This is a genomic window from Rhizobium sp. USDA 4016, from assembly GCF_056279705.1.
Window position 1 is genome coordinate 2616018 of the sequence record NZ_JBWCCY010000004.1, and the last position, 107646, is coordinate 2723663.

The following is a 107646-nucleotide window of genomic DNA, read 5'->3' on the forward strand; positions in this document are numbered from 1 at the left end:
GCCATAGGCAAAGAGCAGCTCTGTCTCGCTGTGCCCGCCCGGATAAAGCAGGATATCGCCACGCGACGGATGGCAGGTGTGATTTTCGAAATCCACGCCGAACTGATAATCGCCGAGCGGCACCCAGATCGCCTCCCCGCTCCATCGCGAATGGATAGTCTGATTTCGAAAGGGCAGCAGCGACGTGAACGCCGCGCAGGTTTTCGGCGCCTTTTCGACCTCCAGCTTCGCCACGAAGACTTGCGACGCCACCGAAATCTTCAGCCTTCGCATCGCTTAGCCATTGTCCTTCAGCAGGCGGCTCTTCTGCCTGTTCCAATCGCGCTCCTTCTCGGACTCGCGCTTGTCGTGCAGCTTCTTGCCCTTGGCGAGCGCCAGTTCCATCTTCGCCCGGCCGCGGTCATTGAAATAGATTTTCAACGGGATCAGCGTCATGCCTTCGCGGTTGATGCCGGCACGCAATCTGTTGATCTCGCGGCTCGAAAGCAGCAGCTTGCGGCGGCGGCGCGGCTCGTGGTTGAAGCGGTTGGCCTGCAGATATTCCGGCAGGTAGGAATTGATCAGCCAGATCTCGCCGCCTTCATCCGAAGCATAGGATTCAGCGATATTGGCCTTGCCTTCGCGCAAGGACTTGACTTCGGTGCCCATCAGAACGAGCCCGGCTTCATATGTATCGATGATTTCGTAGTTGAAGCGGGCCTTGCGGTTTTCGGCCACGACCTTCTTCACGATACGCTGGCTGCCTTTGGGGGCCATCATTCAATCCAATCCTTGCGGACGCGCAAAACCCCGCGCCCTCATTTCCTGCCCTTATGTAGGGGAGCAGCCGAAACTTGTGAAGACGGACGCAACCCGCCTTCCAGCTTCGCTCAGTTCAGCAGACCGGCGTGACGCATCGCGGCATCGATTGCCGCTTCTGTCGCCGGCTCCAGCGTGGAGATCAGCGGCGAGCGCACGTTGCGGCTCATGCGTTCGAGCCTAGAGAGGCCGTATTTCGCGCCGCAGAGGCCCGGCTCCATGAAGATCGCCTTGTGCAGCGGCATCAGGCGGTCCTGATATTCGAGCGCCTTATTGTAATCGCCAGCAAGCGTTGCCGCCTGGAATTCTGCACAGAGACGCGGCGCGACATTCGCCGTTACCGATATGCAGCCAACACCGCCATGGGCGTTGAAGCCGAGTGCCGTCGCATCCTCGCCCGAGAGTTGGCGGAAATCCTTGCCGCAAGTAATGCGCTGTTCGGAAACGCGCTCGATCTTGCCGGTGGCATCCTTGACGCCGACGATGTTCGAATGCGCCTTGGCAAGCGCGCCCATCGTTTCCGGCGTCATGTCGACCACCGAGCGGCCGGGGATGTTGTAGATATAGATCGGCAGCCTGACGGCCTCGGCGATGGCCGAGAAGTGCGCGATCAGGCCCTTCTGGGTCGGCTTGTTGTAATAAGGCGTGACGACGAGCACGGCATCGGCGCCCGCCTTTTCGGCATGCTGGGCAAGCTCGATCGCCTCGCGCGTATTGTTCGAGCCGGCGCCCGCCATGACCGGTACGCGCCTGGCCGCCGCTTCGATGCAGATTTCCACGACCCGTTTGTGCTCGCCATGCGACAGCGTCGGAGACTCGCCGGTCGTGCCGACCGGAACAAGACCACTGCTGCCTTCCCTGATTTGCCAATCGACATGGGAAGCGAAGGAGGCTTCATCCACCAGTCCAGCATCAGTGAAGGGGGTGACGAGGGCGGGAATGGATCCCTTAAACATGCGCAACTCCTCACGGCCGATATCCACGCTTCAGCCGCATTCCTTGAATATAGGTTGCGCACCATAAAGCGGCGAAATCGCCGCGACAAGCGCGCATGGATCGGTTTAGGGCAAATTCCGACATCAAATGTGAACGAATTTTACCGGTTTCGGTAAGGTTTCATTAAGAGGCCTGTTGCGAAACTCGAGGCATATTTTCCTGACGAGTATCCCGGATGAAAAAAGCTGTGTTGATCCTCTCCACCCTCGGCCTTGCGGCCGCCGCGTGGAGCAGCGCCGCCTCGCCGCTGCCTGACACGGGCGCTCCGGTACGCGAGGTAAGGCCGATCGGCTTCGTGCCGCAAACCTCGGCACCTGAATCGATCATGACCGGCGCCATCCCGCGCAGCACGACCGTCGCGCCCGTGAGCGGAAACCTGAAGGCCGGATTAGATGCGCTTTCCAGCAAGAATGCGCAGCAGGCGATCTCGATCCGCAACGGCATGGCCAAGGGCACGCTCGACCGGCATATCCTGACATGGTCGATCGCCGTTTCCGGCATCAAGGGCGTGCCTTCCTATGAAATCGCAGGCGCGGCACAGGAACTCAAAGGCTGGCCGGGACTTACCAAGCTGCGCGCTTATTCCGAGCGCGCACTCTACGACGAAAATCCGGACCCGGCTGCAATCCTTGCGGCTTTCGGCGACAGCGCGCCGGAAACGACCCCAGGCGCGATCATCCTCTCGCGAGCGCTGGTCTCTGCCGGCAGACAAACGCAAGCCGCGAAACATATCCGCAAGGTCTGGCGCAGCGAAACACTCGACAAGGAGACCGAAGACAAGATCCTGGCGGAGTTCTCAGCACTGCTCGGCGCCGCCGACCACAAGGCGCGCATGGAATATCTGATGTATCGCGGCCGGACGGCGCAGGCCAAGCGCTTCGGCGACATGGGCCAGGCGCAGTCCCTCTACAACGCATGGTCGGCGGTCGCGAGCAAGGCGGCCAATGCCGGCGCGCTCCTTTATGCCGTTGATGGCAAATGGTCGAATGACCCAGGCTATCTGTTTGCCCGCATCGAATATCTGCGCAAGCAGGACAAATATGCCGAAGCCGCCAAGCTTCTGGCGCAAATGCCTTCGGCGCGCGATGAACTGGTGAATTCCGGCGAATGGTGGAACGAGCAGCGCATCGTCAGCCGCGGCCTCGTCGACCAGGGCCAATTCAAGGCCGCCTACCGCGTCGTCGCCAACCACGTCGCGACGAACCCGGCAGATATTGTCGAAGCCGAATTCCACGCCGGCTGGTACGCGTTGCGCGGACTGCAGGATCCGGCGACGGCCGAGACGCATTTCCGCAAGATTCTTCAGGTTTCGAACGGTCCGATTTCCGTTTCGCGGGCCTGGTATTGGCTGGGCCGCGCCGCAGAAGCCGGCGGGGCGGGCAAATCCAGCGAATTCTACGCAAAAGCAGCAAACTTCCCGAGCACTTTCTACGGTCAGCTCGCAGCTGAGCGGCTGGGGCGTAAGACGCTCAACGTCTCCTATCCGTCGCCCACAAGGGAAGACCGGCAGCGCCTCCAATCCCGCGAAGCCGTTCAGGCGATTTCGCGCCTTGAGGCCGCTGGCCATGGCTGGCGTGCGGCAAGCCTTTACCTGGCGCTCGCCGAGCAGCTTCAAAGTGCCGGCGAACTTGCCATCTTGGCGGCGCAGGCGGAAGGCTCCGGCAACCATCACCTGTCGCTGCAGGTCGGCAAGATCGCCTATGCGCGCGGGATCGATGTCGCGGCGCTGGCCTTCCCTGTCGGCGTCATTCCCTCGAACGCGAATATCTCCGGCTCGGGCAAGGCGCTCGCCTATGCCATCGCAAGGCAGGAAAGCGCTTTCAACCCCACCGCCGTCTCGCCCGCAAACGCCCGTGGCCTTCTGCAACTTTTGCCCGGGACCGCCAAGGCAGTCGCCAAGCGCCACAACATCACCTATTCAGCCGACAAGCTAACGGCGGACGCCGGCTACAACGCCACGCTCGGCGCGCATTATCTCGGCGAACAGATCGACGCCTTCGGCGGCTCCTACATCTTGACCTTTATCGCTTATAATGCCGGGCCGAAGCGCGTGCCCGAATGGATCAGCCGCTACGGCGACCCGCGCGGCAAATCCATCATTGAAATCGTCGACTGGATTGAGCGCATCCCCTTTCCGGAAACGCGCAACTATGTCCAGCGCGTGATGGAGAATTACGAGGTCTATAAGGCGCGGCTCGGGCAGACGCCGGATATCGAGCGCGACCTGATCGGCGGGCGGTCTTCATCCTGATCGATTTGCTTTGACGCTGAAGCAGGCTAGATTTCCTGAGCACAACTGGGAAATCGCAATGTTTTCAAACACCACCGAAGGCTTCGAGGAGAAGACATACCTGTCCGTCGGAGGGCTCAAGCTCTACGCCCGCGACTATGGAGCCGGGAATCCGTCGGCATCCGTCTCCGCGCCGGTAATCTGCCTTCCCGGCCTGACACGCAATTCCCGCGATTTTCATCAGCTTGCGCTGATCCTCTCGAAGGACCCGGAGCGTCCCAGACGCGTGATCGCGCTCGACTATCGGGGACGCGGCCGCTCGGCGTGGGACGATAACAAGCAGAATTACAATCTCGGCGTGGAAGCAAACGACGTTCTGACCGCCTGCGCCGCCTTCGGCATCACCCAAGCCGTCTTCATCGGAACGTCACGTGGCGGGCTGATCCTGCATCTCATCGCCGAGATGAAGCCGGAACTGCTGGCATCCGTGGTGCTCAACGATGTCGGCCCGGTGCTCGAACTGGAAGGGCTTCGGCATATTCAAGCTTATCTCGCAAATCCGCGAAAGCCTCGTGACTGGGACGATGCGGCCGAATTGCTTCGCGACCTGCACGAGGCGGAATTTCCCGCTCTTTCCGCCTTCGATTGGCGCGGCATGGCCCACGCAATTTATCGCGAAACCGATGATGGTTTGGTCACGGATATCGATCCGGCCATCGCCGAAGCAGTGATCGCTGCCGATTTCAGCAAGCCGCTGCCGGATCTTTGGAAGCCGTTCGACGCAATGGCGGCGATACCGCTGCTGGTTATCCGCGGCGAGACTTCAAAACTGCTGTCAAAGGCAACGGTCGAAGAGATGCTGCGGCGGCATCCGGCGGCATGGCAGTTCACAGCAAGATGTCAGGGACATGCGCCGCTGCTGCATCTCGATGATGTGGCGGGGGAAATCCGTCGCTTTCTCCGCGACCTCTAAAGGCTTCCGTCTCGGGGCCGTCGGAAGCAGACACCCGCAAAGCAAAAGCCCGGCTCGAAAGCCGGGCTTCCCGATTTGACCGAAGTCAGATCAGATTAGATTAGAACGAACGCTGCAGGCGGAAGAAGCCCGTTACGCCATCTTCGTCTTCATCGCCATTGTCGTGGTCCTGGCTGATGTAGTTAACCGTCACCTTCGTCGTCAGGTTCTCGACGATTTCGTAGTCGAGCGTAACGCCAGCGCGCCATTCGCTGCCACCGTCGAAATCGTCATCCACGGGGTCGATGTCGATGCTGTCGGTGTACTGAACAGCCGGGGTGATCGTGAACTTATCAGTTGCCTTGACAGCGTACTGAGCAGCAATAGCCCATTCGCCGTTGTCGTAGTAGTCGCTCGGGCCGCTCGCCCAGACGCCGGCGAGACCGAAGGTGCCCGGGCCGATGTCTGCGTAGATGATGCCACGGACAGCACCATCGGCGCGGTCGAGGTCGTAGCCGGCGAGAAGTTCCCAGCTGAGGGCGCCGAACTTGCCGCCGACAGCAGCGTCGATACCGACGTTGTTGCCACCGTTGTCGAGACCCAGACCGGTACGGGTCAGCTCTTCAACAGCAATACCGGCGTAGAAGTCGCCAGAGTCGTACTGGTAACGGATCGCGTTGAAGTTGGTGTTGTTGTTGATAACTTCGGTTTCACCGGAGAAGTCAGCATCCCACCAGTTGACGAACTTACCAACGCGGAAGCCGGCGAGATCGATGTAGGCTTCATCGATAACCGTGTCGTTCTGATCATCCTGGCTGTTGGCAATACCGTTCGGGCGGAAGTTTGCCTGATAGACGATAACGCCGGTGAGCGGACCGTATTCAGTGTCGCTTTTCGCCGTGAAGGCAACCTGACCGCGGGTACGGGCCGACCAGTCTTCGCCGCCGCCGTTATCAGCGAGGTCGCCGAACGTGAAGTCGGTCTGGAAGCGGATGTAACCTTCGATCTTCAGGCAGGTTTCCGTGCCCGGGATGTAGAAGTAGCCGGTGCCGTAAGCGTCGCAGACGCGGACGTATTCAACCGGTTCCGGCTCAGCAGCGACGATAGCGTCAGCGGCCTGAGCACCGGAAACTACTGCGAGAGCAGCAGCGGAGCCGAGAAGAAGGCTCTTGATGTTCATAGTGACCTCCAAATTCAAAGTTTCGATCGGGTCTGGGATTTTTCGCCTTGAGCAGCGTTCCCTGCCCCATCCCCATGTTTCAAGAAGTCGGACGATCAACCGCCCTCGCTTCCGAGGTTGAAAATACAAGACCGCGCCTGTCACGCAATCACCAACTTACTCCTTTGTGGTATTTGCATCAGCCTTACCGCCGCCCTGTTGCTGAAAGGCCACAAGTTGGGCAGGCGCCGCCGCATTTCTTTATGGTTTGTTAAGAAACTGCCGGTTTTGCAGGGGTTTAGCATCGCCTCACATGTATGGCACGACGCATCCTGTGCCGCATTGATACCAATTTCCAGCCGGATTCGGCGGCTTTTATGACAGCCCCGCAATGCGACCGTGGTTGAGGGGGCATCCGAATTGACGATGCTTCACCGCAGGAATCACTTCCGGGTGAGAATTGATTCTCTTCAGCCGATTCTGGCGCGGAGGGATTCGATTTCAGGGGATGCGTATCGGCCGAGGGCAGAACAAACCGATTTTATGATTTTTCCCCCGACCTGAGAGATAGGGTGATTGCCCGCGAGATCGGCGACATTGGGCCCGGCAGCCATTCGCTGAACCGCGGCCAGCTTAAACTCGCGACTGAACCGCCGCCCAGGATCGTCCGTCCTCATCAGTCCTCCTAACAGAGAACTGCTGCCATTTTTCTGTCTCAAAATCGGGGTGCACTACACTTAGGTAAGATCGTTGCCTATGTGTGCGGTATGGACCAACGTTTCGTGGCGGAGAGGAAGGGATTCGAACCCTCGATACGCTTTTGACGTATACTCCCTTAGCAGGGGAGCGCCTTCGACCACTCGGCCACCTCTCCGGTAGAGGGTCAGATAAAGAGAAAGCCCTTGTGCTGCAAGGGCTTTTTTCGTTTGTTCCGCATTTTTATTGCCGTTCCACTCGATACGCCAAAACACGGAACGGCCCGCGAACAAAACACACAAAACGTTGAAAAACATCCCATATTAAGCACAGTGGCGTTTTTGATATGTGCTTATTTCGTTCTGCGGCACCTATGATGCCGCCACTCATTATATATATGGCGTCATACGGACCGGCATCGTTACGGCACACCCTCAGTTGTCAATTAGCAACACATTAATCAACGTTCGATCATCCTCAAAATTCACTATGTTGCTCCCTAACCCGTTTGGGGTAATAGTTGAATCGGGCTTGATAACCCTGACCATCACTAGGCTCGCACAAGGGTGCGGGTCGAACTAATGCGCAGCTTAGCGGCTGGCGCACTGCCTTGGCCATTAGCTTGGCCGGGAGCAATGCGTCGCGGTAGCGCGAATGCTTCCGTCCGTGCATAGCGGCGCGCCGTTGTGCCCGATGTCCAAGGCTTGCCTAAAGGCGCATTGGCTGGTCGTGATGGCTGGTTATCAACTCCCGGCTACGGTGCCGATCGCCGTGCTTAAGGGGTAGCATGATGCTGGTTGAATGCACGGTATGCGGTATCGCCGGATGTCTCGGCGGAATCGAAGGGGAGCCTGGGGGTTTACCAGAGAAAAAAGACGACGCTGGTAGTGGTGATGCGCCGGCACGAAGACGGTGCTATGTCGCAACGTGGAAGTTCCGAATCGGACAGGCCGCGCAATTCGGGGATCTCTCTGCAATTGTCCTGTCTAGGTCGCTAAGCGCTCGAGGTCGACAGATGTATCATGTCTGGGTATATGGCGAGGCGCACGGTCGTCCGTTCAGGTGCATTATGATTTAACCGGATGGTGGCATGAAAAAAGCCACGCTGTTTACGAGGCAGCGTGGCTTCTGTGTTCCCTTTAGGTTACTTTAAGGCGCGCAATGAGCCTTCAAGGTATCATTAGAATAGCGTCGGCTATTTCGTCTGCTGCCCAGTGACTGTTCCCATCTTCTGCAGGATCGCGCTCTTTGCATTTGCGAGCCACCTCCGCGCAACGCTGACGCTCTGCGAGGATGGCGCGGGCGATGACGTATACAGCAGGAGCGTCATCCGTCGTGTTCTCGGGTATGGCTCCTACCTCCTGAAGGCGCTCATAAGCATCGCAGGCCGTTGCCATGACATCGTCCGGAATCTCACCCATACCGTCGCAGCGCCTCCTCGATCTTGCCGTGAAGTTCCTCAATGCTGGCCGCGTTTACGATAGTCAAATCCTCATCACCGCAACCGCGCTCTGATTCGTGCGATCCAGCGATGCCGCCACGACCGGCGATCTTGAAGATGTCTCCGCCGAGGCGACGGATTGCCTTCGCTTCGTTCTGAAAGCGGCAGTCGTCCGTTACGACGCGGCCGCCGTTGGCAATGACAACATTGGCGCGCTGGTTCCAGACGCCAACCCAGAAGCTCTCGCCGATGCAGTTCCTGCCCCACTCTGTGCCGAGTGTTTGCATAGCGTGCCGCGGTGTCTTGCCGGCCAGCATCGATGTCGGCGTTTCCTTCAGGTGGCCCTCGATCTGACTCTCCTCGAGGCCCAGCGCCCGCATCATATCCTTCAGCGGCCCTGCAAACTTGACGAGCGTGTAGCCGCGCTGCTCGACGAGGTACTTGGTGGCTGTGGACTTGCCGCTACCAGCAACGCCAGTGAAGGCGACAACGGGTGGCAGGTTGTCGTTGGCTGCATCTCGGAACGTGACGTAGAAATTATTGTCAATCTCAGCTTTCGAAAAATCCCGCTCCACCTTCCCGATTGCAGCACCAAGCGCGCGCAATTTAGGAGGAACGTTGTCGTTTGCGGCAGGCACTGCGGTGATGCAGCCGCGGTCGTCGGATGCGAGTTGTTGTGCAAGGCTTGTCATGCGGTTTCCTTTGCTGCTAATGCGCGGATGGTTGCCACGAAGTCATGGCGCGACGGCAGTCGCCATTGCTTCACGCCGCGATGATCGATGTAGTAGGTGCCATCATATTCCATGATGGCTTTCTCTGCCTCTTCTAGCGCCTCACGGCGTCCATACGCCTTCGCCTTGGCCACTTCCGAGTGCAAGCGGGCGGTGGTGTATCGCGGTTGATTGTCGCTCATACCCTCTCCTCTTCCTTAACTTCCACCTTGCGGCGAGGCTCCTCAATCGACGGCGCCACAGGCCCGCCAGCCAGCAAGGCGCGCAAGCTTCCCAAACGGTCACGAACCAACGGCCGAAACCTGCTGGCACGAAACGGCGTGTCAACGTCGCTCCATATCATGCACGTGCCGCGCTCAATGCCCTCTAGCCGCACGCCGAGATACTCGCCTTCGACATAGTGGTGATGCATGCCGACCCAGCGAATTTTATAGACCTCGCCCTCGATTAGATCGGACGGCGTAGACGTGTACTCGGGTTGCTTGGCATCGATGCATTGAACCATCATTCCAACATGGAATCCCCAACTCATGCAGCCACTCCATCTGTGAAGTTGAGATAACACTCATCACCCCAAGCAGCGTATGCTGCCTTATCATATGCGCGAGCTGCCTCCTCTGCGGCCGGGAATATGCCGAGACTCTTATTTCTGCCGTTGATCCGAATTCGAGCGCGCCATTTGTTCTCACACAACAAAAACGAAACACCTTTAAACTCACCCCTAAGTGGGCCTAGCATTCTTCTGGCCGCAGTCATCTCGTCTCGTGCCTCCGGACTGCGTGTCATACCCCTGTGGGCGGCTCCGATTTTTTCTCGCGTCTCTTTGCTGTGTTTCTTACCGAGGTTTGCGTCGCGCAATTTTTCACGCACCTCGTCGCTTGTGGCGGGGCCAATTCTGGACGCGCGAAGCTTAGCTCTTACCGACTCACTCTTCGGCCTGCCAATCTGAGCAAGTCCAATCTTCGTGCGATGTTCGACGCTCAGTTTCCTTCCGGTGTTTGCCGCACTGATTTTTGCTCTCGTCTCGGCGCTTCTATTGGAAGATGCCATCCCGATTTTCGCTCGGTGGTCTTCGCTAAGTATCCGGCCGGATTCACCTTCACCACCGTCAGTCAGGTTGCAAAGAAATCCAGTTCCTGCATCTCGGCGTCCAAGCAGCATTATGTATGCCATCTCCAGACGTAACGCGTCCTCCTCACGCAAGCCCTCATGCCAGCGTACGACGCACGGCTCGCCTCCTTCGCGACGAATTTTTGCTACGATGCGCTTGAATATTTTGTTGCGGCCAGCTGATTCATCTATATCTCGCCGACCGCGCCCCTTCCCGACATAGAAAGTTCCGCCGTCAGGGTATTGCCATGCATAGACGTAGAATTTGAACTGGCTGTTATCGTTGGCAGCGGCAAGCATCACGCCATCTCCCTCGCCCTGCAACCCATTAGCGCCTCGAAGGTCGCCAGGAATTCCGTTTCCGCCTTTGCCGGCGACCAATATTTCAAACGCACGCCGAGCGGCTCGTTGTGCTTCGCGTGCCAGTCCATAGGCGCCATGTTCTCGAGCTCGTCGCCGATGATACGCGTGTCAGCATCGTGGACGATTGCGGGCATGTCGTCAGGCAGGCGGAATTGCGCACATATTGCGTTCATGACGCGCTTTTCCGCTTCTTTGTAGCCTGGCAGGTGGCGCTTCAGCGGTCGCGGCACGTCGACTAGGTAGGCTTCGCCGGCATCGTGCAGCAAGGCGTACAGCGCTACGTCAACGCCTTCCCAGCGCAGATGGCGGGCCATGAGCACGGAATGCTCTGCGACGCTGTAGAAGCGATGGCAGTGGCCGGCATATCGGCATTGCATTGATAGGCTGTGCGCGATGTCCTCGATGAATACTTCGTCAGCGCGTGGGTCGAGAGGCCAGAACCTCCCGCCGCGATAAGTTTCCATCCAGTCGCCGCGTCGAACGGCGTCGAACATCTGCGGATGGTCCACGCCTAGATCGTTACACCGCTCACCGCGCCGCAAGCCGATGTACTGGCCTCGTACATCGGCGACGCCAAAGCCAGCCGATGCGCCGCTCTCGTCTACGGGCTGCACGTTATCATTCGCCGGCACGTATTTGTCGATCGGGCCGAAGGTCTCGTCGGCGATGTCGTTATGAGGTTTTGGCGAAAAGGTTATAACTGACATCACGCGGCCTCCTTGTGTTCCCAGAAACGGCAGTATTTGGCGCCGCCGTTGTCGATCTCGCGTTGTGGATAGCCGTCACGCAGCAGGGTTTCTTCCAGCGTCTCGTCCGGCAGCGGGAGATAAGGGCGTGGAAATCCAAAGCGCCACCCGCTTGGCGGGTCGTAAATGGTTTTGCTGGTCATCACGCGGCCTCCCGCTGATCGGTGAGGATGTTCGAGGACAGCCGCTTCATCGTCTCGACCAGGGGATTGACGAAATCGACCTCGATTCCGTTCTGTCTGCCGAGCTCGATCACATCCGAAAGTGCCGTCATGAACTCCTTCATGCGGGTTTCTTCCGGCGACGGCAGGGCTGCGATGAAGGCGTCAGCGTTGCGCAGCAGTTCTGCTGGCGTCTTTCCTTTGACGCTATGGTAGGCGCTGCCATAAGCCGTCTTCTTGTCTGCCCATCTGAGGTAGACGGAAATCTCCGAATTCGCCCTGATGGAAAATGTTACTTCCGGTTCGCGCAGTCCCTGGGCATTCATCGCTGCGGGCATGGCGTTGACGCGCCTCTGCACGTCCTCAATGGTCATGGTTTTGGTCATGATATCTCCTCTTTCGTGGTGGTTGCCGCCGATTGGTGGTCGGCGGCAGTTGGGGGTTAATTTTGCTTTACCCGTTCGCCTAGCCTATAAAAGCCAATCGGCTGCTGCTGCGGCCGGTAAGGAATCGGTTGCCCGTCGGGACCGAGTATCCGAGAAACCTTCGGCTCCCAGATGTCGGTCACGACGCGCGATGGTGCCGACCATGCGTCTGGATTGTACCAGCCGCTCACGCAGCCCTCCTCTGCTCTGCCGGCACATTGTCGTTAGCGGCGTCCATCATGGCGACGCGAACACGCGAAACCTCGCCGAAGTCCCAATGGTACGAAATCGACTGCATGCTGCGGCCAGACAAGAAGCCAGAGGCGAAATGCCAAGCATCCTGCGGCGTCGGCGTTTGGTGCGATTCTGAGATCACGCCGTTGCCTTCGGTAGCAAACTTGCTGGTGTGGTGAATGTGGAAGCCGTGGATATATCGGAACAGCGTCGCGCCCCAGTCCTCGGCGCGTCGGTGAGCCATGATGCTCGCCATGTCCTTGAGTTTGACGGTGTGGCCATGGGTGGCGCCTAGAAGCACCTTGCCGAAACGGAACCAGAAGAACAGAGACGGATCAACGTCGACCGTCACACGCGGCTCGTTGCGATACCAGGCGAGCAGGAAGTATGCGACTGCGACGGAGGCATGCTCATCGTGGTTGCCCGGCAGAATGCGGACCGTCACATGGCCGTGTCTTCGCAGATTGGCATCGATCGCCCGCACGACGAGACGGCAAGCCGTCATCAGCACCTTCTGGTAACGTCCGTCGACCTGAAGAGCGTTGCCAGAGCGCGCCGTCTTATTCTCGTTCGTATCCGAATGCAGCAGGTCACCACCGCCAAGAACGATCGCGTGGCCGCTTGGTGGCGTTCTCGAGATCAGATCATCGACTGCGTCGCCGATAACGTTCTCGGCAATCCGAAGATCCCAGTTGGTGTCTGTTTCCTTGCCCCACGAGAAGAGCCCGATATGCCAGTCCGCAAGTGGCGTGAGCGTAAGAAGCGAACTTGCCGGAGCCACGATGAGCGGGACTGGCTCAGCGGCCGGAACATCAGCGAACGCTTCCTTGAGGATAGCAGCGATGTCCTGCGGCGCGTATTCGTTGCGGGTCTTCACCCACTGTTGAACGGTCCGGCCGTCCGCATCGACGAGCGCCGAAACGCCCTTGACCGTATGGCCGGCGGGAACTGCGAATTCCTCGCCGCGCTCTGGCTTTTGCTGGACGAAATCACCGTTCGGCGTGCTCGTGACCTGACTAATACGAAATCCCGGCAACACCGGCTTCGTGCCCAGCATGCCGCGCTCTGCTGCGACTTTTAAGCGGGAGTTCAATGTCTGGCGCGGGATGCCCAGAAGATCGGCAGCCGCCTGCTTTTCGCCGAGAGCTATGAATGCGTCGACGGCTTCCTTGGCGAGTTCGTCTGAAAGTCTTGGGGTTGGCAAATTAGGATTCCTTCATTTTCGGAAAACGCGCATCGAATGCCGTAAGGCACGCGTCAGCCCAACTGGTCGCAACATTGGGTTTGTGCGCACCTTCAGCGCGAGCGACAACTAGCCACGCTTGTAACCAGACACTCTCGCGGCTCGGCCGTCCTTCGTCTTTGCTCATGTCGTTTTTCCTCTAATTGATTATCGCTTGCGGCTCAGCCTGCTTCGGCTCTTCACCACCCGGCGAGCCCTCTTCGGCAAAGCCAGCGGCAGATTCGCCGTCCATGTTCATGCCGACGCCGGTCCCGTTTGCTTCGGCCGTATCCATGGCGTTCTGCAGGCTATTAGCCGCCTGAGTGGAATACGGCAGTTTGTAATAGCGCGGGGGGCCATTTCCACCGTCGAGAAGAACCCAGATGGCTTCGTCGACGTCGATGCGCGCGCCGAGCACTGTGTAGTGGCCCTTGGGTGGAGAGAACGGATAGGCGTGGCCGAGCGGCAGGAGGGTGGCTGGCGCGGTAAGGGCGGCGACTACGAGGAAGGCGACGGCTTGCCGCTTGTTGCCCCACCAAGCTATGACGCCGGCGGCCAGCACGAAGGCCAGCCAGAGTGTGATGGCGGGGGTCATGTTTTCGGCTCCAGCAGGGCGACAAGGCGGGCGAATGCTGGATGAACATGGCCGTAGTATTGCCTCCCGCACTCGTCGTCACTCAGCTCGCTCTCAAACTCTTCGAGCCGCTCAGCAAGGAGCGATGCTTCAACGATAATGTCCGCTGCCCTCTCGAATGCGTCATCATCTGTTTTAGTAGGCATCTGGCGTGTTCCCTTTTCGGGGTGGACGCAAGCCATAGTGCGTAAGTATTCGGACAGATCAGCCCCGTCAGTTGGCGCATAATCGCGTTCCACCGTCATAGTCACGGTCGCCATCACCCCTCTCCTCTGTTCAACTGCTTGAAAACCTGGCTCGCCGAACCCGGCACTACCTGACCTCCAGTCATCCGAAATCGGATCGCTGTCCGCTCCTGCTTGTCCTTCAGAAGGTCCACAGTCCCACGCCAGACGACGCCGCCCTCAGCTAGCCGCACTTCGACAGATACCGGAACCGGCACGCGCCCTTCGCAGCCGTAGCATCGCACGTTGACGGCATACTCTCCGTCTGGGAGGCCGCGCGTGAAAGCGGACTCGAAGTTCAGCGGCGTATCATCGTTGGTCGTGCCGAGATCGTCTCGCAGTAGCGACCAGACGCGGCCGCTCTTGTAGCTGTATCCGACCGCGCGCTCGTTACCCGCCTGCACCCAGAGATCGACGTCGATCGGGCCTGATGGCCAAGCCGCGGAGGCGACGAGGTTGCCAGGCAGTTGGGCTGGATCCTCCTTGGCTGCAGGATTTACGGACGGCAGGACAATCAGCACAAGAGCAGCCAACATAGCATTGAGGCTAAGAAGGACATCCCTGAAGCCAACCGAACTCGCGTTGCCGCGCCGGCTCACGGAGACACCTCCTCAAGGTGAAGTGCTGTTGCCGTGGTCAGGATACGAAAGTTATGAATCGTCCAGAGTGCAAGAACGCAGCCGATCAATGTCGAACCGAACGCCGTACCGAGGCCGCCGAGCATGTTTGCTGCGCTCGCCATGGCTCCGTCAGCAGTTGCCAGCGCTGCGGAATCGACCTTGCGAAAGGCCATGAAAAACCCTACGGCGTTCCCGATTAAGCCGATAATAACCAGCCCCTCAACGACATCTGCTAGGTGCTCGTTCTTGATTTGCATCTTACGAACGGCCTTAGCTTTGCCAGCCCGATCTGAGGGGTTTATTGATGCGGCAGTAATTGATCCGTCCACCTCAAGCACCCTTGCGGCGGTGGATAAAAGGCCGATCAGGAACACAACGGCAATGACAATGCCGACATGCGCAGGGTCCGCCTCGATGGCAGCCTGTACAAAGCCCATAACCCAGGCCCACACGGCAACGGCAATCCAGCATGTGTTCACGACGATGAACTTGGCGGTAAGTCTATGGACCATCACAGCATCCTCCGCTTCATTATTTCCTTGCCGAGGAGCTCGCCGAGATATGTCGGCCAACCGAACGAGGCCCAAAACTTGCCAGTCGTCGAATAGAAGCCAGCGGCGACCATTGCATAAATTGCTGCCGCCATCACGCCACCCCCTTAGCCAGCAGCATGCAAACCGCACTGGAGGGAACCGCCATGCCGAAGCCGGTGAGCGAAGGCGTGAACTTGCCGGCAGATTCGCCCTTAAAGAGGCGCCGTCGCGACGCCGACCGCTATCCCGATAATGCGTCCGTCCGGCTCAAAGATCGGGCCGCCGCTGACACCCATGACGGTTGTCAGGTCGGTGATAAAGACTTGCTTCCAAGGCCCAAGTTCGCGGACGTTGCCAGCGACGCGGCCGAAGGATGATACAAATTCGAAGGAGAGAGGATTGCCGGAGGCTTGGATTTCATCGCCAACCTTGGCCACACGGCAATCAAGCGCCGCCCTGCCGTCGATCTTGCCGTCTGTGCGCAGCAGCGCGATATCATAGGCTTTGTTGGCCCAGAGCAAGCTGGCGTCGTATTCCTTGGCGACGCTGGTCTTCAGCTTGATTGGCTTACTGCCGTCGGCAACGTGCGCCGCCGTGATAATAAAGCCGTCGCCGAGATGGACGCCTGAGCCGTGACCCTCGCCAACGTTGATCAATACGACCGAATCTTCGGAGGTAGTGGCGGGAGCGCGAATAATTGTCGTCGTGACGATCGGCTGAGGTTCGCCAGCAAGCGTGTAAATGCCGCCTATGAGAACGGCGCCAAGGGCTAGCACAATGGCCGCCACATATCTGTAAAATCTATCCATCTTGTCTCCTCTGCTGTGGTGAATGCGAGGGGCGGCTGGTGGCCGCGCGGCTGGCTAGTTGGTCGCTAGCATGACGTACAGTGCTGTAAACTTACAAATTTGTCAACATTACAGGAATGGAATACCACAAACAGAAAAAGCCCCGCCTGCCGATTAGGGCAAGCGGGGCTTGACATTGCTTAAGGGCATTCACAAGTGATTCGTTTTGGAACATGCGCGCGGCTAAGGACGCGCCAAGGACAAGACGCGGACACGGAATGCCCGAAGATAGACCAATACGAAAAGTCAGGGCTGCGGTTCTCGGTATTTCCAAATACCGGACCCACAGCAGCTTGATCGATATCGCCGAAAGCCTTCTTAACCGGTGGCCGGAGGAGCACTATAACCGCAAGGCTCACCGCTATGCGCAGTTGATCTGTATCGAATGCTTCGCCGGCACCAAGCCTGCGGAAGATGCTCGCGACGCCTTTATTCTGGCTCTAGATGAGGCCGGCATATCGATTATGATCGACGATCTGCTGCCGCGCTATCCTGTCCCTCCGGTGCCTGATGATGCGGGGCCGAAGAAGCGCCCCACCAGATGATGATGGGGCGGTGGGGTGTTAGGCGGCGAGCAGCTTGTAGGCGTTGACTTGTATCTGCTCGGCTTCCTCGGCCGTCCAGACCGTGCCGGATGGCGAAAAACCGAACATCCCGTAAAGGCCCTTGAAGGCGAACTGCTGATGGTTCGACTTGATCTTGGCGCCAGCTTCCATGTGCGGGATTGGCGACTTCGTCTTGTGAGCGATGCCGCTGTCCTTATGGCCGATCGGCTGGTTGCCAACGGAAAGATAAAGCCATGTCTCGGCGTTTAGGCGCTCGGCTTCCCATTCTGCCAGCGTGGCGTTGCGCGAATAGTCGCCAGCATCGACCGTGCCAATCATCATGATGGGAACGCCGCTCTTGTAGCTGAAGCCGACGTTTTCCGGCGTCGGATAATAGACCGGCGCATCCAACTGATAAGGCGCACCGCCATCGGTGTTTTCCCACGTCGAGCGGGTAAACACGTAGCTCGATATCGTCTCGCCATCGACAAACTTAGTGGGCGACGTCTTGTCGTTGTACTTGCCTTGGTCCTGGTTGGTGCCGTCATAAGGCGACGGGCCAAAGTTCGTCTTGTCGGCCTTCTTGCGGGTGCCGATCAGTTCCGCAGGGTCGCGGGTCAGGCTGACGCCGGTTCGGAATACGGGGGCGTTATGATCCCACCCGAGGCCGACGTTCATCTTCTCGTTGGCATTCGAGAACCTGCTACCGTCACTGACGCGGAAGGCGGAATAGACACTATTGGCGTAGGACGCCCCGTTGCCGGTCGCGTCCATCACAGCCAAGGCCATGACAGAACACGTGGTTTCCAAGGCGAAATAGTTGTTCGTCGCCTCGTAGGCGTTGGCAAGGTTCAGATCGTCCGGCGCATAGATGCCTGGAACGCCAAGCTTCTGTGTCGCGAAATTGAAGTTTGGTGTGCCCTGCTCGTTAGCAGCGGTTTCGAACTGAAGCGATACCTGCCCCTTGCGGCCCGCTACCAGGCCGGTTGCCGGGTTGACGTCCTTCATGACGATGACTTCGCCAAACAGGCTCATCAGATCGTCTTCGAGAAGGATGCGATGGCACTGGCCGATAGCGTTCAGCTTCGCATTGACCATGAAGCGCTCTTCGTCAGTGACCGTGCCGTCCATGACGATCAGGGCGCAGAACAGATTATTGGCGCGAAGCGAGGTGCGCAGGGCGTGCGGCGTAGACGAAGCGAAGGTATTGCCAATGACGATATCGCGGTTGTCCAGCGATCCGGCTGCGATGTTTGCGGAATTATTGGCGGTGACGACAGGGACGGTCACCTGCGCGCGACCGTTATTATAGAACGTCAGTTCTGACGACGTCAGCTTGTAGCCGAATATCTCCTGCGCCAGCGCCTTGCGGAAGATCGTCCCGCCAGTGCTTCCGGCGTCCGTATCGGTGCCAGATGTCAGCACACGGACGAAATCAAGGTGGTTTCCGCCTGTGCACTGGTGGTACATGCGAATATTGGAATTATCACCGTAACTGAAAATGTATTCAGTGATGTTGTTCGCAATGGCGAGCGGGTCCGTCGCATTCGTCGGTCGCTTGCGCTCGTTTGACGAGCACAGAAGGAAGAACTCAAGGCCAGTGCTGGCAAGCAAGCCAGTCGATTGAAGCTGTAGAGCGCCGACGTCATCGCCAAGATCGACACCGATGCCACCTTCACTTGTCAGGCGGGTAAGCTGGCCGGTCGTATCGGACCATGCCGTGGCGAAGCGCTTGGCAACACCGGAGCGAATGACGGCAACCGTGCCGATCGCTGCAAGCAGCTTGCCGCTGCCTTTCTGATCGAGGAAGCCGACGAGGTCAACATCAGCCCCCGCCGCCCATGTGAGGATGGCCGCCATATCTGGCGAACCGTCAGAGACAAAGCCGAAGTCAGAGGTCGCGTTGTCCGACAGGCGCTTGACGCGAAAGCCGGTGGCGCTCGCGCCCTCGATCACCCGATAAGGCGAGAACGCCATCAAGGCCTTACTGGCAAGCGCCGTCGTGACAGGCGGCTCAATGAGCAAGGCCGAAGGAGGAGACCCACCACCACCCTTGGCTAGGGAGACTGCCGTCATCAACGGCGCAAACAGCGGAGAAAATAGCGGACTAAGCACTGAACACCCCGCAGGTTGCGCCCGCTACGCGCGTGAAGCGGTAAGTGCCTGGAGCGGTTATGCAGAGCGCTGGACGGAACGGCGTCAGTTCGCTGACGTCGGTGTAGCCGCCAGCGTCATCTTTCAGAAGAATGCGAACGCGCGCCAGAGCTGAGGTCGCGCCCTTCATGCCGACCGTTACCGGAGTGCCAGCGGCAACGACGAGATCGGAAGAATTGGCGGCAGTGCTGCCCGTAGGTAGAAGTTCGGTTGCCATGGTAGTCTCCAGTGTGTGGTGGTGGTTATGCGCGGGTGGTTCGGGTGGTGGTAGCAGGGTAGTTCAAATAACACTTCCCGACGCCCCAGGCCTCGATTGCCGCTGCGTCATAAGCGCGTGCCGCGTCCTCTGGCGTCGCAAAGGTTCCTGCGTGGTATAATTTGCCGCCGATCCTGATACGGGCGCACCATTTGCCGTGTCGATCGGTTACCCCTTTGAATCCGGACGTGCCGTCAGCATGCGGAGGCGCGATACGCTTGGCGACTGATTGTCGTTGACGATAGGGAACCGTCGCATCTAGCGCAGAAAGAACCTTGCCGCCGTCCTCAGCTCCGATGTTGTCGCGGGGAAAGTTAAGGTAGCAGTTACCCCTACCCCAGACAGTAACCGCCGCATGGTCGTATGCTCGGGCGGCAAATTCTGGTGAATCGAATAAGCCAATGTGTCTCTGTTGGCCCTCCACATTTATGGATGCGCGCCACGTACCTGTCGACGCGAAAAAAGAGACTCCCTTTAGGCCCGTACTGCTATTTGATCTAGGCGGCGCAAGCCGACTGGCAAGTGATGTCCGCTCGCGCTCATCGGGACTCATGTACCGCTTTTTGTTATCAGCGGACTTCTTTTCCCGAACGGAAGGATTGCTGCAGTATTCTGTCAACGCCGAAGACAACTTCGACCGAAACTCGTCGCTGAAAACAAGGCCGCTAACTCCATCACCGCCATCTGTCATATTGGCAAGAATGCCAGTACCGTTATCGCGACGTCCTAGCAGCTTGATGTACGCTTTTTCCAAGCGGAACGCGTCGTTCTCCTTCAATCCGTCTTGCCACCGTATAACGCGAGGCTCGCCTCCTTCGCGGCGAATCTTGGCGACAATGTTTCTGAAGATTTTGTTATTCTTCGGTTGCGTATCGCGCCGACCGTTCCCCTTGCCGACGTAGAAGGGTCTGCCGTCCGGATAGTACCAGCAGTAAATGTAAAACCTGAACTCGCTGTTATCGTTGGCGGCGATGATCGCGCCACGTCTGAAATCATTCATCGCAAGTATCCCTCTCGCTATCCAATGTAGGCGCTTGGCAGGCGTGTGGATGCACGCTCTTCGGGAGCTACCCTAGCCAAGCAATTCCAAATAAGTGACCTAGATGATTAAAGTCCAGAATTTCGCTGCTCGATGACTCTGTCTAGCCGTCGGTTAACCCCTTCGATGCGCTCACCGACGCCATCAATTGCTTTCATGATTTGTGCCGTCTGAGCTTCCATCCCTGCTTTTGTGGCGTAGGTTTCAGCAGCGCGCAGTTTAAACTCAGTCAGATCATCCCAGACCTTCCCGGCCTTGTCCTCCACCGCCTTTATGCGATTATCGTTGGCTCTTTCGCTCTCCTTGACGCGGCCGTCGATTCGCCACCAGATGCCCCATCCAGCGCCGGCGACCGTAAGGAAGAAGAGCACAGCCTTCATTATTTCTTCAGGCGTCATTTGCTCACCGCCTTGCCGCCCGTCAGGCCAGCGTCGCGATCGGCATAATAGTCGCGGAGTGCCAAGTGGCGTCGAGCGCAGGACAGCAGCCGCTCGCGATCCTTGATCCACAGCTTCTCAAGCTGCGCTTGCGCCAGCGGCTTACCGCCGAGATCGACCGGACCAACGCACCGCTCGAGCAGCACGCTATCCGGCTTGCGCAATACGGGCGGCGGAGGGACGACGACTAGTTTATCGTATCTTGTTGATACGGCGCACGCTGGGAGCACCAAGCACAGGCTTGCCAGCATCAGGATCTTGATCAGCTTCACGCTGGAGCTCCTCAATTCGTTCTTGTAGGGATTGGTTAGCGGCCTGCATCTCGGAAATTCGGGCAGCCTCGCGTGCCTTGGCGGCGTTGTTTGCCGCGTCCTGGCGCTCGACTTCCTTGTTGCGCGCGTCGGCCGCGGCGGCTTTTAGTTCGGCGATTTGGCCTTTGTAGTAAGCCTCGGCGCGAACGTAGCCCTTGTGGTCGACATACCAGTACGCGCCCGTTGCTGCGGCAAGGACGAGAGCGGCGACGAACAGATAGGCGGCCAGACTGTCGAGGCCGAGTGCCTTTGTGATAAAGGTCATGTCAGTTGATCCTCCGGAGTCGCGGGCTTCGTGCCTGGCTCGATGGGGTAGTAGGTGCCCCCCGCGCTGTTCGCCGCCGCACTGCTAGCCGCCGTAAACGACTTGACGTAAGCGCGCAGATCAAGGTGCCCTACCCCCATGTACGCACCAGCAACGCCGAGTACGAAGGCGAAGCCGCTGGCCGCCACGTAGGCAGCCTGCAGATAAACGATGGCGAGATAGATAGCTCCCCATGCCAGCGCGACGTTGAAGCCGACAAGCCACTTAGAGAAGCGTCGGCTGCTGGTCTTCCCAACTGGCCCAGTCATAGCCGGCCCGCCACTGCAGTCCGCAGCAAGTCGCCGCAAGCCTTTGCGCCTTTCACCTCCGGCGCGAACGCCAGCCTTGTGAAGTCCCACTTGCCGCGCTGTTTGATGCCGAGATTGGCCTGCACTTCGGCGTGGCTAAGCACGGTGCGCGGCGTAACCGGGATGCCATAAGCGCGACACAGATCGGCAACCACTTCAGCCAATTTTTCCCACTGCACTTTCGTCATCGGCGACTTGCCGGCATTGAACGGGGCTTCGGTCGCAAGGGCCATGCAGCACAGCGAGACGCCGATCGAGCCGGAATTGCAGTTCAGGGTATGAGCGGCATAGCCCTTCTTTGCCGGGGATTCGTTCAATGCAATGGATGGTCGCCCGCGGACGACATTGCCGTCAGCTTCAATCAGGATATGGTAATGCTCCTTGTCGAAGTCGGTTGCCTTGTGACCGCCGGCCGTCCAATGGCAAATCACGCGATCCATCTTGACGCGCGGAAGCCACTCCGCGGGCAGCGTAGTTGTGGGGGTCATCTGGTTGTCCTTATTTATCTACCCGAAGGCGCAGCGAAGCACCCGGCGCCGGTCAGCGACGAGTTTCATGGGTGTTTCCTTGGAGGATTACCGGCGCGGCTAGTCAGAGGCGATCTGTCGACTTTGATTTCGATATGATCGAAAATGCGGTCAGGCGTGGCACCTTGCCAATGGTCTCGGCTGTATGGCAATAAGATCCACAACTAGGGGGAAGATATTATGAGTGACAGCATCCCGGCGCGCTACGAGACGCGCCAACCGAGCGATCAAACGATTGTGGATATTTTTAAGGGCAGCTGGAAGTCCCAACTTCCAAGAGATTTGGCATCGGGCAATACTCCCATGTTCGAACAAGATTTTCGGCCAAGGTGGTTCAACGAGATGATCCCCGGCGGAGTTGCCGGAAAGTCCGTATTGGAGCTCGGACCGTTCGAAGGTTAGTTACCAGACCTATTGGCTTGATAAGCTCGGCGCCTCTGAAATTGTTTCCGTTGAAGGGAACACGATTAATTTTCTCAAGTGCCTGTGCTTAAAGGAGTTGTTCGGCTTAAAGGCGCAACTGAAGCTGGGGAATGTCCAACTTGAGTTGGAGGAACCGAAGCGCAAGTATGACATCGTTTGGGCGTCTGGCGTTCTCTACCATATGGAAAACCCGGTTCGCTTCCTGGAAGCAGCCTGCCACGCGTCCGATGCCATTTTCATCTGGACCCACTATTTCGATGCCGACATGATGCGAGCTCTCGCGGCACGTGGCGGTCCCAGATTTGTCCCGCAATTAGATCGCACAGTTACCCATCAAGGCCGGGACATCACCCTTCACGCCAGGACCTATGACATTGAAGGCTATGAGGACAATATCCCGCTTTATTGGGAAGGCGCCCCGGCCGATACCACCACTTGGTTGAAGTTGGATGATATATATTTCGTCCTTGAGGCGAACGGCTTCAAAATACACGCGACTGAGTTCATTGGTGAAATGGATGGTATTCCGACCGCATCATTTGCTGCATTGAGGGCCTAAACTTGCCCTCCTGCCGGGAGCGCAACATCAGCGTTTATCTTCGACCTATCCGTCATGAGAACTTCAAGCTCTGCAATTCGGTGATCGCGGACAGCGATTTCCTGGGCCAGATTTGCGCACCGGTCGAGCGCCGTGTCTCGCTGGGCACGGAGTTCATTAAATGCCGCCTGAACCTTTGCGGCTTCTGCCTTATCCATCATGCTGCTTTCTCCAGTTTTTCGAGGCGAGAGACAATCTCCTGCATGCCCTTGACGACGGGCGCAAAGAACTCGTCATAACCGAGAGACATGACGTCATCTCCGCCATTGATTGAATGATCCTGAAAGCCGCCAAAGTCAGATCCAATAACGGCAACTTCCTGCGCAATGAAACCGTGGTGGAAGCGCTTACGCTTGCGCGATCCGTCCTTCTGACCGTCAGCATAGTCCTCGCGCAGATCCCATCGGTAATCGACAGGACGCAGCTTCAGGATGAAATCAAGGCCAAGCTCGGTATCGCGGATATCCGCCTTATCTCGCTCATCAGATCGATTCTGCACCGTGCCGTAAACGTAGGTCGTGGTTGCGCTGTTCCCGAGCTGCACCTGGTTGCTTCCGGTAACAGTCGCCTGATAACCCAGACACGTTGTATTGCTGAAATTGATCGACGCTGCCGTTTCTGCGCCTACACACGTGTTCTGAGAGCCGGTTGTGATGGCATTGCCGGCGAGAGCGCCGATTAAGGTATTTCGGTTGCCGGTTGTTACCGCGCCCCCAGCACTCCTACCAACGCCGGTATTCGATACATCCGTGGCGACAAATAGCGCCCCTGCACCGACCGCAGTGTTGTCGGAACCGACCTGATTGCCGTTAAGAGCGTTGTCACCGACAGCGACGTTATTGTCTCCTGTCGTATTCTGGTTCGACGCGAAGCGACCCACTGCGGTATTCGTCGCGCCACCATTATTTAGAGATAGCGCAGCATAACCAACGGCAGTATTTCCGTTGTCGCCGATCGCGAAGCTCAACGCCTCGTAGCCAACCGCCACGGATTGAATGCCCGTGGTGTTTCGCTTCAGTGCGCGGAATCCGACAGCCACATTTCCATCTGCCGTATTTTCTTGCAGGGCGTTATAGCCGACAGCCACGTTGTTGGATGCGTCGTTCCCGACCGCCGTAGCCGTATCACCTGCGGTTCCTGCCAATGCTCCAAGGCCAACTGCGACATTACTCTCACCAGTGGTGATATTCATGCACGTATTCATACCGACGCCGGTATTTCCGCCGCCAGTCGTCAGTTCCTGGCCCGACCAGCCACCAAGCATGGTGTTGTAGAAACCGGTGCAAGCGGCCGGCGTAAAGTCGTCGGCGCCCATTGCGCCGTGGCCGAGTGCAGTATTGCCGCCACCGACAGTAATTGAACGTCCGGCATTGGAGCCGACACCGGTATTGAAATCCGTTATCGTCACATCCGACAGAGCGTTCGTGCCCACCGCCGTATTGCCATTGGCATTGTGAATGCCGGATGGAGCCGTCAGAGAGCTTAGCGAGTTTTGACCAACAGCAGTATTCTCCGCACCGTTGGTAAGGCTTTCCAGCGCCTTATCGCCAAACGCGGTGTTATGGACATTGAGCGGCTGTCCGTTGTCGACAGCGAAGGTTTGGGTGTTGGACGCAAGGTTTCCTGCAGTTTCATCGTATTTGTTAGTGCCAGCAGTAAGATATTCGCGAATATCCGCCTTTATAGGCTTGTGTGGCCCTGATGACGGGACGCCATCCGTCTCATAGTCGCGGAAGATCTCGTTGGCGGTCTTAACCATTTTTCGTAATTCCTGTGCCTTATTGCATTAATTTTCGCGTCAGATAACCGTCACCGGCACTGGGCCACTCACCGGGCCGTCCACACCGGATCCGTTGAATGGAACCGCGTAGTAGTCCCATGCCCCCTGTGGAGCGCAGGAGAAGGTTTCCTCAAAGACGGCCGCATCATCGGCAGAACCGTTGAACGCCGCTGTCCCGCGAATTGCGAACAGATTTCGGTTTGCTGTCATCGTGATCCGATCGCGATATTGAGCATTTGCGGTCTGGTTTGGTCCCGTTTGATTGGACACGCCTACGTCGTCGAACCGAGCGCTGTAAGAACCTGCGCTTGCTCCCGAAACCGTGAACGCCACGCGTGCGACAGATCCATTTGGGATGGATGTTATCGACTGAGAAATGATGCGTGCCGCCGCGCCGGCCGCCTTGTTGGCCTTCCCGCCTGAGATCGTCCAATCCGTTTCCTTTGTCCAAACGGTATCGGTATCGAAGCCGGGATTGCTCAGGAGGTTGACGCGCGTTGCATCGCCGTCCGTGTAGGAGTAGATGGTAAGCGGCGAAACGCTAAGCGTAGCAATAGCCACATCCGTATCTATATCCAGAGGGACGCCAGATGCCTTTCGGTAAATCCTTACCGTCCTGAGATGGCTATCGTTCGCCGTTGTTATGCCAAACGCTGCTTTACCGAGGTGCGGGGCCGCATCGGTGTTTATGAATGACGAGAGAGCAACCGGAGCGACAGAATCAGCCGTAACTGTAAGGTAGATATAGTCCGTCCATTCCGACTTTGATCCGCCCCCATACGCGCGCAGGCGAACCTTGTATTCTTCACCGTCGGCGAGATATGGGGTCCGAACCTGCGTATCGCCGGCATTTGAAAATGCCGATTGAACGCCTGTCGAGCCGCTAGTGCGGTCAAATTCCAACTCATATGTCAACGTGGAGTCCACAAAGTCCCATGTTCCCAGAATAAAGGCGGCCGTTGCGCCACCTGAAACTACGTCCGTTTGAACAGTCGCCGAGAAGTCAACCGGATCGGGGACTCCTTCATCGGGCAACGGATCGACAGACTCGCCAGGCACACCCTCCTCTGTCGCTGCATTGAAGGCATACAGGTCCGAATCCACAAAAATACCAGAGAACGAAACGCGCATGTTGCGCAGATCGATGCTTACGCTTGAGGTGATTTCGACAACGGCATTCACGAGTCCACGAGAAGGATAGTGAACCGTCACAAAGCGGCGGTACGGAACGTTGCGAGCGTCGTCTGCAGTGTAATCGGCCACGATGGAAACCTTGCGGGCGTTGGCTCGTATATAAACAAGCTTCTGTTTACGCTGGCAGTGGTTGTGGCTCTGGATTAGCGCGTTCTCGAATGTCTTCGTGCGCTCGGTGCTATCGTCGATATCGCCGTAAGGATCGCCATAAATGGCTGCGTCTTCCGTGATGTAGTCTTTTGCCGTGTTTACGTACCGCCCGCGGACACCAAGAACCGTCGCCGAGCGACGCTTATTCTTGTCGACGCGGATGCTGTAGATGCTCTTGGCATCGAGCGTGATATCGGGCGCAACATACTCGCCGGCGTGAACGCCAATCTTGCCGTCTGCTCGCTCATAGACGACCATCTCGGCCGCCTCATCCATGACGCGGCCGACTTCGATCGGATCATTGCTGGCGCGGAACCAGAAGCCGCCGTTATAGCGCTTCTCAGTGCCGCCTGTGCGGTTGGTGACATTCTGATCGCAAACGGCAGCCGCATTGATCCAATCCGGCAGATACATATTCTCATAGGCCATCTTGCCGCCGACTGGGTGGCAAAGGTGCCAAAGGCGCATAAGGGCGATGTTCTTCGAGAATTCCCACGTCGATGGGTTGTTATACCGATGCGAGCCTGAGCCGCCTTGTGTGCTGTCCTTACGCGGGTCATAAAGAAGCGCGCCATTGCCAACTGCCGAATGCTCTGGCATCTGGTTCGGGAAAACGTCTAGAAAATCCTCGGAGCTAACTGTGTTGCACCACATCCACACCGAGGCAAGACCGTCACCTCGGCAGTTGTTGTTCCAGATCGTAGGAAATTTTGAAACAACCTCCGGATAAGCCGTTTCTGCGTTCAGTCCTAAGCGAGTCAGAATTGCAACGGAGTCGTCGCCGTACTTCCCGCCAATGCTGTTTACATACCCATTGCCGTCGAGCGTGACCTTGTCATCATGCAAGTAGTGCTGCACGAATCCCGAAATACGATGACCTGCCCAGACAATGATGTGGTGAGCCTTGCCGGCCTTCTCCTCTAGGAAAACGTAGTCTCCGCCCTTCTTGGTCGTGCCAAGAACGTAGGCAAGCGACGGAACGCTCTGCTTTAGATTGTAGCTGCCGTCGTCCGGCTTTGGGACTGATGGTTTGTCTGGAGCAAGAAGAGTGCTCGCGAGAAAAGCTCCTCCGGCAAAAATCGCATATCCAAGCGCCGTAGCAAGTGGACCTGCTAAGGTTGTCGCTATCGCCGTGGAGGAAATGAGGAAAGAAAAAATAGGTCCGGCGATCAACTGTGGCATACTATCCTCCACGCCGCTAAGGTTCTGGCCGTCATCTGGCCGAATCCGCCGTGCATACGAACAAGCCACGATTTTCCATCGTGGATCGCTCCGAACTGCCGATGGATATTGGATGGGCTTCCGATGACGCCGATGTCGCCACGCTGCGGGTGCCGCACGAGGCAGCCGCCAATCTTGGTAACGCAGCGCTGGACAGTCGAAACCGCGCCTTGGTGGGCCGCTATGATGGATCGAAAGCCCTCGTCGCTGTCGTAGGTGCCTCGCAGATGGGTGGCCGGATCGTCGTGGCCGAGCCACATCGCCCAATCTGCCAGAACAATGCAGCAATCGACCTTGCCGGGTCGCCAAGGGCGGGCGTCGTTGTCGGCAATGAAGGCGGCCAGCTTATCGTCGACCGTCACCAACTCGGCCACTTTACCGTCTGGTCTCGCATCAGCGGCACGCGCTTGCAAAACTCGTCATCTGCTGCCGATGGATTAAGAATTGCCGAGCGTGCGCGTTGGTCGACGTCAGATAGCACGGCTCCGTTCGTTACCGTACGCAGCGTGAAGAGGTTCGTTATCTCTATATTGACCGTCGATCGTATGCCGCCTGCGCCAGCCTCATCGGAAACGTCGAGGTTGTCGATTTCGCCGGTAAAAACGATGATAGGGTCGCCGTCTGGCTGCTCTTCTTCATCCAAAATCTGAAGTTTGACTATGAACGGAGAGCCCTGAATGGAATTCTCTTCATCGTAGTTCCAGATTTCGTCCGCAGCAGATCCGCTCACATCAATCAAAGAAAGCGCCAGCGTATAAGCCTCGCCGTTGATTGCCGCCTCGAGCGACTGCAGCGCGTCCTCTGTGAACTGCGCCGGCCGGTAGAAGTTGCCGTCGCCATCCACGAACGTGCCGCCAGACCCATCCCAGAGTCGAATGGTGTCTTCCGGCAAAACGGCATCGCAAAGGATGCGCAGTGACTTGATAGCCATGTCGCCCTAACTTCAATTTTTTGGAATTGCCGCCAGCTAAGCGGCCAAGCCCGACCAGTAGTCGACCGCCTCAACGAAGCTCACGGATGGAGCCGCCTGTTTTGAAATGGCGTTCTGGTCGACGTCCATGCCGCGATCCTCGACCAAGTGGCAAAGGCACGTCGGCTGGTCGAACTCGAGATCCGAGCCGGCAGGAATTAGTGCGCGCACAGATGGCGAAATCGGAACCGTCCAAATATCGCCGTCGATTTCCGTCACTGGCCCAGTCTCATAGAGCGCATGGTCGTATGAGAATCGCACGCCGACAAGATTGGCATCGGCGTTGATAATGCGCAGCCTGATTGACGTTGCCCCAACTGCGGTCACGCCATCGGTAACAACCGAGATGGCGCCCTGCATATAAGGCGTGTCATCGTCAAACGGCGTGTCGTCGCCGTGCTCCGTGTCGACAACCGGCTCGAATTCACCAGAGACGTACGGCGCCGACAGACTGGAGCGAACGCGAACGGCAATCAGGCCTGACTTGCCGCCAAGCTTCTGCCGGATAGCCTGCCAAGTCTGCCATGCTTCGCGCTTCTTATTGCGCATGACGACGTTTTGGTAATCGATCGCCCAAAAACCAAGGTCCGTACGAACCGCTGGCTCGACTCCGCCAAGCGTCCTGCCGCCCGACCGCGTGTAAGCAACCAGATTGGCAGACACCGTTTGCGGGCGGAGAACGCAGATGGGCCACTCGATGATGTTAGCCATTATCTTTTTGCCTCCATCATCTCCACTCTCCGCCGGCTTTGTTGGCCTGATATTTCGCCATCGTCGGGACAACGTTTTGGTTCGCGGCGGCCACAATCTTCGGACTGGCCGACGCAACCGTCTTTTGACTAACGGATTCCACAAAAGGCATAAGGTTGCCGTTGTTGTCTGCCGAGACGCCGACGGTGACGTGGACGTTGTTGCCGCCACCTGTCTTCGTGCCGCGGGGCAGAACGACCTCGCCGCGCTGCAGGATGGCTGGAACTTCGCCAGGCTGAAGGCCAGCGACGCCGCCTTTGTGATACCGCTTGGCGCCAGCGAACGCAGAAGGCGACACCGATCGTCCGTGGCCGTAGCCATCAGATCCGGCGACGCCACCTTTGTGCAGAATGCCAGGAATAATCATACCGCCGAGGAGACCGCCGCCACCGCCGCCACCAAAGAGACCGCCCGAAAACAAGCTCTCGAGTCCGATATCGATTATCTTGTCGAGCACTTTATTGAGAGCATTGCTCAAGGCCTCTGCGGCTGATGCACCACTGCGCAGATCGCTGATAAATCCGCCGACCACCTCTTTGCCAAGACCGGAGAATTGTTTGGCTGCATCAGCGACTCGCTGCTGCGAAACCTTCAACTGCTCGCTGGCCGTCGATGCTCTAGCGTAGTTTTCAGCAAGACCCGCGATCTGCTCGCGCAATCCCGGCGTGATCTCCAATCCAGCGCGCTGCGCTTCAGATAGAAGCTGCTGCTCAATCCTAGCGTTTTCAACAGCGTATCCGTAGTCGGTGACTAGCGGGTTTAGCTTTTCTTGAGCCGCGTATTCGGCATTCAGCGCGTCAATGCGCGCTTGGACCTGCTGAACATCGCCTTTGAAAAGGTCTGCCGGCGTCTTTTTTGTGGACTCGCCTGACGAAATACCGGTTCCGGAAAGGAAGGCTTGTGCCTCCTCCTTGCGCCGCGACGGATTGGATGACAGCGCAGCAATTGCATTGGCAACTTTCTCAGCGCCGCCGCCTTCTTGAATGGCCTTGACGATGGAATCCGGCAGGCTGCCGTAGTTGTATGCGATGCTCGTCAGAGCGGCTTGCTGCGCCTCATTAAGAGACTTCCACGTATCAATTCCAATAGCTTTTTGGATGCCGGACTGGAATTCGATAATACGCCTTGAAAGGTCACGTTGCGCGTCCTCAAGGGTAACGACGGTATCCTTCGTAACCTTTTCAATCTGGCCATTCGCACGCGTTGCGGTATCACTACCGAAACCTGTTCTAAATGCGTTCACATCCCACTTGGCGGTGGAAATGAACCCTTCAAAGCCTCTAATCATCTGCGCGGCAGCACTCTCGCCGGCAGCCTGCAGGTTGCTTTCGTTTGCCTTAAAGGTGTTGTTTTCGTCCCAGTTCAGGAATTTTCCGCCGCCAGAATACAGAGGTGTCAATTGTCCCAATGGCGATTTGTTTATTTGTGCCTGCAGGCCGTTCAGGTTCTTGGCGTATTCGCCGACCTGTGAAAGCGCCTGCCCCATGGCAGGTATAAGTTCGGTCTTTATCTTGTCGGCAACAGTGCTTATCGCACCGCCGCCGCTCGCTCCCAACCCCAGCGCGGAAGCCGTAAGCGAGGCAAACATTTTCTTCGCCTGCTCGCCACTGAGGTAAAGCGTATCCAGCTTTTTCTGAGTTTGCTCTATGGCATCCTGAAGCGGGATGGATTCCTGCGCGGTGATTCGTATCTGTTTCGCCAGTTCTCGAATATTTTCGGGAGCGCCCTTCTGATTTTCGATCTCGGCCAGCGCTAGCGCCAAGCCACGAAAATCAGGGATATCCTTATTCAGAAGCTGGAGTGCGTCTGTGAAATCCGCCAGCGCTTGCGTTCCGCCCGTATTGGTCAGGCCTCGCAGACCGGTGATGATCTCCCTTGAGAGGCCGTCACCTGTGGATTCTATAGCAGTCTGAAGGCTGCCGAACTCATCCTTGAGCTTTTGCAGTTCAATCTGCTTAACGGCATCCGAATACTTCTTTACGCCCTGCTCGGCGATGCCCCATGCCTCATCAAACGACTTGATGACATCGCCATGGGCTTTCAGCAGCTTCTCGCTGTCAGGAACGCCGGAATTAAGCGTCGTAAGATACTGAACGAGGGCGCCGCTAAGGCCGATAATCGCGAACGAAGCAAGCGAAACTGGATTGACCATCGTGGCGAATGCACCGCCAAGGGTCTTTACGGCACCGAGGATGCCGCCACTGCCTTGCAGCGCTTGCGCAACCTGACTACCCTGCTGCACCATAATCGTGAACGGGGACGTGCCAGATGCAAGGCCCATCGCAATGTCGTTCAACTGAAACGAAAGGTTCGATACTGCGGCGCGCTGCGCCCCTAACGATCGCTCGACTTTCCTCCCAGCGCCCTCAAAACTCTTGCCAACGTTATCGTTGGCACCTTTGAAGTTATCCTCGATTCCTTTGGCAGTCTGTCCAGCCGCCTTGGCGATCGAAGCAAGTTGCTTCTCAAAGCGCTTCTGCGTGGCCTCAATCGAGACAAGCAGGCGAGCAGTATCGTCAGCGGCCATTATTCACCTTTATGGACAAAAGCTACACAATCTGCGATAGTGCGCTCAAAAAAGAGGGGAACCATGGATAACTGGCTCAAAGCATTACTGGCCGCGGCTTGCATCGCAGTGATTGCCGGCGTTGGCTACTTTGCGTCGCAAGAGTACGACGCAAAGTATTCAAGCGGAGCGAAAACAAGCGCGCTTCTAGAGCGAAACAAGCAGACACTTCGCGCGCTCGGCAACAACTAGAAGCCTTCAATCCCAAGATCAGCGGCCACGTCGTCATTCATTGCTGGCGGAGCCTCTTCTTCGCTTGCGTGCGCCTTACGATATCCGTCGTAGCACACGGCAAACTCCCAGAGGGTCATGTCGTCGATATCGCGTGGTGGGAATCCCATGACCGCACCGGCCGCGTAATATGTCGACCACCGAGTCGCCCCATTGGGCAGCGGGTCTAGTTGCTTTCCGCCGCTATCCCCGCCTCCGGCTCCCCCGGCTGGTCTGCTGTCTCCCACATGATGAAACGCCGGATTATCTCTGCCGAAGTTACGGCGAGCGCATATGGGCTGGCCACATCGAGGGCAGCCTCAACCGCCTTCTGCGCATCGCGCTCGGACACCCCCCCACCGACCAAGCCCAGCCTGATCGGGCCGACGACGTCGTCGATCTTCCACTGGGAAGAAAGCAGACGCATCATCACGACGGCGCAGCCGGCGTCGCTGCGCTGCTCTATGGCGCGCAGTTCGCCGATGCCCAGACGGAAAGCGTGCTCCCCGCCTGGCCAGACTATCTCCTCGGCGCCGCGCATTAAGCGGCCTTATTGGTGCGCGTCGGGATGCCGTCGAACTGCACTTCGATTTCGGCAGTCACCTTTGTGCCGCGTTCCGCCTGGTTGTTGATGGAGACGAGGTAGGCATTGCCGGTTTCGTACTCGGTATCGCCGACGGCGGCATTTACGTGCTGGACGCGAACGCTCTTGGTTGCGCCGGAATACCACCAATCGAGCATGGTCTCGTGGCTCTGAGATGCCCATACGCCGGATCCGGAAATAGTGACTTCCTGAGACTGAACGGCGCGCTCAACGGCGGCCGGCAGGGACTCGTCGTCGCAATCCGGAACTTCAGACGTCGACATGTTGCTCTGGCGATTGATACCGCGGGAAGTCAGGCCGCAGAGGCGGGAATAAACACCGCTGCCCGCAGTCGTTTCGACCTCGAGGACAAGTTGATGGAAGTTGGCAGTAGTAGCCCTTGTCATAAAATTCTCCAACAAAAAAGCCGCTCACTGGCGGCTTGGTAGGGTGGTGGGCTACACGCCCTATTTTTCGGATATTCGCCGCTTTGGCGGCGTTGCTTTCGTCGCTCGCCCAATTGAAACGGCGTAGTCGACGAAATCATGCGGGAAGCTTTGCGGCTCTGGCTTCGGCTTGGCGTTGAAGCTGAATTTGCTTTTAGGGCGCGACCAGTTCACCTCTTGGCTAACAATCATCCAGGCCATACCGCCTCCAGTGGCCATTACTCTGGCTCTTCTACGCTAGCCGTTACGCTCACGACGCCGTGCGTTGTCAGGCCGTCGGAATCGGTAAAGACGCGGCGAAAGTCGACGCGGATCTCAGCGAGCGCATTTTCAGTCAGTGTCAATTCCTGCTCGTGCAGCGCTCTGTAGATCAGATCCACAAGAGTTTTTGCCTCGACTTGGCCAACGGCCTTGCTCCAGACGTCAATCTGAAACGTGTGCGTGCCGCTTACGGAGCAATCCGCGCTGTCGTCGACAACGTCTGATGGGCCGAAGCTGATGTATGCGTTCTTCGTCCCGTACGGCGAGGCAGGCACTCGATCGTAAACGCCTGCGGCGATTGCCATAATGCCAAGGTTGGCCTTCAGCGTGTCATACAGGAGCTTTTGCAGTTCAATCGATGGGCTCATCAGCGCTCCTTAGTCGGCCTCGGCCTGCGTAACCGGCCCAACGAACTTGATGGCCTTTTTCATCTCGCGACGGATCCGAGATTGAATTCGCTTCTTCAGAGATCGATAGGATGGGAAGAAAAACGGCTGCGCCCTGCTGCCAGGATGCGCATTCGCAACGCCACTGAAGCTCTTATTGCCGCCGCCTGTCGCAACGTTATGCGGAGCAGTACCAAACTCGACGAAGGCCGCGTAGTAGGCTTTCTGGCTACCCGCATAGACCGTAATCTTTAGCCCGCGCTCGTCTGGATCGGTCTGCGTGAGAACCTTAGCGCCAGCGGGGGCGTTGCCCCACGTCCAGCCAATTGAATCGCGCAGATCGCCATCATCAAAGGGAACAAGCCGCTTCATCATGGCGACAAGTTCGTCTGCGCTCTTCTCCATGGCCGCCCTTGCGGCCAATTCGATGCGCTTTGGAATGGCGGAAACGGCCTTGTTGAGCGCGCCTATACCTTGGACCACCCGCGCACCTCCATACTACACAGCGACGCCTCGCTCACAGAGGAAGTCAATCCACTTGTTGTCGACGGTCGCCGTGACATCGCGAATGGCGTACTCGACGCCGCTTCGCTTGTCGGTCACCTTCCAATCGGCAGTCACAGCGCGCGTCTTTGCGTGGGCGCGAACGCGGATAACCTGCGGATGTCGGTTTTCTAGGCGTGCCGCAATTACTGTCTCGCCGCCCCGCAGATGCTTGTACGATGCAGCGTCGGAAAACTGCTCAATCCACTCGGATACGACATTGCCGTACCCGTCATCTTGTTCGTTGCGCTTGGCGAAAGAGACGCGCTCGCGCAATGCACCGGCGCCTCCATCACTCATTACGAGCTCGCTACGCCAGAGTACTGAATGTCGAGATTCAGGACAGACGTCGAAGATGCAAGGCCAAGCAGTGTGAAGTAGTCGCCGCCAGAAATGTCCGCAACCGGGCACAGCGCTCCTGGCGTGTCAGACAGGTAGTACGCCGTACCTGCTGTTAGGACTGCGCCGAGTGTGATCTGGCCGCTTGTCTGCACTACGACAGGCTGGTTTGCTGCTGCGCTATTAAGCGCAATGTCGACGTTGCTGCCCTGCCCACGCGCTGCCGCAGTGGCCGCGTCGCTGTCGGCAAGCTGCCATTTGCCAGTCGTTGCCGTATCGAGGTAAACGACCTGGCCAGCGGCGATCGCTGCGCCAGCAATGCCGCGCTCTGTAGGTGCGCCTGAGCCAGCGATGACGGCTGAACTCGTGATAGTCAAATCTGCCAATGTTTTGTTCCTTCGTTATGCGGCTACAGGATCAATCTTTGGAAAATTGACATATGCCCCGATGCCTACATGCACCACAATCGCAGCGTCGTATGCTCGCGCCGCCTCTTCTGCTGTTTGGAAGTATCCCACGTGCTTGTTTTTGCCTCCAACGCGAATGCGAGATGCAAAACTACCGCGAGAGTTGTCGAAGAATACGCCCTTAAATCCCGTTTTGTTATTTGACTGCGGGCCTTTTGCTACTACAGACATAGACCTTCGCTCTATGATTGACGTGTCATTCGCGTAAGTCTCGCGCATTTTTGCGGCATGCGCTGCGCGCGCCTCTTCTGTCGAGAATCGCGCCTTCGTCAATTCAGATGCGCGCAGTCGCTCACTCGGATCAGCGTAACGCAACAAAGTGTTTGCGCGCTGCCTTTCCCTTTGAGTTGGATCGTCCTCGTACCGCTTGAGATGCGACGCGCTCATCTTTGCGCGCTGCTCATCGGGCACTTTCCTGCCGCGCTTAGTCTCGACCATTCTCGCTACTGTCTCTAGCGATTTTGACTTGCCCTTAAGGGCGGCGCTCTTTTTAGAGCGCGTTTCCGCACTCTGCACCTGACCCTTAACGCCGTCACCGCCGTCAGTGAGGTTCATTAGTGTCACGCCATTGCCACGATACTCCGCAATAAGCGCGATCTCCATTTTCATGGCCGCTTCTTGCGTTAGTCCGGTCTCCATGACGCACATCAAAATGTTGGCACCTGCGGCAATCACTGATTCGATCCACCGAGACTTCTTCCATCCCTCCTTTTGAGCTTGGCTCAAATGAAGCGAAAGACGAGCACGAGGATTGTTCGTGATGCCGATGTAGCGAATTTCTTCGGATATTCGGTCGTCAACTAGGCCGTAAACAAACCAAGTATCAGCCCGCTTAGGCGCGGTGCGCCTGTCGTATATTTCCATGCAAGGTGTCCAATCCTGCGTCCACATGTTGGCGTCTGGCAGGTGCGTGGACACACACTTTTCGGGAGCTACCCTAGCCAGACGATTACATATAAGTTGCCGGAACGATTAAAGTCCAGACGGCATTACGACCAATTGCGATACGGCATAAGGAGCGCATCAACTGCCATCGGCAGATCGCTCAACTTTACTTCGGTTGCCGCTTCTCTGTTTTCGTACCAATGGCCGATAGTCAGCAGCGCGGCGTGTTTTATGGATGCAGGCAAGACTGTGTAGCCAGCCGTAAACTCGATACGAACCGACTCCGACTCGCCATCAGTCTCTGGCCAGTCAGTATCCTTGGCTGGAAGGATGTAGCCGTTTCCGCCCTCGCCGATGGTGCGAAAATCGGTTATTTCCTGCTCTGCACCGCCGTCAGACGGGGTGTAAAAGACGCCATCGACCGTAACCAGCGGAGGCTTCGGAATGTCCAATTTTCCGTCTGGAAAGTCACAAAGCGTATATTCCCACTCGGATGCGGGCGCAGACCGACCAATCCAGCTATTTTCGCCGAAAAGCCAGTCACCAGCGGCCGCTATAAGTCCGTCGATATAGGCGTCGTCATCATTGTGAAACACGCGCAGGTGCGCCTTCGCGTCAGCCGTGCTAACAATCGGCGAGACCGCCGTCACAAGGCGCAATCCCATCTTGTCGTATCCTGCCTGTTATTTGCCTCTACGGCGGCGCGGTTCGGGCTTTGGATCGGTCGGCTGCGGCGCCAAAAACTCAGCAGCAGGCTCGATGACAGCAGCAACCTCAACGACTGCGACAACGGGCTTATCGCCAACCGCCTCAATGTAGCCTTCGGCCGCGAGGCCATCCTGCATACCGCCCCACTCTGAACGCTCATCGCCCGCATTCAGGTCAATGAGCGTGAGGCCATCTTCCGAATAGGAAAACCGCCTCACAACCCGATAGAGCATTACGACAGGGTCGGCGTCGGCGCAGAGCGTGCGTGGCTGAGGATAGCCACAACAGCAATCGGAGCTGAGCCAGTGTTTGCGGTCACGTCGTCGATTTCGATCGAGACGTAACGCTTGCCACCGACGTAGCCGATCTTGCGGGCTTCGCCGTCGTCGCCGAAAGCAAAGCCAGCAGCGGCTTCAGTGCCGAGCAGGAACTTGTCGTCAACCGCAGCGTGGGCACCCTGCGTGGACGTGTCGCCGTCCTTGACAACGACAGCCCAGGTTGCGTCCGCGTCGGCGAGTACGCCAGTCTGGATGACGAACGTGACGCTTTCATAGCCGGCAGTGTCGATAGCGCCGGAAACCAGCGCCGTGCCGTCGGTAAGAGTGATCGGCGCAATCGCGATCACCGGATGAATATTATTGTACGTGTCCTTCGATGCCATCAGGCTATCTCCTTATTCGTTGGAAATGGCGCCCCGTTAAGGGCGCCAGCTAATGGCTTAGGCCGAGCACTTCAGCTTGCGGAACGCTTCAGCAAGGACCACCTGACCGCCAAGGCGGCGGCGGAAGATGAAGCGGATGTTGCCGGCAGTCGCCTGAGTGTACGGGTCGCGAAGCATGGACATCTGAATGCGGTCGACGAGGGTGTAGGCCTTCGCGAAGTCGCCGTAAGCGATCGGGAAAGTGCCAGCACCTTCCGACGGCATGTCCGGAACTTCGACGTAGGGGTCGCCGTCGATCGTGTTCGGCTGGCCGCCGAGGCCAGGCATCCAGATGTAGTTCTTTTCTGCATCCTTCAGCTTGCGAACGGAGCCGAGCGTAGTGCGGTTAAGCGTCCATGTGGCATTGCGAGCGTAGGCGGTCTTCAGCGCATACTTGAGCGACAGGAGGCCGTTTGCCTGACCGTCTGAGTCGGCGATCGTGGTTGCCGAGCCAGAGTTGTTCTCGCCAACGCCGGCAGCGCTCATCCAGCCTTCCGGCTTACCGACGCCGTTGCCTGCGACAACTGCCGTACCTTCGGCGAGAGCAAACTGCTCGGTTGCCTCGGAAGAAATCTCCGATTCCATGTTGAATGCAGAATCTTCAAGGTTCTGCTCGGAGATGTCGATCAGAGCGTACATCTCGTGGGTCGGGATTTCCCACATGCCGTAACGCAGGCCGTCGGTCTCGGAGCGAGTGCCCTGCTCGGCAACCCACTGGGCTGCGAACTGGCCGGTGCGCTTCGGAATCTGGATGGCCTTGGAAGCCGTCTGGCGAACACGCACAAGCGTACGAACCGGGCTGATCTCGGTAACGCCCTTGATGATTTCACGGACGTATTCCATCGGGGCGAGATAGCCGCCAGTCGTGTCGTTGCCGACCGACATAGCTTTGTACTCAGCCTCGACGTCCTTGAACAGCTTCTGCTGGTCCGAGGACAGGTTTGCGAGGCCCTGCGTATGGGCGAAGACAACCGAGCGTGCCCACATGTCGTGGCGAGCCTTGCGCTCTGCGCTCTTGTCTGCCGAACCGGCGCCGGCGAGAGAGAGGCGATTCAGCTTCTCTTCAAGTTCGTCGATATGCTTCTTCTCGTCTTCGGCGGCCTTCTTGGCCTCGAGCAGAGCGGCTGTTGCCTTCTGGTTGGCGTCTTCGAACTTGGCGAGCGTTGCTTCGACCTTGCCGAGCTTTTCGGTAAGGACCGGGTCGGCGACACCCTTTGCCTTGATTTCCGCCAGAGCGGCGTCGTTGGTTGCCTTGAATTCTTCGAACGCGGTCATAACCTGTTCGATGGCGGTTTTATCCGTCATGATAGTCTCCTGTGATGTGATGGTTTTTGAGAGCGTGCCGCGGGCGTTAGCCGGCGATCAGCGCCTTGATGCGCTCGGCCAGCTTGGTAAGCTCGGCGTCGCTCTTGACTGCCGTGTCATCCTCATCACGAGGAGTAGATTCCGGCTCTTCGGCTTCGCGCCGAAGTATTTCCTTGAAGACCGAAACAGCTTTCACACTGTCCGCCCGCGACAATCCTGCGTCACGCAGGGCGTCTTCGATTTCTCGCGGGTTAAATTCTGATTTCACGTTCAAAATGCGCGCCTTCCCGTTCATCGGGAACGTGACAAGGCTCACCTCTAGGAGGTCCACAGCCTTCAGCGTGCGACGCGGCTCGTCTGGAGCGCTGCGCAATAGCCATTCGACCGCTCTGAAACCGATAGAAAGGCCAGAAATGGCCGGTCTTGGCTTCATTTTGAGCAGTTCATAGGCTTCCCTGCCGCGCTCCGTGTTGGCAAACTTGCCTTCGACGTAGAGGCCGATATCGTCCTCTTTCATCTCAGTCCAAACGCCAATCGGCGTCATCTGGCTGCCGTAAACGCCGTGCTGAGACAACATCGCAGGCCAAACGCCCGTTTTCTTGGCTTTTGCCAGCGTTTCCTTGAATGCGCCCTTCAGAATGACGTCATCGCCAGAGTCGATGTTGCCGAAAACAGCACCATAGCCGGAAAACGTCATTTCGCCTTCGGGTGCATCTGCCTTGATTTCGCCTAGCGTGAAGCCAAGATGCTCAATGGCGGCGGTGCCGCTCTTATTTTTCGTCATTTTGCTTGTCCCGTTGAGCGTCCCGTGGCTTCGCACCAGTTGCGCCGCCAACATTCGTTGGTTTTGGCAGTTTTCCCGCCTCTCCGCCGAGGGCGTTGAGGTCTTCCTCCCCGCGTACCTCGTCCTGCGTCATCCAGGCAGGTGCGCCGCCCGCGCCAAGCGCCTTTGCGTAGTACTCGCCGCGGTCTTTATGGGCGCCGCGAAGGAGGGAATTTACGTTGAATTTGGCGAAAAACGCCTCGTCTTCGTCGCCATCAAGCAAATCATTGTCGATCGATTGCTCAATGCGCACGATCCAAGGCATCAGCGTATGAATAACGTGCGCCAGAAAGATCTGCTCGGCGCTCGCGAATGTCATTGCCTGCCCGGAATGACCTACCATCGGCGGCAAAACACGAAATGCGCGGCAGATTTCCTCGATTTGGAACTTGCGCGTGTCAAGATGCTGCGCATCGACACCAGTCATAGACTGCGGCGTCCATTTGAAGCCGGAATCAATGACAAATGGCTTGTGTCGGTTATTCCCGCCAACCTGAGCCGCAATCCAAGCCTGAATCTGCTTGTATTTCTCCGGATCAATCTTGTTGTCCGTCGAATACACGCCAGAAGTTTGCAGGCCGTTGGCGTGCATCTCGGCTTGCGTGTTTTCGGTGGCGATCGTGAGACCAATTGCCTCGCGCGCCTGCCTTACAGCATCCATCCCGCGCCACGTGTCCCATGATGGGCCGCGGATGTGCCAAATCATGGACTGCGGGAAGTCCATCGACCGTCCATCGATGCCGCTGACCGTGTAAGTCAGCGAGTAGTCGTTGTTGCGGGTGATGGTGACACAGCCAGGATCAATGGGAATAAGTTCCTTGACCTGGCTGCGGACGATATTCTTGTAGAAAAAGGCGTTGCCCGTGAGGGCGAGGTGAAAAATCATCGTTTCGCGCAATGCGAACGATGTCTGCCATTGGTTCGGCTTGCTGTTCAGAACCTTGTAGAGCGGATGATCCGTCGCGGGCAGACTCCCCTTCCCGTTCGGCAACTCTTGCATGACGCGCAAAGGCACCTGCGCGACGCCCTCCGCGATGACGCGAATGCAGGCAAAAACGGTGGAAACGTCTAGTGCACGCTCCCAACTCACCGGCACGCCAGCTTTCGACGTCCTAGCACCGAAGAAATCGAGCCACGCAGGATCGAACGACACGGCCTTTTCCTCAGCCTTGCGGCCGAGTAGCCTATCAATGATACCCATCCGGCATTCCTTGTTATTGAAAATGCCCGATGGGCTCTATTGGGTGGGCTGCGCCGAGTAGTCGGCGCCTGGATCTAGGACTTCCCAGAAAGACTGGCCCTGCGTAGGTGGGGCGCCATCAACCGCAGCACCGACAGCCATCGCCGCAGCGACAGCAGGGTCGATGCGCACCGTGCTTTTCTTCTTCGAAAACCACTGGTTGCCCATGAGCGGATCGGTCTCGACGTGAACACCCATCAAGGCGCCAACCAGAACCGGAGACCGGCGCAGGCGGATGCGCTCCTCAAGGATGAGCGTTTCCAGCGCAGCAACAGAGCCGGGCATCCAAAGCCCCAACGGAGGCTCAAGGCCGGCATCTTTCGCAGCCTGCACTTTGTCTTCGTCCGGCTTCGCTCGCTTCTTGCCGCCCTGCGGATGCGCTACCGTCTTGATGTCAACGCCGTACTCGTCGAGCTCGGTTTCGAACTTATCAAACGCATAACGGTCGAAAGCCAAAACGCCGATGCCATGCTCGGTATTGAGACGAGCGAATAATGCAGCAACATGGTCGTACCGAATGCGCGCGCCTTCAGGCGCATTGATGTAGCCTTGATCGAGCCACAGCCGATAAGGCACATGGTCCTGCTTCGACCGCTCATCCATGGTGTCACGAGGCGTCCACGCCTCAATCCACAGATCGTAAGTCGGCAGGTCAACCTCTTCACCGTCCTCGCGCGTCACGCGCTTGGTGCCGGTCTCGATGGTGAATGCCGCCGCGGTCAAATCCTTAGCGCCAGACAGGTCAAGGCCAGCCGCCGTGATCTTCTTGCCTTTGTGCTCTTCGTAAGGGTCGAAATCGACCATCACCTTTTCGAGCAACGGGCGCGGTATCCAAGCTGTGTCGGCTTCCGTCCAGACGCAGAAATGCAAACGGAGAATGCCGTTTCGCTTCGAAGGAATGTCCTTCGCCTGGTTCACAACGCCGGCAAGATAATCGTGCTTCAGCGTCACGCCGAAGAGCGGGTTTGCCTTCTGCCAGCAAGTCGGATCCGTGAACGGATCATCATCCTTGTCGAGCGCGCACACATACGAAAAGGTGGTGTCGTCAATGACTTCCCCGACATAGTTGAAGTCATCGTCAGGTGTCTGCGTCCCTGCTGCTACCTTTACGGCATGCTGGTGTTCGTCCCAGCAGATGCTGTTTCGATCGGAACCGCTGTTCGTGATCATGAAAAGCAGTGGCTGACGGCGAAACTTGAAGCCGCGCTCGAGCATCTCGATGACCTTGCCATCAGGATGCTCATGGATCTCATCGCATAGCGCAATGTAAGGCCGCGGGCCGCTGTGCGCGCCTTCGCGCGAAATGGGCCGAAAGAATGACCGCTTCTTGAGGTACGACAGGTTCCAGACCGGATTGCCACCGGATGGCGTCAACTTTGACTTCAGCGAAGGTGACTGCTCGTACATCGCGACGGCGTCGCGAAACAGAACGAACGCCTGGTCTTTGTTCGCAGCGGCAGCATAGATTTCAGCCGCCGCCTCGCCATCAGACGTAAGGCAGTAGTGCCCAATGCCTGCAGCTAGCGGAGACTTGCCGTTGCCTTTGCCTTCCTCGATATAAGCGCGTCGAAAGCGTCGCAGGATTGCGCCATCCGATTCAACGCGCTTCCATCCAAAGATGGAGCCAATCTTGAACTGCTGCGAAATATGCGGGTGAAACGGACGTCCTTCGAACTGGCCGCCATTTAGTCGAAGAACTGCTGGAAAGAACCGAAGAACACGGCTTGCCGCCTCCGGATCCCAGTGAATGCCACGCTTCGGGCCATTCAGACGATCGTCTCGATGCCTGCGGCACGCGTTCCGCACATGAGGGCCAGCAATGATTGTGCCGCTAAGGACGGCTTCGGCATACTCATCAACTGGACCTGTCGGATATTTCGGGTTGAAATGGGCAGGAAGCTTAGTCGTCGAAGAACTCGTCGGCCGGGTCTTTGCTCTCGCCATCCGGTTTATCTCCAGCCTTGCTGGCATCAGCCGGCGTCGCGCCCATTTGCCCGTAGCATTGTCGAAGAAGGTTCATGGCCTGAACGCCAACGTCATCACCCTTCATCATCCTGCCGCGGATGTTCGCAGCGATCGCCAGGTGGCCGCGGTGGCTCCAGTTGAGCCATGGCACCTCAGATGCAATTTCTTTCCACGCCTTCTGGGCGTGCTCATTTAGCCATTCGAACGGCTCGCCGACGCTCTCGTCGACGGTCGGCTCGTTGCGGCCCTTAAACTTTGTTTTTTGCTTATCAGCGTGGCCGGTAATTTCCGCCTTGGCCTTCGGCGTGCGCGGCCTAGCCATAAAATACCTCTTGACAAATTTGTAATGTGTGAGTAGTGTAAAACCATCAGCCGTTGAGCATGCTCCGGCGCCACAACCCCACCCAAGACCTCAACATTTCAATCGAAAAAATGTGTAAGAATCCCCATCGCCGGTACCCAGGCCGTGCAGGCCCAGAGATCCGACCACCCCCTCCCTATCGAGGATTGTGTCATCATAGCAAACCATTGATTTTATTGAACTAAATAGGCCATCCGTCCGCTCCATATCTCACTACGGTCTTGCCGTTGTCCTCAAGCTGGCCTCTCGAGGAGTGGCACGGCTTGCAGGTTGAGACGAATGGGCCTGACCAGAACAACACCATGTCGCCTCGATGCGGAACAGCATGGTGCACTTCGGTGGCGGCCGTCACTTCTTCGCGCTCGAGACACCACTCGCACAGGGGCTGGGTGCTGAGCTGATGATGGCGAATGCAACGCCACTGCGCCGTCTTGTATAGACGCCTGTATAGCGACGCTTCTTCGGAGCGCGCATCTGATTTGGTTGCAGGAGCTGGACTTGAACCAGCGACCTTCAGCTTATGAGGCTGACGAGCTACCATGCTGCTCTATCCTGCATAAAATCGAAAGCGGCGAGGAGCCGGGATAACCAGCTCTACTCGCCGCAAGACTGCCTCGTCGCCAGAGGAGGAGAATGGCGCCAAGGCAATGGGATAAGCAAGGAACGGCACCGAGCCTTTACAGGGTGTACAAAGTCCTGCCTTGCCAATAGTTACCCGGCACGAGGCCGGGTCGATCGCCTTGAATGGTGTCGGCGCATCGAACTGTGAATAGGGTGGAAGGACACAACGGATAGTATCCGTTCAATGTCGCCTTCCTATCCCTAGTCACTTTCGGCGCAATCAGTGCATGCGCTACGCTACTAAGTCTTCTCGGCGAACATCACCGATGCAGTCACGAAGGGTTACAAGCGCCGCATGCACCAGCACTCTGCCTGCAGCCTGGGCGCCACTTCGGTTGGCTATGCCTGATGCATTGCCGACTTCCGCAAGAGTCCTGCCGTCGATGCAGGCTAGCTCGAACGGCTCGCATAGATGACCGAGCGCAGACTGCAGGCGCGTCAAATGACGCTGCGCATCTAGCTTGTCATTGACTGGCCGATCGCCGTTCCACGGCTTGGGTATCGAAGACCAGTTCTTCTGCGGTTCGTCGCCGTCCTCAGCCGTGCTGGCATCGAAGCGCCGGCGAGCAGGAATATCCACATTTGCCGCCGTAGATTTACGAACTCGGCGATATGCAATCTTGCCGTCAGGGCGGATGACGCTGTAGCGATCCAGCGAGACGCCTTCTCCAAGCTTGATAGATGTGCCGCCAAGTTGAGCATTGCTCTTTGCCGAGTCGTGCACCTTGCGATAGTACATGGCGTACTTGAGGAGTTCGGTATTGCCATCCTTAACCAGCGCCGTAGCAAGCGGCCACGCGATGTTGTCGTTATCGGCCTTGCCGTCCCAATCCTTGCCCTTCTGTGCACGGATGGCCAGACGGGATTTCTGAGCATGCACTCCGTCTCGCTCTGATTCCGTATAGGTCATGCGGGCAGGCAGATTTTCTCCTTCGCCCATCAGGGCGCGACTGTGTCTGCTGTCGTTGGCTGTCTTGGTCATGCTGCGCGCCCTCAAGATGTGGTGGTACCGTTCGACTGATGCTACAAAATGTAGTGTAAAGTTACAAATTTGTCAAGGAAAACGAAAAGGCCGCACGATGGCGGCCTTGGTAGGTTCGAGGTTTATATACATTTTACCAGTTCGGTTCGCCAGCGTCGTTGAACCGGCCAAGCAGCGGCTCGCCGCGTGTGTCATAGAGGTCGTCGCAGGAGATGCCGTAGCGGCGTGAAATGCCTTCGTCGCTGTCGTCTTCAGCGTCGGCGCTCATCGTATCCATATACTCGACGTTTAACTGCTCCGCGATGTCTGCGGCGCTCATGCCTTCCGCCAGCATGTCTGCGATGCGTTCGATTTCTGATCTTCTCATCTCAGTCTCTTCAGATTGACGGGCGAAACTTGCCTACTGCCTTAAACTCCGCTTCAAGCGCGGCTTCTTCGTTGAGAATGTTCTGCTGTTCAAGTTCAGCGGCAGCCAAACCAATGACTTTGGCGCGCGCAACAAGACCACGACGCAAGGCAGCAAGTTCATTAAGGCGCCTGCGGATTTCAGTCTGCCTTGCGATTGCTTCGTTGCGGTTCATATTCCGTCTCCTCAGTGGTGGTTAGTTGGTAAAATCAACCTACGGACATTTTACAAATTTGGGCAATTCCTCAGATTGAGTGGAAATGTTCCTTTGGGTGTCCACATGCTTGCTCCTCAAAATGAGTGGATACGTACCTTGCTCTGACGGTAGTTCGCCCGGTCCGAGTAGTGGATCAAAGCTCGGAGCGGACCGGGCGAACGGGCTACGAATATCCCCGTCCGTCGCAGTCGGGGCATTCGGCAACGCCCTCATCGTCGTCCGCCGGATGCAAGTACCGATCCCAGTCAGTCACGATCTCACCGTTGCCTTGGCAGCGTTCGCACATTGAGGTATCGGTTGCCGCAGAGGGTTCCGGCTCTTGACCTAGCAAACCGGACGGCGACGAGGTCGGGGCGTTGTGGAAAGCGCTACCGCCTCCCTCAGCCCGAGCGTAACGGACCTTGCCACCATCGACCCAAAGTCCGGTCTCGTGCTCTCCGCCACCCTTCACCCAGTCTCGCGCCCACCAAGACGCGACAGGGGTGAAGACGTCGGGTCCGTCCATCGCATCCAAAGCCTTGACGCTCTTGGCCTCAATGAGTGTCTGTCGCGTGCCGCGCTGGCGAATGGCGTAGATCATGATGGCATCTCCCCGAGCATGCCGCGACTTACCGCTGTCTTCCCCTGCGGTCCGTAAGCCTTGTTGCACTTGAGAATATCGACAGCGAGTTCTTCGCCAATCTCCGAGCGAACCAGCGCCCTCTGGACTGCCCGCTGAATGGCAATCTTCCTTTCGGCCTTTCGCATCTCGGCCACCCATCGCGTGCCTTGCGGATTGAAAGGCGTTTGCCTGATGGCCAACTGCAAGTCCAACGGCAGCGCCTGGAAGTCGCGGATGGTGTCCACTCGATAGATTGTCGTCGTCATTTGTTCCTCCAATCGTGTACGTGATTGAATAGATAACGAGTACATGATATGAAGTCAATATCGCGTACACGAAATAGGTGAAGCTTGACTCAAAATCATGTACATGCAACTCCATCTCGCATGGGGCGCAAGAAGCTTTGGGCAGAGAACGTAAACCTGACCTTGCCTGAAGGGGCGAAGGCAAGGATGGATGCTGCTCTTGAGCCGGGGGAAGATCGGCTTGACCTGATACGCGCTGCAATCGAGAGGGAATTGAAGCGGCGTGCCAAGGCAACCAAAGAAGAGAAGTGAGGTCTGGAACGGCTGGCTCGTGAACTGGCTGAACCTCAAGGAACTCAGGGCTTCCGCTGAGCCTCGCATCGTCGAGCGCAAGGGAAAGCAAGAGTACCACATTCCCGTCGCGACCTATCCGCACCCGAACCCACCGGAGCGGATTTGCTGTCTGGCAGGCGTCCTGAAGCGTCACGACAAGGTGAAGGTTCGTTACCGAGATCGGCGAATCGAACCAATGCCGACTGTGCTGATCGTCGAGCGCCAGAGGTACAAATGCCACCACTGCGGTGCCATCGTCTTGGAGGCGATGGACGCCGACCTCGATCACAAATGGTACATCACGCACCGCTTCAAACGGGCGCTCCAGATGGCGTCCGTCAAGCGCAACTTTCAGGACGCGGCGAACCTCAACGGCGTCGACGACAGCTACATCATCCGGCTCTTCGACGAGTTCGCCGCCGAGAAGCTGGAGTACTATCACACGAACCTGCCGGAGGTTCTTGGGGTCGACGAGAACAACCTCCTGGGCGGCATGCGCTTCGTAGCTGCCGATCTGGAGACCGGCCAAATCCTCGACCTTCTTCCAGCCCGGACGGAAGCCGCCGTCATGGCGTTCTTCGCGGAGCTGCACTGGAAGTTCTACGTCAAGGTGTTCGTCCAGGACATGTGGCGCGGCTACCGCAACGTGGCGGAGCAGATGTTCCCGAAGGCCCTGAACATCGTGGACAAGTTCCACGTCGTCCGCATGGCCAACGACGGCATGGCCGACGCCCGCAAATGGTACCAGACGAAGCTGGAGAACGAGGACCGCCGTAGCCTGAAGAACAAGCACCGCATGTTCCTTGCCCGCTGGGACGGCATGCACAGCACCTCGCAGGACACGCTGGCGGAAATCCTCGAAGACCATCCGTTCCTCAACGACGCCTATGTCTGGAAGGAGCGCTTCTACATGATCTACGACTCCGCGACCCGAGCCGAGGCAGAGAAGGAATACGACCGTCTGGTCGCTACGATGCCGCCGCACTTGAAGCGGTTCTATCGCCCGCTCACCACTTCGATGAAGAACTGGCGGCCGCAAATCTTCAACCACTTCGAGATGCCGGAGCGGTGGACGAACAACATGACCGAGAACCTGAACGGCAGGCTCAACCAGATCAACAGCATGGCGCGAGGCATGACGTTCGACCGCTTCCGGAAGAAAGCCATCCTGCGGTTCGGCAAGATCATCCCGAACAATGAGCTGGCCGTCTACAGCGGCGACCCGAACGATGACCCTCGCCAGATCGGCTTTGGATGGGACGTTTCCACTTTGGAACGTGCTTTGAAGAAGGGACGCTTCTAGCATCTATTCCACCTCATTTGAGGAAGTGCCCAAATTTGTCAACTACCGCTCACGCAACTTTCTGCAGTTCAGCAAGCCAGCCCTTCACAATCTCGACAGCCTGCTTTGCCGCGTCTTCTTCCGTCTTGGCGCGCAGGACGGCCTGCCGATTAAAGCCCAACGCCGTCAGCAGCGCATGCCTCTTCTTTTGGTCGCTGCTGACTGGCGTCTCCTCGCCTTTGTATTCGATCAGTCCGAGCAACCCGCCGAACATGTAGATTCGCTTGTCGTGCTCGCCTGGCGTCAGGCCGGTGGCTTTTGCCTTCACCTGCTCTCGCATTGATCGGCGTGCCGCGTTGAAGTCTCCAGCCAACGTAAACGTGCCTGGTCGCACGTCCTTCACGTCGGCGACGTACTCAGGCATGCCGCGTAGCGCGCGAACGCCGGCCGCCTGCAGAATCCATTCCTCGATCGGCGCGTCCTTCACACTCACCTTCGTGCCTCCGTCCTTGCCGGTCGTCGTTACGATGCGAACGCGTTTTCCATTCATTCGGGTGGTCTGTACTTGGCGGGCCATGGTGTCTCCTGTGTGGTGGTTTTTGCGGAGCCGAAATTGGTCGTTTCGGATGCGTTTCAAATCTCAGTTTTTCTGCCCCACACCGCCCCACTAAAAAATCTTCACTGGGGCGCTGCACACCTACCCCCGCACCCCCTCTATAAAGGGTGGGGCGGGGCAGTAGTGTGCCCCACTGCCGGGGCATAAAATTCGTACTGGGGCACTAGTGGTGGGGCGTTATCTATGGTTGCGTAATTTTGGCAGTCAAATGCAACCTTTGGTGAATATCTGCCCCACTCAAAAACACTGGGGCGGGGCATACTGGGGCGGTGGGGCTAGGCGGCTTCTGGAACCTCCACAAAGTCCTTATTCTCTCTTTTGATCGGGCACCGACGGTTGACAACGACAAGCGTGCCGTCGTCGATCCACGCCTTCACCAGACGCCTCACACGCGCCACATCGGCCTTTATGCCGATGTCCATATCAAGAACGTACGCCACCTCTCGCCCGACCCAGTTCTCCGCCTGATGGTGCAGCTTGCAATCGGTGTTGCGTATGCGCGTTAGGATCTGCCCCAACTGCTCAGCCGTCACCTCCTGCGCTATTTCCTCGGCGCTTGGCCAGGTCCACGACGTCACCACAGGCGCGAAGTCCTGCGGTTTTGTGAGTCCGCGCCCATTGCCCAGCGGCACGCCCTCCAGCTTCCGCCAGTCCAGCCGCGACGACAGAGGCGTCAGGTTCGACTTGCCGTAGGTCACAGAGAAGTAACCGAAGCGATCAGCCGGCGAGATGCCAGCCTCTTGCGCCTGCTCCTGAGACATGCGGTTGAGAACGCGCACCGAACGTGCCGCACCGATCAGTGACACGGCGCCTCGAGCGTCTTCGACGGTGGCCTCACGGTCGGCAACCTTGCGCAGGTGATGCACGATGTCGATTGCGCAGTTGGTATGGTCGGCGATCTGCGCCCACAGTTTCGCCACCTTGTCGATCGCGCCGTTGTCGTTCTCGTTGACGCCGTGGGTTGATACGAACGGGTCGACAATCATCACGTCGATGCCGTGCCGCTCGATCTGCTCGACGACAGCCTCGATGATCGGCTGCTGGATGCGCACGCCTGCCTTCTTGTCGTCGACGGCCACGACGAGCTCCTGCTCACGGCCGCTGTCCAAGAAGATGTGCCCCTCGATGTCTTTTGGCGCGAGATTGTAATGGATGCACGCAGCCATGATGCGGCGCTCCATTTCGTCGCGCGGATCCTCGGCGTTAAACACCCAGACCTTGAGCCGCTGCGGTGGCTTGATGCCGAGCAGCGCTTTGCCGGATGACATGGCCAGGCTTTCGGCGAGACTGAGGCTGGTTTTGCCAAGGCCGCCGGGGCTGACCGTCACAGACACGTATTTGCGGATCAGATGGTTACCGTAGGCGAATTCGCGCCGCGGCAGTGTCTTGGGATCGATCCACTTGAATGCCGTGGCTTTGATGGCTGTGGGCGTCGTGTCGGGTTGTTGCTGGGTGGGCTGTGGAGGTGGGTTGTCGTTGGCCACTGACGTCGTGTCTTCGGCGGGCGTCTGTCTGTTTGCTGGCGCCTCCTCGCTAACCTCGTCTTCATACACGTCGGCCGCCTTGGTGCGCGCCTTCGATAGCCCGTTGGCAATCATCCGCGTGATATCGACGAGGCGCGTGTTGTCCCGAGCCTGTTGCGGAATCTCGCGAGGCTGTCGGCTACCAGCCTCGATACCGCGGCGGATCTTCGCCCATACATCACGCTCGCCATCCTTCTGCAGGCTGCCATTAGCCATGGCAGCGTTGTACAGGCCAGATTCAGCCTCGCTACGCGTCAGGGCGCCTGCGCCGACAAGTTGCCCCATCGAGAACGCCGACGCGTTCAGCGCATGCCCTCTCCCGCCTGGCGATGTGCCAGCAAGCTTGCGGAGATCATCATCGACAGCCTTGTTGACGTATGCATCGTTAGTGCCGGCTTGATACGACAGCGGCTGAGCTACGTGCTGGACGGCACGCGGCAGGACAAGCTCGAGCAGCCATGCGGGTGCGTCGGCGATAGGTAGGTCGTTATCCCAAGTGTAGGTGCGGCCATCGGCAAGCGCGCTGCCTGGGGCAATAACAAACCCGCCATCTCCACGCGTGTCCGCGCCAACTCCGAGAGACTTACCGGCTTTGTTTCGCACTCCGTCGACGTGACGCCAGAAGTAGTGTTTGCCGCCGCTCGCTGTGGTGGCTGTCCGCGTTGGCGGCAACGGGCCGTGAATCTCCTCCATTTCAGCAAGCCAAATCCTACCGTCCCCGTGGCCAGGCGGGACGTCGATGTCGAGCACCCAAGCGCCAATAGGCGCCCCCGTTGGAACGCCTATCATTGCATCCGGATTGTCTGACCACCATCGCCTTACTATGCGCTCGAATCTCGTCGCGCCCTTAAAGCCGTTGCTGATTTTTGGCGTCTTTTCACCAAGCGTGCAGATCTCGCCAGTATGAGGGTCGATCGACTCCTCTGGCCGGTGCCGGCAAGGGAAAACGGGCCAGCCTTGGGACGCGTATGAAAGTGCTAATTCAAGCGGTTTCTGCAACCTGCTTCTCCTCATCTGTGGTGCTTGCGTGGTTGTCGTTCGCGGGACGCATCCAACTCGCGCCTTTTGCTTGGTTCTCTTCGCCCCACATCGGCTGAAGGTTGCACAACGCGTTTATGATGCGCGGTTCAGTGATGCCCTGAGCAAGGAATGCGGCGATTGGCTTCTTGTGATCTATGTGCCACTGGCCGTGATTATCCCACGACATCCCCGGCTTAAATTGGCACTCCAGTCTCTGCTTGAGCTGATATGGAGAGTACCCTAGGGATTGAAGCGTCGATTTACTCTTTGTCTTCCGTGCTTTTTTGGCTACGCGAACAACCATTGACCTGCACTTTATTGCGCACAGGAACAGAGGGTCATCGACATAGCGCTCACGTCGCCTGGTGTTGAATTTTTCCTTCCACTCAGTAGTTGAGTACAGTTCTTTTCTTTTTGCCTTCTCGCGCTCAATAATTTCCGGCCTGCTGTAGTATTCTTTTTGCCTTGCAAGCAATTCCGCCCGGTATTCTGGGTCGCTTTGACGGCGCTTTCGCTCAGCAAGAAGTAGCCTATCCCTATTCTCCGGACGGTTGCGCCACTCCTTATTGTATTCGTTGTTGCGCTTGGCAATCTCTGGGTCTTTACGCCTCTTGCGCTCTAGCTCGTTCTTGCGCGCATGATTTGCCGGATCCTTTCGCCACTGCCTAACTCTCTCCACAATCGCCTTCGAGTTTTTCTTTGCGTATTCCCGTTTATAGGCCAGATCCTTTTCGCGGTTTAGCTGCCTACGCTCCTCGTTTACTTCGTTCGTGCACTTTTTACACCGAGGATAAATCGAGACGAAACCAGACTTCCTAATCCTGGAGTAGTACTCATCCATCAACTTCCACTCGCCACACTTCGTGCAGACTTTACCTTGGCCAATTTCCTGGTCGGTATCCGTCATCGTAAGCCTTCATTAAAAGAGCCACATGCCTCGGCACTGGCCTTGGATTGGAGGGCCGCTCTATCTCCGAAACCTGCATGGCTCTCGGGTACAATAGGACGACAGCTAATTCCGCCTGGGTAAGCCCGAGGCGCTTTCGAATGGCGCGAAATTCATCGTTGTCCATCTCAATACCCTATATAGTGATTTTGCGTTAGTGCCGCCAGTGCATTATAGCGAATTTTCTTTACTATTTCTAGAAAGGCGCACTCCCTTCCGCAATCAGCTGGCGCAACCTATTCGCAAAGCCCTCGACGGCGGCCTTCACCAGCATTCTCTGCGCGAGCTCGTCGAAGTGAGCCAATTCCGTCACGCCGCCATTCTCGGATATCCACTCGCCGACCGCGTCAACGCCACCGTCGAGCGCGGCCAGTTCGTACTCGTCGAGACGGCGTATTTTCTTGTAGTCGTCGATCGCCACGATGCACCTCCTGCAGAGATATTGCGGATCGCCTGGTTTGTGGTTGATGCCAAGAGCCACGGCACGCATGCCGCAGCAGAAGCACGTCGTAGGATCTCCCGCCGCGTCAACGGTGGGCGTGAACGGTATTATGGGCTTGCCGGTTGGTGGGATTTTAGTCATGCTGCACCCGCTTGCGCGGGAGTGGCAAAGAGGTCGTTATCATTCGCTGGCGCAGAACGACGAGCCGATGCAGCCTTGCGGGTAGCCGGACAAGCATTTGTCAGCTCAAGGCGGCGCGCGATATCGGCCTGATATTCTTCCTCACGCTCAACGAGGATGCACTGCATGCCCTCGCGCCAAGCGGCTTCGCCGGTGCTGCCGCTGCCGGCGAACGGATCTAGGACAACGCCGCCCTTTGGAGTAACAAGCCGCACAAGCCATTGCATCAGATCGACAGGCTTGACGGTCGGATGCTTGCTGCCTAGGCGGTCGAGTTTGTCAGCCTTGGCTGAATAGAAGAAACGGGCGGCTCCGTCTGGGAAAGCCGCCAGCACCTCGTCGCTGCCATCGTGGATGATGTTGGCGGGCCAGCGGGCATCAGGAAGCAGTTTGCCGCCAGGGCTGTCTATCGCGCCGTATGTGTCAGACGTTTTCTTGGGGTCCGTGATTTTCGGACGTTCGCGGACACCCACCCTGCACCCATCAACATTGACCGCGCCGGTGCCGTGCTCAAGAACGTTCTCAGCAACAGTGCCGGCAAGCGGCTTGCGAGCGAGGCAGATGGGCTCCCATGCAGGCTTAAGGGCGGTGCCCCAGCCTTGCCACTCGCGGGCTTCTGCCGTGGCAGGTTCATCGCCATCCTTCTCGTGATAGCCTCTCTCCAATGCAGCCTCGATCCAAGGCCGAGTTGCGCCTTCCATTCCGTCTTTGCCGCCGCCAGTTGCTTTAGGATTTCGGACATTGGTGACGCGCACCTTCCCGATTGCAGCGCCCGCCTCCTTATCAATCGCCTTGCTGACATCATGGCTTTTCGGGAATCCGCTTCCATAAATCCAAGCCAACTGGTCGCGGATTTCAAAGCCGGCGTCCTCGATCGCAACCGTCATACGGTGATAGGTGCGCGTGCCGGAGAATGCCACGACATGGCCGCCAGGCTTCAGGACGCGCAGGCATTCGGCCCAGAAGGTTTCCGAAAAGGCGACTTCGCCGGTGTCCCACCGCTTGCCCATGAAGCCGGCCGAAGCGCGCTGGTAGGCATCGTTGCCGGCCGCAGGCGCACTTCCCGGCTTGCCGAACCTTTTTTGAATGGAAACTAGAGCGTAGGGCGGATCTGTACAAATGCTATCAATACTATTATCCGGCAACAGCTTTAGGACGTCGCGATTGTCGCCGCCGTATAGCGTGACCTTGCCGTCCAGAAATCTTCTGGGATCAAGAGCGTTGGCGCTCATTTCGTCTCCTCTAAGTGGTGCACCGCGCGTTGGTGGCGCGCTGGTGTCCGAAAAATTGATATAAAGTTTGGTCAGTGCTTCTTGGTGCCGCTGTAGCTGCCGCCTAGCGGCCCGTACAAGGTTAGCGTCCATTCCGGCCCGTAGTTGGCGGCGCACGTGCGGACGATGCTCTCCTCTTCGTATTCGCCGTCGACAATGCCCATGCCGTAAAGCGTCATGTTCTCGAGCGGTAACTGGATTTCGCCGGTCTCGTCGTTGCGGGCTACGATGATGTAGTGGCTGCTGCTCATGTGATGGCATCCATCCTGTAGTCGACATAGAAGTCAACGCTATCGAACCACAAATCTACGGACGGCGAGTATCCCTCCTCGTCAACGTCGGCTGGCCGCTCTATGCGATTGTGCTCGACGGACTGCGCGACAATCTTGCCATCGCTAGGCTCCTCTGGGTCGTCTGATTCATAGATGGCGATGCCTTCTACATACTCTGGCCATGCAGGATCGCACTGATCTCGATAGATGGCGATGAGGCTCTCCCCGGCAGCCATTGCCGACTCGATGGTGGCGTGCGGCTCGAAGCCGCAATATCCGGGGTCGTACAGGTATAAGGTCATGCGGCCACTTTGACTTCAACGATGTTAAACCCCGGAATCGACCGCACGCCGAAACGCACATCCGCAGCCGCAAGCTCGCGCACTAGTTCCTCGAACCGTGCCTGCGAAGTCTTCCAGTAGTGGTCGAGTGCTTCTTCGACGTTCACAAGGTCGGCTCGATACGTGGTACGCAGGCCAGTGCCAGTAGTCGCCGCCTTCCATGCTCGCCCTGCGCCACGTTCCAACTTCTTCGCGTCGGCCAGCAGTTCTTCAGCTTCCTCTCGTGCCGTGAGGTTGCCGCTGGACGCGCGAATAGCTTCCTGCGCGGCTACCCTAGCCGCCTCTGCCTCCGCTGCTATCTTGGCGGCCTCTGCAGCCTTTTCCTGCGCTATGCGGGTGCGCCATGGCGTGAGCAAAGCGTCGAGCGTAGACTTGGCCAGGTCGACCTTACCGCGCTTGGGCTGGATCAAGGGATTGAACTTTGCTTGTACTGCGGCAGCGCCGTCGTCGAAGGGCTTCTTCTCCTCCTTTCGCAACTCGTCGGCCCGCTTGCCGGCCTCGTGGATTTGGTCCCTGATGCGCTCGATCTGGTCGTGCATCTCCTGGCTACCGATAGGCTCACCGTCCGCGAAGTCCTTCGCGGTGTCGAAGAGGTCGTTGATCTCTGTCGAGATAAGGTCGAAATCTGAGGCGGGCGGCTGGTTATGGCCGATCGGTGCTGCTGTCGTGGTGATTGCGGTTGGATCGAAGTCGGTCATGCGGCCACCTGCTGCGCCCGGCGAGCAAGCTCGGCCTTAATGGCCGCCTCTGCAGCCTCGTGTGTGTTTTCCTCAACCTCAAAGGCATCGTCGCTGTCGGAATCATCTGCAGCCGGTAATGAGGCGTAATACTTGGTTTCGACCACGCCGCCGCGGGATACGGCAACAACCTCACCGGGAGGCACGTCGCAGTTTTCGATGACTTCGAAAGGATTGTCAGCGCAAGCCTCGGAGCTTGTGTCGTCTTCTGGCCAATACCACTGGCAGCGGCTTAGCTTCTTTTCCAACTCCGCAACGCGAGCGCGCGCCTCGTTCACCAGATCCGCCGGCGACTTCGCTCCGACCTTCTGCACGGTAACGGTATAGCGCTGGAAAGGCTCGTCGCGATCGAAGAGGCTCATTTCCATGTAGTTGACCGAGCCGCCAGCCTTGAACTGGCCAACGAATGCCATCGCCATCACTTCCACGATCGGCCCAGTTACCGACATATCAAACTCGCCGTTTTCAAGACGCATGCTTTTGATCAAGGGCGCCGTGCCCTCTTCGGCGATTTTCTTGTAGTGGTCGCGGTGTTGTCGCAGTTTGTTGACCTCATAGGCCAGCGCAACATGCAGATTGTCTGGGCTGTTATCGCGGAAGGCGGGCCATTCCTCGCCGTAGCGTAGAGCCTCCCATTTGCCAGGCGCCGTCTGCTGTATTGTGTACTTGCCGTCGCTGACGGTCACAGAAATTAAATCGTCCTCGGCTCTTCTCTCGCCCATAATCGTCTCCTCTATGTGGTGGTGCATTCGGTATCTTCACCGTGGTGTAAACTTACAAATTTGTCAACATTAGAACGGCACTTCGTCATCCAACTCCCAATCTTCGGCGTATCCCTTGCGGTTATCATTCGCGGCCGGAGGCTGGTTGTCGTTGGCTGCCACATGCTCACCTATCCGGTGCGCCATAACATCGGGGTACTTAGGATTCCTTGCGTAATCCAACTGCACTTCTGCAGTTCCGGCCAACTCGTGCTGTCGCTCAAGGAATTCGATGACGGTCTTTGGGAATGGCCGCAAGCCGCCATGCGCCAGCCACCACCGATCGGCCTTCGTCTTCGCAAAGCCGGAATGAGCGCAGCATAGCCACTCGTTCACGGCCTTCATCCCGACCATATAAGTGCACTTCACGGAGTCCGGCTTCCCCTCCTTGCCTGGATGATGGCGGAATGTCCGCGACGACACAGGATACCAAGGCTTCTCCGTTGAGATGACCGGGGCATCCGCAGCGCGTGCGGTAAGTTTCTCCTCCTCATTCGGCGGGAAGACATAGCCGCAGCAAGTGCACGTCATCACCGAGATGAGCAGGATTTCATCGCAGCCGAATTTGCCATTGACGTCCGCTTTGTCTGTCGGGCAAATCTTCTGAGGAGGAGTCCCATCACCGCTACCGGGAGCCTTCGGACGGATTAGATCGATTGGCCCAAATCGGCTCAAATTATTTCCGTGATCGAGCACAAGGCCGTCCGTCTTGCCCTCGCACAAACGCGTCACGCGACCGATGATCTGAACGATAAGGCCAGGGCTTTTCGTGCTTCTATAGATAGAAATCATGTCGACGAACGGATAATTCGCGCCAGTCGTCAGCATATTTACGCTGACGATAGCCCAAACCCTGCCGGCCCAGAAATCAGCAATGATCCTCGTGTGCTCGCCAGGATTCTTGCTGGTCAGGAGCTCGCATGTCTTGCCGTTCCTGCGGACTTCACGGCATACCTTTTCAGCGTTCTCCTGGCTGACGCAAAAGAACATGGCGGCCCTACGGTTGCCACCCTTCGCGATGTCCTCGGCAACACCTTCGACAATGATCTTGTCGGCAGCATTCGACACCTCGCCAGGCACGAACTCCCCGCCGCGCGTATGCATGCCCTTGAGGTCGATAACCGAATTCACGTTCTTTGTTGAGATCGGCGACAGATAACCCTGTTCGATAAGGTCGCCAATGCCAATCTCGTAAACCACGTCGTCAAACAGCCGATCTTCGCCTTCGGTAAGGCGGCCAGAATCGGTTCTATAATCCGTAGCCGTCAGACCGCAGACGCGGCTATCCGGGTTGCGAGCCTTCACGCCGGCGAAGAACTTGCCGTATAGCGTGTCGGCGTTCCTTGAAATTGCGTGGGCTTCATCCACGATTACAAGGTCGATATCGCCCAATTCATCCGTCTTGTTAGCTACGGACTGAATGCCACAGAACAAGATTTGTGCGCGAGCGTCGCGTCTCCCAAGGCCAGCAGAATAAATTCCCGCTGGAGCAAACGGAGACAACCCGATGAATTCTTTGAAATTCTGCGCAACCAGAGTTTTGCTATGCGTGATATTGAGGATACGCATATCGGGATAGTCGGCGAGCAATTCCTCAATGATCTTTGATAGCACCAAGGCTTTGCCCGCACCCGTAGGCAGAACGATAAGGCCGTTGCCTCCGTCGTTGGCCCAATATTCATAGAGCTTGTCGATGGCGGCTCGTTGATAGTCGCGGAGTTCAAGCATTAGCGGCATCCTGCTTTTGCTTCCCGCGCCAGCATGATGGCAACAGGATTGCTGGCTGGCGTAAGGCCGCCATATGGATCTAGGTACGAGCCGTTCTCTTGAACGCCGCCACCGAAATCAAGGTCGTATGCCTCTGACTCGGACCATCCGCAGCATGGGCATCCCCATGGGCCATAGATCACGCCGACACCAACGTCTGCGCTGTCGCGGTAAAGTTCGCCTTCGCCACAGCGCGGGCAGACGCCTTCTTCCGTCATGGTTTCGTGTGTTTTCCCCATCACGCCGCCCTCTTGACGCGCTTCCTCAGCGTCGCCAGCCCGCGCTCTTCAAGCTGGCGAGTGCGCTCGCGCCCGATGCCGTAGTCACGGCCTATCTCATCGAGCGTGTCGCCCATGGCTCTGCGCATGACGATCTCGCCATCGCGGCCGGCTGGCATGTTCAGTAATGCTTCGCGCAACTCCACGGCGGATGGCTGGCTTGCCGGCGTCGATGCGTTCTCAATAAACGCGTCACCATCGACCTGGCGCAGATGCTTCTCGCGGCGGATCCTCCTGCGGACTTTCTCTGTCGCAATCCAACGAACCTGATAAGTCAGCCACTTGTGAAAGCTGCCTTCAGGCCGGAAGTTCTGCCAACTGGAGAGGACATAGGCGACCGTGTCGTTGACAAGGTCGTCGCGCTCGTCGGTGCCGCGTGCGCACTTGCCAGCAATCTTCTGGATGAGCGGCAAGTGGTTGACGAGGCGCTGGTCGAACTCGGCTGGCCGCGGTGTGTTGTCGTTCGCTGGTGCGGTGGTGGGCATTGCTTCTCCTCTTGGTGTGGTGTGTGGTTCGTTTATGGCTAATAACCCTGGCTGGTTCGCCATTTATGGACAGTTAGGCGTTGGTAGCGCCGTCGATCCATGTCTTTCCGGTTCGCAAAAGGTACGTCACGGTCTCCGCCGCCTCGTCGCAATCAATCTGTTCACCCGGAACGAGGGCGGGAATCGTCAAATGGGCTGGGCAGGCTGATTTCTGTTCGTCGAATGAGATCGGCTTACTGAACCGACTGCAAGACCAGTGTCCATCGCCGCCCATTTCTGGCGTGCTGTAGAGACAACTCCGGCACGTGACACGAGGCCAGGCGTCTTCCTTGCAGACGGCCTTGTGCCTGCAGAACATGCAGCCGAAGTAGTCAGGCTTGTCGGAAATCCGTGACGGCGGCTCCGGCGAATTAATGACCCGTTCAAGCCTGGCCAACAAACGCAACGTGAACTCCACGTCGTATTCAATGCGCTCGGCATAGAGCGTGTCGTCGTCCTTTGACGCGACAAGATAGAGGCATCGCGTCAATCCAAATGCATGCATGCCAAGCTGGCACTGTCCGAAATGAAGCGGCTTCGCAACCTTGCAGCCGTCCTTCATGATGGATTTCATGCCTTTGGCGTTGCTACTTTTAAATTCTAGCAAATGTTCTGTGCGGGGCGCCTCTGGAATTCCCATGGCTTTTCCGTCGCATTTGCCGCGAACGTGAGAACCGACGAGACGAATGCGTTCTTGCTGGCCGTAGACGTCCACGCCGATGCGCTCCAGATCCTCGACTAGACGTTCCTCTTCAAGATTGCCGGTCGCAAAGAGCCTAAGCTGGCGACCGTGATGTTTCTCGAGTGGCGTGCACCAACGGAAGGAATACCAAAGTGAGCGATCGCATTCCGCGTTTGCTTCGCCAACGGAGATGCCGAGAGAGTCCCAGTTCTCTGCGGCAGCTTCGTAAGCGGCGTAAATGGCGCGGACGGTGCTGGATTCTGGGCGCGGAATTGGTGCCATTAGGCTGATGCCTCCAGAAGGCGGTTGTCGTTGGCCGGAATGCCGTGGTTCTTGTGGAAGCCGAAGCGCATCTCCGCCGCGGCGCGTGCGGCAATGGCGTCAGACTTATTGGCGAAATATCCGAGGTGGTAATTCTTCTGGCCTACCTTGATTCGCGCATACCAAACGTTGCGCGTCTTGAACCAGTAAACGCCGACGTGACCGCTTGTATTGTCTATCGGCATGCCGATGTTCTGTGCGTTGCCGGATGCGGAAACCTCTCTGAGGTTTGCCAGCCGATTGTCAGTACGAACGTGATTGATGTGGTCGACCTGCTCCGGCCAATAGCCATAGACCATCGCCCAGATGATGCGATGAACAAGCATCACCTTCTTTTTGATGTTGATGTAGAGGTAGCCTGGATTCAGCAGAGAGCCGGCCTCTTTGCCCGCGAACCGTGTGTTCCAGGCCAGATGCGTGCGACGCAACTTGAAATGCTCCGGCGCCGCTACGCGCCAGAACAACTTTCCAGTCTCGGGATCATAGCGCAGCCGTTCGAGCAGATAGTCGGGGGTTATATCGACCATTACACGCGCATGGGCATAATTACGCCGAGCCAGCCGTCAGCCCCACCTGTGACGAGGCCAGGCGCGCCATTGTCCGAAAGGGCAAAGGTAACCTCGCCAGGAGGTAAGACGCTGAGCATATCCTTGAGATATTGGCTATTGAACCCGATCGAGATAGGATCGCCGCTGTAATCAGCCGTGATCTCATCGTTGGCGTCACCAACGTCAGAATGAGCCGAGAAGACAACTGAACCGGGGGCGATTGCCAGTTTGACGGCGCGACTCTTTTGCGAAGACACAGTCACCACGCGGTCGGCAGACTTCAGGAACTCATCGCGGTTGACGACGATTTCCTTGTCATTGGCGGATGGGATAATGCGCTGGTAATCTGGAAAGGTGCCGTCGATGACTTTGGAGACCAATGTCAAATCGCCACTCTGAATACGTATCTTTGAGTCGCTGATTGATACGTTTACGATTCCTTTCGGGATGAGCCCGACGGTCTTTGCTGGCACGATGATGCCTGCGAAAGCATCCTGCTCCTGCCACACAAGGCGAGCGAGACGATGACCATCAGTTGCGACCGCCGTGAGCTTGCCTTCGACTACGTGGAGAAAGATGCCATTGAGATAAAATCTTGTAGCCTCAGTCGACATGGCGAACGCGACAGGCGCGAACAGGGCGGTTAGATCGACGTCGAACGTGGCGTCGAACTTGCCGCCGTCCAGCGACGGGAAGTCGGCTGCCGGAAGCGTGCCGAGTTTGAATACGCTACGACCACTCTTCACGATCAGCTTGTCACCATCCAGTGACAGCGAAACATCCCCGCCCGCCTTCTTGCTGATGTCGGCCAAAAGTTTAGCATCGACGCAGACGGCGCCAGGCTGCTCTACAGTGGCCGCAGCAGAATCGGTGGCGACGATATCAAGATCGGTGCCGGTGACTTGCAGGCGGCCCTCTGTGGCCGTGAGCAGCACGTTGCCGAGGATCGGAATCGTATTGCGACTTTCGATGACGCGGCCGACATTCGTCAGGACGCGCGCTAGGTCTTGGCGCTGGATTGTAAGGCGCATAGTGGTGGTCTCCTCTTGTGGTGTGGTTGCCGCACGGTTGGTTGCCGTGCGGCGTGTGGTTAGGCGGTCGCGCCGTTGAAGAATTCCGTGGTGCGAAACTCGTCGACACAGAATGTCTTCGGCGGGTTGTCGACCAGCCACTTTGCAACAGCCGCCTCTATCGCCGTCTCCAGTGCGGGAATGTTCTGCCACGGATCGTCGGGGCCATCTTCGCCCCAGCATTCCGGATTATTCTCTTCCAGATCCTCGATAATTTTCTCGACGATCCAGTCGGTGCTTAGGTTCGGCTTTACGACGGCCTTGTCCGCCTCGATAATAACGAAAGGGTCTTTGTCGTAGACGCCGTACCCTTCCTTGATGGCCTCTTCGCGAGTGTCATGCTTGCTGCTGAAAATTTCAGCATCGATGCTGTCCGCGACGTACCATTTAAAATTCTTGTCGCCCACGGTGGTCTCCTCTTGGTGGTGAATTAGGCGGGCCGCTGGTGACGACCCGCCGAGGTGGTGGTTAGCCGAAGAAGCCGCCTGCGTAGAGCAGGCCGGCAGAGATCCCGACGCCGATAAGAGACGTCCAGATGCTGTACGGCTCGCGCGGCTGGCCGTGCTTCACGGTCGAAATTGCGACGCTAGCGGCAAGCAGGGCTACGTAGGTGACCTGTGGCCACCCCATCACTTGCTGCCCCAAGGACGGCGTGCGCCTGTGGACGCAGCAGCAGGCGCGGCCTGGCGCACGCCAGGCTTATTGTCATTGGCAGGAGCCGCAGGACGCGCAGCGGCTGGCTGGTTGGCGTCGATCGCCGGCTCCGGAACATTGCCTTCGTCTGGGAAGTAGTATTTTTTGATCTCGGCGCGCGCCGGATACTGCTGGCCGGTCTTCTTGTTGGTGGATGCCTTGCCGAGAGCGACCTTTGCGGTGAAGTTTCGGTAGTGCAGCTCTTCTGAATCTTCGACGGAGTCGACGCCGATCGCGCGGCACAGCGAAGCGAACTGCTGCTGGCCGATACGCTGCGCATCGGCGTTAGAATGTTCGAGGTTGTAATAGCCGAAGAGCTTTCGGTCCTTGTATTTTTCCGGAGCGACAACGACCATCGTTGTCTTGAGGCCGGTTCCATTGTCGCCGCTCACGACGTCAGATGCTTCGATTTCAAGCTGGTAATCGCCGTTCGGCAACTCTTCGTAGTCGCGCTGCTCGGTGTCGTGCTCGGTCGCATTGAACGTATTGCCAAGTCTAGCCAAAGTTTTAGTCTCCTTCTGTGTGGTGTGGTGGTTAGGCTGCGCGGTATTTAAATTCGTAGGGCGTGAACTCCATGATTAGCCCTGCGTTGTGAATGCCTGCCGCTTTCCGATAGACGTATTCCAGCCAGCGGCAGTCGTTGTCGCCTACCCGGACAGGGAACCACGCGAACCATAAGTGCCAATTGCACCAATGATCTCGTGCCGCCTGTCTTCGCTGTTGCTCAGTTGGGCCGCAGTTGAACCTCATGCGGCTTCCTCTTCCACCGGCGCATGCGGCGTGTAGAAGTATTTCGATAACTCAGCGAATCCTCGCCCCTTCGTGAATTTGATGGTGGGTGGCATGTTCAACCTGTTCTTTGCCAGGAAGCCGGCTCGCTCATCAGTGTAGATGACGCGATCCGCACCAGACATGCCTTCAGTCTTGTTTTCCTTCTTGCCGAAGCCCTTGTCGACTTGCTTCACCGACGTGCGCTTGCTCATGAAAAGGAGCGCATCGCTCTTCTCCATGATGATATCGGTGGCGCGGTCCTGCAGTTTCGGTCGATATCGATCATAGGAATCGACGAGCGGGTCGTTGAAAGCCTTGACCTTGCTGTGCAGGATTTGCACGACGTGTATGCCGGCGCGCGAGAGTGCGCGTGTCGCCGCCATGTATTCAAGCCAATCATTGTCGGCCTCGAGATATCCCTTGCCGAAGGCTGTCGGGGAGCCCTTATCGTTACTGTCGATCGTGTCCCAGCCCATGCGGCTGCAGGTGTAGTTCCAAACCATCTTCTCGAAAGCGTCCAGGCTGTCGATGATAGCGGTTTTGAATTCGTGCTCCTGCGTTAGCAGGTGCTCGAACGCGTCCATCATCTCATTGTAGTTTTCGATTTCGATGGAGGGCACGTCGAGATCGACGGGCGTCTCCTCGCCGACGGTGTGCAGGTAGATCGGATCCGGAAATTCGCCAGCAAGCGTCGTCTTGCCGATGCCGCCAATGCCGTACAAGGCGAGTACCGGAGGCGTCTTGCGCTTGCTCGATCTCAGTTTGTCAAAAACAGACATTCTCTCTCCTTCCTAGAAATAGCACACGGCCAAGATGATCAGGACCGCGATGAGGACCGGCCACCAACTGAATGGATCTGGCGGCCAGCAGGTGTCGGACGACGGCTGGTTGCCGACGGGTGTGGTATAAGGGTGGTTATTCGCCATGGCTGTCGATTGCCTTGATGAGCTTGTCGGCTCCCCAGACGCCACCGCTAACGATTGCAATCGCAACTGCGCCGATGGCGACTGCTGGCGCAACCATTGAGATGCCGACCGATACGCCAGCGACGAGTGCCGCGATTGTTGCGCGTCGCAGTGTCGGCGCCTTGAACCTGAACGAGTTGTCAGGATCGTTCCATGGACGGTACTTCTTGGATCCGCGCTTGTGGCCCTTGCTGTCGACGTCGTGGTCCGGAACATAGCCGTCCGCAGGAACGTGGATTGGGTAATCGAGCGGCGTGTTAGTGAGTGGCGGGTCTTTCCAAGGGCTCTTCATGCTGCGGCCGCCAGTTCATAACCTGCGGCCAGCCGAGCATATTTCGCATTCTGACGCTTGCTGCTGAACGGATACTCCTTGCCGGTCACGAGGAACGGTACGTGGAGGCTCGCCGGATAGCCAGCGGCCTGAGACTTGGATAGGCCGGTTAGCCCCTTTGTCTTCCGCAATGCTGCGCGAGCAGCAACTCGGACGTTGGCGATTTCAACTTTTTTGGCTTGCCGTGCATCGGCACGGTCTGTCTGTCTGGACATAGGCTCTCCTCTGCCTCCTGCTGGTGCAGGAGGCGTTGTGGTGGTGGCGGTGTTTGGTGATGTTAGGCGGCGCGTAGAACCCAGTCTTCTACTGCGGTTTTCGCGGTGGCCAGATGCAGCCCTGTTGCTTGCCGCAACAGGCGGATGGCATCAATCTTCCGCCCCTCGGCGGCAAAGCGCTGCCATTCGTGCTCGTACACAGGCTTCTCGACCTTCTTCGTGCCAGAGAGCACGTAGACGCCGAATTCCTGGCCTTTGTGGATGCCAGCAAGGCGCTCCGCTTCGGCCGTTGCGCTTTCGACGGTGGCGTGGACGTATGGCCGCGAGCTTGGCTTCGGCTGGCCGTCCTCGATGAGGGCGACGATGGCGGCGGGCTGGGTGGTGGCGGCTGGCGTTATGAGTTCGACGTTGCGAAATTCGAGCGTCCAATAATCTCCGGCATCATCGAGAACGCAAACGTCGCCATCCTCGAACGCCTCACGAACTTCGTAGTCGTAGCCTTTCGTAATGTCGACATCGTCGATCGTAGATCGCACAACGTCACCCACCTTTAATTTCGGCTTAGCGAGCGCCGCAACAGGGATATCGCCAAATGTCGGCGCTGCGTTGTCGTTGCTTGCCATGACGGCGGGCTGCTCGTCGCCCCATTCGGCGATGAGGTCATATGGGCTCTCTTCCCCCTTGTGGAATTCACCTGAGTCGCACCAGTACGGGCCGAATCCGCCGACCCATGGGGCCTTCCAGTAAGTCTCGCCGCTTTCGTACCGTTCAATCGGCCCGACCTTCCGGCCGTCGCGGGTCTTGTAGAACTTGCCGGCTTCGATGGTAAAGGCTGCAGGTTGCGCCTCGGCGGCAACGGGCAGCGGCTCGATGTGCTCTGCAGGCACATGCCACCAAACACCAGCTTGCGACCCTGTGGTGAAATTTACCTTGAAGTCACCGCCATAGTCTGGCCCCTCAATAATTTCACCTTCATCACCGGGCGCGCCAAAACCATTGTAGGTTTCTCTCATACGCACCCGATCGCCGACCTTCGGCTGCCAGGCCGGCGCAAGTTCGAAGCGATAGTCATACATGCCGCTCGTTTTGCCTACGATCTTCATGTATCCATCGCTCTGCACGGATTCGACTTCGCAGACCTCGCCGATCACGAAGCTGCTCGGTGCCCCGCTATTGTCAATAACGCGAACCAAGTCACCCTTCTTAAACTTCCCCATCACGCTGCTCCTTCCGTTTTGCTGTCCGGACGCAACGCGCGCCCCTTGGTGAAATCGACCTTGATGACGTTGTCGCCGACGGGCTGTTCAGCGGCGTCGGGCGTAGGAATTTCGTCGTCATCGGCGACCTGCAATTCCCATTCGTGGAACTGCAGAACATCCAGCGTCGGGCTGACGCGGATAATAACGAGGCTCCCCATGAACCCGATGACGATGCCGAAAACGCTGGTGTTCATCTTGTGCTCGACGACGTCGCCGATCTCGATGCAGTCGCAATCAGGGCAACTCATGCCGCCACCTGCATGTCGGCCAGACCGGCCAAGATGAGTTCCCGGTCGGACGGCGCAACTTCGGCGACGTCCAACGTGGCCACCCGTCTCAACGAGACCGGCATCTCGCCGCTAACGGTCGAGCAGCCGCCGTTGTGCGGCATCATCTTCACGATCTTGTTGTCGTTGGCTGCGGGCGGTGCAGTCCGTGTCTTCTTTTCGCCGCCGAGGCGATAGAATACGCCTGGGCCACTCATATTGAATCTGTCGCCGATCTGTCTAAGCGACATGCCCTGCTTTTTCAGGGCGCGCATTTCCTCAGTCTGATTATCCATAGGGTCTCCTCTTTGTGGTGAAGTTTTACCTTAAGGCGTGTCAAGGCGCTTGGTTGACGCATTGACAAATTTGTAATACGTGAATGTGTAGTGTTAACCGGCTCTCCTATGCAAGGTGATATTGATGCCTTCACGGTCTGCGGAAGTTGCAAAGACGAGGCTCGCGCAGATGCTCGTTAATGAGCAAAAGCGACAAGAACTCACGGACCGTGAGATCGCCGAAAAACACAATTGGATTCAGCAGACATTCAACCGTTGGAAGTTGGGCACACTCCCGCGAAAGGAAATGTTTCCGTCGATCGCCAATTTTCTCAGAATTTCCCCAGATATGGTCGCAGAGCTTGTTGAGGAGGCGGTAGACAGTCGTGGAACCAAGAAGATACCGAAGGTTGGTGTCTTCGGAATGGCGTACGTTCACGGCAAGGTTACCGACCGAAAGGAGGGTAAGTTTTCCTTTCCACCCTATGGTCGACGCCATAAGCATATCCCAGAGGGTCGTTATGCGATCACGGTAGATACCAAGGTGATGGAGCCAGTCCTCGTTCTTGGGGGTAAAGCTTGGCTCGACTCGAATATATGGCCGCAAGTCGGTCATGACGTCGTGGTTCATGCGAAAGGTGGTATCGCCTGGCTCGGGAGGCTGGAGAGCCTTGCCGACAACACGGCAACTATTAGCCGATATTCCGCAGGGACAACGACAATTCGCGATGTTCAGGCAATACACGTCATTGTCCTTTCTGAAAGAATCTCAGGTAGTTCTTGACAAATTTGTTGCTTGTCTGGTAAACAAGCAACGCTGCTGTGGTGGCAGTATCGAAATCCGGAGTTTTACGGCTAGCCACGGGCCAGTCTCCTCCTCCGAGATAGTAGGAACTCCTTCCCCCAAGCTGATAATCACGTGGTGGTGGCCTTCGGGTCAGCTTGAGGGAGGATGTGTTTTGCCCTATGCGTGAACCAGCGGCTGTTCCAGCGCCGTCTTTGGATCGCAGTTCGGCTCAACGCTCCCAGAGTTTGCTGCCCGCACTTCATTCATGTGCTTAACCAACGGCTCGACGATTATCATTTTCTCGTCAATCCTGGCTTTCAGGGTCTCGACATCCCACGCGCCGACTGTGAAATCGAAACATGGAAAAGCATTTACGCCTTCCCAGTAGTTCCTGTTTTCAATAAATGCATCGTACCTGATGCCGCGAGTGCCGTTCATTGTCGCGGTCAATTGAACTTTAACGCCCCGAGCTGCGAGGGTAGAGATAAGTTCTTCAAGCATTTTCGTCTCCTTCTGTGGTTGGTTGGTTGCGAGAATTTGGTTTGCTGATCGGCGCCGCGGCACCTGGGCTTTAGATTCTTCCTTGGCCGATCAGCAAAAGATTAGTGGGGCGGCGAGATGTTTCTGGTTTCCGTCCCGATCGTGGCCGCCCCACAGCGTCAGCCCATAGACCGACGCCATTCAGAATAAAGCATCCGCAGCAGCCGCTTCTCGGTGTATCGCTTGGCGCGGTTCGCTGCGTGCAACGTGTAGCTGTCCTTGCCCGTCTTGCTTTCTTTGATCGCCGCGCCGCATTTGTGCGGCAATCGCTCCGCCTCATATCGCGCCCGCTCGGCGAACACGCACTGCAGTTCGGTGTATTCTGGATTGGCGCGAACGTCTTCGCCAAAGACGGGGCGGAACTTCCCCATGGAGAGGATCAGGCTGTTGCCAACGTTCCACATGACCGACCGGCGCGTCTTGCTGTATCCCTCAACGATCCAGTCGTCCGCCGTAGCGCCCTTGCCTGGCGCTCCTTGTCGGTGGCCGTTCAAAACTGCCAGCCCCATGCGCTTCCATAGCGCAGAAACGGACTTGAAGTCGCCAACGGAGTAGAACTCGCCGGTTTCTTTGCCGTAGCCGCTTGCCTCACCGATGATGCAGGCCAGAGAGAGATCGCCGAGGCCCTTGACCGACTTGGCCCACTGGTAGATCGGCAATCCCTTCACGGCCTTTACGAGATGTTTTTCGTATTCCGCTTGCTGCTTGTCGAGGACTTCTAGCGCCGCTATGTATGGCGAAAGCATGCCGCGCAACTCGTGCGTCTCGTCCTTCGTTGCATCTGACCACGCCGACGCAGCCTGCTCTTTGTCGCCGTCAAAAAGGCGCCTAAGGCTGGCCTGCCCTTGAAGAATGAGTTTGGTGCGTGCGCGGATCATGTCTTGGCGAAGACGGTAGAAATAGAGGACGGTGCTGATTGTCTCGTGGTGGCGGGTTGCGGTAGTGAAAGGCTCCTGACACGGCGTTACTGTGTTGGTCTTGGTGCGGTCGGTGGCCGCATCAGGAATGGGTGCGCCAGCGGCGTTAACTGGATGGTGATCTTGGGTCTTCTGGCCGCTGGCTGTCTCGATTGCCGCGCAAAGTGCTGCTGGCGAAATTGTCATGTTCATCTGGTGGTCTCCTCTGGGTTTCGGTGTGGTGACTGCCGGGCAACTTCATATTGGGTTGCGCTGTTCTGATGGCCCTGCAGCGCGCGCCGTCAGGGTTGCGAAACTACCTCGGCACCGACAAGCAAAAGGGTAGCAGATCGGCGAAGCGTCCTTGGACATCGTCGTAGTCATGGCCGATCTGCAAAATATTGGGCGGCGAGAGGTACATGGGTTTTTTGCTGCATCGCTGGCCGCCCACCGACGTTCACACGTCGGAACTGAATGCATCATCCTTCATGCGCTCTATGTCCCTCAGGCCAAGCGACTGGTGGATTGGCTGGCCGTCCTTTGCGCTGGCGATGATTTTCTCGAGCCAGCGAGCCGTGCGGACCATCGTTGCACCCTGACCAAGGTAGTGCGCCGCGACTGGCCTTAGTTCTTCAGGTGTGGCCTTGCCGAGAATTATATCCTGGCCGCCGAATTTGAATGGTGTGAGGTAGATGCCGGTGAGCGTAACTGCGAAGCGCTTGAACGCTGCGTTACTGGCGGCTACTGATGCCGCGCTCTGTGGCGTGAACTTGGCTGGCGCATCGTTGGCGACTTCAGCCGATGGCACGGTGACCGCGCCGATATCCTGACCGCGCATGGCGGCCGATCTGTCATTCCGCATCCGCTCGTTGATGACAACGCTAGCTGCGATACGGAAAGCTTCTTCATGCAAGGAGGGCCGCTTGCGGATTTCTAGCAGCATCGCCTTCTCTGCAATTTGCGTATTTCGCTCAGCGTCATCATAAATGCGCTGCGCCGCAGACTGCAGGCTTTCGTTTCTGGCGCCGGTGGCGCGTCTGCTGTGAAAGTTCATTTCGTCTCCTCTGGTGATTGGCCCTCTGCGGCGCTGCCTGTATGGGTTCTCAATATTCCGATGGACGCAGTGGGCTATGGTATTGGGAACGGCAGCGTCGCTCATTTGGGTTTCGCTGATCTTGTGGCCGCCGTTCTCAAAAGGTTGTGGGATGCGATCGATTGTTGGTTGTCGTTTAGTTGTTGGCTCCCCACACCAAAACTCCTTTTTGGTCTAGGGAGCGAAGCCGCCCCTACTCATTACATTGGGGCGGCGGCGGCCCTCTTGCGGGCCATGCGTGTCTTCTTCTGTAGTACGCCCTGACGTCTCGTATTCTTCTTCTGTCGGTATGCGTATTGCTGGACTGAAATCTTCTTCTTGGGGTTGTTGCTTCATTGTCCATATTCTCGCCTCTCCTCTTGTTAGTGCCCTCATTGGGGCCTTGCATTTTGTTTTGGTTAGGCCTTTAAACGGCCTGCGCTTTTTTGCGTCTTGTTCCGTTTACAAGCATATGATTGCCATGACTCAATCAGTTGTGCAAGTGCTTTCTATTGCTAAAATTGTTCAATTGTGCTAAACAATTGATAACAAGGGGATTTTTTTATGAGCAAATTGACGGAAAAGCTGAAAGAGCAATCAAAAGCCACAGGCGTGACGCAGGCCGACATCGCTCGCGAGCTCAACATCACGCAACAGGCGGTTAACAACCTGTTTAACGGGCGCGCTGCGTCGTCGACGTATTGGCGAGAGATCGCCAGGATGCTGAAGATCGACGAGCAGGAAATGCGCGAGCTCATGAAGGACGCTGGCCGCGACCCAGAAAAGAACACGAAGCTGCCGCCGTCCGTTGTGCAGGGGCTCAAGGAGATATCGTCGATGCGTTCATTTATGGAGCCGGAGCCGCCCAATGCGCGAATGATGGAAGTCTTGCCCGTAACCAAGCCTGGCCGAATGCTTCCGGTACTGGGCGAAGCGGCCGGAGGCTCAGAAGGCGAGTACATATTCAATGGGCAGATTCAGGATTATGTCGCCTGCCCTCCGTCGCTGGTGAATGTCCCAAATGCATACAGCGTTTGGGTCGACGGCGAATCGATGGTTCCGCGCTACCGACCAGGCGAGACCGTTTTCGTCCATCCCGGCAGGCCAGCACGGCGTGGCGATGACGTCATCGTGCAGATAAAGCCGCGCGAAGATGGCGATCCGCCGCACGGCTATATAAAGGAATTCATCGGCTGGAGCGGCAACAAGCTTGTGCTACAGCAATACAATCCGCACAAGAAGCTTGAGTTCGATAAGGACGACGTTGTGAGCGTCCATCCGATCGTGCTTTCGGGCAAGTACGCCTGATACAATTTGCTTACACAATCATGTTGACACGCTTATAATAATCACTTATAAATCTCCTCACCGCACACCTAACCACGCGGCACCACTGAGGAGATTGCAATGCTTGATAGAAGAATTATCGATGATGAGTACGTTCTTGGCGGGGCGCCAGTTGGCTGTGCCGCTGGAAGTGCCGAGCCCTTCCGCAAGCCTGACCATAAAGCCAAACGCCATCCGAAGCCGCGCAATGTAGATTGCCGCGGTCGTTTTGCGTTGCGCCACCAGAAGCCTGGCCGCTTGCTGGCTGAGATGGAGGCGGAGTGATGGGCGTCGTTCCTGAACTGAAGTGGTCGTGGACATACGGCACGCGCGAATCTGCTCACACGCCGTTTGGCAGCTACTACGTGGAGCGGGACGGTTCCAGCTTCCGCTGGGGCTACTGCTTTGACGAATATCACGACGAAGACAACTTCGGCTGCGACAGCATGGAAGAAGGAAAGGCTGCCGCTCAAAAGGATTGGGCTGATCGCACAGACGAGATGTTCGCAGAGGCCGTCGAGCCCATCCTGACCGGCATCCGCACCATCGCCAACTATCTCGACACCGGCCTTGTCGTGTCGGCGCGCGCCGCGGTCGACGAACTCCTTGCGAAGCATGGGGGCGCAGCATGAACGCGCACCTCTCCACCGAAACCATCCTGCCGGACGATTACACGATCTACGCCGACTACGTCTATCTCGTCGACGGCAAGGTGGTGGTGAGCGACTACCACGGCATCACGGCGCGCGAATTCAAGCTCCGGCTTGGAGCCAAGGAGATTCGCCGCTGCGATTTCGCCGCCCGCATGAGCGAGGCTGCGTGATGACCGACGGCTTCACACTCCGCGACTTCATCAAAGACCTGATCGGCGCGCTTTCGGGATGCGCCTTCGTGGCCGCCGTTTCGATATGGCTGCCGTACGTCGTGCAGCACCAGTAACCACCACACCACACCAAGAGGAGATTTTAAAACATGGCAAAGAGAGCCACGAGTGCGCCTGCAATCGACACTACCGAGACGGTCACCGAGATGACCACCTACAAGGGTTTCGGCAAAGACTGGAAGTGCCGAGACTATCAGTATGAGATTGGCAAGTCTTACGAGCACAGTGGCGGCGTCGTTCGCTGCGCAGGCGGTGGGTTTCTCTCCTGCGAATGCCCTTCGCCTGTCGGCAATGAGAAGGAGGGCTGAGATGGATATCGTTGAACGCATCCTTGGCCGCATCCACGCCGAGTTTGATGACGAGTGCCACTTGTCTGCAGACGAGGCGCGTGAAGCCATCACCCTCATCACCGACCTCCGAGCACGTTGCGCGTCTCTGGAAGCGGAGAAAGGCAGGCTGTCAGGCGCTGTCGACTTTGTCGCGCGTTGGTCCTGGCGAGAAGATCCTCAGAACGCTTCCCGAAAACTAACCGACGAGGAGCGTCTGTCGGCAATCAAGTGGCATCCGACTATCCGCGCCTCCTACCGCAAGTAACCACCAACCACCAACCACCACAGAAGGAGACCCGCATGCAGAAACAGCAGCAGAAACCAAGACAACCCAACAAACAGCCCGCCGCGCCGCCGCCGTACAACGGCACAGGAACCGAAGTCGTCGACAACCTCGACGCCACAATCCCAGCAAGCCGCTTGCTTGCCGTAGCCGCGTGGCACGAGCGCGACCACTTCGGCCGCGAACGCACGGCAAGCCGCCATCGGAAGATCTCCGCCAAGCTGCGACAGGTTGCGGCAGAAGCGGCAAACGATAACGACAACGCACCACGGCAGGTGACAGCATGAGCGCGGCGCACGGAATTAAGAACGCAGTCCCGATTTCGGGGCTGCTCTGGATCCTGATTATCCTGGCTTCCGTGGCGCTTGTCGGATGTCAGAGTTACCAGCCGATGGGCGAGGGGTTGGAAGGTGGCGTTCGGGAGGTGTTGCGGTAATGGCATACGGCGACTACGACGGCCCGAACAAGCCAGACAAGGGACAAGAAGGCGGCTCCTGCAACAGAACGCGATGCCAGGCGGCACCGGCACGCTGGTTTAACCACGGCTCTTACTCTTGGTATTGCGACTCCTGCCGCAATCAGATCGAGTTCGACGGTTTTAACTTGCGCGATTGGCGGCTGAATTATCATCCTCGGCTCAAGCATCCGATGTTCGAAACGCGCGAAATGATGAACGCGCGAAAGGTCGAGGCATGACCCACCAACCAGCAAACGACAACGGCGATATCCTTGAAACCCTCTTGACTCCAGAAGAGGTCGCCAGACGAATCACGGCATCGAGCGGCGTCAATATGACAGCTCGGACTGTATGGGAGAAGGCGCGCCGCGTTGGCGTGTCTCTTAAGATTGGGAGATCAATGCTGATCTCGTCGACAGACATCCCGTCCCTTCTGCAAGAGGAAAACAGGAAATGGCCAAAGTCTTCAAACGAGGAAAGGTCTACTACTACACAGTCACCATCGATGGGCGTCAGCACCGAAAAAGCACTGGCTTTAATTCGAAAAAGCAAGCGCAAGAATATGCGGACGAGAGGGTAGCTCAGCTTAAACTGGCGAACCTTCGCGGCCATGATGTAGACATGACGGTCGCCGACGCGGCCGTCAAATACATGGCTGATGGGAAGGACGCCCGCTTCCTAGAGAAAATCGTCGAGAAGTGGGGCGCAGTTAAAATCCGCACCATAAAACCGGCGTGGGTCCGCGAGCACGCAAAAGACCTGTATCCTAACGCGGTGCCGTCGACGCTCAACCGGCAGGTAATCACGCCGCTTCAGGCTATCATCAATCACGCCTACCAGGCCGAAGACGGACGGCAGATCAAGATTGACAAGTTCGACGTCGGGACCGTCAAGAAGAAAAAGGCGATCGATGCGGCATGGCATGAGAAGTTCGCTGAGCATGCGCTTTCGTTCGGCATGGCCGCTATGGCCCGCTTCATGTGGGAGACAGCGGCAAGGATCAGCGAAGCTTGTCGCGTGATGCCGGAGGACGTTGATCTGGTGGCAAGGACCGTCGCGCTTACCAAGACAAAGACAGACCCGCGAGTGGCAATTATTTCGCAGACGATGGCCGACATGCTGGCCGAGCTTATGAGCCAGCCTCGCATCCCCAATCGGTCGAACAAGAGGAAGATAAACGGCGTGTTTGGCTACGCTAGCCGTCACGCGGTCTACAACGGCTGGAAGACGGCGTGCAACCGTGCCGGGATTTCATACGCACCGCCGCACTCATCTGGCCGTGTTTCGTTCGCCACAGAATTGGTAGTCCGAAAGGGCGTAGATCCGGTCACGGCGGCCAAACTTGGAGGCTGGGCCAGCCCAAAAGTGATGATGGATACCTATGCAAAAGCCGACGCTGGTCACGACCTAGTAGATTCCATCTTTGGCGCAGGCGTTGAAAACAAAGCACAAAATAGTGCCAAGTCGGAAGCCGAAGCTACTACTTCTGAAAACAGCAATGAAAACAATAACTTACAGGGGAATTTTTCTAAGGCTCGCCCTTAGCAGGGGAGCGCCTTCGACCACTCGGCCACCTCTCCGGTGGGAGCCCTGATAGAGTCATTCGGCAGGTGAAGCAAGCGCTTTTTCGGCTTCCACCCGGGAAGAAAACAATGCTGTGATCTTAAGCCAGCAACTGCTTGAGATCGGCGGCCGCGTCTGCCAGCACGGCCTTGTCGGGATTGATTTTTGTTTCCAGCAGCTTCTTGCCCGTCACATAGGCCTTTGCGTCATTGATCGCGTCGACGGCGATGAACTGGCCGTTCCTGAAATACCAGACGGAATGCGCGCCTTCGCGGGCGCCGGGGCGCAAAAGGGTTTCGTCGTAGCCGAGGTTGAAGCCGGCGATCTGCAGCTTCACGTCATACTGATCGGACCAGAACCACGGCTTCGGGTCATAGGGCGCGTCGCCGCCGGCGATGACCGCAGCGACGGCTTCAGCCTGGTCGACGGCGTTCTGCACCGATTCGAGTCTTATCCGCCCATCCTGCCAGGGCTGCACGGCGCAATCGCCGGCGGCAAAGATCGACGTGTCCGAGGTGCGGGCGAATTCGTTGACGAGGATGCCGTTCGCAACGTCAAGACCGGCCTCCTTGGCCAGTTGATCGTTCGGCACGACGCCGATGCCGACGATGGCGAAATCGATCTCGATCACCGAGCCGTCAGAGAGCTCAGCGCCGCAAACATGCCCATCCCTGCCGACGAGACGCTTAAGGCCGGTCTTTTCGCGGATCACGACATCATGGCTCTCGTGGATCGCGCGGATGATATCGGCCGTTTCCTTGGCGGCAACGCGCTGGAGAATGCGGTCGGCCATTTCGATGACGGTCACTTCGAGGCCGCGATAGCGCGCAACGGCTGCCGCTTCGAGACCGATATAACCGCCGCCTATAATAAGGACGCGCCGGCCGGGCCGCATCTCGTTGGCGAGAAGGTCTGCATCGCGCTTGTCGCGGGCGACATAGACGCCGTCGAGGTCGCCGCCGACGGCTGCCGGCAGCCTGCGCGGCGCCGAACCCGTGGTCAGCGCCAGCGTGCCGTAGTCAAGGATCGAGCCGTCCTGCAGCGCGACCTGTTTCTTGTCGCGGTCGATCTGCTCGACCCAGGTCGCGAGGCGGATTTCGACATTATTGTCCGGATACCAGTGCTCGGGGCGGAACAGCAGGCGGTCGAAGGTCATCTCGCCGAGCAGGTATTTCTTCGAAAGCGGCGGCCGCTGGTAGGGCAGAACGTCCTCGGCGCCGATAATGGTGATTGGGCGGGTGTCGTGCAGCGCGCGCAGCTTTGCTGCCATCGCGAAGCCCGCCTGCCCCGCACCGATGATTACCAGTCTGTCCGTCACGATCCCACTCCCAGAAGCAGCGTTATTATAGAGGCGAGACGTAGCCCCCGCCCTTGGCGCCGTCAACAGGAAGCGATCTTGCCCGTCAGCCGATCTCGATCCAGCGGCGCTCGTTGAATGACTGTGCCATGGCATGCACCGACCTCTCTATCCTGAGACCGTCTTCGAACGTGACCAAGGACGACGGCTGACCGGAAATGGCGCGGATCAGCTCGCGGCATTCGATGATCTTCAGGTCGTTGAAGCTAAGGCCATGGCCAGGCGCGGGAATGAAGCGGTCATAAGGCTGGTGGGCGGGCGCTGCGAGGATCTTGCGGAAGCCCTGCTCGGTGCCGCGGCCTTCGGCTTGATAGAGCTCGAATTCGTTCATGCGTTCCTGATCGTAGGCGATCGATCCTTTCGATCCAAAAATCTGCAGTGCGATGCGGCCCTTGCGGCCCCAGGCGGCACGGTTTGCCATCAGTACGGCGGAGATGCCGCCGCCAAGACGCATCAGGACGTTTGCGCCATCGTGATTCTCGACCGCACGGCGACCGCCTTCCATGAGCGGACGGTCGGCATAAGGTTTCACCATGTCGGTAATGACCGCTTCGACGTGCCCGAAGAGATACCAAAGCAGCGAGAGCGGATGCACGGCGAAATCGTCAAGCGCGCCGTAACCGGAAGACAGTTCACTCTTCCAATAGAAGGGGCCCTCCGGATCCGCCATGAAATCCTCATCCATCTCGACGCGGATGTGGTTGACAGCGCCGATCGCAGCCTCACCGATCAGCGTCTTGATGTGCCGCATAACCGGGTTCTGGATATAGTTGTATCCAAGAACGGCTACCTTGCCGGAAGCCCTCGCCGCTTTCAGCATGTGCTCCGCATCGGCATAGGCGGGAGCCATCGGCTTTTCGCACCACACATGCTTTCCGGCCTCGAGCGCCGCAATTGCCATTTCGGCATGGAACTGGTTCGGTGTGGTAACGGAGACGACATCGACGTCCGGATCGGCAATCAGCGCTTTCCAGTCGGCCGTCGCCTTTTCGAAGCCGAATTCGGCGGCGCGCGATTTCGCGAGGTCTGCGTTGGCTTCGGCGAGATGCACGAGCCTTGGACGCTCGACATCGCCGAAGACAGCCTTCACCGCATTCCAGGCCAGCGCGTGGCACTTGCCCATATAACCGGTGCCGATCAAACCGATGCCGAGTGGGTTCATTTTCCGTACTCTTCTCCATGTCCGCGGTGATTTTTGGAATATTTGGACCGTTTTGACAAGGCGGCACGGATGCGTCATTTGCGTCAGGCGATGTCGAATATTGTTCAGAACCCTTGATTTCGAGGGAATTAAAAACCGTTAGGATCGAAAAGCGAAATCATTTATGCTTTTGAATATGGAATATTTGTTTCATCCTATGGACCGCCTGCATGGATAACGACACCAAGAGATTTGTGCGCGTGCCCCGCGATTTCGAAAGCCTGCGCAGCACGATCATCGAGCGCAAGGCAAGCATGCCGAAGCGGTTGGCCCAGGTCGCCGCCTTTGCGCTCGGCAACCCGGACGAGATTGCCTTCGGCACGACGGCGAGCATCGCGGTGGCTTCGGACGTCCAGCCGTCGACGCTGGTGCGGCTCGCCCGTCACCTCGGCTATGAAGGCTTCTCCGATCTCCAGAGTATTTTCCGCGAGCGGCTGCGCGACCGGACGCTGAGCTACGAGGAGCGCCTCGCCACGCTGGAGCGATCCGAAGGTGACGAAGATGCCAATCTGCTTTCAGGGTTCATCGCCGCGGCCACCCAATCCATCAACCGCATGGCGGCGACCGTCGAGACGGAGACCTTCACCAGGGCCGTCGATATCCTGGCGGCGGCAGACACCATATATCTTATAGCGAAACGCCGCTCCTATCCGCTTACGGCGCATATGACATATGCCCTTTCGAAACTTGGCATCCGCCACCAGATCGTCGCTTCGCCGAATGGGGTCGATCCGGAGATGGTGCAGTTCGCAACGCCGAAGGATGCGGCGATCGCCGCCAGCTTCTCGCCCTACGCTGCCGACAGCCTCAGCCAGGCTGAAGGGTTGGCCGATCGCGGCGTGCCGGTCGTCGCGATAACCGATTCGGCTTTCTCGCCGCTTGCGGCCCGCGCCGCCTGCTGGTTCGAGGTTGCCGAAGCTGACTTTGCCGGCTTCCGCTCGCTTTCCGCCTCCATGGCGCTGGTGATGGCGCTGCCGGTGGCGATCGCCGAGCGCCGGCGCAAACTTCACCATCCCAAAACCGCAAAAGAGAAAATGGAATAAATATTCCGAATTGACAAGAACTCGGAACCAATGTTTCATTACTCAAAATCTGCAGGCGGCAAGGTCCTGCAGGAATCTAGCGGGAGGACATCATGGCACATTCGAATCCGGGTCTGCAGCCCGAGCCGTCTCTTGATGTAATCACCATCGGCCGCTCTTCCGTCGATCTCTATGGCCAGCAGATCGGTTCGCGGCTGGAGGATATCGGCTCGTTCGCCAAATCCGTCGGCGGCTGCCCTGCCAATATCGCCATCGGCACGGCGCGCCTCGGCCTCAAGTCCGGCCTGATCACCCGCGTCGGCAACGAACAGATGGGCCGCTTCATCATCGAGCAGTCGGCGCGCGAAGGTGTGGAAACCAAGGGTATCCGGACAGACAACGAACGGCTGACGGCACTCGTGCTGCTTGCGGTGGAAGCAGAAGGCGTTTCGCCGATGATCTTCTATCGCTCGGACTGCGCCGACATGGCGCTCGACGAAGGCGATATCGACGAGGACTTCATCCAGTCGTCACGCGCGGTTCTCGTGTCCGGCACACATTTCTCGCGACCGAACACTGAGGCTGCGCAGCGAAAGGCGATCCGGATCGCCAAGGCCAATGGCCGCAAGGTGATCTTCGACATCGACTACCGGCCGAATCTCTGGGGGCTTGCCGGCCATGCCGAAGGCTTCGAGCGCTATGTGAAGTCCGACCGCGTCTCTTCGAAGATGAAGGAGACGCTGCCGGGTTGCGATCTCATCGTCGGCACCGAGGAGGAAATCCTGATCGCCTCCGGCGCGGATGACGTGCTCGGCGCGCTCAAGGAAATCCGCCGCCTCTCGCCGGCAACGATCGTGCTGAAGCGCGGCGCGATGGGCTGCATCGTCTACGACGGACCGATTGCCGACGATCTGGAAGCAGGCATCATCGGCCAGGGCTTCCCGATCGAGGTCTTCAACGTGCTCGGCGCCGGCGACGCCTTCATGTCCGGCTTCCTGCGCGGCTGGCTGAAGGACGAGCCGCTGAAGACCTGCGCCACCTGGGCCAATGCATGCGGCGCCTTTGCCGTCTCCCGCCTGCTCTGCTCGCCGGAATATCCGACCTGGGCGGAGCTCGATTTCTTCCTGAAGAACGGTAGCGAGCACCGCGCGCTACGCAAGGACGAGGCGATCAACCACATTCACTGGGCTTCGACGCGCAAGGGCGATATTCCGCTGCTGATGGCGCTCGCCATCGACCATCGGTCGCAACTCACCAGCGTTTGCGACGAGTTGGGCGTCGACTACAAGAAGATCGTCGCCTTCAAGCGGCTGGCCGTCGAAGCGGCAGCGCGCGTTGCCGGCGGCCGCGACGGCTACGGCATGCTGATCGACGAGCGGTTCGGCCGTGACGCCTTCTTCGATGCGGCGAGCAAGAATTTCTCTTGGATCGGACGGCCGGTCGAATTGCCGGGCTCGAAGCCACTGCGCTTCGAGTTCAGCCAGGATATCGGCTCGCAGCTTGTCGAATGGCCGCTCGACCACTGCATCAAGTGCCTGTGCTTCTATCATCCAGATGATCCGACCGATCTAAAGAGCAAGCAGCAGGAGAAGCTGCGCACACTCTTCGAGGCCGCGCGCAAGGTCGGCCGCGAACTGCTGGTGGAAATCATCGCCAGCAAGAACGGCCCGCTGACCGACGACACGATCTCGACGGCGATGGAAGAGCTTTACGCGCTCGGTATCAAGCCGGACTGGTGGAAGCTGGAGCCGCAGGCCTCGACGGCTGCCTGGAGGAAGATCGACGCCGTGATCGCCAAGAACGATCCGTGGTGCCGCGGTATCGTGCTGCTCGGGCTGGAGGCGCCGGCCGAAGAGCTCGTGAAGGGCTTCGAGGCAACGCTTGCCGCCCCTTCGGTAAAAGGCTTTGCCGTCGGCCGCACCATCTTTGCCGATGCGGCGCGCGCCTGGCTCTCCGGCAATATGACTGACGAGGAAGCAATCGCCGACATGGCCGGACGCTTCCGCCGACTGACCGAGGCCTGGTTGAAAACCCGCGGCCTGCATTAATTAAGAGCATTTGGGAGGTGCCCGATGGGCAAGACGATCCGATTGACGATGGCGCAGGCGGTTGCGCATTTCCTGAAGAAGCAGATGACTGTCGTCGACGGCAAGAAGGTGCCGATCTTCGGTGGCGTCTGGGCGATCTTCGGCCACGGCAATGTCGCCGGCATCGGCGAAGCGCTCTATCAGGTGCGCGGCGAGCTGCCGACCTATCGCGCACATAACGAACAGGGCATGGCGCATGCGGCGATCGCCTATGCAAAGGCAAGCTTCCGCCAGCGGTTCATGGCCTGCACGACCTCGATCGGCCCCGGCGCATTGAATATGGTGACGGCGGCCGGCGTCGCACATGTCAACCGCATCCCGGTGCTCTTCCTGCCGGGCGATGTCTTCGCCAACCGCGCGCCCGATCCGGTGCTGCAGCAGATCGAGGACTGGGGCGACGGCACGGTTTCGGCCAACGACGCCTTTCGCGCGGTCTCGCGCTACTTCGACCGCATTACCCGCCCCGAGCAGATCATCACGGCGCTGAAGCGCGCCATGCAGGTCTTGACCGATCCGCTGGACTGCGGCCCGGTGACGCTTTCCCTCTGCCAGGACGTCCAGGCGGAAGCCTTCGACTATCCGGAGAGCCTCTTCGAAGAAAAGGTCTGGACGATCCGCCGTCCGCAGCCGGACGCCGATGAACTGGCCTCTGCGATCACGCTGATCAAATCCGCCGAAAAGCCGGTGATCATCTCCGGCGGCGGCGTGCTCTATTCACAGGCGACGCAGGAACTTAAAGCCTTCGTCGAGGCCCACGGCATTCCCGTCGTCGTCAGCCAGGCCGGCAAATCCTCGATCGACGAGCGCCACCCTCTGGCGCTTGGCTCCGTCGGCGTCACCGGCACTTCGGCTGCCAACGCCATTGCCGAGGAAACCGATCTCATCATCGCCATCGGCACCCGCTGCCAGGACTTCACGACCGGCTCCTGGGCGCTGTTCAAGAACGACAAGCTGAAGATCCTCGGCCTCAACATCGCCGCCTACGATGCCTACAAGCATGACGGTCAGCCGCTGATCGCCGACGCCCGCGAAGGCCTGAAGGCGCTGTCGAAAGGGCTTGGCGGCTGGAAGGCACCGGCGGCACTCACGGAAAGGGCGACGAAGGAAAAGAACGTCTGGATGGATGCTGCCAACAAGGCGATGGCTTCCACCAATGCCGCCCTGCCCTCGGATGCGCAGGTGATCGGCGCGGTGACGCGCTCGATCGAACTGGAAAAGGCGATCGGCCTTTGCGCCGCAGGCGGCCTGCCGGGCGAGATGCACAAGCTGTGGCCAGCAACAGCCCCCGGCAGCTACCACATGGAATACGGCTTCTCCTGCATGGGTTACGAGGTCGCCGGCGGCCTCGGCACCAAGATGGCGAACCCCGATAAGGAGGTCTTCGTTCTCGTCGGTGACGGCTCCTATATGATGCTGAACTCCGAGCTCGCAACCTCGGTGATGATGGGCATCAAGGTGAACGTCGTCCTGCTCGACAACCGCGGCTACGGCTGCATCAACCGCCTGCAGATGGAAACGGGCGGTGCGAACTTCAACAACCTGCTGAAGGACTCCTACCACCAGGTGATGCCGGAAATCGACTTCCGGGCGCATGCCGAGAGCATGGGCGCCATCGCGGTCAAGGTTTCTTCGATTGCCGAACTGGAGAGGGCGATTGCCGATTCGAAGAAGAACGACCGTACCTCGGTCTTCGTCATCGATACCGACCCGCTGATCACGACAGAAGCCGGCGGTCACTGGTGGGATGTCGCCGTTCCTGAGGTCAGCCCGCGCGAACAGGTCAACAAGGCGCGCAAGAACTATGTCGAAGCGCGCAAGCATCAACGCTAAATCACATATCCGGAGACAATGATGATCCGCTACGGGACCAACCCCATCGCCTGGAGCAATGACGACGACCGCACGATCGGCGCGCATTTGACGCTCGAGGACTGCCTCAGCGATTGCGAGAAGATCGGCTTCGACGGCATCGAGAAGGGCCACAAGATGCCGTCCGACGGCCACGAACTGAAGAAAGTGCTCGCCGCGCACAAGCTCGTCTTCGTATCCGGCTGGCACTCGCTGAACCTGCTCGACCACAGTGTCGAGGACGAGAAACAAGCGATCCAGCCGCATCTCGACATGCTCAAGGCCAATGATTGCAAGGTGTGCATCGTCTGCGAAACGTCGAACGCCATCCACGGCAACGACAGCAAAGCTCTCGCCGACAAGCCGGCTCTCGCCGACGATCAGTGGAAGAAGTTCGGCGCCGATATCGAGGCGATCGCGCAATATTGCGCGGATCAGGGGATCGATCTCGTCTATCATCACCATATGGGCACGGTCGTGCAGACAGGCGCCGAGATCGACAAGCTGATGGACAATACCGGACCGGCAACGAAGCTGCTGCTCGACACGGGACATGCCTGGTTCGGCGGCAGCGATCCCGCGGACGTCGCGAAGAAGTACATGCACCGCGTCCGCCATATCCACGCGAAGAACGTCCGCCCAAAAATCCGCAATCAGGTCGAGGGTGACAAGCTCTCCTTCCTCGAAGGGGTGCGCCGCGGCGTCTTTACGGTCCCCGGCGACAAGGAGGGCGGCGTCGATTTCCTGCCGGTCCTTAGGGTCGCCGCCGAACACGGTTACGAGGGCTGGCTGGTTATCGAAGCCGAGCAGGACCCGCTCAAGCGCAATCCGTTCGAGTATCAGTCGATGGGGCTGAAGGCACTGAAAGGTTTTGCGAAGGAAGCTGGGTTGGACAAGGGCTGAGTTGACTGCCGGAGCCAGGCCCCCACAGCTTACAAGGAGAAACCACCATGCCCAATCTCAAGGTCAAGCCGAACGGCACGAACGGCCGCGTCACCCATGTCACGCCGGAGAATGCCGGCTGGACCTATGTGGGCTTCGACCTCCACCGGCTGAAGCCGGGCGAAACTGCGTCCGGCGAGACCGGCGACCGCGAGGTCTGCCTCGTCTGGGTGAGCGGCAAGGGCAAGGCGAAGGCCGGTACCAAGGAATTCGGTACGCTCGGCGAGCGCATGAGCCCCTTTGCGGGCAGCCCGCATGCGCTTTATATCCCGATGGAATCGACCTGGTCGGTGACGGCCGAGACCGATCTGGAACTCGCCGTCTGCTCAGGCCCGGGCGGCGGCACCTACGAGGCGAAGGCCATCCCGCCGGGCACGCATCCGGCACTCACGCGCGGCAAGGGCACGAATGTCCGCTACGTCAACAACATCATGCCGGAGGACGACAGCTCGGCGCATTCGTTGCTGGTCGTCGAAGTCATCACGCCGGGCGGCCATACGTCTTCCTATCCGCCGCACAAGCACGACCAGGACAACCTGCCGAACGAAAGCTTCCTCGAAGAGACCTATTACCACCGCCTGAACCCGCCCCAGGGCTTCGGCTTCCAGCGCGTCTACACCGATGACCGCTCGCTGGACGAGGTGATGGTGCTGGAAGACGGCGACGTGACGCTGGTGCCGAAGGGCTACCACCCCTGTGCCGCCTGCCACGGCTACGACCTTTACTATCTCAACGTCATGGCCGGTCCGAAGCGCATCTGGAAGTTCCACAATGCGCCCGAGCACGAATGGCTGCTGAAGGCGTAGCGCCGCCTTCGATCGCTAAATAATCTGACAGCGCGAAAGCCGCGCAGGTGGTTCACTGCCTCCATCCAATCAGAAAGGATGGAGGATCACCATGCGCAGCTCAAGCTTCATCCCGTCCCGACGGTTCCGTTCCTCGCATGCGATGCAGGCGTGGCTGCTTGCAATCCTCATCGCGCCAGCGCGCTGGATGGCCGAACGGCGCAATCGCAACGCCCTGCTCGAGCTTTCAGACGACCAGCTCAAGGATATCGGTCTTTCGCGCGGCCAGACCGAAAGCGACGTCCATGTCTATTCACGCTACTGAGGTGTGATACCGTGCAAACAGGCCGGCCCCGTATCGCCGCCTATCGGACCTGGAAGACTCGATGCCGCAGATATCAACCGCCCTGCTCTTGAAGACGAAGACCGTGACGATTCGTGACATCGTCTGCAGTGGGGAGTGCCGTCACAAGAGCGGCGAGGAATGCGCCCACAGGACAAGCCTCGTCTACCCCTATCGCGGCGTCTTCATGCGCCATGCCGGCCGCAACGATGCGGTGGCCGAAGCCAACCAGATGCTGTTCTTCAATGCCGGCCAGGGTTACCGGATCAGCCATCCGGTCGAAGGCGGCGATGCCTGCATCGATCTGGCGATCGACGAATCCGTCCTTGCAGAGCTTGCGCCGAAGGAGCAGGTGCAGGCAGGCGAACTCCTCTCCTTCCGCCGCCAGCGCCGCCGGATCGATCCGCGCGCTCAGGCGCTGGTTGCGCTGCTGCGCCATGGCCTGCACCGGAAAGCAGCCGAGCCGCTTGAGGCCGAGACACTGGCGCTGACACTCGTGCGGCGCTCGCTCGGCGAGCGCACCTCGCATGCCGCAGGCGCCAGCGCCGGACGGCAGAAGCTGGTCGACCGGGCAAAGCTCGTGCTCTCTTCAGATCTCGCGCGCCGCTGGACCCTGGCCGAGATCGCCAAGGAAGTCGGCGTCTCGCCCGTCTATCTCACCCAGGTTTTCCAGCAGGTGGAAGCGACGCCGCTCTATCGCTATCAACTGCGGCTGCGCCTTGCCCGCGCCCTTCATCTTCTTGGAAAATACGAGGATCTCACCGCGCTCGGCCTCGATCTGGGCTTCTCGAGCCACAGCCACTTCAGTGCCTCCTTCAAGCAGGCCTTCGGCCAGACGCCCGCCGAATTTCAACGCTTGGCGCGACTGAGGTGAAGCGCAGGGCCGATCGCTAAAGATTTCGACAGCGCCGATGCCCCTCCTGGTGATCTTATGATCCTGTCCCGGTCGCGGGACGATCAACCGGAGGATCATCCGATGAAGAAGACCACATGCGCTGCCTGCGACTGCGAACTCGGTCCCGAGGCGATCAGCGTCAAACTCGGCGGCAAGACCGTCGAGGTCTGCTGCGAAGAATGCGCCGCAGCGCTGAAGGAGGCCGACGCCGCTGCAACCGCAGCGACGACCGGCAAGAACTAAGGTCAGGACCTCTGCCGCGGCTAGATATCGAGTACCAGATGCGGCTGGCCGTTCGATGTCTTCCGCGGCGAGACGCCGTTCGTGTCAATCTGCGCGTCGATGCGCTGCCGGAACGCGGAGAAGCTCTCGAAGGTCACGACATCCACCGGTTCATCGAAATGGATGGTGATCTTGTGAAGCCCACCGCCGGTCTCTGCGAGTGCCAGAACCTTGCCGGTAAACGGCTGGTTCAGGTAGCGGCCGCGCACGTGCGAGCCGACGGAGAGCGCGGCGATGGGAACGGCGTTCGGCTTCGTTGCGAGAGCCGAAAGCGTATTCCAATCGCGCACGCCGTGTTGCTGGGCAATGAGTTCGAGCGCGGCACTGTGCGAAATCGCAGTACCGCGTGTTTCCATCGCCTGGCGAAGCCGCTTTGCCTGCGCCTTCAGTTCATCGCTGGTAAGATAGGTCGTCATGTGCTGAGCCTTTCGGAAGGCATGCCATTTTGACTGCAAAGGGGAGCTCGCATTGCCGTCGGTCAGCATGCACCAATTGGCTGCGACGTGAACTTCGAGGACTTCACCATGGACTTTCATCCGCGAGCGGCCGGCGCCTCGAACCGGCGCTTGATATGGGCGAAGCGGCCGGCTCTGTCAAGAATTGCCCCAGAATGGACCGCCCGGCTCTTCCGCCATTGCCGAAATCAAGGGTTTTTTCGTCCAGCTACGCATAAGGCTCAAATTCTATTGATCCGGTTCAGTACCTGTCAGCATTCATGCGTTACCTTTCAATCGTACAACGAGCGGAGGCTGAAATGGCCTTTCAGACGCACCTCAACGACGACAGTAACGAGCGGGAGAAATCCTACCGGGATTTCTCGCTCGACCGGCCCGGCAAGATCATTTTCGTCGGCCATCACCTCAGCACCGGCACGCAGGTCCGCTGCCTGATCCGCACCATCAATCTCGCCGGCGCCGTCCTCGAAGTGAGCCCGACGCTCGAGGTTCCGAACCATTTCTTCCTGGAAATCCTCGGCATCCGCGACGAGATCGGTTCGACGGTCGTCAAACGCGAAGGCGAGCTTGTGACGATCAGCTTCAACATGCTGATCAATGCCGAATTCCTGCACCATGTGCTGCGCCTGAGCTTCGAAGCGGACGTCTGACGCGCCTTGCTGCCCAGTCGGGAGGGCGGGCACTGTCGCGCGCGGCAAACCACACGATCAACGGCAGGAGCCACCGCAGGCCGTCCCATTCTGGCCCGTCGAGCGGGTCTGCCAGGGGATCGCGGCGGCGGCTTCTGTTTCTTGTCTCCAGCTCGTTCCAGAGAACAGCCCAGTTGAGAAGCATTGTCAGGTTCTCCATCTATCTGTTGGAGCACTTGAACTAGGCCTTCGCCGCAGCCGAATGTAGAGCCTGCGGAAGAAAGGGGGTTTTCAAAAATGAAAGACGCGAACTGGGACGATCTTCAACTCTTCTTCCATGTTGCGACCGCCGGAGGACTGTCGGCGGCTGCGTCAAAGACCGGCCTCAGCGCGCCGACGATCGGCCGGCGCATGCTGGCGCTCGAGCGTGCTACGGGCCGCGCGCTCTTCACACGTGGGCCAACCGGCTATCTTCTGGCAAAGGACGGCACGGCGCTTCTGGAGCGCGTGCGCCTGATGCAGGAGGCCGCGCAGTCGATCTCCGACTGGCGTGGCGAAGTGCTGACCCTGCCGATCGTTTCGACGGCTGCCGACAGCTGGACGTCGCGTTTCATCGCCGACCACTTGGCAAGAATCTGGACGCCGAAAGACCGGTTCCGCATGTGCTACAAGACCTGCGACGCGGGCGTCGATTTCACCTATCGCGAAGCGCATATCGCCATCCGGCACAGCCGTCCGGAAAACGGCAATATCGCGATCCGGCGTTCGGTAACGGTAGCGCACGCCGCCTACCAGGCGGCAAGCTTCGACGATGACAACCGCAACTGGATTTCGCTGGGCACCGACATCGCGATCACACCGGCGGACAAATGGACCTTCGAGCAGCCGGACTATTGGATCACCGGCTGGACGAACACGCCACATATGCTCTTCCACCTGATCCGCGGCGGCGCCGGCCGCGGCGTGCTGCCATGTTTCATAGGCGATGCTGAGCCCGGCCTGACGCGCGCCGGACCGATCATCGAGCCGCTCACCTTTGACATGTGGATCACGGCGCATGACGACGAGCGCCAGCGTCCGGAGGTGCGCACGGTCATCGACAGGCTTGCGGCGCTTTTCGGCGAGAGCGAGGATTTGTTTGCAGGGCGAAAGAGCGGTGGTTAATCGGCATAGGGGACGGCGATTAAGCCGTACCCCTGCCACACCACCCGGCATGCGGGTCCGCACCGGGCGGTTCGAGAAGTTGAGGTCATGCAAGTCGGGGGAAGCCGAGGGCGTCGAAGTGTCCAACCGTCAGGACGCGGCTCAGCCCAGCTTCGCTATGCCTCCACCAATGTCCCGTGCCTCCGGCTATGAGTGCCGCCAACTCATGGTTAGCTCCGAGGCTGCGGAGACGGCTATAGACCGTGGTTCCTTTGCCCCATTGCTTGAGCTGGATGGCCCGAAGGCGGTGGCGTATCCACGAGTCCAGATTTTTGAATATTTGCGGCGTCTGTGCCAGTTGGAAGTAGGACTTCCAGCCTGGGAGATATTTCCGCATCTGTTCGGCGATCTGGTCCATGCTTCGGCCACTGACGCGTTTGGTGATGATCCTGATACGCTGCTTGAACGTGTCGAGTGCCTTTGGAGCCACGGCTATCTTGACGGTGTTCCCGCTCCATCGCCTAAGGCAATAGCCAAGGAATTTACGCCCGAATACCGGGCCCACTTCGGTCTTCGTCTCATTCACGCGGAGATGCAGTTTCTCGTACATCTTCCACATCCAGCATAGCACGCGCTCACCCGCCCGCTGAGTGCGAACGTAAACGTTGCAGTCATCGGCATACCGGGCAAAACGGTGGCCACGCTGTTGCAGCGCCTGATCTACTTCATCCAGCAGCACGTTAGCTAACAGCGGAGACAGAGGACCACCCTGCGGTGTCCCTTCGTCACGCGCCATCACCACGCCATCCGACATGATCCCTGCCTGCAAGTAGCGCCGAATTAGCCGCAACACGGCCTTGTCGGCGATCCTCTTCGCAAGTCGGTCCATAAGGATGTCGTGATTGACCCTGTCAAAGAACTTCTCGAGGTCAACGTCGACTACCACTCGGTAACCTTCCTGCGCATATCGCTGTGCTTGTCGCACTGCTTGATGCGCACTTCGTCCGGGTCGGAAGCCGTAGCTGAATTCTGAGAAAGTCGGGTCGATTAGCGGCTGTAGGATTTGTAGCAACGCTTGTTGGATAAGCCTGTCTGTGACTGTCGGGATGCCTAATTCCCTGACGCCGCCTGTCGGCTTCGGAATTTCCACGCGACGAACAGCCCTTGGCTGATAGGTCCCGTTCAGTAGTTCCGTGCGTATTTGCGGCCATTGGGTTTTGAGGTATTCGACAGTCTGCTCGATGGTTAGTCCATCCACGCCTGCGCTTCCCTTATTGGCCTTGACGCGTTTCCACGCCTCAACCATGTTCTCGCGCGAGAGAGCCTGTTGAAGTAGGTTCTCTCGCCCTAAGCCTTCTGATGCATGGCTCGCCGACAGTGCTTCGTCACGCAACGCGGTCACGGAGGCTTCACCTACGCTCCCCGCGGTACGCCCGGACTTCCCGGCTTCTGACGCAATGCCTTATCAAGAGTCATGACCTCTTGGCTTTCCTTCTCGTTTGGCCCTTCGTCGGAAATCCGACTACTACGGCCTCTGCTGACTACTCGCTCCGGTTCATCACCGTCGGCCTTTCAGCCGCAAAGCGAGTTCTCCCCAGGTAAGGACGCATTCCTTCCCTGCACGACCGCCGGATTTACGCCACCGACCCGTTGGTCATAAGAGCTTCGCGGTAACGTGCCCGCTCGCCCTGATCGGCAACGCCTCATATCCAGTTCTTGTCCATCGGCCCGCAGGTTCGATCCACGCTTCCTCCCCACAGTTGGTCGCCCTTCTGCAGTTGCGCTTCACTTCGCTTGCCATGACCAGCTCACGGTGGGACTTTCACCCACTAGAATGCGCCCATGCTGGGCGCACACATCTTCCCCCGCTTGAAAGCGGGGGATTTCCGAGGGGGCGCGAAGCTCCGCCGATGGTTATCGCTTCAACGGAGAGCGGCTGCCCTTCCTCCACGATCATAGACGCCGTGTTCCGACGCAGGATGTTGATTGCAGCATTGTGGTCGGCATGGGCGCGCAAGCCGCATTGGCAACAGCGGAAAGACGCTTGGCTTTCGCGGCTTTCCCTGTCCACGGCTGCGCAGGCCGAACAGGTCTGCGAGGTGTGGCGGGGATCGACCTTGCACAGGTATCCGCCCCGTTCTTCGAGCTTGTAGGCCAACACGGTTTCAAAGCCGTGCCAGCCTTGTTCGAGGATCGCCCGGTTCAGGCCCGCCTTCTGGCAGACGTTGGTTGCGGGCGCGTCCACGGTTCCCCTGGCGCTGCGCGTCATGTTGCGCGTGGCGAGGTCTTCCAGCACGACCGTTGCGAAGCGACGGCAATATCAAGACTGGCCTTGTGCCGCCAATCCTGCCGGATGCGGGCAGCACGGGCCTGCAAGGCGGCAACGCGGCGGCGGGCCTTGGCGTGGCGACGCGACCCGCGCTTGCGCCGCGCCAGGACGCGCTGGGCGCTGCGCTTCCTGGGCTCGATCTCCGCAAGGCCGGCAGGCATCCACCAATGCTCCCCGGTCGAAAGCGTCAGCGTGTTCGCCACGCCCCGGTCGATCCCCACGGCGGGCAAATCGTTTTGCGGGACGGCATGGTCAATTTCGCAGGCGAAGGCGATGTGCCAGCCGTTCGCCGCCAGGCTCACCGTCACATTCATGGTCTTGCCACGCCGGCGCCGCGTGTCGCGGAACTTCACCCAGCCGATCTTGGGAAGGCGCGCGGCGGACCACTTGCCGTTCAGGCGCTTGACCTTTATCTCCCGCCCCTGAAAGCGGAAGGCGCCGTTCACGCCCTTCTTGCGGGGCGCGAGGGATATCCTGCGCGCCCGGCGAAGAAGTTGGCATACGCCTTATCCAGATCGCGCAGGGCCTGCTGCTGGGGCGTCACATGCACGGCGGCAATCCAGTCGAACGCGGCCCGCAGTGCGGTCAATTCCCGCGTCTGGGCGATGGAGTTCAAGCGGTTCCCGGTCTGCCGCCGGTAATGCCGCCACCAGTCCCTGCGCTGCTCCAGCGCCAGATTATAGACCAGCCGCACAACACCCGCGAACTGCCGCAACAGGACTTCCTGTTCGGCGGTCGGAGCGAGCTTGTAGCGGAAAGCGCGGTGGATCATGTTACGATTCTATCAATTGCTCCAAGGAGCGCAACCGTGGATCGCACCGGCAGGCATGTCGTCTACATGCTCCATGGTCATTGGGTCTTTGTCACGAAATACCGCCGTGACGTTCTGTCAGAACCGGCAATCGGCGACCTGCGGCGCATCTTCGCCAAGCTGTGTCGCGACTTCGAGGCCGAATTGATCGAATGCGACGGCGACGACGATCATGTTCACCTGCGGGTGCATGACCCTCCGAAGATCGCCCTGTCGAAGCTGGTCAACAGCCGCAAAGGCGTATCCAGCCGACGTCTGCGCGAGAGCCGCCGGGAAATCACCGGGCGCTGCCACAACGGCGTTTTGTGGTCGCCGTCCTCCTTTGCGGCAAGCTGTGGCGGCGCACCGCTCTCGGTGATCGCCGAATATGTCAAATCCCAGCGGCAAGCGGCCCAAGGCCGCTCTCGCGTTCCTCCCCGGCCTGAACGCCGGGGTATCCCGCGAGGTTCACGATGAAAAAAGCGCGAGCCTTTTGCCCGCGCTCTTCTTCCGGTGATACGATCACGCAGCCAGGCGGCGCTCGATCTCATCGACCGGCATGTTGGTATAATCCTTGGGGACTTCCGCGGAGATGGCTGCCTGCGCTTCGGCACTCAGGTTCGGTCTCAAAGTACCGAGCGCCTTGGGCGGCGCAACCAGGATGATGCGGCTACCGTTCCTTTCACGGACCAGCTTATCCAACTTCGCGGCGATCCGCCTCAAAAAATCGGCTTCCGCCTGCTCCTGCCAGTCTGTTTGCTCCATGGCGCTGCCGCTCGTGCCGTCAGGAGCATGGGCCCGTCCTGGCTTATCGGTGCCGAGTTCGCGGGTGGGCTCGCTTGGTTGGCTCAGCGTTTCATGCACCTGCAGGTTCATGAGAAGCGCATTGCCTGCATTGCGCATGATCAAAGCCTTCGCACCATCACAGACCACGACCCATGATTCCCACGGCACTTTGATGTCAGCCATTTTCGTTTCCTCTTAAATGATAATTCGAAGCGAAATGCTTCATCGACAGAGGCAAAACGTACAGTAATTGAAAGAGTTCGGAGGGTCCACGCATAAATCGATTCGGATATGTGATCCGATGCCTGAACGAACGAAATCAGGCCTGTGCACTTAAAACAAAATTAGCTTTCATTAAAATTATCTCGATCCGTTTGACGAATGCGAAAAACATTCATGTGACGCTATGCGACAACAGGGCCAGGATGAGCTTGGCCCAGGGAGAGCCGCGTCATGTCCATGCTCCGAGCAACCCACCTTGCTACGGTCAGATCGGAAGTTTACGACGTACGCTGGGAACAGTTCAACGTGCGGCGCCCGGCCCGCATCGTCGCCATCCGCCCGTGCCTGACCGGCATCTCGCTTCGAAGCGCGGAGATCCTGGATATTTCCCGCGGCGGCGCCACCTTCGTCGTCTCGTCGGCGGCCGGGCTGCCGAAACACTATTATCTCAATATTCTCGGCCTTGCCTATCGCATCGGCTGCGCGGAGGTCCACCGCAACAACGAGCGCATCGGTGTCCGCTTCATCAACACGCTGGACCCCGAAGTGCTTCGGCGCGTCGTGCGCGCCGACTTCATGGCCGGCAATCTCGAAGCGATCGAAGCGTATCGCGCACCGCGTATCGAAAGCAGACCGTAAGCTACGCGCGCGATAGAATAATCTTCCTTGCCATGAGGATGGCAGCGCCTATTGTTGGCGCGATTTTTCATCATCCCTGGAACCTGCATTTCGATGTCCGCCTTCTCGCGCTTCACGCCGCTGGTCAGCGTCCTTCCTTCCACCGTTCCCTTTGTCGGCCCCGAAGCCATCGAGCGCCAGCGCGGCCTCAAGGTCGAGGCCCGCATCGGCGCCAACGAAAACGGCTTCGGCCCCGCGCCCTCCGTGCTTGCCGCGATGCGCGAGCAGGCCGGCGATATCTGGAAATACAACGATCCGGAGAACTTCGATCTCCGCGAGGCGCTGGGTGCCCATCTCGGCGTGACGGCTGCCAATATCGCGATCGGCGGCGGCATCGACGAACTCCTCGGCCAGATCGTCCGCATGGTGATCGAACCGGGAATGCCGGTCGTCACGTCGCTCGGCGGCTATCCGACCTTCAATTTCCACGTCGCAGGCTTCGGCGGACGGCTGGTGACAGTGCCCTACGTCAACGACCGCGAGGATCTCTCCGGCCTGCTCGATGCGGTGAAGCGCGAAAGCGCCCCGCTCGTTTACTTCGCCAACCCGGACAATCCGATGGGAAGCTGGTGGGATGCCGACAGGATCGTCGCCTTCGCCCGCGCCCTTCCGGAAACCTGCCTGCTGGTGCTCGACGAGGCCTATAGCGAAACCGGCCCTGCCGGCTCACTTCCCTCGATCGAGGCGCTGATCGGCCTGCCGAATGTCGTGCGCACCCGTACCTTCTCGAAGGCCTATGGTCTCGCCGGGGCACGCGTCGGCTATGCCATCTCGACGCCCGGCACGGCGCTGGCCTTCGACAAGATCAGGAACCATTTCGGCATGAACCGGCTGGCGACGGCGGCGGCACTTGCCGCGCTCAAGGATCAGGCCTATCTCGCCGAGGTCGTCGGCAATATCCATGCCGCGCGCGAACGCATCGCCTCGATCGCCCGCGCCAACCAGCTTTCGCCGCTGCCGTCGGCCACGAACTTCGTCGCAATCGACGCCGGACGCGACGGTACCTATGCCCGCTCAATCGTCGACGGGCTGATGCAGCACGGCGTCTTCATCCGCATGCCGGGTGTCGCGCCGCTCAACCGCTGCGTCCGCGTCAGCGTCGGGCCGGAGCGGGATATGGCCCGCTTCGAGGAAGCGCTGCCCCAGGTTCTCCGCTTGCTGGACTAAATGGAAAGACCGCGCCGGCCTTGTTCCTGCCGGTCGCGGATTCCGTTCTCCCGGCCCCGGCCCCGTCCAAGGCGCCCCGCCAGTCCCCTCTTTTGAGGTTGTTATTTCTCTCAATTGTTCCTTCGCGCCGGAGACGGTCTCAGTGGACCGTCATCCACTCACGGGCGGCGCGGAGTGCCGCGGCGAGCTGCATCTTGTCCATCGTGGCGGCGACATCGGCGCGAAGTTCGGCAGCACGGTCGTTGCCCTTGATCGCGGCGATGTTCAACCACTTGTGCGCGGCGACGAGATCAACGTCGCAGCCGCGGCCCGTTGCATACATCAGGCCCATTTCGCAGAAGATATCGGCGTTGTTGTCGCCACCCATGGTGGCCATTTCAGCATTGTGCATTTCAAAGCGTGCCATCGGTTTAATCCCTGTTTAGTCTGTTATCGACTTGCCCTGTTTTACCTTCCAGGCCCTGCCGTCTATCGCAGCTTTCGGTCCCTTCGGTCCGGCGGGTTTGCCCCGCTCGTTTGATGGCTCCACTATGCCGGGACGCTTTCAAAAAACGCCTAAAATGCATGATTAATTTGAGACAAACAAAGTGCAAACGCTTGGTAAAATTGGGTTTTCGTTAAACATCGGAGTCCCTGCGCATTAAGGACTTTCCGGACAATTTTACGAAAGATTCACGTTTGAAAATCAACCTTTCGTTCACCACGAAATCAGTCAGCAAAAAGCTGGCTGGAAACAATTTTGCGAAAAAGCACCTTGGAAATCAGCGAAATTTCACGATTGTCGCCTGTTTACCTTTACGTTCGCGTCAGTTAATTTCGCCGCGCTCAGGACATCAGGGAGGAAAGGATGATCCGTACACTTATTCTCGCCGGCGCCATGGCGCTTTCAGCCAGCCTTGCTTGCGCGGAGGAGCCGATCGTCGGCAACTGGAAGACGGCCTCGGGCGAAACCGCCCAAATCGCTTCTTGCGGCGGCAGCTACTGCGTGACGCTGAAAACCGGCAAATTCGCGGGCAAGAAGATCGGGACACTTGCCGGCACCGGCGGCACCTATAACGGCGAGATCACCGACCCTAAAAACGACAAGACCTACAGCGGCTCGGGAAGCCTCTCCGGCAATTCGTTAAAGATGAAGGGCTGCGTGCTTAAGGTACTCTGCAAGTCGCAGACCTGGACGCGGCTTTAGAATCAAAAGCGGCCGCAAAAACTGCACGGGATCGGTTTCCAAGGAGGTGCTATTGGGCCCAACGCTCGTGAAGTCTCGCGAGCCTGGTCGTCAGGGCCGAAGAAATGCCGGGCGGGCGCCAGCGTGCCCGCATGCAAAAATCGATGACTCAAGATGCCAGAGGATGCGGCTGCAGGGTGTTGCGAGACCGTCAAAGCGTTGTCCAGTAACCAAGGCAGACTGAACAACGCGCGCGCAACATGGATGAACGCCGTCTCCGTGAAAAAACAACCGATCATCGGCAATTTCGGGAAGAGCGGTTTTTAACTTCGTGTCGATAGTCGGCATCATTTCGCTTCACAAGTTAAGGAACTGTTGCAGCCTTTGACTTTTGCAACATTGCCAAGCGACCTTCTGCAACAATCGAAATCCGCGAACTCACGGCTGAAGTATCTTGAACAAGGAAGGCCGCCTAACAACGTGGTTTAAGCGACCTCGCCTTTAATTCGACATTCAAGCCATACCCTTGGGTGCCGCCTTCAGCGGGCGCGCTGGCCAAAGAGAATCTTCTGCGCTTCCTTGTCCTCGGCGAGATTCGCCTGGCGTTCGCGCTCTTCCTTGCCGACTTCGATACCCCTCAAGACCGCCGGGCGCTGATGCATGCGCTCGAACCAGGCCTTGAGGTTCGGGAAATCATTGAGGTTCTGTCCCTGTCGCTCGTAGGGGATCACCCAGCCGATGCAGGCCATGTCGGCGATCGAATAGTCGCCGGCGAAGTAGCCGCGGCCTTCCAGCCGCGTGTTCATCACGCCGTAGAGGCGGTTCACTTCGTTCGTGTAGCGGTTGATGCCGTATTCGATCTTTTCCGGCGCATAGCTGCGGAAGTGGTGCGCCTGGCCGGCCATCGGGCCGAGGCCGCCGACCTGCCAGAAGAGCCATTCTTCCACCTGCACGCGCGTGCGCTCGTCCTGTGGATAGAACTTGCCGTATTTGCGGCCGAGATATTGGAGAATGGCGCCGGATTCGAAGACGGAGATCGGCGCCCCGCCGGGACCGTCCGGATCGATGATCGCCGGCATGCGGTTGTTCGGCGCGATTTTCAGGAAGTCGGGCGCGAACTGCTCGCCCTTGCCGATGTTGATGTACTTCACCTCGTAGGGAACGCCGAGTTCCTCGAGCATGATGCTGATCTTAAAGCCGTTCGGGGTCGGCCAGTAGTAAAGTTCGATCGGTGCGGTCATGAAATCTCCTTTGCGGGACTAGACACATAAGTTGCCAAGCGCCGCCTTCAAGCCGTCGACCATTGTGAACGCCAAATGAACCGGAACCTCAGCACCCGTTCAGCTGGCGTGTGGCAAGAGTTATCTCAACGATAAGACGCATATCGGCCCGAGGAACATGGACGTGCTTATTCTCGCAAGACGCTTCACCGTCATCACGCTGTTCGCGGCGGTTTTCGCGATCACATTTTCGGCAGCGGTCGTGCGCGGCGGCGGGGGCGGAGCACAATCGCATTTCGGTGCGAACTACACCTGCCTCAACGTGACCAGCCCCTTCTGCACCGGCGTCCGCTGAATAATTCTCCCGCCGGCCGAAGGCGCGTCGCTTGCTTGTTAAAAAGGGCAACCTATAATGCGCCATGAGCAAACGAATCTCTCCATTACCTCTTGATATTTCCTCGCCACCTGCCTTTGAACCGCAAAGCTTCGACGATCCAGCGCAGGCCGTCGATGCGCTGACTGCGCTCTACGAACGCAATACCACCTTCCTGATCGACAGTTTTTCGGAGCTTGCCAAGGGCGCGCCGATTACCTCGCGCTACCGCGCCTTCTACCCTCAGGTCAGCATCGAGACGACCAGCTTCGGCCATGTCGACTCCCGCCTCTCCTACGGGCATGTGACGGCGCCGGGCGTCTATACGACGACCGTCACCCGGCCGAAGCTTTTCCGTCACTACCTGAAGGAACAGCTGGCGCTCTTGATGAGGAGCCATAACGTTCCAATCGTCGTGTCCGAGTCCTCGACGCCGATCCCGCTGCATTTCGCCTTCGGCGAGGGCGCGCATGTCGAAGCGTCAGCCTCGACCTTCATCGACATTCCGATGCGCGACCTCTTCGACACGCCAGACCTCAATACGACCGACGACGAGATCGCCAACGGCGAATATATCCCACCGCCGGGCGAGCCCTCGCCGCTTGCCGCTTTCACGGCGCAGCGCACCGATTATTCGCTCGCCCGCCTTGCCCACTACACAGCAACGAGCGCGCAGCACTTCCAGAACTTCGTGCTTTTCACGAATTACCAGTTCTATATGGACGAGTTCTGCGCCTGGGCGCGCGGGACGATAGCCAAGGGCGGCGGCGAGGACGGCTATACGGCCTTCGTCGAGCCGGGCAACATCATCACCCACGCCGGATCGTGCCAGCCGGAAACCGATGCCACGGCCCCGCGCTTGCCGCAGATGCCTGCTTATCACCTGAAGAAAAAGGGCCATGCCGGGATCACCATGATCAATATCGGCGTCGGTCCCTCCAACGCCAAGACGATCACCGACCACGTGGCCGTTCTGCGCCCACATGCCTGGCTGATGCTTGGCCACTGCGCCGGGTTGCGCAACAGCCAGCGGCTCGGCGACTATGTCCTGGCGCACGCCTATATGCGCGAGGATCATGTTCTCGACGACGACCTGCCGGTCTGGGTGCCGATCCCCGCGCTTGCCGAAGTGCAGGTGGCGCTGGAAGCAGCCGTCGCCGAAATCACCGGCTACGAAGGCTTCGAGCTGAAGCGCATCATGCGCACCGGCACCGTCGGCACGATCGACAACCGCAACTGGGAACTACGCGACCAGCGCGGCCCTGTGAAGCGGCTCTCCCAGGCGCGTGCCATCGCGCTCGACATGGAATCGGCAACGATCGCGGCCAACGGCTTCCGCTTCCGTGTGCCCTACGGCACGCTTCTTTGCGTTTCCGACAAGCCGCTGCATGGCGAGCTGAAACTGCCGGGCATGGCGACCGCCTTCTATCGAACACAGGTCAACCAGCACCTGCAGATCGGCATCCGCGCCATCCAGAAGCTTGCGGCAATGCCGCCGGAGGCACTGCATTCCCGCAAGCTTCGCAGCTTCTTCGAGACGGCCTTCCAGTAGGCCATTTCAATTCGCTTCTGCTACCGTGCGATCCGCAACCGTTTGCGGGTCGTCATGGCGTGCGGCCGCAATCTGCAGTCCTGTGATGACCGTTGCAAACACCGCAAAGGCAACCACCATCCGCCCAAGAAACTGGCCAATATCTGTCCCGTCAAGCTCATCGCGAGGCTGCTCCGTGCGGCGCGCCCAGATGAGACTTGCAATGGCGACTTCCAGAACTCCCATGTCCTTCACTCCTTCAATGTTATCGATGGAGCTTTGTCGAATGCGCGCCGCTGATTTCGACAGCCCGGGCGAACAAAGATTTTTTTCTTTGCTGTCGAATTCAGCCTAGTCTCTTCGTCAACATGCTGTGAGAGGCAGGCCGGAGGAGACAAGCGATGAAATATCTGTGTCAGGTGTGGTTCGAGCCATCCGTGCTCGAGCGCATGAGGAACGGGGAGAAGAAGAAGCTCGACAGGGATTCGCTTGGTTATGATGAGGACCTCGTCGCAAGCGGCCACATGATCCACGCCGAGGCTCTACAATCGCCGAAGAGTGCAGTAACCATCCGTGTCCGCAATGGCGAGGTGTCGGTGACAGATGGCCCCTATGCCGAGACGAAGGAACAACTCGGCGGCTTCATCCTGATCGAGGCCAACGATCTGAATGATGCGATCCGTGTCGCAGCCGGTATTCCACTGGCAAAGCTCGGCAGCATTGAAGTTCGTCCTGTCTACACGTTCGGCTGAGGAAGCACGCCATGAAGTTTCTTTGCCAGGTCTGGTTCGATACCGAAAAAAGCAAGCTGGTCCCGCAGGAAGAATGGGAGGCGCTGACGCAGGAATGCATCGTCAGTGACGATCTCTGGCGCGAGCGCGGTTTCCTTCAGGTTGCGCTTGCGCTGCGCGAGCCCGCGTCAGCCGTCACTTTGCGCATCCGCAAGGGCACGACGGTTGCCACGGATGGTCCCTTCGCAGAAATCAAGGAGCACCTCGGCGGCTTCGTATTGCTCGAAGCCAGGGACATGGAAGAAGCGAAATCGATCGTTTCGAGCTTCCCGATCCTGAAATATGCCTCTGTCGAGATCCGCCCTGCCTATTCCATCAAAGACGGAGAGTAGTCGATGCGTTATGTTTGCCTGATCTACAATTCCGCAGACGTTGACGGCACGCTGACGCCGAAGGAGACTGGCGAACTCCTCAGAGCGCATTTCAGCTTCGACGAAGGGCTGCGCCGCAACGGCATCATGCTCCACTCCGATGCGCTGGAAATGCCGGAGAAAGCAACCGTGCTGCGGGTCCGCAACAACGCACTGCAGGCGACCGCTGGCCCTTATGTCGAAACCAAAGAGCATCTTGCGGGTTTCTACGTGATCCAAGCACCGGACGATGCAGCGGCGAAGGAGATTGCCGCACGCATCCCCTCCGCACGCGTCGGCGCCGTGGAACTGCGGCCGGTGCGGATACTCACTTTACCGGAGTAGCATTTGGAGAAACTGATCGAGGACATCTACCGGTCGCAATCGAGACGGGTGCTGGCAACTCTCATCCGCCTGCTCGGCGATTTCGACCGGGCGGAGGAGGCCCTGCACGACGCTTTTGCGGCGGCCGCGCGCGCATGGCCGCGCGACGGCGTTCCCGGCAATCCTTTTTCATGGCTCGTTTCCACCGGACGCCACAAGGCAATCGACCATATCCGGCGGCGCTCGCGCTTCGATGCGTCGCTGAAGGACATCGAAGACAGCCTATACGGCGAGGCCGACGCGACCGAGATCGGCGACATGGAGCTTATCGGCGACGACATGCTGCGGCTGATCTTCACCTGCTGCCATCCGGCCATTCCATCCGACGCGCAGATGGCAATGGCGCTGCGCGAAGTCTGCGGCCTGACGACCGAGGAAATCGCCCATGCATTCCTCGTTCCGGCCCCGACCGTCGCACAGCGGATCGTGCGGGCAAAGATCAAGATACGTTCCGACCGCATCCCTTACGAAGTTCCGGACCTCGACGAACTGCCGGAGCGCCTCGACCGCGTGCTACACGTCATCTACCTCGTCTTCAACGAGGGGTATTCGGCTTCTTGGGGCACAGAAGTGGTACGGGCGGACCTGACGGCCGAGGCGATCCGGCTGGCGCGGCTGGTCGCGGACTTGCTGCCGCACCCCGATGTCGAGGGCCTGCTGGCGCTGATGCTGCTGCAGGACTCCCGCAGGCTGGCGCGGTGCGCTGAGGACCGCAGCCTGATCCTGCTTGCAGAGCAGGATCGATCGACCTGGGATCGCAGGAAGATAGAAGAAGGTCTGGACCTGCTGCGGCGGGCGATGGAACCTAGCGAGGTCGGCCTCTACACTGTCCAGGCCGCCATCGCCGCCGAACATGCCAAGGCCGGAACGCCGGAGGCAACGGATTGGCCGCGCATCGCTGCCTATTACGATCTGCTGATTACGGCGCAGCCCTCGCCGATCGTCGAACTCAACCGCGCAGTGGCGATCGCAATGTCGGAAGGACCGCAGAGAGGGCTTGAGATCATCGACGGCATCCTGGCATCCGGAAAGCTCGGCACCTATCACCTTGCCCATGCCGCACGCGCCGATTTCCTGCGCCAGCTCGGCCGACCGGCGGAGGCGATCACCGCCTATGAACGCGCGCTGTCCCTTTGTCAGCAAGGGCCTGAGCTGGCTTTCCTGCGCAAGAGGATATCAGAGCTGACGGCGGCGCCCGAGGGGCAGTGAGATTGCCGTTCCCGTCAAGGCGGAGACGATGATCAACAGATGTGCGTTGATGCTTGCCTGCGCCAGGGCTGCAAGCGCCGCCTTTCCGCCCGGTGCACCCAAGGCAACGGCGCCTGCGGTAATGCCCGCGGGATAGGTGCCAACGCCGCCCGGCGCATGGACCGGCAGAACCGACGAAAGCTCGCCACCGAGCGCGCCGCCGAAGCTCGCCGTGAGCGGCGAAACGCCCATGAGGCTAAGCGCCCAGGCGAGCACGACGACCTTCACCAGCCAGTTCACCGCCGTCATGGCCCAGGCCCGCGCGAAGGCTGAGGCATTTGCGGGCAGGCCGTTTTCGATCTCCGACAGGAAGCCTTGCGCCTTAGCGGGAAAGAGCCGGAATCCGAAGCGAAGGAATGGCTTGCGGATCAGGAAAGCGGTGATCGGCAAGAACAGGAATGCGGCCCACAAAAGCCAGGCCAGAACGGCACTCGGGGCGGCTGCCGCAAATCCGATGCCGGCTGCGGCAAGCAGCGCGTGCAGATCGAGGAGACGCATGACAAGCAGGGCAGAGGTTGCCCGCGTCAGCGGAATGCCGAATTCCGCGCGCATGAGAACCGGAAAGCTCGTCTCCCCGGTGCGAAACGGCATCATGATATTGAGCAGGTTATGAACCTGCGTCACCCGGAAAAGCGTGCGGAAACTGCCCGCCGTCTCCCGCGGGAAGTAATCGAGAATGCGCCATGTCCGCAGGAAATAGGTACTGGTCAATAATGCAAGAGCCACAAGGATCGGCATCACGCCGACGGCGGCCCATTGGGCGATGATGGCCGACCATCCCCAGAACCACTCGATGAAGGATGCATAGGCTGCGACGATTACGACCGTCAGCAGTGTCATGCGATTGCGCCCGAACCAGGATTGTCGGCTGGCGCCAACCGGAGAGTTCATGTACTAGGCTTCCTGACTTCAGCGGCCAAAACGCCGCTCGACTGGCCGTCACGGCCTTTTAGGAGCAATAACAGTTGCAGACAACGTCAGAGTCGCTGCAAAGCGCAAATGATCTAACGCAGTCGCTCGAACTTTCGCTTGTGGTGCCGGTCTTCAACGAGCAAGAAAGCGTCGGCCCGCTTGTCGAACGCATCTGCGATGCGATGGTCGCCTATCCTTACCGGTGGGAGCTTATCCTGATCGATGACGGCAGCACGGATGCCACGCTCGTCAATGCCCGCAAATATCTAGGGCGTGAAGGGCTGGCGCTCAGGATCGTGGAGTTGCAGCGCAACTTCGGCCAGACCGCTGCGATGCAGGCCGGCATCGACACGGCGCAAGGCCGGCTGATTGCAACGATGGACGGCGACCTGCAGAATGATCCGAAAGACATTCCTTCGATGATTTCCGAACTCGAGCGCCGTGAACTTGATCTCCTGGTCGGCTGGCGCAAGAACCGCAAGGACGGCCTGCTGCTGCGCAAGATTCCCTCATGGTGCGCCAACTATCTGATTGGCCGCATCACCGGCGTGAAGCTGCACGACTATGGCTGCAGCCTGAAGATCTACCGCGCCTCCATCATCAAGCAGGTGAAGCTGATGGGCGAAATGCACCGCTTCATCCCCGCCTGGGTCGCCGGCGTCGTCCCGAGCTCGCGCATCGGCGAAATGGCCGTCACGCACCATGCTCGCCAGCACGGCCAGTCGAAATACGGCATCTCGCGAACCTTCCGCGTTATCCTCGACCTGCTGTCGGTGATGTTCTTCATGCGCTACAAGGCGCGGCCCGGCCATTTCTTCGGCTCGCTCGGCCTTGGCCTCGGAGCACTCGCAACGCTGATCCTGCTTTACCTGTTCTTCGACAAGTTCGTTCTGGGCAACGATATCGGTACCCGCCCGATGCTCATGGTCGGCGTCGTGCTGCTGCTCTCGTCCGTGCAGTTGATCACGACTGGCATTCTGGCCGAGATGATTGCCCGCACCTACTATCGCGACGACGCTTCGCCTAATTACATCGTGCGGCAGGTTTTCGATGGAAGCGACGTTTGAGAGACGGCGGGGCAGCTCTCTGCGGCATCGAACCGGACGCGATCGGCTCGCTGGCGCTCCCGTACCACTTCGGCAAGAGCGGCAACATCTTTGCGCTCGGCTATGTCTGGCTTGAACGGAAATGAAATGAACGAGGACGTGGACAAGGCCCGCAACGTCGACATGCGGTGGTTTTTCGCTGTGCTTGCCGCATATTTTCTCATACAAATCGCCGTTCGCGTGGCGATGCCGCCGACACTCGGGCTCGACGAAGCCGAGCAGGCCTTCCGCTCGCAATGGCTTGCCGCCGGTTATGGCCCGCAGCCGCCTTTCTATAACTGGCTGCAATATGCCGCCTTTTCGATCAGCGGTGTCTCGCTGCTTTCGCTTGCCGTCGTCAAGAATGCGCTGCTCTTCACATCCTACGTGATTTACGGCCTGACGGCACGGATGATCCTGAAGAACAGCGTGCTTGTGGTGGTCGCAACGCTCGGGCTCCTGACGCTTCCGCAGGTCGCATTCGAAATGCAGCGCGACCTGACGCATACGGTCGCGGTGTTCTTCTCCGGCTGCGTCTTCCTCTACGGATTTATCCGATCGCTCAAGAAGCCGGATGTGCTCTCATATCTCGTGACCGGCATCGGCATCGGCATCGGCCTGCTGTCCAAATATAATTTCGCCCTTCTGCCCGCTTCGGCGCTCTTGGCGGCACTGCTCGATCCGCAGATGCGCAAGCGCGTCTTCGACTGGCGCATGGCCCTGACCACAATCACCGCTCTCGTCATCGCACTGCCGCATCTCTTCTGGCTGAAGGACAATCTCGGTTTCGCAACGGCCCGGACACTGAAAAAGCTGACCGACGGCGGCAATGCGAGCTATGTCGTGCAGGTCGCCATGGGTTCAGGGTTGCTCGTTCTGGCAGTGATTGGCTTTTGCGCGGTCACGTTGCTTGTCTTCGCGATCGCGTTCGGCAAGCCGTTTCTCTCGGCCTTCTCCGGCAGGTCGCAGTGGACGCAGCTCCTTGAGCGCATTATGCTTTTTTCCATCCTTGGCATCCTGCTTCTCGTCATTTTCGGCGGAGCGGCCCATATCAAGGATCGCTGGCTGGTGCCGCTCTTCTTCATCTTCCCGCTTTATCTTTGCCTGAAGATCGAGGCATCGAATGTTGCGGTTCTAAATCCCTTGCGCCGCCTCGTACCGGTCGTCGCGATAATCATGATCGCCGTTCCAAGTATTCTCTTCGGACGCATTGCAGCTGCCACTTTGAACGGCGATTACGAGCGTTTGAACGTTCCCTACGCGCAGCTCGCCGCAGCGCTCCGGCAACAGGGCGAGCCTGCCGCTATTCTCGCGGAAGGCAGCCTGCTTGCGGGGAATTTGCGGAAGGACCTTCTTCCGGCGACCGTGATTTCAACGGACTATCCAGGGTTCAAGCCTACGGTCTCGATCTCGAAGGAGCGCCCGCTGCTCGTTGTCTGGCCGCTAAGCACTGCACAAGGCAATGCCCTGCCCGCCAAAGCCGCCGAGTGGCTAAAATCGGTGCCGGAGCTCGGCAGCATCGCGCCCGAGGTTTCGACGATCGAGGTTCCGTATTACTACGCCCGCAACGGCGATTCCTATCGTTTCGGCTACGCGTGGGTCGCGCCCGCGGATTAGATTTTCAGTTCCTTCCACGCCGCATCCAGCGCGATCCTTGCGATCCGTGCCATTTCGTCCACCTCATCATGAGTGATGACAAGTGGCGGGGATGCCAGCATGCGGTCGCCGGTGGCCCGCAGCACGAGGCCGTTCGCGAGTGCATGGTTGCGGACGAGCGCTCCGACCGCGTCGGGCTTTTCGAATCGGGTGCGCGTCTTCTTATCGGCAGTAAGCTGCAGGCCGCCCATCAGGCCGATGCTCACCGCTTCGCCAACGAGGTCATGGTCGCCGAGAGCGCCCCAGGCTTTGGCAAAGTAAGGACCGATGTCGCCGCGGACGCGCTCGACCAGCTTTTCGTCCTCGATGATGCGCAAGTTCTCCAGCGCCGCGGCAGCGCAGACCGGATGGCCGGAATAGGTGAAGCCGTGGTTGAAGTCGCCGACCTCGTTGATCAGCACATCGGCGATGCGACCGCTGACCAACACGCCGCCGATCGGCAGGTAGCCCGATGAGAGACCCTTGGCGATCGGCGCCAGATCTGGCTCGACGCCGAAATGCTGATGGCCGAACCATTCGCCGAGACGGCCGAAGCCGCAGATGACTTCGTCGGCAACGAGCAGGATGTTGCGCGCCTTGCAGATGCGGTCGATCTCCGGCCAATAGGTCTCGGGCGGGATGATGACGCCCGCCGCACCCTGCACCGGCTCTGCGACGAAAGCTCCGACATTCTCCTCGCCGAGCTCATCGATCTTCGCCTCCAGTTCGCGGGCCACCTTAAGGCCGAATTCGGCGAGCGAGAGGTCGCCGCCCTCGCCGTACCAATAAGGCTGGCCGATATGGACGATGCCGGGAATCGGCAGGTCGCCCTGCTCATGCATATATTTCATGCCGCCGAGGCTGGCACCGGCAACCGTCGAGCCGTGGTAGCCGTTCTTGCGGGCGATCACGATCCTCTTCGAAGGCTTGCCGACCGCACTCCAATAGACGCGCGCCATGCGGAACCAGGTATCGTTGGCCTCTGAGCCGGAGCCGGTGAAGAAGACATGGTTGAAGCGCCGGCCGGCATGCGCGGTTACCTTTTCCGCAAGCAGCGTCGTCGGCGTGCTCGTGGTGCCGAAGAAGGTGTTGTAGTAAGGCAGCTCGTTCATCTGCCGCGCGACGGCATCGGTGATTTCCTTGCGGGCGTAGCCGACATTGACGCACCAGAGCCCGGCAAAACCATCCAGATACTTCTTGCCGTGGTTATCCCAGATGTAGACGCCCTCGCCGCGCTGGATGATGCGCGTGCCGTCGGCATTCAGCTTCTTCATGTCGGAAAAGGGATGCAGATGGTGGGCGGCATCGATGGCGGCGAGATTTGAGCGCTGGTAAGTATCGGACATGATTTGCAAAACACCTGCGGAGATTGAACGGGCCGTCTCAATGAGCTACGACCTTGGCCTTGTCCGAGGGGATTTTCAAGATCATGACGGCCGACATCATGCATGGCAATGCTGCGACAGGCGAACCGAGGATCGAAATCCTGCTGGTCGGCATGAACGGGGATTTGCGCGGCAAGCAGATCCCGCTGGATGCCCAGAAGAAAATCTGGGAAGGCGCGGTGCGTCTCCCCTCCTCGACGCAGTCGCTCGATATCTGGGGCGACGATAACGACGACATCACCGGCCTGTCGCTGACGATCGGCGATCCGGACGGCAATTGCATCGCCGATGAGCGCAGCCTTGCGCCGATGCCCTGGGCGACGCCGGAAGGCTCCATGCAGGTGCTGGCAACCATGCACGAATTCGACGGCAGCCCGAGCTTCATGGATCCGCGAGCGATCCTGGCAGCGGTGCTGAAGCGCTACGAAGAGCGCGGCCTCACGCCGGTCGTCGCGACGGAACTCGAATTCTATGTAATGGAACAGGACTGGCGCGATACCGGCCGTCCCTCGCCGCCGAAAAGCCTGACCTATCGCGGCGAGCCGAACGGTTTCCAGCTCTACGACATGAGCGCCGTCGATGCGCTCGACGATTACCTGCAAACGGTGCGCGCCTATGCCAAGGCGCAGAACCTGCCTGCGGAGGCGACGACGGCCGAGTTCGGGCCTGGGCAATTCGAAATCAACCTGCTGCACCGGCCGGATGCCTTGGCCGCCGCCGACGACTGCATTTACCTGAAGCGCATCGCCGAACAGGCCGCCCGCAAGCACGGCCTCAAATCGACTTGCATGGCCAAGCCCTATTCCGAACATGCCGGCTCCGGCCTGCATGTGCATGCGAGCGTCATCGACAGGGAAGGCCGCAATATCCTCGATGCAAAGGGCGGTGAGCCGAAGCGGCTGAAATCCGCCTGCGCCGGAATGCTGAACACGATGCGCGAGGCGCAGCTGATCTTTGCGCCTTTCGCCAATTCCTACCGCCGCTTCCAGCCGGGCTCCTTTGCGCCCATCGACCTCACTTGGGGCACCGGCCATCGCGGCACGGCGATCCGCATCCCGGATACGTACGGGCCGGCAGCGCGCATCGAGCATCGCGTCGCCGGCGCAGATGCCAATCCTTACCTGCTGCTTTCCGCCATCCTCTGCGGCATGCTGCTTGGCCTCGACGACGATCTCGACCCCGGCGAGGAGACGACGCCGTCGCATGTGCCGGAAAACACGGCTCGGCTGACGCATGATTTCCTGACGGCGGTGGAAGCCTTTCGCGCATCGCCCTTCATCGCCGACATCTTCGGCGAGCGCTATCAGAAACTCTACGGCGACACCAAATACAAGGAAGCCATCACCTATCTGCGCACGGTCTCGGACTTCGACTACCGGACCTATCTGCCGCGCGTCTAAGGCTTGCCGGCAGCCATCTCAAAGGTGGACCGGGCGGTGTCCAAGTCGTAGAATGAAACGTTCTATAAGCGGAGGTTTCCGAAAGGAGCGCGCAATGGCTATCTTCATGGACCGGCATGAACTCACGGGAACCACAGCCGCCGACGTTGCCGAGGCCCATCGCAGGGATCTCGAGATTCAGGACCGGTATGGCGTTAAGTTCCTCACCTACTGGTTCGACCAGCGGCGCGGGACCGCATTTTGCCTCGTGGACGCGCCCGACGCGGAAACCGCTCAATGCGTGCACCGTGAAGCGCATGGCTTCGTCGCCGGCGAGGTTGTCGAGGTCGCGTTGTCGGCGGTCGAGGCGTTTCTTGGCCGAATTCACGACCCCGAGCCGGCGCCTGGACAAGCCTCAGGTGAGATGGATTCCGGCCACCGCGCCATCCTGTTCACCGACATCGTCGGCTCGACCGCGATGACATCGCGCCTTGGCGACCGCATGGCGACCGAACTGGTCAGGGCGCATGACTCGATCGTGCACAGATGCCTCAGCCGCTCTTCAGGCCGCGAGGTGAAGCACACCGGTGACGGCATCATGGCGACATTCGCCTCGACAGCCGCAGCCGTCGATTGCGCCAGGACGATCCAGCAGGAATTCAAACGTTACAACCGCGGAAACCCCGAGCCGATTCATGTTCGCATCGGACTGGATTGCGGCGAGCCCGTCGAGGACAGCAACGACCTGTTCGGCTCCACTGTGCAACTTGCAGCACGCTTGTGCGCGGCCGCCTCCGGCGACCATATCCTCGTGTCGGAGAATATTTTTCGGGAGTACGGCACCGCTGATCTTTTCACGCATGCGACGCGGCGGCGTTTGAAAGGATTTTCGAAGCCCGTGCTGGCATTCCAATGCGACTGGGCCGATGCTGGCGTGAAGAGGCAAACTAAGCCGCAGGCTCCCGCCGCTCAGCCTCATTGACCTGCGCGGCAAGGCCCTGCTTGACCAGCACCTTCAACTCTTCGGGATGCAGCTTGATGGAAATGTCGCGTTCGAGCGGCAAAAGCTCGCCGTCCATGACGCAATTGGCCTTTGCCCTCAGCTTCGGGAAATGCAGATGTACTTCGGCCGGATGCATGACCATCACATCGGCATTTTCGCGCACCTTGCCCCGCAGCATATCGACGGCAAGACGGGCGACGCCGATCGGCTTCAGCGGTTTTGCGGTGTAGAAGCCAAGCTCGCCGCTGCGCAGGTTATCGGCGTAAAGAAGCGCGTTCTCGCCGAAGGGATTGTTGGAGACCGAAACGGCCGATACGCGGCGCGTCTCGCGCACGCCTAGCGCCTGGAATTCGACTTCGAATTCCGGCGGGTTGAGCACTACGCCGAAGGCTGCGCGGACGCTGGCGCGCATCTTGCCGAAACGGGAGCGATAGGTGAAGGAGTTGCGG

The 107646-nt window shown here is 58.7% G+C and carries 133 protein-coding genes, 2 tRNA genes and 1 pseudogene (2 of these 136 running past the window's edge); 42 read left to right on the forward strand and 94 right to left on the reverse strand.

Annotation, left to right across the window (positions count from 1 at the left end; genetic code table 11):
• From ACZ9DP_RS28465 to dapA, 3 genes are all read right to left on the reverse strand, one after another.
• Window positions 1-273, reverse strand: the 5' portion of a protein-coding gene (locus ACZ9DP_RS28465; protein WP_133939409.1) for a DUF3830 family protein. Its footprint begins 144 nt before the window's first position; 273 of the gene's 417 nt are visible here — the first part of the coding sequence; it begins with the start codon at window positions 271-273; its stop codon lies off the left edge, out of view.
• A 3-nt stretch (window positions 274-276) separates the two neighbouring features.
• The gene (smpB, locus tag ACZ9DP_RS28470) at window positions 277-756 is read right to left on the reverse strand and encodes an SsrA-binding protein SmpB (RefSeq protein WP_022714633.1); all 480 of its coding nucleotides are present in this window, start codon (window positions 754-756) and stop codon (window positions 277-279) included.
• 113 nt (window positions 757-869) lie between these two features.
• Entirely contained in the window at window positions 870-1754 is an 885-nt protein-coding gene (gene dapA, locus ACZ9DP_RS28475; protein WP_476204243.1) for a 4-hydroxy-tetrahydrodipicolinate synthase, read from the reverse strand.
• A gap of 215 nt (window positions 1755-1969) precedes the next feature.
• Between dapA and ACZ9DP_RS28480 the strand changes: the two genes are divergently transcribed.
• Window positions 1970-4045, forward strand: a complete 2076-nt coding sequence (locus ACZ9DP_RS28480; protein ID WP_476204244.1) for a lytic transglycosylase domain-containing protein — start codon at window positions 1970-1972, stop codon at window positions 4043-4045.
• Between the two features lie 58 nt (window positions 4046-4103).
• Window positions 4104-4997 (forward strand): alpha/beta fold hydrolase, encoded by an 894-nt coding sequence (locus ACZ9DP_RS28485; protein WP_476204245.1) that lies wholly within the window; start codon window positions 4104-4106, stop codon window positions 4995-4997.
• Window positions 4998-5097: 100 nt separating this feature from the next.
• Here the strand turns inward: ACZ9DP_RS28485 and ACZ9DP_RS28490 are convergent, their stop codons facing one another.
• The 15 genes from ACZ9DP_RS28490 to ACZ9DP_RS28560 form a co-directional block, all read right to left on the reverse strand.
• Window positions 5098-6156, reverse strand: coding sequence for a porin (locus ACZ9DP_RS28490; protein WP_476204246.1), 1059 nt, complete (start codon window positions 6154-6156; stop codon window positions 5098-5100).
• A gap of 762 nt (window positions 6157-6918) precedes the next feature.
• A tRNA-Ser gene (locus ACZ9DP_RS28495) sits at window positions 6919-7009 on the reverse strand.
• A gap of 1235 nt (window positions 7010-8244) precedes the next feature.
• On the reverse strand, window positions 8245-8964 hold the full coding sequence (locus ACZ9DP_RS28500) for a deoxynucleotide monophosphate kinase family protein (protein WP_476204247.1): 720 nt from the start codon (window positions 8962-8964) through the stop codon (window positions 8245-8247).
• A complete protein-coding gene (locus ACZ9DP_RS28505; protein WP_476204248.1) occupies window positions 8961-9185 on the reverse strand; it encodes a hypothetical protein in 225 nt (74 codons plus the stop codon). The genes ACZ9DP_RS28500 and ACZ9DP_RS28505 overlap by 4 nt, the downstream gene beginning before the upstream one ends.
• The gene (locus tag ACZ9DP_RS28510; protein ID WP_476204249.1) at window positions 9182-9535 is read right to left on the reverse strand and encodes a hypothetical protein; all 354 of its coding nucleotides are present in this window, start codon (window positions 9533-9535) and stop codon (window positions 9182-9184) included. The genes ACZ9DP_RS28505 and ACZ9DP_RS28510 overlap by 4 nt, the downstream gene beginning before the upstream one ends.
• Window positions 9532-10413, reverse strand: a complete 882-nt coding sequence (locus ACZ9DP_RS28515; protein ID WP_476204250.1) for an NUMOD3 domain-containing DNA-binding protein — start codon at window positions 10411-10413, stop codon at window positions 9532-9534. The genes ACZ9DP_RS28510 and ACZ9DP_RS28515 overlap by 4 nt, the downstream gene beginning before the upstream one ends.
• Complete coding sequence (locus tag ACZ9DP_RS28520) at window positions 10413-11183, reverse strand: hypothetical protein (RefSeq protein WP_476204251.1); 771 nt, start codon at window positions 11181-11183, stop codon at window positions 10413-10415. Before ACZ9DP_RS28520 ends, ACZ9DP_RS28515 begins: the two co-directional genes overlap by 1 nt.
• Window positions 11183-11365, reverse strand: coding sequence for a hypothetical protein (locus tag ACZ9DP_RS28525; RefSeq protein ID WP_476204252.1), 183 nt, complete (start codon window positions 11363-11365; stop codon window positions 11183-11185). Before ACZ9DP_RS28525 ends, ACZ9DP_RS28520 begins: the two co-directional genes overlap by 1 nt.
• On the reverse strand, window positions 11365-11769 hold the full coding sequence (locus tag ACZ9DP_RS28530) for a hypothetical protein (RefSeq protein ID WP_476204253.1): 405 nt from the start codon (window positions 11767-11769) through the stop codon (window positions 11365-11367). Before ACZ9DP_RS28530 ends, ACZ9DP_RS28525 begins: the two co-directional genes overlap by 1 nt.
• A 226-nt stretch (window positions 11770-11995) precedes the next feature.
• Complete coding sequence (locus ACZ9DP_RS28535; RefSeq protein ID WP_476204254.1) at window positions 11996-13246, reverse strand: hypothetical protein; 1251 nt, start codon at window positions 13244-13246, stop codon at window positions 11996-11998.
• A gap of 178 nt (window positions 13247-13424) precedes the next feature.
• On the reverse strand, window positions 13425-13859 hold the full coding sequence (locus ACZ9DP_RS28540; protein WP_476204255.1) for a hypothetical protein: 435 nt from the start codon (window positions 13857-13859) through the stop codon (window positions 13425-13427).
• On the reverse strand, window positions 13856-14158 hold the full coding sequence (locus ACZ9DP_RS28545; protein WP_476204256.1) for a hypothetical protein: 303 nt from the start codon (window positions 14156-14158) through the stop codon (window positions 13856-13858). The genes ACZ9DP_RS28540 and ACZ9DP_RS28545 overlap by 4 nt, the downstream gene beginning before the upstream one ends.
• On the reverse strand, window positions 14158-14721 hold the full coding sequence (locus ACZ9DP_RS28550; protein WP_476204257.1) for a hypothetical protein: 564 nt from the start codon (window positions 14719-14721) through the stop codon (window positions 14158-14160). The genes ACZ9DP_RS28545 and ACZ9DP_RS28550 overlap by 1 nt, the downstream gene beginning before the upstream one ends.
• On the reverse strand, window positions 14718-15314 hold the full coding sequence (locus ACZ9DP_RS28555) for a hypothetical protein (RefSeq protein ID WP_476204258.1): 597 nt from the start codon (window positions 15312-15314) through the stop codon (window positions 14718-14720). The genes ACZ9DP_RS28550 and ACZ9DP_RS28555 overlap by 4 nt, the downstream gene beginning before the upstream one ends.
• Window positions 15315-15487: 173 nt before the next feature.
• Entirely contained in the window at window positions 15488-16084 is a 597-nt protein-coding gene (locus ACZ9DP_RS28560) for a S1 family peptidase (RefSeq protein ID WP_476204259.1), read from the reverse strand.
• Between the two features lie 257 nt (window positions 16085-16341).
• Here ACZ9DP_RS28560 and ACZ9DP_RS28565 point away from each other — a divergent pair, with 257 nt between their 5' ends.
• Window positions 16342-16668: a DUF982 domain-containing protein gene (locus tag ACZ9DP_RS28565; RefSeq protein ID WP_476204260.1), complete on the forward strand. Its 327-nt coding sequence runs from the start codon at window positions 16342-16344 to the stop codon at window positions 16666-16668.
• Window positions 16669-16686: 18 nt separating this feature from the next.
• Here the strand turns inward: ACZ9DP_RS28565 and ACZ9DP_RS28570 are convergent, their stop codons facing one another.
• The 8 genes from ACZ9DP_RS28570 to ACZ9DP_RS28605 form a co-directional block, all read right to left on the reverse strand.
• The gene (locus ACZ9DP_RS28570; protein WP_476204261.1) at window positions 16687-18744 is read right to left on the reverse strand and encodes a hypothetical protein; all 2058 of its coding nucleotides are present in this window, start codon (window positions 18742-18744) and stop codon (window positions 16687-16689) included.
• Between the two features lie 31 nt (window positions 18745-18775).
• Window positions 18776-19039, reverse strand: coding sequence for a hypothetical protein (locus ACZ9DP_RS28575; protein ID WP_476204262.1), 264 nt, complete (start codon window positions 19037-19039; stop codon window positions 18776-18778).
• 25 nt (window positions 19040-19064) lie between these two features.
• On the reverse strand, window positions 19065-20078 hold the full coding sequence (locus ACZ9DP_RS28580) for a hypothetical protein (protein ID WP_476204263.1): 1014 nt from the start codon (window positions 20076-20078) through the stop codon (window positions 19065-19067).
• 107 nt (window positions 20079-20185) lie between these two features.
• On the reverse strand, window positions 20186-20515 hold the full coding sequence (locus ACZ9DP_RS28585; RefSeq protein WP_476204264.1) for a hypothetical protein: 330 nt from the start codon (window positions 20513-20515) through the stop codon (window positions 20186-20188).
• The gene (locus tag ACZ9DP_RS28590) at window positions 20512-20718 is read right to left on the reverse strand and encodes an anaerobic dehydrogenase (RefSeq protein ID WP_476204265.1); all 207 of its coding nucleotides are present in this window, start codon (window positions 20716-20718) and stop codon (window positions 20512-20514) included. The genes ACZ9DP_RS28585 and ACZ9DP_RS28590 overlap by 4 nt, the downstream gene beginning before the upstream one ends.
• Window positions 20719-20746: 28 nt before the next feature.
• The gene (locus ACZ9DP_RS28595) at window positions 20747-21130 is read right to left on the reverse strand and encodes a hypothetical protein (RefSeq protein WP_476204266.1); all 384 of its coding nucleotides are present in this window, start codon (window positions 21128-21130) and stop codon (window positions 20747-20749) included.
• Window positions 21127-21438, reverse strand: a complete 312-nt coding sequence (locus ACZ9DP_RS28600; RefSeq protein ID WP_476204267.1) for a hypothetical protein — start codon at window positions 21436-21438, stop codon at window positions 21127-21129. Before ACZ9DP_RS28600 ends, ACZ9DP_RS28595 begins: the two co-directional genes overlap by 4 nt.
• On the reverse strand, window positions 21435-21965 hold the full coding sequence (locus tag ACZ9DP_RS28605) for a peptidoglycan recognition protein family protein (protein WP_476204268.1): 531 nt from the start codon (window positions 21963-21965) through the stop codon (window positions 21435-21437). The genes ACZ9DP_RS28600 and ACZ9DP_RS28605 overlap by 4 nt, the downstream gene beginning before the upstream one ends.
• A gap of 219 nt (window positions 21966-22184) precedes the next feature.
• Here ACZ9DP_RS28605 and ACZ9DP_RS28610 point away from each other — a divergent pair, with 219 nt between their 5' ends.
• Both ACZ9DP_RS28610 and ACZ9DP_RS28615 read left to right on the forward strand, forming a co-directional pair.
• Window positions 22185-22406: a hypothetical protein gene (locus ACZ9DP_RS28610; RefSeq protein ID WP_476204269.1), complete on the forward strand. Its 222-nt coding sequence runs from the start codon at window positions 22185-22187 to the stop codon at window positions 22404-22406.
• On the forward strand, window positions 22363-22986 hold the full coding sequence (locus tag ACZ9DP_RS28615; protein ID WP_476204270.1) for a class I SAM-dependent methyltransferase: 624 nt from the start codon (window positions 22363-22365) through the stop codon (window positions 22984-22986). The genes ACZ9DP_RS28610 and ACZ9DP_RS28615 overlap by 44 nt, the downstream gene beginning before the upstream one ends.
• Window positions 22987-23182: 196 nt before the next feature.
• Here ACZ9DP_RS28615 and ACZ9DP_RS28620 read toward each other — a convergent pair whose 3' ends face one another.
• The 6 genes from ACZ9DP_RS28620 to ACZ9DP_RS28645 form a co-directional block, all read right to left on the reverse strand.
• The gene (locus ACZ9DP_RS28620; RefSeq protein WP_476204271.1) at window positions 23183-24784 is read right to left on the reverse strand and encodes a tail fiber domain-containing protein; all 1602 of its coding nucleotides are present in this window, start codon (window positions 24782-24784) and stop codon (window positions 23183-23185) included.
• A 39-nt stretch (window positions 24785-24823) separates the two neighbouring features.
• The gene (locus ACZ9DP_RS28625; protein ID WP_476204273.1) at window positions 24824-27331 is read right to left on the reverse strand and encodes a phage tail protein; all 2508 of its coding nucleotides are present in this window, start codon (window positions 27329-27331) and stop codon (window positions 24824-24826) included.
• Window positions 27319-27732, reverse strand: coding sequence for a DUF6950 family protein (locus tag ACZ9DP_RS28630; protein ID WP_476204274.1), 414 nt, complete (start codon window positions 27730-27732; stop codon window positions 27319-27321). Before ACZ9DP_RS28630 ends, ACZ9DP_RS28625 begins: the two co-directional genes overlap by 13 nt.
• Window positions 27729-28214 (reverse strand): hypothetical protein, encoded by a 486-nt coding sequence (locus ACZ9DP_RS28635; protein WP_476204275.1) that lies wholly within the window; start codon window positions 28212-28214, stop codon window positions 27729-27731. The genes ACZ9DP_RS28630 and ACZ9DP_RS28635 overlap by 4 nt, the downstream gene beginning before the upstream one ends.
• 123 nt (window positions 28215-28337) lie before the next feature.
• On the reverse strand, window positions 28338-29051 hold the full coding sequence (locus ACZ9DP_RS28640) for a hypothetical protein (protein ID WP_476204276.1): 714 nt from the start codon (window positions 29049-29051) through the stop codon (window positions 28338-28340).
• Window positions 29052-29067: 16 nt separating this feature from the next.
• Window positions 29068-31617 (reverse strand): phage tail length tape measure family protein, encoded by a 2550-nt coding sequence (locus ACZ9DP_RS28645; RefSeq protein ID WP_476204278.1) that lies wholly within the window; start codon window positions 31615-31617, stop codon window positions 29068-29070.
• Between the two features lie 63 nt (window positions 31618-31680).
• Between ACZ9DP_RS28645 and ACZ9DP_RS28650 the strand changes: the two genes are divergently transcribed.
• Window positions 31681-31848 carry a hypothetical protein gene (locus tag ACZ9DP_RS28650; protein WP_476204279.1) on the forward strand — a complete coding sequence of 56 codons (168 nt, stop codon included), beginning with the start codon at window positions 31681-31683 and terminating at the stop codon, window positions 31846-31848.
• 205 nt (window positions 31849-32053) lie between these two features.
• On the opposite strand, the gene ACZ9DP_RS28655 is transcribed toward ACZ9DP_RS28650, so the two are convergent.
• From ACZ9DP_RS28655 to ACZ9DP_RS28760, 22 genes are all read right to left on the reverse strand, one after another.
• Window positions 32054-32407 carry a gene transfer agent family protein gene (locus ACZ9DP_RS28655; RefSeq protein WP_476204280.1) on the reverse strand — a complete coding sequence of 118 codons (354 nt, stop codon included), beginning with the start codon at window positions 32405-32407 and terminating at the stop codon, window positions 32054-32056.
• Entirely contained in the window at window positions 32407-32856 is a 450-nt protein-coding gene (locus ACZ9DP_RS28660) for a phage tail tube protein (protein ID WP_183922715.1), read from the reverse strand. Before ACZ9DP_RS28660 ends, ACZ9DP_RS28655 begins: the two co-directional genes overlap by 1 nt.
• Window positions 32857-32916: 60 nt before the next feature.
• Entirely contained in the window at window positions 32917-33096 is a 180-nt protein-coding gene (locus ACZ9DP_RS28665; protein ID WP_476204281.1) for a hypothetical protein, read from the reverse strand.
• A gap of 17 nt (window positions 33097-33113) precedes the next feature.
• Window positions 33114-33524, reverse strand: coding sequence for a DUF3168 domain-containing protein (locus tag ACZ9DP_RS28670; RefSeq protein WP_476204282.1), 411 nt, complete (start codon window positions 33522-33524; stop codon window positions 33114-33116).
• Between the two features lie 9 nt (window positions 33525-33533).
• Entirely contained in the window at window positions 33534-34025 is a 492-nt protein-coding gene (locus ACZ9DP_RS28675) for an HK97-gp10 family putative phage morphogenesis protein (RefSeq protein WP_476204283.1), read from the reverse strand.
• A 15-nt stretch (window positions 34026-34040) separates the two neighbouring features.
• Entirely contained in the window at window positions 34041-34385 is a 345-nt protein-coding gene (locus ACZ9DP_RS28680; protein WP_476204284.1) for a phage head closure protein, read from the reverse strand.
• Window positions 34385-34810, reverse strand: coding sequence for a hypothetical protein (locus tag ACZ9DP_RS28685; protein ID WP_476204285.1), 426 nt, complete (start codon window positions 34808-34810; stop codon window positions 34385-34387). The genes ACZ9DP_RS28680 and ACZ9DP_RS28685 overlap by 1 nt, the downstream gene beginning before the upstream one ends.
• A 15-nt stretch (window positions 34811-34825) precedes the next feature.
• Complete coding sequence (locus tag ACZ9DP_RS28690; RefSeq protein WP_476204286.1) at window positions 34826-35755, reverse strand: GIY-YIG nuclease family protein; 930 nt, start codon at window positions 35753-35755, stop codon at window positions 34826-34828.
• Window positions 35756-35880: 125 nt separating this feature from the next.
• Window positions 35881-36441, reverse strand: coding sequence for a head-tail connector protein (locus ACZ9DP_RS28695; protein WP_476204287.1), 561 nt, complete (start codon window positions 36439-36441; stop codon window positions 35881-35883).
• 18 nt (window positions 36442-36459) lie between these two features.
• Entirely contained in the window at window positions 36460-36717 is a 258-nt protein-coding gene (locus ACZ9DP_RS28700; protein WP_476204288.1) for a hypothetical protein, read from the reverse strand.
• A complete protein-coding gene (locus ACZ9DP_RS28705) occupies window positions 36717-37145 on the reverse strand; it encodes a hypothetical protein (protein WP_476204289.1) in 429 nt (142 codons plus the stop codon). The genes ACZ9DP_RS28700 and ACZ9DP_RS28705 overlap by 1 nt, the downstream gene beginning before the upstream one ends.
• A 57-nt stretch (window positions 37146-37202) precedes the next feature.
• Window positions 37203-38489 (reverse strand): phage major capsid protein, encoded by a 1287-nt coding sequence (locus ACZ9DP_RS28710; RefSeq protein ID WP_476204290.1) that lies wholly within the window; start codon window positions 38487-38489, stop codon window positions 37203-37205.
• 46 nt (window positions 38490-38535) lie between these two features.
• Window positions 38536-39327, reverse strand: coding sequence for an HK97 family phage prohead protease (locus ACZ9DP_RS28715; protein ID WP_476204291.1), 792 nt, complete (start codon window positions 39325-39327; stop codon window positions 38536-38538).
• Window positions 39260-40513, reverse strand: coding sequence for a phage portal protein (locus ACZ9DP_RS28720; protein ID WP_476204292.1), 1254 nt, complete (start codon window positions 40511-40513; stop codon window positions 39260-39262). The genes ACZ9DP_RS28715 and ACZ9DP_RS28720 overlap by 68 nt, the downstream gene beginning before the upstream one ends.
• Before the next feature lie 36 nt (window positions 40514-40549).
• Complete coding sequence (locus ACZ9DP_RS28725) at window positions 40550-42496, reverse strand: terminase large subunit (RefSeq protein ID WP_476204293.1); 1947 nt, start codon at window positions 42494-42496, stop codon at window positions 40550-40552.
• Window positions 42453-42839 carry a hypothetical protein gene (locus ACZ9DP_RS28730; protein ID WP_476204294.1) on the reverse strand — a complete coding sequence of 129 codons (387 nt, stop codon included), beginning with the start codon at window positions 42837-42839 and terminating at the stop codon, window positions 42453-42455. Before ACZ9DP_RS28730 ends, ACZ9DP_RS28725 begins: the two co-directional genes overlap by 44 nt.
• A gap of 519 nt (window positions 42840-43358) precedes the next feature.
• Window positions 43359-43435 (reverse strand) — tRNA-Met (locus tag ACZ9DP_RS28735).
• A 296-nt stretch (window positions 43436-43731) separates the two neighbouring features.
• On the reverse strand, window positions 43732-44481 hold the full coding sequence (locus ACZ9DP_RS28740) for a hypothetical protein (RefSeq protein ID WP_476204295.1): 750 nt from the start codon (window positions 44479-44481) through the stop codon (window positions 43732-43734).
• Window positions 44482-44614: 133 nt separating this feature from the next.
• Window positions 44615-44848, reverse strand: a complete 234-nt coding sequence (locus ACZ9DP_RS28745) for a hypothetical protein (RefSeq protein WP_476204296.1) — start codon at window positions 44846-44848, stop codon at window positions 44615-44617.
• A 10-nt stretch (window positions 44849-44858) separates the two neighbouring features.
• Complete coding sequence (locus ACZ9DP_RS28750) at window positions 44859-45062, reverse strand: hypothetical protein (RefSeq protein WP_476204297.1); 204 nt, start codon at window positions 45060-45062, stop codon at window positions 44859-44861.
• A 205-nt stretch (window positions 45063-45267) separates the two neighbouring features.
• On the reverse strand, window positions 45268-45684 hold the full coding sequence (locus tag ACZ9DP_RS28755) for a hypothetical protein (RefSeq protein WP_476204298.1): 417 nt from the start codon (window positions 45682-45684) through the stop codon (window positions 45268-45270).
• Entirely contained in the window at window positions 45681-45971 is a 291-nt protein-coding gene (locus tag ACZ9DP_RS28760) for a hypothetical protein (protein ID WP_476204299.1), read from the reverse strand. Before ACZ9DP_RS28760 ends, ACZ9DP_RS28755 begins: the two co-directional genes overlap by 4 nt.
• A 262-nt stretch (window positions 45972-46233) precedes the next feature.
• Between ACZ9DP_RS28760 and ACZ9DP_RS28765 the strand changes: the two genes are divergently transcribed.
• Entirely contained in the window at window positions 46234-47586 is a 1353-nt protein-coding gene (locus ACZ9DP_RS28765) for an ISL3 family transposase (protein WP_476204300.1), read from the forward strand.
• 49 nt (window positions 47587-47635) lie between these two features.
• Here the strand turns inward: ACZ9DP_RS28765 and ACZ9DP_RS28770 are convergent, their stop codons facing one another.
• The 23 genes from ACZ9DP_RS28770 to ACZ9DP_RS28880 form a co-directional block, all read right to left on the reverse strand.
• Window positions 47636-48142: a VRR-NUC domain-containing protein gene (locus ACZ9DP_RS28770; RefSeq protein WP_476204301.1), complete on the reverse strand. Its 507-nt coding sequence runs from the start codon at window positions 48140-48142 to the stop codon at window positions 47636-47638.
• Between the two features lie 314 nt (window positions 48143-48456).
• Window positions 48457-50718, reverse strand: coding sequence for a bifunctional DNA primase/polymerase (locus ACZ9DP_RS28775; protein WP_476204302.1), 2262 nt, complete (start codon window positions 50716-50718; stop codon window positions 48457-48459).
• On the reverse strand, window positions 50687-51631 hold the full coding sequence (locus ACZ9DP_RS28780) for a hypothetical protein (RefSeq protein WP_476204303.1): 945 nt from the start codon (window positions 51629-51631) through the stop codon (window positions 50687-50689). Before ACZ9DP_RS28780 ends, ACZ9DP_RS28775 begins: the two co-directional genes overlap by 32 nt.
• Window positions 51632-51866: 235 nt before the next feature.
• A complete protein-coding gene (locus ACZ9DP_RS28785) occupies window positions 51867-52091 on the reverse strand; it encodes a DUF6511 domain-containing protein (RefSeq protein ID WP_476204304.1) in 225 nt (74 codons plus the stop codon).
• Between the two features lie 158 nt (window positions 52092-52249).
• On the reverse strand, window positions 52250-53524 hold the full coding sequence (locus ACZ9DP_RS28790; RefSeq protein ID WP_476204305.1) for a DNA-methyltransferase: 1275 nt from the start codon (window positions 53522-53524) through the stop codon (window positions 52250-52252).
• A 71-nt stretch (window positions 53525-53595) separates the two neighbouring features.
• Window positions 53596-53814 carry a hypothetical protein gene (locus tag ACZ9DP_RS28795; protein ID WP_476204306.1) on the reverse strand — a complete coding sequence of 73 codons (219 nt, stop codon included), beginning with the start codon at window positions 53812-53814 and terminating at the stop codon, window positions 53596-53598.
• Entirely contained in the window at window positions 53811-54137 is a 327-nt protein-coding gene (locus tag ACZ9DP_RS28800; protein ID WP_476204307.1) for a hypothetical protein, read from the reverse strand. Before ACZ9DP_RS28800 ends, ACZ9DP_RS28795 begins: the two co-directional genes overlap by 4 nt.
• Window positions 54134-54874, reverse strand: coding sequence for a hypothetical protein (locus ACZ9DP_RS28805; protein WP_476204308.1), 741 nt, complete (start codon window positions 54872-54874; stop codon window positions 54134-54136). The genes ACZ9DP_RS28800 and ACZ9DP_RS28805 overlap by 4 nt, the downstream gene beginning before the upstream one ends.
• Window positions 54871-55635, reverse strand: coding sequence for a hypothetical protein (locus ACZ9DP_RS28810; RefSeq protein ID WP_476204309.1), 765 nt, complete (start codon window positions 55633-55635; stop codon window positions 54871-54873). The genes ACZ9DP_RS28805 and ACZ9DP_RS28810 overlap by 4 nt, the downstream gene beginning before the upstream one ends.
• 69 nt (window positions 55636-55704) lie before the next feature.
• Window positions 55705-57402: a DEAD/DEAH box helicase gene (locus tag ACZ9DP_RS28815; RefSeq protein WP_476204310.1), complete on the reverse strand. Its 1698-nt coding sequence runs from the start codon at window positions 57400-57402 to the stop codon at window positions 55705-55707.
• 277 nt (window positions 57403-57679) lie between these two features.
• Window positions 57680-58204 carry a sigma-70 family RNA polymerase sigma factor gene (locus ACZ9DP_RS28820; RefSeq protein WP_476204311.1) on the reverse strand — a complete coding sequence of 175 codons (525 nt, stop codon included), beginning with the start codon at window positions 58202-58204 and terminating at the stop codon, window positions 57680-57682.
• A gap of 73 nt (window positions 58205-58277) precedes the next feature.
• Window positions 58278-59207 carry a PDDEXK family nuclease gene (locus ACZ9DP_RS28825; protein ID WP_476204312.1) on the reverse strand — a complete coding sequence of 310 codons (930 nt, stop codon included), beginning with the start codon at window positions 59205-59207 and terminating at the stop codon, window positions 58278-58280.
• Window positions 59207-59773 (reverse strand): HNH endonuclease signature motif containing protein, encoded by a 567-nt coding sequence (locus ACZ9DP_RS28830; RefSeq protein ID WP_476204313.1) that lies wholly within the window; start codon window positions 59771-59773, stop codon window positions 59207-59209. Before ACZ9DP_RS28830 ends, ACZ9DP_RS28825 begins: the two co-directional genes overlap by 1 nt.
• A complete protein-coding gene (gene dnaN / locus ACZ9DP_RS28835; protein ID WP_476205495.1) occupies window positions 59773-60825 on the reverse strand; it encodes a DNA polymerase III subunit beta in 1053 nt (350 codons plus the stop codon). The genes ACZ9DP_RS28830 and dnaN overlap by 1 nt, the downstream gene beginning before the upstream one ends.
• Before the next feature lie 59 nt (window positions 60826-60884).
• A complete protein-coding gene (locus ACZ9DP_RS28840; RefSeq protein WP_476204314.1) occupies window positions 60885-61271 on the reverse strand; it encodes a hypothetical protein in 387 nt (128 codons plus the stop codon).
• 61 nt (window positions 61272-61332) lie between these two features.
• Window positions 61333-61494 carry a hypothetical protein gene (locus ACZ9DP_RS28845; protein WP_476204315.1) on the reverse strand — a complete coding sequence of 54 codons (162 nt, stop codon included), beginning with the start codon at window positions 61492-61494 and terminating at the stop codon, window positions 61333-61335.
• Complete coding sequence (locus tag ACZ9DP_RS28850) at window positions 61494-62060, reverse strand: DUF669 domain-containing protein (RefSeq protein ID WP_476204316.1); 567 nt, start codon at window positions 62058-62060, stop codon at window positions 61494-61496. The genes ACZ9DP_RS28845 and ACZ9DP_RS28850 overlap by 1 nt, the downstream gene beginning before the upstream one ends.
• A 243-nt stretch (window positions 62061-62303) precedes the next feature.
• Window positions 62304-63107: an ATP-binding protein gene (locus tag ACZ9DP_RS28855; RefSeq protein WP_476204317.1), complete on the reverse strand. Its 804-nt coding sequence runs from the start codon at window positions 63105-63107 to the stop codon at window positions 62304-62306.
• 136 nt (window positions 63108-63243) lie between these two features.
• Entirely contained in the window at window positions 63244-63585 is a 342-nt protein-coding gene (locus tag ACZ9DP_RS28860) for a hypothetical protein (protein ID WP_476204318.1), read from the reverse strand.
• Complete coding sequence (locus ACZ9DP_RS28865) at window positions 63582-63839, reverse strand: hypothetical protein (RefSeq protein ID WP_476204319.1); 258 nt, start codon at window positions 63837-63839, stop codon at window positions 63582-63584. Before ACZ9DP_RS28865 ends, ACZ9DP_RS28860 begins: the two co-directional genes overlap by 4 nt.
• A 62-nt stretch (window positions 63840-63901) precedes the next feature.
• Window positions 63902-65056 carry a hypothetical protein gene (locus tag ACZ9DP_RS28870; protein WP_476204320.1) on the reverse strand — a complete coding sequence of 385 codons (1155 nt, stop codon included), beginning with the start codon at window positions 65054-65056 and terminating at the stop codon, window positions 63902-63904.
• Entirely contained in the window at window positions 65056-65346 is a 291-nt protein-coding gene (locus tag ACZ9DP_RS28875) for a hypothetical protein (RefSeq protein ID WP_476204321.1), read from the reverse strand. The genes ACZ9DP_RS28870 and ACZ9DP_RS28875 overlap by 1 nt, the downstream gene beginning before the upstream one ends.
• Window positions 65343-65660: a hypothetical protein gene (locus ACZ9DP_RS28880; RefSeq protein WP_476204322.1), complete on the reverse strand. Its 318-nt coding sequence runs from the start codon at window positions 65658-65660 to the stop codon at window positions 65343-65345. The genes ACZ9DP_RS28875 and ACZ9DP_RS28880 overlap by 4 nt, the downstream gene beginning before the upstream one ends.
• A gap of 169 nt (window positions 65661-65829) precedes the next feature.
• Here ACZ9DP_RS28880 and ACZ9DP_RS28885 point away from each other — a divergent pair, with 169 nt between their 5' ends.
• Window positions 65830-66423: a hypothetical protein gene (locus ACZ9DP_RS28885; protein WP_476204323.1), complete on the forward strand. Its 594-nt coding sequence runs from the start codon at window positions 65830-65832 to the stop codon at window positions 66421-66423.
• A 180-nt stretch (window positions 66424-66603) separates the two neighbouring features.
• On the opposite strand, the gene ACZ9DP_RS28890 is transcribed toward ACZ9DP_RS28885, so the two are convergent.
• From ACZ9DP_RS28890 to ACZ9DP_RS28900, 3 genes are all read right to left on the reverse strand, one after another.
• Entirely contained in the window at window positions 66604-66927 is a 324-nt protein-coding gene (locus ACZ9DP_RS28890; protein WP_476204324.1) for a hypothetical protein, read from the reverse strand.
• A 158-nt stretch (window positions 66928-67085) separates the two neighbouring features.
• On the reverse strand, window positions 67086-68075 hold the full coding sequence (locus ACZ9DP_RS28895; protein ID WP_476204325.1) for a hypothetical protein: 990 nt from the start codon (window positions 68073-68075) through the stop codon (window positions 67086-67088).
• A 244-nt stretch (window positions 68076-68319) separates the two neighbouring features.
• Window positions 68320-68916 carry a hypothetical protein gene (locus ACZ9DP_RS28900; protein WP_476204326.1) on the reverse strand — a complete coding sequence of 199 codons (597 nt, stop codon included), beginning with the start codon at window positions 68914-68916 and terminating at the stop codon, window positions 68320-68322.
• A gap of 582 nt (window positions 68917-69498) precedes the next feature.
• On the opposite strand from ACZ9DP_RS28900, the gene ACZ9DP_RS28905 reads away from it, so the two are divergent.
• The 9 genes from ACZ9DP_RS28905 to ACZ9DP_RS28945 all read left to right on the forward strand — a co-directional run bounded on the left by ACZ9DP_RS28905 (window position 69499) and on the right by ACZ9DP_RS28945 (window position 73757).
• Window positions 69499-70242 (forward strand): LexA family transcriptional regulator, encoded by a 744-nt coding sequence (locus ACZ9DP_RS28905; protein WP_476204327.1) that lies wholly within the window; start codon window positions 69499-69501, stop codon window positions 70240-70242.
• 99 nt (window positions 70243-70341) lie between these two features.
• Window positions 70342-70545, forward strand: a complete 204-nt coding sequence (locus ACZ9DP_RS28910) for a hypothetical protein (protein WP_476204328.1) — start codon at window positions 70342-70344, stop codon at window positions 70543-70545.
• Window positions 70545-70892: a hypothetical protein gene (locus tag ACZ9DP_RS28915; protein ID WP_476204329.1), complete on the forward strand. Its 348-nt coding sequence runs from the start codon at window positions 70545-70547 to the stop codon at window positions 70890-70892. The genes ACZ9DP_RS28910 and ACZ9DP_RS28915 overlap by 1 nt, the downstream gene beginning before the upstream one ends.
• Complete coding sequence (locus tag ACZ9DP_RS28920) at window positions 70889-71083, forward strand: hypothetical protein (protein WP_476204330.1); 195 nt, start codon at window positions 70889-70891, stop codon at window positions 71081-71083. The genes ACZ9DP_RS28915 and ACZ9DP_RS28920 overlap by 4 nt, the downstream gene beginning before the upstream one ends.
• Window positions 71084-71232: 149 nt before the next feature.
• Entirely contained in the window at window positions 71233-71451 is a 219-nt protein-coding gene (locus ACZ9DP_RS28925) for a DUF7666 domain-containing protein (RefSeq protein WP_476204331.1), read from the forward strand.
• A gap of 1 nt (window position 71452) precedes the next feature.
• The gene (locus ACZ9DP_RS28930) at window positions 71453-71737 is read left to right on the forward strand and encodes a hypothetical protein (RefSeq protein ID WP_476204332.1); all 285 of its coding nucleotides are present in this window, start codon (window positions 71453-71455) and stop codon (window positions 71735-71737) included.
• Between the two features lie 35 nt (window positions 71738-71772).
• Complete coding sequence (locus tag ACZ9DP_RS28935; RefSeq protein ID WP_476204333.1) at window positions 71773-72042, forward strand: hypothetical protein; 270 nt, start codon at window positions 71773-71775, stop codon at window positions 72040-72042.
• Window positions 72039-72191, forward strand: coding sequence for a hypothetical protein (locus ACZ9DP_RS28940; protein ID WP_476204334.1), 153 nt, complete (start codon window positions 72039-72041; stop codon window positions 72189-72191). Before ACZ9DP_RS28935 ends, ACZ9DP_RS28940 begins: the two co-directional genes overlap by 4 nt.
• A 474-nt stretch (window positions 72192-72665) precedes the next feature.
• On the forward strand, window positions 72666-73757 hold the full coding sequence (locus tag ACZ9DP_RS28945) for a tyrosine-type recombinase/integrase (protein WP_476204335.1): 1092 nt from the start codon (window positions 72666-72668) through the stop codon (window positions 73755-73757).
• A 118-nt stretch (window positions 73758-73875) separates the two neighbouring features.
• On the opposite strand, the gene ACZ9DP_RS28950 is transcribed toward ACZ9DP_RS28945, so the two are convergent.
• Window positions 73876-75093 (reverse strand): NAD(P)/FAD-dependent oxidoreductase, encoded by a 1218-nt coding sequence (locus ACZ9DP_RS28950; RefSeq protein ID WP_074067142.1) that lies wholly within the window; start codon window positions 75091-75093, stop codon window positions 73876-73878.
• A gap of 85 nt (window positions 75094-75178) precedes the next feature.
• Entirely contained in the window at window positions 75179-76294 is a 1116-nt protein-coding gene (locus ACZ9DP_RS28955) for a Gfo/Idh/MocA family protein (protein ID WP_476204336.1), read from the reverse strand.
• Window positions 76295-76503: 209 nt separating this feature from the next.
• Here ACZ9DP_RS28955 and ACZ9DP_RS28960 point away from each other — a divergent pair, with 209 nt between their 5' ends.
• The 8 genes from ACZ9DP_RS28960 (at window position 76504) to ACZ9DP_RS28995 (ending at window position 84498) form a co-directional block, all read left to right on the forward strand.
• Window positions 76504-77376 carry a MurR/RpiR family transcriptional regulator gene (locus ACZ9DP_RS28960; RefSeq protein ID WP_074067140.1) on the forward strand — a complete coding sequence of 291 codons (873 nt, stop codon included), beginning with the start codon at window positions 76504-76506 and terminating at the stop codon, window positions 77374-77376.
• 92 nt (window positions 77377-77468) lie between these two features.
• A complete protein-coding gene (locus ACZ9DP_RS28965) occupies window positions 77469-79403 on the forward strand; it encodes a bifunctional 5-dehydro-2-deoxygluconokinase/5-dehydro-2-deoxyphosphogluconate aldolase (protein ID WP_476204337.1) in 1935 nt (644 codons plus the stop codon).
• A 24-nt stretch (window positions 79404-79427) separates the two neighbouring features.
• On the forward strand, window positions 79428-81272 hold the full coding sequence (gene iolD / locus ACZ9DP_RS28970; RefSeq protein WP_476204338.1) for a 3D-(3,5/4)-trihydroxycyclohexane-1,2-dione acylhydrolase (decyclizing): 1845 nt from the start codon (window positions 79428-79430) through the stop codon (window positions 81270-81272).
• 21 nt (window positions 81273-81293) lie between these two features.
• Window positions 81294-82193 (forward strand): myo-inosose-2 dehydratase, encoded by a 900-nt coding sequence (iolE, locus tag ACZ9DP_RS28975; RefSeq protein WP_074067137.1) that lies wholly within the window; start codon window positions 81294-81296, stop codon window positions 82191-82193.
• A 47-nt stretch (window positions 82194-82240) separates the two neighbouring features.
• Window positions 82241-83038 carry a 5-deoxy-glucuronate isomerase gene (iolB, locus tag ACZ9DP_RS28980; RefSeq protein ID WP_476204339.1) on the forward strand — a complete coding sequence of 266 codons (798 nt, stop codon included), beginning with the start codon at window positions 82241-82243 and terminating at the stop codon, window positions 83036-83038.
• Window positions 83039-83129: 91 nt separating this feature from the next.
• Window positions 83130-83342, forward strand: a complete 213-nt coding sequence (locus tag ACZ9DP_RS28985) for a DUF1127 domain-containing protein (protein WP_074067135.1) — start codon at window positions 83130-83132, stop codon at window positions 83340-83342.
• A gap of 61 nt (window positions 83343-83403) precedes the next feature.
• Entirely contained in the window at window positions 83404-84234 is an 831-nt protein-coding gene (locus tag ACZ9DP_RS28990) for a helix-turn-helix transcriptional regulator (protein WP_476204340.1), read from the forward strand.
• 102 nt (window positions 84235-84336) lie between these two features.
• Window positions 84337-84498 carry a hypothetical protein gene (locus tag ACZ9DP_RS28995; RefSeq protein ID WP_194729306.1) on the forward strand — a complete coding sequence of 54 codons (162 nt, stop codon included), beginning with the start codon at window positions 84337-84339 and terminating at the stop codon, window positions 84496-84498.
• A 20-nt stretch (window positions 84499-84518) separates the two neighbouring features.
• Here ACZ9DP_RS28995 and ACZ9DP_RS29000 read toward each other — a convergent pair whose 3' ends face one another.
• Window positions 84519-84953: a glyoxalase superfamily protein gene (locus ACZ9DP_RS29000; RefSeq protein ID WP_476204342.1), complete on the reverse strand. Its 435-nt coding sequence runs from the start codon at window positions 84951-84953 to the stop codon at window positions 84519-84521.
• 338 nt (window positions 84954-85291) lie between these two features.
• Here ACZ9DP_RS29000 and ACZ9DP_RS29005 point away from each other — a divergent pair, with 338 nt between their 5' ends.
• Both ACZ9DP_RS29005 and ACZ9DP_RS29010 read left to right on the forward strand, forming a co-directional pair.
• Window positions 85292-85642 (forward strand): hypothetical protein, encoded by a 351-nt coding sequence (locus ACZ9DP_RS29005; protein WP_074067133.1) that lies wholly within the window; start codon window positions 85292-85294, stop codon window positions 85640-85642.
• Between the two features lie 276 nt (window positions 85643-85918).
• Window positions 85919-86785, forward strand: coding sequence for a LysR family transcriptional regulator (locus ACZ9DP_RS29010; protein WP_476204343.1), 867 nt, complete (start codon window positions 85919-85921; stop codon window positions 86783-86785).
• 85 nt (window positions 86786-86870) lie between these two features.
• On the opposite strand, the gene ltrA is transcribed toward ACZ9DP_RS29010, so the two are convergent.
• The 4 genes from ltrA to ACZ9DP_RS29030 form a co-directional block, all read right to left on the reverse strand.
• Window positions 86871-88166 carry a group II intron reverse transcriptase/maturase gene (ltrA, locus tag ACZ9DP_RS29015; RefSeq protein WP_476204344.1) on the reverse strand — a complete coding sequence of 432 codons (1296 nt, stop codon included), beginning with the start codon at window positions 88164-88166 and terminating at the stop codon, window positions 86871-86873.
• Window positions 88167-88586: 420 nt separating this feature from the next.
• Complete coding sequence (locus tag ACZ9DP_RS29020; RefSeq protein ID WP_476204345.1) at window positions 88587-89060, reverse strand: RNA-guided endonuclease InsQ/TnpB family protein; 474 nt, start codon at window positions 89058-89060, stop codon at window positions 88587-88589.
• Window positions 89030-89539, reverse strand: coding sequence for a transposase (locus ACZ9DP_RS29025; protein WP_476204346.1), 510 nt, complete (start codon window positions 89537-89539; stop codon window positions 89030-89032). Before ACZ9DP_RS29025 ends, ACZ9DP_RS29020 begins: the two co-directional genes overlap by 31 nt.
• Window positions 89536-89865 carry a helix-turn-helix domain-containing protein gene (locus tag ACZ9DP_RS29030; RefSeq protein WP_476204347.1) on the reverse strand — a complete coding sequence of 110 codons (330 nt, stop codon included), beginning with the start codon at window positions 89863-89865 and terminating at the stop codon, window positions 89536-89538. Before ACZ9DP_RS29030 ends, ACZ9DP_RS29025 begins: the two co-directional genes overlap by 4 nt.
• A gap of 36 nt (window positions 89866-89901) precedes the next feature.
• On the opposite strand from ACZ9DP_RS29030, the pseudogene tnpA reads away from it, so the two are divergent.
• A pseudogene (gene tnpA / locus ACZ9DP_RS29035) lies at window positions 89902-90288 on the forward strand (IS200/IS605 family transposase); the annotation flags it as partial.
• Between the two features lie 117 nt (window positions 90289-90405).
• On the opposite strand, the gene ACZ9DP_RS29040 reads toward tnpA, so the two are convergent.
• Window positions 90406-90852, reverse strand: coding sequence for a baeRF12 domain-containing protein (locus ACZ9DP_RS29040; RefSeq protein WP_022714615.1), 447 nt, complete (start codon window positions 90850-90852; stop codon window positions 90406-90408).
• A 270-nt stretch (window positions 90853-91122) separates the two neighbouring features.
• On the opposite strand from ACZ9DP_RS29040, the gene ACZ9DP_RS29045 reads away from it, so the two are divergent.
• Window positions 91123-91530 carry a PilZ domain-containing protein gene (locus ACZ9DP_RS29045; protein WP_239594845.1) on the forward strand — a complete coding sequence of 136 codons (408 nt, stop codon included), beginning with the start codon at window positions 91123-91125 and terminating at the stop codon, window positions 91528-91530.
• A gap of 93 nt (window positions 91531-91623) precedes the next feature.
• Window positions 91624-92736, forward strand: coding sequence for a pyridoxal phosphate-dependent aminotransferase (locus ACZ9DP_RS29050; protein WP_476204348.1), 1113 nt, complete (start codon window positions 91624-91626; stop codon window positions 92734-92736).
• 139 nt (window positions 92737-92875) lie between these two features.
• On the opposite strand, the gene ACZ9DP_RS29055 is transcribed toward ACZ9DP_RS29050, so the two are convergent.
• Entirely contained in the window at window positions 92876-93142 is a 267-nt protein-coding gene (locus tag ACZ9DP_RS29055; RefSeq protein ID WP_022714612.1) for a sel1 repeat family protein, read from the reverse strand.
• Between the two features lie 441 nt (window positions 93143-93583).
• Here ACZ9DP_RS29055 and ACZ9DP_RS29060 point away from each other — a divergent pair, with 441 nt between their 5' ends.
• Complete coding sequence (locus ACZ9DP_RS29060; protein ID WP_194729303.1) at window positions 93584-93922, forward strand: DUF2147 domain-containing protein; 339 nt, start codon at window positions 93584-93586, stop codon at window positions 93920-93922.
• A 518-nt stretch (window positions 93923-94440) separates the two neighbouring features.
• Here the strand turns inward: ACZ9DP_RS29060 and ACZ9DP_RS29065 are convergent.
• Window positions 94441-95142: a glutathione S-transferase family protein gene (locus tag ACZ9DP_RS29065; RefSeq protein ID WP_476204349.1), complete on the reverse strand. Its 702-nt coding sequence runs from the start codon at window positions 95140-95142 to the stop codon at window positions 94441-94443.
• A 163-nt stretch (window positions 95143-95305) separates the two neighbouring features.
• On the opposite strand from ACZ9DP_RS29065, the gene ACZ9DP_RS29070 reads away from it, so the two are divergent.
• Both ACZ9DP_RS29070 and ACZ9DP_RS29075 read left to right on the forward strand, forming a co-directional pair.
• On the forward strand, window positions 95306-95476 hold the full coding sequence (locus ACZ9DP_RS29070) for a hypothetical protein (RefSeq protein ID WP_167363805.1): 171 nt from the start codon (window positions 95306-95308) through the stop codon (window positions 95474-95476).
• A gap of 64 nt (window positions 95477-95540) precedes the next feature.
• Window positions 95541-97046, forward strand: coding sequence for an AMP nucleosidase (locus ACZ9DP_RS29075; RefSeq protein WP_074067129.1), 1506 nt, complete (start codon window positions 95541-95543; stop codon window positions 97044-97046).
• A gap of 6 nt (window positions 97047-97052) precedes the next feature.
• Here the strand turns inward: ACZ9DP_RS29075 and ACZ9DP_RS29080 are convergent, their stop codons facing one another.
• The gene (locus tag ACZ9DP_RS29080; RefSeq protein ID WP_476204350.1) at window positions 97053-97271 is read right to left on the reverse strand and encodes a hypothetical protein; all 219 of its coding nucleotides are present in this window, start codon (window positions 97269-97271) and stop codon (window positions 97053-97055) included.
• Between the two features lie 155 nt (window positions 97272-97426).
• Between ACZ9DP_RS29080 and ACZ9DP_RS29085 the strand changes: the two genes are divergently transcribed.
• From ACZ9DP_RS29085 to ACZ9DP_RS29100, 4 genes are read left to right on the forward strand one after another with little or no spacing between them, the layout of a single operon-like run.
• On the forward strand, window positions 97427-97777 hold the full coding sequence (locus tag ACZ9DP_RS29085) for a YciI family protein (RefSeq protein WP_194729300.1): 351 nt from the start codon (window positions 97427-97429) through the stop codon (window positions 97775-97777).
• Window positions 97778-97788: 11 nt separating this feature from the next.
• Complete coding sequence (locus ACZ9DP_RS29090) at window positions 97789-98148, forward strand: YciI family protein (RefSeq protein WP_194729299.1); 360 nt, start codon at window positions 97789-97791, stop codon at window positions 98146-98148.
• Between the two features lie 3 nt (window positions 98149-98151).
• Entirely contained in the window at window positions 98152-98511 is a 360-nt protein-coding gene (locus ACZ9DP_RS29095) for a YciI family protein (RefSeq protein ID WP_476204351.1), read from the forward strand.
• Window positions 98512-98514: 3 nt separating this feature from the next.
• Window positions 98515-99759: an RNA polymerase sigma factor gene (locus ACZ9DP_RS29100; protein WP_194729298.1), complete on the forward strand. Its 1245-nt coding sequence runs from the start codon at window positions 98515-98517 to the stop codon at window positions 99757-99759.
• Here the strand turns inward: ACZ9DP_RS29100 and ACZ9DP_RS29105 are convergent.
• Window positions 99727-100689, reverse strand: coding sequence for a lysylphosphatidylglycerol synthase domain-containing protein (locus ACZ9DP_RS29105; RefSeq protein WP_239594859.1), 963 nt, complete (start codon window positions 100687-100689; stop codon window positions 99727-99729). The two genes, ACZ9DP_RS29100 and ACZ9DP_RS29105, sit on opposite strands and share 33 nt — an antisense overlap.
• Before the next feature lie 74 nt (window positions 100690-100763).
• On the opposite strand from ACZ9DP_RS29105, the gene ACZ9DP_RS29110 reads away from it, so the two are divergent.
• From ACZ9DP_RS29110 to ACZ9DP_RS29120, 3 genes are read left to right on the forward strand one after another with little or no spacing between them, the layout of a single operon-like run.
• Complete coding sequence (locus tag ACZ9DP_RS29110; protein WP_194729296.1) at window positions 100764-101777, forward strand: glycosyltransferase family 2 protein; 1014 nt, start codon at window positions 100764-100766, stop codon at window positions 101775-101777.
• Entirely contained in the window at window positions 101774-101902 is a 129-nt protein-coding gene (locus ACZ9DP_RS29115; protein WP_476204353.1) for a hypothetical protein, read from the forward strand. The genes ACZ9DP_RS29110 and ACZ9DP_RS29115 overlap by 4 nt, the downstream gene beginning before the upstream one ends.
• 13 nt (window positions 101903-101915) lie before the next feature.
• Window positions 101916-103412, forward strand: coding sequence for a glycosyltransferase family 39 protein (locus ACZ9DP_RS29120; protein WP_476205496.1), 1497 nt, complete (start codon window positions 101916-101918; stop codon window positions 103410-103412).
• Here the strand turns inward: ACZ9DP_RS29120 and ACZ9DP_RS29125 are convergent.
• Window positions 103409-104776: an aspartate aminotransferase family protein gene (locus ACZ9DP_RS29125; protein ID WP_074067121.1), complete on the reverse strand. Its 1368-nt coding sequence runs from the start codon at window positions 104774-104776 to the stop codon at window positions 103409-103411. The genes ACZ9DP_RS29120 and ACZ9DP_RS29125 overlap by 4 nt on opposite strands.
• An 83-nt stretch (window positions 104777-104859) precedes the next feature.
• Between ACZ9DP_RS29125 and ACZ9DP_RS29130 the strand changes: the two genes are divergently transcribed.
• Window positions 104860-106215 carry a glutamine synthetase family protein gene (locus ACZ9DP_RS29130; protein ID WP_476204354.1) on the forward strand — a complete coding sequence of 452 codons (1356 nt, stop codon included), beginning with the start codon at window positions 104860-104862 and terminating at the stop codon, window positions 106213-106215.
• 94 nt (window positions 106216-106309) lie between these two features.
• A complete protein-coding gene (locus ACZ9DP_RS29135) occupies window positions 106310-107176 on the forward strand; it encodes a nickel-binding protein (RefSeq protein ID WP_476204355.1) in 867 nt (288 codons plus the stop codon).
• Here the strand turns inward: ACZ9DP_RS29135 and ACZ9DP_RS29140 are convergent.
• On the reverse strand, window positions 107142-107646 hold the 3' portion of the coding sequence (locus ACZ9DP_RS29140) for a diacylglycerol/lipid kinase family protein (RefSeq protein ID WP_194729292.1). It continues 440 nt past the right edge of the window; only the last 505 of its 945 coding nucleotides appear in the window; its start codon lies beyond the right edge, outside the window; the stop codon is at window positions 107142-107144. The genes ACZ9DP_RS29135 and ACZ9DP_RS29140 overlap by 35 nt on opposite strands.

Coding starts and splice junctions, on each gene's coding strand:
- ACZ9DP_RS28960 (WP_074067140.1), top strand. CDS start 76,504: ATGGATAACGACACCAAGAGATTTGTGCGCGTGCCCCGCGATTTCGAA.
- ACZ9DP_RS28600 (WP_476204267.1), bottom strand. CDS start 21,438: ATGACTGGGCCAGTTGGGAAGACCAGCAGCCGACGCTTCTCTAAGTGG.
- ACZ9DP_RS28680 (WP_476204284.1), bottom strand. CDS start 34,385: ATGAGTGATGGAGGCGCCGGTGCATTGCGCGAGCGCGTCTCTTTCGCC.
- ACZ9DP_RS28930 (WP_476204332.1), top strand. CDS start 71,453: ATGGATATCGTTGAACGCATCCTTGGCCGCATCCACGCCGAGTTTGAT.
- ACZ9DP_RS28715 (WP_476204291.1), bottom strand. CDS start 39,327: ATGTTGGCGGCGCAACTGGTGCGAAGCCACGGGACGCTCAACGGGACA.
- ACZ9DP_RS29060 (WP_194729303.1), top strand. CDS start 93,584: ATGATCCGTACACTTATTCTCGCCGGCGCCATGGCGCTTTCAGCCAGC.
- ACZ9DP_RS28755 (WP_476204298.1), bottom strand. CDS start 45,684: ATGATCTACGCCATTCGCCAGCGCGGCACGCGACAGACACTCATTGAG.
- ACZ9DP_RS28485 (WP_476204245.1), top strand. CDS start 4,104: ATGTTTTCAAACACCACCGAAGGCTTCGAGGAGAAGACATACCTGTCC.
- iolD (WP_476204338.1), top strand. CDS start 79,428: ATGGGCAAGACGATCCGATTGACGATGGCGCAGGCGGTTGCGCATTTC.
- ACZ9DP_RS28790 (WP_476204305.1), bottom strand. CDS start 53,524: ATGAGCGCCAACGCTCTTGATCCCAGAAGATTTCTGGACGGCAAGGTC.
- ACZ9DP_RS28915 (WP_476204329.1), top strand. CDS start 70,545: ATGGGCGTCGTTCCTGAACTGAAGTGGTCGTGGACATACGGCACGCGC.
- ACZ9DP_RS28690 (WP_476204286.1), bottom strand. CDS start 35,755: ATGGAAATATACGACAGGCGCACCGCGCCTAAGCGGGCTGATACTTGG.
- ACZ9DP_RS29005 (WP_074067133.1), top strand. CDS start 85,292: ATGGCCTTTCAGACGCACCTCAACGACGACAGTAACGAGCGGGAGAAA.
- iolE (WP_074067137.1), top strand. CDS start 81,294: ATGATCCGCTACGGGACCAACCCCATCGCCTGGAGCAATGACGACGAC.
- ACZ9DP_RS28480 (WP_476204244.1), top strand. CDS start 1,970: ATGAAAAAAGCTGTGTTGATCCTCTCCACCCTCGGCCTTGCGGCCGCC.
- ACZ9DP_RS28795 (WP_476204306.1), bottom strand. CDS start 53,814: ATGAGCAGCAGCCACTACATCATCGTAGCCCGCAACGACGAGACCGGC.
- ACZ9DP_RS28870 (WP_476204320.1), bottom strand. CDS start 65,056: ATGGGGAAGTTTAAGAAGGGTGACTTGGTTCGCGTTATTGACAATAGC.
- ACZ9DP_RS29000 (WP_476204342.1), bottom strand. CDS start 84,953: ATGACGACCTATCTTACCAGCGATGAACTGAAGGCGCAGGCAAAGCGG.
- ACZ9DP_RS29075 (WP_074067129.1), top strand. CDS start 95,541: ATGAGCAAACGAATCTCTCCATTACCTCTTGATATTTCCTCGCCACCT.
- ACZ9DP_RS28640 (WP_476204276.1), bottom strand. CDS start 29,051: ATGGCTAACATCATCGAGTGGCCCATCTGCGTTCTCCGCCCGCAAACG.
- ACZ9DP_RS28825 (WP_476204312.1), bottom strand. CDS start 59,207: ATGGCACCAATTCCGCGCCCAGAATCCAGCACCGTCCGCGCCATTTAC.
- ACZ9DP_RS28910 (WP_476204328.1), top strand. CDS start 70,342: ATGCTTGATAGAAGAATTATCGATGATGAGTACGTTCTTGGCGGGGCG.
- ACZ9DP_RS28880 (WP_476204322.1), bottom strand. CDS start 65,660: ATGGATAATCAGACTGAGGAAATGCGCGCCCTGAAAAAGCAGGGCATG.
- ACZ9DP_RS28525 (WP_476204252.1), bottom strand. CDS start 11,365: ATGACCAGCAAAACCATTTACGACCCGCCAAGCGGGTGGCGCTTTGGA.
- ACZ9DP_RS28595 (WP_476204266.1), bottom strand. CDS start 21,130: ATGACCTTTATCACAAAGGCACTCGGCCTCGACAGTCTGGCCGCCTAT.
- ACZ9DP_RS28645 (WP_476204278.1), bottom strand. CDS start 31,617: ATGGCCGCTGACGATACTGCTCGCCTGCTTGTCTCGATTGAGGCCACG.
- ACZ9DP_RS28855 (WP_476204317.1), bottom strand. CDS start 63,107: ATGTCTGTTTTTGACAAACTGAGATCGAGCAAGCGCAAGACGCCTCCG.
- ACZ9DP_RS28660 (WP_183922715.1), bottom strand. CDS start 32,856: ATGACAAGGGCTACTACTGCCAACTTCCATCAACTTGTCCTCGAGGTC.
- ACZ9DP_RS28515 (WP_476204250.1), bottom strand. CDS start 10,413: ATGCTTGCCGCTGCCAACGATAACAGCCAGTTCAAATTCTACGTCTAT.
- ACZ9DP_RS28820 (WP_476204311.1), bottom strand. CDS start 58,204: ATGCCCACCACCGCACCAGCGAACGACAACACACCGCGGCCAGCCGAG.
- dnaN (WP_476205495.1), bottom strand. CDS start 60,825: ATGCGCCTTACAATCCAGCGCCAAGACCTAGCGCGCGTCCTGACGAAT.
- ACZ9DP_RS28610 (WP_476204269.1), top strand. CDS start 22,185: ATGAGTGACAGCATCCCGGCGCGCTACGAGACGCGCCAACCGAGCGAT.
- iolB (WP_476204339.1), top strand. CDS start 82,241: ATGCCCAATCTCAAGGTCAAGCCGAACGGCACGAACGGCCGCGTCACC.
- ACZ9DP_RS28585 (WP_476204264.1), bottom strand. CDS start 20,515: ATGACGCCTGAAGAAATAATGAAGGCTGTGCTCTTCTTCCTTACGGTC.
- ACZ9DP_RS29135 (WP_476204355.1), top strand. CDS start 106,310: ATGGCTATCTTCATGGACCGGCATGAACTCACGGGAACCACAGCCGCC.
- ACZ9DP_RS28965 (WP_476204337.1), top strand. CDS start 77,469: ATGGCACATTCGAATCCGGGTCTGCAGCCCGAGCCGTCTCTTGATGTA.
- ACZ9DP_RS28860 (WP_476204318.1), bottom strand. CDS start 63,585: ATGAAGAGCCCTTGGAAAGACCCGCCACTCACTAACACGCCGCTCGAT.
- ACZ9DP_RS28720 (WP_476204292.1), bottom strand. CDS start 40,513: ATGGGTATCATTGATAGGCTACTCGGCCGCAAGGCTGAGGAAAAGGCC.
- ACZ9DP_RS28695 (WP_476204287.1), bottom strand. CDS start 36,441: ATGGGATTGCGCCTTGTGACGGCGGTCTCGCCGATTGTTAGCACGGCT.
- ACZ9DP_RS28935 (WP_476204333.1), top strand. CDS start 71,773: ATGCAGAAACAGCAGCAGAAACCAAGACAACCCAACAAACAGCCCGCC.
- ACZ9DP_RS29105 (WP_239594859.1), bottom strand. CDS start 100,689: ATGAACTCTCCGGTTGGCGCCAGCCGACAATCCTGGTTCGGGCGCAAT.
- ACZ9DP_RS28925 (WP_476204331.1), top strand. CDS start 71,233: ATGGCAAAGAGAGCCACGAGTGCGCCTGCAATCGACACTACCGAGACG.
- ACZ9DP_RS28760 (WP_476204299.1), bottom strand. CDS start 45,971: ATGACGACGACAATCTATCGAGTGGACACCATCCGCGACTTCCAGGCG.
- ACZ9DP_RS28945 (WP_476204335.1), top strand. CDS start 72,666: ATGGCCAAAGTCTTCAAACGAGGAAAGGTCTACTACTACACAGTCACC.
- ACZ9DP_RS28900 (WP_476204326.1), bottom strand. CDS start 68,916: ATGAACTTTCACAGCAGACGCGCCACCGGCGCCAGAAACGAAAGCCTG.
- ACZ9DP_RS28985 (WP_074067135.1), top strand. CDS start 83,130: ATGCGCAGCTCAAGCTTCATCCCGTCCCGACGGTTCCGTTCCTCGCAT.
- ACZ9DP_RS29090 (WP_194729299.1), top strand. CDS start 97,789: ATGAAGTTTCTTTGCCAGGTCTGGTTCGATACCGAAAAAAGCAAGCTG.
- ACZ9DP_RS28745 (WP_476204296.1), bottom strand. CDS start 44,848: ATGAGAAGATCAGAAATCGAACGCATCGCAGACATGCTGGCGGAAGGC.
- ACZ9DP_RS28545 (WP_476204256.1), bottom strand. CDS start 14,158: ATGGCGACCGTGACTATGACGGTGGAACGCGATTATGCGCCAACTGAC.
- ACZ9DP_RS28530 (WP_476204253.1), bottom strand. CDS start 11,769: ATGACCAAAACCATGACCATTGAGGACGTGCAGAGGCGCGTCAACGCC.
- ACZ9DP_RS28605 (WP_476204268.1), bottom strand. CDS start 21,965: ATGACCCCCACAACTACGCTGCCCGCGGAGTGGCTTCCGCGCGTCAAG.
- ACZ9DP_RS29130 (WP_476204354.1), top strand. CDS start 104,860: ATGACGGCCGACATCATGCATGGCAATGCTGCGACAGGCGAACCGAGG.
- ACZ9DP_RS28500 (WP_476204247.1), bottom strand. CDS start 8,964: ATGACAAGCCTTGCACAACAACTCGCATCCGACGACCGCGGCTGCATC.
- ACZ9DP_RS29080 (WP_476204350.1), bottom strand. CDS start 97,271: ATGGGAGTTCTGGAAGTCGCCATTGCAAGTCTCATCTGGGCGCGCCGC.
- ACZ9DP_RS28775 (WP_476204302.1), bottom strand. CDS start 50,718: ATGAGGAGAAGCAGGTTGCAGAAACCGCTTGAATTAGCACTTTCATAC.
- ACZ9DP_RS29055 (WP_022714612.1), bottom strand. CDS start 93,142: ATGGCACGCTTTGAAATGCACAATGCTGAAATGGCCACCATGGGTGGC.
- ACZ9DP_RS28730 (WP_476204294.1), bottom strand. CDS start 42,839: ATGGCTAGGCCGCGCACGCCGAAGGCCAAGGCGGAAATTACCGGCCAC.
- smpB (WP_022714633.1), bottom strand. CDS start 756: ATGGCCCCCAAAGGCAGCCAGCGTATCGTGAAGAAGGTCGTGGCCGAA.
- ACZ9DP_RS28990 (WP_476204340.1), top strand. CDS start 83,404: ATGCCGCAGATATCAACCGCCCTGCTCTTGAAGACGAAGACCGTGACG.
- ACZ9DP_RS28995 (WP_194729306.1), top strand. CDS start 84,337: ATGAAGAAGACCACATGCGCTGCCTGCGACTGCGAACTCGGTCCCGAG.
- ACZ9DP_RS28560 (WP_476204259.1), bottom strand. CDS start 16,084: ATGGATAGATTTTACAGATATGTGGCGGCCATTGTGCTAGCCCTTGGC.
- ACZ9DP_RS28800 (WP_476204307.1), bottom strand. CDS start 54,137: ATGACCTTATACCTGTACGACCCCGGATATTGCGGCTTCGAGCCGCAC.
- ACZ9DP_RS28940 (WP_476204334.1), top strand. CDS start 72,039: ATGAGCGCGGCGCACGGAATTAAGAACGCAGTCCCGATTTCGGGGCTG.
- ACZ9DP_RS28520 (WP_476204251.1), bottom strand. CDS start 11,183: ATGTCAGTTATAACCTTTTCGCCAAAACCTCATAACGACATCGCCGAC.
- ACZ9DP_RS29010 (WP_476204343.1), top strand. CDS start 85,919: ATGAAAGACGCGAACTGGGACGATCTTCAACTCTTCTTCCATGTTGCG.
- ACZ9DP_RS28750 (WP_476204297.1), bottom strand. CDS start 45,062: ATGAACCGCAACGAAGCAATCGCAAGGCAGACTGAAATCCGCAGGCGC.
- ACZ9DP_RS28815 (WP_476204310.1), bottom strand. CDS start 57,402: ATGCTTGAACTCCGCGACTATCAACGAGCCGCCATCGACAAGCTCTAT.
- ACZ9DP_RS29095 (WP_476204351.1), top strand. CDS start 98,152: ATGCGTTATGTTTGCCTGATCTACAATTCCGCAGACGTTGACGGCACG.
- ACZ9DP_RS28955 (WP_476204336.1), bottom strand. CDS start 76,294: ATGAACCCACTCGGCATCGGTTTGATCGGCACCGGTTATATGGGCAAG.
- ACZ9DP_RS28810 (WP_476204309.1), bottom strand. CDS start 55,635: ATGGGCGAGAGAAGAGCCGAGGACGATTTAATTTCTGTGACCGTCAGC.
- ACZ9DP_RS28805 (WP_476204308.1), bottom strand. CDS start 54,874: ATGACCGACTTCGATCCAACCGCAATCACCACGACAGCAGCACCGATC.
- ACZ9DP_RS28830 (WP_476204313.1), bottom strand. CDS start 59,773: ATGGTCGATATAACCCCCGACTATCTGCTCGAACGGCTGCGCTATGAT.
- ACZ9DP_RS28620 (WP_476204271.1), bottom strand. CDS start 24,784: ATGGTTAAGACCGCCAACGAGATCTTCCGCGACTATGAGACGGATGGC.
- ACZ9DP_RS28625 (WP_476204273.1), bottom strand. CDS start 27,331: ATGCCACAGTTGATCGCCGGACCTATTTTTTCTTTCCTCATTTCCTCC.
- ACZ9DP_RS28710 (WP_476204290.1), bottom strand. CDS start 38,489: ATGACGGATAAAACCGCCATCGAACAGGTTATGACCGCGTTCGAAGAA.
- ACZ9DP_RS28665 (WP_476204281.1), bottom strand. CDS start 33,096: ATGGCCTGGATGATTGTTAGCCAAGAGGTGAACTGGTCGCGCCCTAAA.
- ACZ9DP_RS28920 (WP_476204330.1), top strand. CDS start 70,889: ATGAACGCGCACCTCTCCACCGAAACCATCCTGCCGGACGATTACACG.
- ACZ9DP_RS28705 (WP_476204289.1), bottom strand. CDS start 37,145: ATGGCATCGAAGGACACGTACAATAATATTCATCCGGTGATCGCGATT.
- ACZ9DP_RS28655 (WP_476204280.1), bottom strand. CDS start 32,407: ATGCGCGGCGCCGAGGAGATAGTCTGGCCAGGCGGGGAGCACGCTTTC.
- ACZ9DP_RS29030 (WP_476204347.1), bottom strand. CDS start 89,865: ATGATCCACCGCGCTTTCCGCTACAAGCTCGCTCCGACCGCCGAACAG.
- ACZ9DP_RS29040 (WP_022714615.1), bottom strand. CDS start 90,852: ATGGCTGACATCAAAGTGCCGTGGGAATCATGGGTCGTGGTCTGTGAT.
- ACZ9DP_RS29045 (WP_239594845.1), top strand. CDS start 91,123: ATGTCCATGCTCCGAGCAACCCACCTTGCTACGGTCAGATCGGAAGTT.
- ACZ9DP_RS29065 (WP_476204349.1), bottom strand. CDS start 95,142: ATGACCGCACCGATCGAACTTTACTACTGGCCGACCCCGAACGGCTTT.
- ACZ9DP_RS28650 (WP_476204279.1), top strand. CDS start 31,681: ATGGATAACTGGCTCAAAGCATTACTGGCCGCGGCTTGCATCGCAGTG.
- ACZ9DP_RS28670 (WP_476204282.1), bottom strand. CDS start 33,524: ATGAGCCCATCGATTGAACTGCAAAAGCTCCTGTATGACACGCTGAAG.
- ACZ9DP_RS28490 (WP_476204246.1), bottom strand. CDS start 6,156: ATGAACATCAAGAGCCTTCTTCTCGGCTCCGCTGCTGCTCTCGCAGTA.
- ACZ9DP_RS29125 (WP_074067121.1), bottom strand. CDS start 104,776: ATGTCCGATACTTACCAGCGCTCAAATCTCGCCGCCATCGATGCCGCC.
- ACZ9DP_RS29085 (WP_194729300.1), top strand. CDS start 97,427: ATGAAATATCTGTGTCAGGTGTGGTTCGAGCCATCCGTGCTCGAGCGC.
- ACZ9DP_RS28725 (WP_476204293.1), bottom strand. CDS start 42,496: ATGGCGAGAGCAAAGACCCGGCCGACGAGTTCTTCGACGACTAAGCTT.
- ACZ9DP_RS28885 (WP_476204323.1), top strand. CDS start 65,830: ATGCTCGTTAATGAGCAAAAGCGACAAGAACTCACGGACCGTGAGATC.
- ACZ9DP_RS28780 (WP_476204303.1), bottom strand. CDS start 51,631: ATGACGGATACCGACCAGGAAATTGGCCAAGGTAAAGTCTGCACGAAG.
- ACZ9DP_RS28865 (WP_476204319.1), bottom strand. CDS start 63,839: ATGTCCAGACAGACAGACCGTGCCGATGCACGGCAAGCCAAAAAAGTT.
- ACZ9DP_RS28565 (WP_476204260.1), top strand. CDS start 16,342: ATGCCCGAAGATAGACCAATACGAAAAGTCAGGGCTGCGGTTCTCGGT.
- ACZ9DP_RS28510 (WP_476204249.1), bottom strand. CDS start 9,535: ATGAGTTGGGGATTCCATGTTGGAATGATGGTTCAATGCATCGATGCC.
- ACZ9DP_RS28770 (WP_476204301.1), bottom strand. CDS start 48,142: ATGGCCCGCCAAGTACAGACCACCCGAATGAATGGAAAACGCGTTCGC.
- ACZ9DP_RS28540 (WP_476204255.1), bottom strand. CDS start 13,859: ATGACCCCCGCCATCACACTCTGGCTGGCCTTCGTGCTGGCCGCCGGC.
- ACZ9DP_RS28570 (WP_476204261.1), bottom strand. CDS start 18,744: ATGACGGCAGTCTCCCTAGCCAAGGGTGGTGGTGGGTCTCCTCCTTCG.
- dapA (WP_476204243.1), bottom strand. CDS start 1,754: ATGTTTAAGGGATCCATTCCCGCCCTCGTCACCCCCTTCACTGATGCT.
- ACZ9DP_RS28740 (WP_476204295.1), bottom strand. CDS start 44,481: ATGACCAAGACAGCCAACGACAGCAGACACAGTCGCGCCCTGATGGGC.
- ACZ9DP_RS28580 (WP_476204263.1), bottom strand. CDS start 20,078: ATGAATGATTTCAGACGTGGCGCGATCATCGCCGCCAACGATAACAGC.
- ACZ9DP_RS28905 (WP_476204327.1), top strand. CDS start 69,499: ATGAGCAAATTGACGGAAAAGCTGAAAGAGCAATCAAAAGCCACAGGC.
- ACZ9DP_RS28845 (WP_476204315.1), bottom strand. CDS start 61,494: ATGGGGTGGCCACAGGTCACCTACGTAGCCCTGCTTGCCGCTAGCGTC.
- ACZ9DP_RS28575 (WP_476204262.1), bottom strand. CDS start 19,039: ATGGCAACCGAACTTCTACCTACGGGCAGCACTGCCGCCAATTCTTCC.
- ACZ9DP_RS28700 (WP_476204288.1), bottom strand. CDS start 36,717: ATGCTCTATCGGGTTGTGAGGCGGTTTTCCTATTCGGAAGATGGCCTC.
- ACZ9DP_RS28505 (WP_476204248.1), bottom strand. CDS start 9,185: ATGAGCGACAATCAACCGCGATACACCACCGCCCGCTTGCACTCGGAA.
- ACZ9DP_RS28895 (WP_476204325.1), bottom strand. CDS start 68,075: ATGAACATGACAATTTCGCCAGCAGCACTTTGCGCGGCAATCGAGACA.
- ACZ9DP_RS29050 (WP_476204348.1), top strand. CDS start 91,624: ATGTCCGCCTTCTCGCGCTTCACGCCGCTGGTCAGCGTCCTTCCTTCC.
- ACZ9DP_RS28890 (WP_476204324.1), bottom strand. CDS start 66,927: ATGCTTGAAGAACTTATCTCTACCCTCGCAGCTCGGGGCGTTAAAGTT.
- ACZ9DP_RS28875 (WP_476204321.1), bottom strand. CDS start 65,346: ATGAGTTGCCCTGATTGCGACTGCATCGAGATCGGCGACGTCGTCGAG.